Annotated in this window: 72 protein-coding genes, 1 tRNA gene and 1 pseudogene; 35 read left to right on the top strand and 39 right to left on the bottom strand. The window is 65.3% G+C overall.

All coding sequences use genetic code 11. The annotated features are described in order from the left end of the window. Window positions 1-245 precede the first annotated feature (245 nt). Both ACYOEI_RS35945 and ACYOEI_RS35950 read right to left on the bottom strand, forming a co-directional pair. Window positions 246-1,646 (bottom strand): DUF1501 domain-containing protein, encoded by a 1,401-nt coding sequence (locus tag ACYOEI_RS35945; RefSeq protein WP_462855242.1) that lies wholly within the window; start codon window positions 1,644-1,646, stop codon window positions 246-248. A 249-nt stretch (window positions 1,647-1,895) separates the two neighbouring features. Continuing rightward, complete coding sequence (locus ACYOEI_RS35950; protein ID WP_462855149.1) at window positions 1,896-2,483, bottom strand: NADPH-dependent FMN reductase; 588 nt, start codon at window positions 2,481-2,483, stop codon at window positions 1,896-1,898. A 363-nt stretch (window positions 2,484-2,846) separates the two neighbouring features. Between ACYOEI_RS35950 and ACYOEI_RS35955 the strand changes: the two genes are divergently transcribed. Next, entirely contained in the window at window positions 2,847-3,752 is a 906-nt protein-coding gene (locus ACYOEI_RS35955) for a hypothetical protein (RefSeq protein WP_462855150.1), read from the top strand. On the opposite strand, the gene ACYOEI_RS35960 is transcribed toward ACYOEI_RS35955, so the two are convergent. After that, window positions 3,744-6,257 carry a DUF1559 domain-containing protein gene (locus ACYOEI_RS35960; protein WP_462855152.1) on the bottom strand — a complete coding sequence of 838 codons (2,514 nt, stop codon included), beginning with the start codon at window positions 6,255-6,257 and terminating at the stop codon, window positions 3,744-3,746. The genes ACYOEI_RS35955 and ACYOEI_RS35960 overlap by 9 nt on opposite strands. A gap of 179 nt (window positions 6,258-6,436) precedes the next feature. Beyond that, the gene (locus ACYOEI_RS35965) at window positions 6,437-7,222 is read right to left on the bottom strand and encodes a tetratricopeptide repeat protein (protein ID WP_462855153.1); all 786 of its coding nucleotides are present in this window, start codon (window positions 7,220-7,222) and stop codon (window positions 6,437-6,439) included. Between the two features lie 489 nt (window positions 7,223-7,711). Between ACYOEI_RS35965 and ACYOEI_RS35970 the strand changes: the two genes are divergently transcribed. Genes ACYOEI_RS35970 through ACYOEI_RS35980 form a run of 3 tightly spaced genes read left to right on the top strand, consistent with a single transcriptional unit; the run spans window position 7,712 to window position 9,660 of the window. Beyond that, on the top strand, window positions 7,712-8,305 hold the full coding sequence (locus ACYOEI_RS35970) for a hypothetical protein (RefSeq protein ID WP_462855154.1): 594 nt from the start codon (window positions 7,712-7,714) through the stop codon (window positions 8,303-8,305). Between the two features lie 43 nt (window positions 8,306-8,348). Beyond that, window positions 8,349-9,149 (top strand): fused DSP-PTPase phosphatase/NAD kinase-like protein, encoded by an 801-nt coding sequence (locus ACYOEI_RS35975; RefSeq protein WP_462855155.1) that lies wholly within the window; start codon window positions 8,349-8,351, stop codon window positions 9,147-9,149. After that, the gene (locus ACYOEI_RS35980; protein WP_462855156.1) at window positions 9,076-9,660 is read left to right on the top strand and encodes a protein-tyrosine phosphatase family protein; all 585 of its coding nucleotides are present in this window, start codon (window positions 9,076-9,078) and stop codon (window positions 9,658-9,660) included. The genes ACYOEI_RS35975 and ACYOEI_RS35980 overlap by 74 nt, the downstream gene beginning before the upstream one ends. Before the next feature lie 27 nt (window positions 9,661-9,687). Here the strand turns inward: ACYOEI_RS35980 and ACYOEI_RS35985 are convergent, their stop codons facing one another. After that, window positions 9,688-10,140: a response regulator gene (locus tag ACYOEI_RS35985; protein ID WP_462855158.1), complete on the bottom strand. Its 453-nt coding sequence runs from the start codon at window positions 10,138-10,140 to the stop codon at window positions 9,688-9,690. Between the two features lie 275 nt (window positions 10,141-10,415). Beyond that, window positions 10,416-10,628, bottom strand: a complete 213-nt coding sequence (locus tag ACYOEI_RS35990; RefSeq protein ID WP_462855160.1) for a hypothetical protein — start codon at window positions 10,626-10,628, stop codon at window positions 10,416-10,418. Between the two features lie 1,026 nt (window positions 10,629-11,654). Between ACYOEI_RS35990 and ACYOEI_RS35995 the strand changes: the two genes are divergently transcribed. From ACYOEI_RS35995 to ACYOEI_RS36010, 4 genes are all read left to right on the top strand, one after another. Beyond that, window positions 11,655-12,797 carry an alpha/beta hydrolase family protein gene (locus tag ACYOEI_RS35995; protein WP_462855161.1) on the top strand — a complete coding sequence of 381 codons (1,143 nt, stop codon included), beginning with the start codon at window positions 11,655-11,657 and terminating at the stop codon, window positions 12,795-12,797. Between the two features lie 86 nt (window positions 12,798-12,883). Continuing rightward, the gene (locus ACYOEI_RS36000) at window positions 12,884-13,600 is read left to right on the top strand and encodes a bestrophin-like domain (protein ID WP_462855163.1); all 717 of its coding nucleotides are present in this window, start codon (window positions 12,884-12,886) and stop codon (window positions 13,598-13,600) included. A gap of 209 nt (window positions 13,601-13,809) precedes the next feature. Beyond that, the gene (locus tag ACYOEI_RS36005) at window positions 13,810-14,379 is read left to right on the top strand and encodes a DUF3124 domain-containing protein (RefSeq protein WP_462855165.1); all 570 of its coding nucleotides are present in this window, start codon (window positions 13,810-13,812) and stop codon (window positions 14,377-14,379) included. Window positions 14,380-14,815: 436 nt separating this feature from the next. Continuing rightward, window positions 14,816-15,811, top strand: coding sequence for an OmpA family protein (locus ACYOEI_RS36010; protein WP_462855166.1), 996 nt, complete (start codon window positions 14,816-14,818; stop codon window positions 15,809-15,811). 133 nt (window positions 15,812-15,944) lie between these two features. On the opposite strand, the gene ACYOEI_RS36015 is transcribed toward ACYOEI_RS36010, so the two are convergent. The 6 genes from ACYOEI_RS36015 to ACYOEI_RS36040 form a co-directional block, all read right to left on the bottom strand. Then, the gene (locus ACYOEI_RS36015) at window positions 15,945-17,342 is read right to left on the bottom strand and encodes a neutral/alkaline non-lysosomal ceramidase N-terminal domain-containing protein (protein WP_462855167.1); all 1,398 of its coding nucleotides are present in this window, start codon (window positions 17,340-17,342) and stop codon (window positions 15,945-15,947) included. 181 nt (window positions 17,343-17,523) lie between these two features. Then, on the bottom strand, window positions 17,524-19,368 hold the full coding sequence (locus ACYOEI_RS36020) for an ABC transporter permease subunit (RefSeq protein ID WP_462855168.1): 1,845 nt from the start codon (window positions 19,366-19,368) through the stop codon (window positions 17,524-17,526). Window positions 19,369-19,529: 161 nt separating this feature from the next. Then, window positions 19,530-21,392: an ABC transporter permease subunit gene (locus ACYOEI_RS36025; RefSeq protein WP_462855169.1), complete on the bottom strand. Its 1,863-nt coding sequence runs from the start codon at window positions 21,390-21,392 to the stop codon at window positions 19,530-19,532. A gap of 151 nt (window positions 21,393-21,543) precedes the next feature. Then, window positions 21,544-22,740: a PrnB family protein gene (locus tag ACYOEI_RS36030; protein WP_462855170.1), complete on the bottom strand. Its 1,197-nt coding sequence runs from the start codon at window positions 22,738-22,740 to the stop codon at window positions 21,544-21,546. A 37-nt stretch (window positions 22,741-22,777) separates the two neighbouring features. Continuing rightward, window positions 22,778-23,671 carry an NlpC/P60 family protein gene (locus tag ACYOEI_RS36035; RefSeq protein ID WP_462855171.1) on the bottom strand — a complete coding sequence of 298 codons (894 nt, stop codon included), beginning with the start codon at window positions 23,669-23,671 and terminating at the stop codon, window positions 22,778-22,780. A gap of 283 nt (window positions 23,672-23,954) precedes the next feature. After that, complete coding sequence (locus ACYOEI_RS36040; RefSeq protein WP_462855172.1) at window positions 23,955-26,426, bottom strand: beta-N-acetylhexosaminidase family protein; 2,472 nt, start codon at window positions 26,424-26,426, stop codon at window positions 23,955-23,957. A 468-nt stretch (window positions 26,427-26,894) separates the two neighbouring features. Here ACYOEI_RS36040 and ACYOEI_RS36045 point away from each other — a divergent pair, with 468 nt between their 5' ends. From ACYOEI_RS36045 to ACYOEI_RS36060, 4 genes are all read left to right on the top strand, one after another. Continuing rightward, window positions 26,895-28,538: a tetratricopeptide repeat protein gene (locus ACYOEI_RS36045; RefSeq protein ID WP_462855173.1), complete on the top strand. Its 1,644-nt coding sequence runs from the start codon at window positions 26,895-26,897 to the stop codon at window positions 28,536-28,538. Between the two features lie 81 nt (window positions 28,539-28,619). After that, the gene (locus ACYOEI_RS36050) at window positions 28,620-29,495 is read left to right on the top strand and encodes a tetratricopeptide repeat protein (RefSeq protein WP_462855174.1); all 876 of its coding nucleotides are present in this window, start codon (window positions 28,620-28,622) and stop codon (window positions 29,493-29,495) included. A 273-nt stretch (window positions 29,496-29,768) separates the two neighbouring features. Beyond that, window positions 29,769-31,001: a 3-dehydroquinate synthase gene (locus ACYOEI_RS36055; RefSeq protein WP_462855175.1), complete on the top strand. Its 1,233-nt coding sequence runs from the start codon at window positions 29,769-29,771 to the stop codon at window positions 30,999-31,001. A gap of 156 nt (window positions 31,002-31,157) precedes the next feature. Beyond that, window positions 31,158-32,567 carry a monooxygenase gene (locus ACYOEI_RS36060; RefSeq protein ID WP_462855176.1) on the top strand — a complete coding sequence of 470 codons (1,410 nt, stop codon included), beginning with the start codon at window positions 31,158-31,160 and terminating at the stop codon, window positions 32,565-32,567. A gap of 177 nt (window positions 32,568-32,744) precedes the next feature. Here ACYOEI_RS36060 and ACYOEI_RS36065 read toward each other — a convergent pair whose 3' ends face one another. From ACYOEI_RS36065 to ACYOEI_RS36110, 10 genes are all read right to left on the bottom strand, one after another. Next, window positions 32,745-33,818 carry a hypothetical protein gene (locus ACYOEI_RS36065; protein ID WP_462855177.1) on the bottom strand — a complete coding sequence of 358 codons (1,074 nt, stop codon included), beginning with the start codon at window positions 33,816-33,818 and terminating at the stop codon, window positions 32,745-32,747. Between the two features lie 298 nt (window positions 33,819-34,116). Then, window positions 34,117-34,761 (bottom strand): SdpI family protein, encoded by a 645-nt coding sequence (locus ACYOEI_RS36070; RefSeq protein ID WP_462855178.1) that lies wholly within the window; start codon window positions 34,759-34,761, stop codon window positions 34,117-34,119. Continuing rightward, complete coding sequence (locus ACYOEI_RS36075; protein ID WP_462855179.1) at window positions 34,758-35,042, bottom strand: autorepressor SdpR family transcription factor; 285 nt, start codon at window positions 35,040-35,042, stop codon at window positions 34,758-34,760. The genes ACYOEI_RS36070 and ACYOEI_RS36075 overlap by 4 nt, the downstream gene beginning before the upstream one ends. 577 nt (window positions 35,043-35,619) lie before the next feature. Further along, the gene (locus ACYOEI_RS36080; protein ID WP_462855180.1) at window positions 35,620-36,024 is read right to left on the bottom strand and encodes a hypothetical protein; all 405 of its coding nucleotides are present in this window, start codon (window positions 36,022-36,024) and stop codon (window positions 35,620-35,622) included. Between the two features lie 163 nt (window positions 36,025-36,187). Continuing rightward, a complete protein-coding gene (locus ACYOEI_RS36085; protein WP_462855181.1) occupies window positions 36,188-36,547 on the bottom strand; it encodes a hypothetical protein in 360 nt (119 codons plus the stop codon). A gap of 374 nt (window positions 36,548-36,921) precedes the next feature. Further along, window positions 36,922-37,515 carry a chalcone isomerase family protein gene (locus tag ACYOEI_RS36090; protein WP_462855182.1) on the bottom strand — a complete coding sequence of 198 codons (594 nt, stop codon included), beginning with the start codon at window positions 37,513-37,515 and terminating at the stop codon, window positions 36,922-36,924. 248 nt (window positions 37,516-37,763) lie between these two features. Further along, complete coding sequence (locus ACYOEI_RS36095; protein WP_462855183.1) at window positions 37,764-40,661, bottom strand: sigma-70 family RNA polymerase sigma factor; 2,898 nt, start codon at window positions 40,659-40,661, stop codon at window positions 37,764-37,766. Window positions 40,662-40,753: 92 nt separating this feature from the next. Then, on the bottom strand, window positions 40,754-42,157 hold the full coding sequence (locus ACYOEI_RS36100; RefSeq protein WP_462855184.1) for a neutral/alkaline non-lysosomal ceramidase N-terminal domain-containing protein: 1,404 nt from the start codon (window positions 42,155-42,157) through the stop codon (window positions 40,754-40,756). A gap of 18 nt (window positions 42,158-42,175) precedes the next feature. After that, window positions 42,176-43,582: a protein kinase domain-containing protein gene (locus tag ACYOEI_RS36105; RefSeq protein ID WP_462855186.1), complete on the bottom strand. Its 1,407-nt coding sequence runs from the start codon at window positions 43,580-43,582 to the stop codon at window positions 42,176-42,178. A gap of 159 nt (window positions 43,583-43,741) precedes the next feature. Next, entirely contained in the window at window positions 43,742-45,106 is a 1,365-nt protein-coding gene (locus tag ACYOEI_RS36110; RefSeq protein WP_462855188.1) for a Gfo/Idh/MocA family protein, read from the bottom strand. Window positions 45,107-45,395: 289 nt separating this feature from the next. On the opposite strand from ACYOEI_RS36110, the gene ACYOEI_RS36115 reads away from it, so the two are divergent. After that, on the top strand, window positions 45,396-46,097 hold the full coding sequence (locus ACYOEI_RS36115) for a Uma2 family endonuclease (RefSeq protein WP_462855189.1): 702 nt from the start codon (window positions 45,396-45,398) through the stop codon (window positions 46,095-46,097). Window positions 46,098-46,116: 19 nt separating this feature from the next. Here ACYOEI_RS36115 and rsmH read toward each other — a convergent pair whose 3' ends face one another. Beyond that, window positions 46,117-47,184 (bottom strand): 16S rRNA (cytosine(1402)-N(4))-methyltransferase RsmH, encoded by a 1,068-nt coding sequence (gene rsmH / locus ACYOEI_RS36120; RefSeq protein WP_462855191.1) that lies wholly within the window; start codon window positions 47,182-47,184, stop codon window positions 46,117-46,119. Window positions 47,185-47,478: 294 nt separating this feature from the next. Between rsmH and ACYOEI_RS36125 the strand changes: the two genes are divergently transcribed. The 4 genes from ACYOEI_RS36125 to ACYOEI_RS36140 all read left to right on the top strand — a co-directional run bounded on the left by ACYOEI_RS36125 (window position 47,479) and on the right by ACYOEI_RS36140 (window position 53,960). Continuing rightward, window positions 47,479-49,104 (top strand): site-2 protease family protein, encoded by a 1,626-nt coding sequence (locus ACYOEI_RS36125; protein WP_462855193.1) that lies wholly within the window; start codon window positions 47,479-47,481, stop codon window positions 49,102-49,104. A gap of 406 nt (window positions 49,105-49,510) precedes the next feature. Then, the gene (locus tag ACYOEI_RS36130) at window positions 49,511-49,765 is read left to right on the top strand and encodes a hypothetical protein (protein WP_462855195.1); all 255 of its coding nucleotides are present in this window, start codon (window positions 49,511-49,513) and stop codon (window positions 49,763-49,765) included. A gap of 303 nt (window positions 49,766-50,068) precedes the next feature. After that, a complete protein-coding gene (gene sppA / locus ACYOEI_RS36135; RefSeq protein WP_462855196.1) occupies window positions 50,069-51,949 on the top strand; it encodes a signal peptide peptidase SppA in 1,881 nt (626 codons plus the stop codon). A 949-nt stretch (window positions 51,950-52,898) separates the two neighbouring features. After that, complete coding sequence (locus tag ACYOEI_RS36140) at window positions 52,899-53,960, top strand: hypothetical protein (RefSeq protein ID WP_462855197.1); 1,062 nt, start codon at window positions 52,899-52,901, stop codon at window positions 53,958-53,960. A gap of 308 nt (window positions 53,961-54,268) precedes the next feature. On the opposite strand, the gene ACYOEI_RS36145 is transcribed toward ACYOEI_RS36140, so the two are convergent. From ACYOEI_RS36145 to ACYOEI_RS36165, 5 genes are read right to left on the bottom strand one after another with little or no spacing between them, the layout of a single operon-like run. After that, a complete protein-coding gene (locus ACYOEI_RS36145; RefSeq protein WP_462855198.1) occupies window positions 54,269-54,877 on the bottom strand; it encodes a B12-binding domain-containing radical SAM protein in 609 nt (202 codons plus the stop codon). 32 nt (window positions 54,878-54,909) lie between these two features. Further along, the gene (locus ACYOEI_RS36150; protein ID WP_462855199.1) at window positions 54,910-57,009 is read right to left on the bottom strand and encodes a substrate-binding domain-containing protein; all 2,100 of its coding nucleotides are present in this window, start codon (window positions 57,007-57,009) and stop codon (window positions 54,910-54,912) included. A 2-nt stretch (window positions 57,010-57,011) separates the two neighbouring features. Further along, window positions 57,012-57,953: an ABC transporter permease gene (locus ACYOEI_RS36155; RefSeq protein WP_462855200.1), complete on the bottom strand. Its 942-nt coding sequence runs from the start codon at window positions 57,951-57,953 to the stop codon at window positions 57,012-57,014. Further along, window positions 57,950-59,464: a sugar ABC transporter ATP-binding protein gene (locus ACYOEI_RS36160; protein ID WP_462855201.1), complete on the bottom strand. Its 1,515-nt coding sequence runs from the start codon at window positions 59,462-59,464 to the stop codon at window positions 57,950-57,952. Before ACYOEI_RS36160 ends, ACYOEI_RS36155 begins: the two co-directional genes overlap by 4 nt. A 23-nt stretch (window positions 59,465-59,487) precedes the next feature. Then, the gene (locus ACYOEI_RS36165) at window positions 59,488-60,753 is read right to left on the bottom strand and encodes an L-rhamnose isomerase (RefSeq protein WP_462855202.1); all 1,266 of its coding nucleotides are present in this window, start codon (window positions 60,751-60,753) and stop codon (window positions 59,488-59,490) included. A gap of 711 nt (window positions 60,754-61,464) precedes the next feature. On the opposite strand from ACYOEI_RS36165, the gene ACYOEI_RS36170 reads away from it, so the two are divergent. Then, the gene (locus ACYOEI_RS36170) at window positions 61,465-62,544 is read left to right on the top strand and encodes a TIGR03032 family protein (RefSeq protein WP_462855203.1); all 1,080 of its coding nucleotides are present in this window, start codon (window positions 61,465-61,467) and stop codon (window positions 62,542-62,544) included. On the opposite strand, the gene ACYOEI_RS36175 is transcribed toward ACYOEI_RS36170, so the two are convergent. Beyond that, on the bottom strand, window positions 62,541-64,877 hold the full coding sequence (locus ACYOEI_RS36175; protein ID WP_462855204.1) for a tetratricopeptide repeat protein: 2,337 nt from the start codon (window positions 64,875-64,877) through the stop codon (window positions 62,541-62,543). The two genes, ACYOEI_RS36170 and ACYOEI_RS36175, sit on opposite strands and share 4 nt — an antisense overlap. A 511-nt stretch (window positions 64,878-65,388) precedes the next feature. Here ACYOEI_RS36175 and ACYOEI_RS36180 point away from each other — a divergent pair. Beyond that, window positions 65,389-66,429 carry a hypothetical protein gene (locus tag ACYOEI_RS36180; protein WP_462855205.1) on the top strand — a complete coding sequence of 347 codons (1,041 nt, stop codon included), beginning with the start codon at window positions 65,389-65,391 and terminating at the stop codon, window positions 66,427-66,429. A 28-nt stretch (window positions 66,430-66,457) separates the two neighbouring features. On the opposite strand, the gene ACYOEI_RS36185 is transcribed toward ACYOEI_RS36180, so the two are convergent. Next, window positions 66,458-67,015: a hypothetical protein gene (locus ACYOEI_RS36185; protein WP_462855207.1), complete on the bottom strand. Its 558-nt coding sequence runs from the start codon at window positions 67,013-67,015 to the stop codon at window positions 66,458-66,460. A 528-nt stretch (window positions 67,016-67,543) separates the two neighbouring features. Between ACYOEI_RS36185 and ACYOEI_RS36190 the strand changes: the two genes are divergently transcribed. The 3 genes from ACYOEI_RS36190 (at window position 67,544) to ACYOEI_RS36200 (ending at window position 69,719) form a co-directional block, all read left to right on the top strand. Next, complete coding sequence (locus ACYOEI_RS36190) at window positions 67,544-67,789, top strand: hypothetical protein (protein ID WP_462855208.1); 246 nt, start codon at window positions 67,544-67,546, stop codon at window positions 67,787-67,789. Between the two features lie 612 nt (window positions 67,790-68,401). Beyond that, window positions 68,402-69,550, top strand: coding sequence for a glycosyltransferase family 4 protein (locus tag ACYOEI_RS36195; protein ID WP_462855210.1), 1,149 nt, complete (start codon window positions 68,402-68,404; stop codon window positions 69,548-69,550). Between the two features lie 96 nt (window positions 69,551-69,646). After that, a tRNA-Thr gene (locus ACYOEI_RS36200) sits at window positions 69,647-69,719 on the top strand. A gap of 145 nt (window positions 69,720-69,864) precedes the next feature. On the opposite strand, the gene ACYOEI_RS36205 is transcribed toward ACYOEI_RS36200, so the two are convergent. Beyond that, window positions 69,865-70,452, bottom strand: coding sequence for a hypothetical protein (locus ACYOEI_RS36205; protein ID WP_462855212.1), 588 nt, complete (start codon window positions 70,450-70,452; stop codon window positions 69,865-69,867). A 254-nt stretch (window positions 70,453-70,706) separates the two neighbouring features. Here ACYOEI_RS36205 and ACYOEI_RS36210 point away from each other — a divergent pair, with 254 nt between their 5' ends. Next, window positions 70,707-71,696, top strand: coding sequence for a DUF1559 domain-containing protein (locus ACYOEI_RS36210; RefSeq protein WP_462855214.1), 990 nt, complete (start codon window positions 70,707-70,709; stop codon window positions 71,694-71,696). A 71-nt stretch (window positions 71,697-71,767) separates the two neighbouring features. Here the strand turns inward: ACYOEI_RS36210 and ACYOEI_RS36215 are convergent, their stop codons facing one another. After that, window positions 71,768-73,375 carry an RNA polymerase sigma factor gene (locus ACYOEI_RS36215; RefSeq protein WP_462855215.1) on the bottom strand — a complete coding sequence of 536 codons (1,608 nt, stop codon included), beginning with the start codon at window positions 73,373-73,375 and terminating at the stop codon, window positions 71,768-71,770. Between the two features lie 434 nt (window positions 73,376-73,809). Here ACYOEI_RS36215 and ACYOEI_RS36220 point away from each other — a divergent pair, with 434 nt between their 5' ends. The 6 genes and pseudogenes from ACYOEI_RS36220 to ACYOEI_RS36245 all read left to right on the top strand — a co-directional run bounded on the left by ACYOEI_RS36220 (window position 73,810) and on the right by ACYOEI_RS36245 (window position 82,945). Further along, window positions 73,810-74,667 carry an FkbM family methyltransferase gene (locus ACYOEI_RS36220; protein ID WP_462855217.1) on the top strand — a complete coding sequence of 286 codons (858 nt, stop codon included), beginning with the start codon at window positions 73,810-73,812 and terminating at the stop codon, window positions 74,665-74,667. A gap of 126 nt (window positions 74,668-74,793) precedes the next feature. Then, window positions 74,794-76,173 carry a fatty acid desaturase family protein gene (locus ACYOEI_RS36225; RefSeq protein WP_462855219.1) on the top strand — a complete coding sequence of 460 codons (1,380 nt, stop codon included), beginning with the start codon at window positions 74,794-74,796 and terminating at the stop codon, window positions 76,171-76,173. Between the two features lie 648 nt (window positions 76,174-76,821). Next, a complete protein-coding gene (locus ACYOEI_RS36230; protein ID WP_462855221.1) occupies window positions 76,822-80,424 on the top strand; it encodes a WD40 repeat domain-containing protein in 3,603 nt (1,200 codons plus the stop codon). Between the two features lie 515 nt (window positions 80,425-80,939). After that, window positions 80,940-81,044: pseudogene (locus ACYOEI_RS36235) on the top strand (helix-turn-helix domain-containing protein); the annotation flags it as partial. A 188-nt stretch (window positions 81,045-81,232) separates the two neighbouring features. Beyond that, window positions 81,233-81,898 carry a transposase gene (locus tag ACYOEI_RS36240; protein WP_462855223.1) on the top strand — a complete coding sequence of 222 codons (666 nt, stop codon included), beginning with the start codon at window positions 81,233-81,235 and terminating at the stop codon, window positions 81,896-81,898. A 387-nt stretch (window positions 81,899-82,285) separates the two neighbouring features. After that, window positions 82,286-82,945, top strand: a complete 660-nt coding sequence (locus ACYOEI_RS36245) for a zinc ribbon domain-containing protein (protein ID WP_462855225.1) — start codon at window positions 82,286-82,288, stop codon at window positions 82,943-82,945. A gap of 559 nt (window positions 82,946-83,504) precedes the next feature. Here the strand turns inward: ACYOEI_RS36245 and ACYOEI_RS36250 are convergent. The 6 genes from ACYOEI_RS36250 to ACYOEI_RS36275 all read right to left on the bottom strand — a co-directional run bounded on the left by ACYOEI_RS36250 (window position 83,505) and on the right by ACYOEI_RS36275 (window position 92,739). Next, entirely contained in the window at window positions 83,505-83,963 is a 459-nt protein-coding gene (locus ACYOEI_RS36250) for a hypothetical protein (RefSeq protein WP_462855226.1), read from the bottom strand. Between the two features lie 207 nt (window positions 83,964-84,170). Beyond that, the gene (locus ACYOEI_RS36255) at window positions 84,171-85,844 is read right to left on the bottom strand and encodes a hypothetical protein (RefSeq protein WP_462855227.1); all 1,674 of its coding nucleotides are present in this window, start codon (window positions 85,842-85,844) and stop codon (window positions 84,171-84,173) included. A 169-nt stretch (window positions 85,845-86,013) separates the two neighbouring features. Then, complete coding sequence (locus tag ACYOEI_RS36260; protein ID WP_462855229.1) at window positions 86,014-87,228, bottom strand: tetratricopeptide repeat protein; 1,215 nt, start codon at window positions 87,226-87,228, stop codon at window positions 86,014-86,016. Between the two features lie 169 nt (window positions 87,229-87,397). Beyond that, window positions 87,398-88,537 carry a DUF1559 family PulG-like putative transporter gene (locus tag ACYOEI_RS36265; protein ID WP_462855230.1) on the bottom strand — a complete coding sequence of 380 codons (1,140 nt, stop codon included), beginning with the start codon at window positions 88,535-88,537 and terminating at the stop codon, window positions 87,398-87,400. A 2,171-nt stretch (window positions 88,538-90,708) separates the two neighbouring features. Then, entirely contained in the window at window positions 90,709-91,539 is an 831-nt protein-coding gene (locus ACYOEI_RS36270) for a hypothetical protein (protein WP_462855231.1), read from the bottom strand. A 498-nt stretch (window positions 91,540-92,037) separates the two neighbouring features. Next, the gene (locus ACYOEI_RS36275) at window positions 92,038-92,739 is read right to left on the bottom strand and encodes an RNA polymerase sigma factor (protein WP_462855232.1); all 702 of its coding nucleotides are present in this window, start codon (window positions 92,737-92,739) and stop codon (window positions 92,038-92,040) included. Here ACYOEI_RS36275 and ACYOEI_RS36280 point away from each other — a divergent pair. The 4 genes from ACYOEI_RS36280 (at window position 92,739) to tet (ending at window position 97,154) form a co-directional block, all read left to right on the top strand. Then, window positions 92,739-92,897 carry a hypothetical protein gene (locus ACYOEI_RS36280; protein ID WP_462855234.1) on the top strand — a complete coding sequence of 53 codons (159 nt, stop codon included), beginning with the start codon at window positions 92,739-92,741 and terminating at the stop codon, window positions 92,895-92,897. The genes ACYOEI_RS36275 and ACYOEI_RS36280 overlap by 1 nt on opposite strands. A gap of 506 nt (window positions 92,898-93,403) precedes the next feature. Next, window positions 93,404-94,882 (top strand): serine/threonine-protein kinase, encoded by a 1,479-nt coding sequence (locus tag ACYOEI_RS36285; protein WP_462855243.1) that lies wholly within the window; start codon window positions 93,404-93,406, stop codon window positions 94,880-94,882. Window positions 94,883-95,223: 341 nt separating this feature from the next. Then, complete coding sequence (locus ACYOEI_RS36290; RefSeq protein WP_462855236.1) at window positions 95,224-95,652, top strand: methionine-R-sulfoxide reductase; 429 nt, start codon at window positions 95,224-95,226, stop codon at window positions 95,650-95,652. Window positions 95,653-95,960: 308 nt separating this feature from the next. Then, the gene (gene tet, locus ACYOEI_RS36295; RefSeq protein ID WP_462855244.1) at window positions 95,961-97,154 is read left to right on the top strand and encodes a Tet(A)/Tet(B)/Tet(C) family tetracycline efflux MFS transporter; all 1,194 of its coding nucleotides are present in this window, start codon (window positions 95,961-95,963) and stop codon (window positions 97,152-97,154) included. Between the two features lie 243 nt (window positions 97,155-97,397). Here tet and pdxR read toward each other — a convergent pair whose 3' ends face one another. Continuing rightward, entirely contained in the window at window positions 97,398-98,897 is a 1,500-nt protein-coding gene (gene pdxR, locus ACYOEI_RS36300) for a MocR-like pyridoxine biosynthesis transcription factor PdxR (protein ID WP_462855238.1), read from the bottom strand. A gap of 351 nt (window positions 98,898-99,248) precedes the next feature. Between pdxR and ACYOEI_RS36305 the strand changes: the two genes are divergently transcribed. Then, the gene (locus ACYOEI_RS36305; protein WP_462855239.1) at window positions 99,249-99,692 is read left to right on the top strand and encodes a DoxX family protein; all 444 of its coding nucleotides are present in this window, start codon (window positions 99,249-99,251) and stop codon (window positions 99,690-99,692) included. 95 nt (window positions 99,693-99,787) lie between these two features. Beyond that, window positions 99,788-100,705, top strand: a complete 918-nt coding sequence (locus ACYOEI_RS36310; protein ID WP_462855240.1) for an NADP-dependent oxidoreductase — start codon at window positions 99,788-99,790, stop codon at window positions 100,703-100,705. Window positions 100,706-101,054 lie beyond the last annotated feature (349 nt).

Genomic DNA, 101,054 nt, shown 5'->3' on the forward strand with positions numbered 1-101,054 from the left:
CCTGGGAGGCGATAAGGAAGTCGATGTAGGACTCATCGGTGCAGCGCGGTGTGTTCATACCTCTCATCGTAGGGGCGATGAACAAACCAACAAAGTGATCAGAATAGCACTAACTGCGTAACTCCTATGAAAATTTTCAATTCTTATCTGCGTTCATCTGCGCCATCTGTTGATAAAAATCTCCCTCTTTGTCTCATCCGTGTTCACTCCGTGGCTCAATCGTCCCCGTCCAAAATCTCTGGCTATCAGGCCGAGGCCCCTGAGAAGAGGGCGGAAATCGGCTGTCCGGTGCAGAGTTGGATGGGCCGAGCCAGGCGGTCGTGGAGTTCGGTTTCGGGGTCGATGCCCAGGGAGTGATAGATCGTGGCGGCGAGGTCGCCGGGGGTGAAGGGGCGGCTGGCGGGATAGGCGCCCATCTTGTCGGACTGGCCGATGACCTGGCCGCCTCGGACCCCCGCGCCGGCGAAGGCGGCGGAGAAGCATGAGGACCAGTGGTCACGGCCGTCGGGAGAGTTGATGTTGCCCGTGCTCCGGCCGATCCGGGGGGTCCGCCCGAACTCGCCCATGACGACCACGAGCGTCTCGTCGAGCAGGCCCGTAGCCTGGAGGTCGTCGAGCAAGGCCGAGACGCCGCGGTCGGTCGGCGGCAGGAGTCGATCTTTGAGGGAGCGGAAGTTGCCCGAGTGCGTGTCCCAGGTCTGGACTTTTCCCATGTTCACCTGGACGATCGGCACGCCCGCCTGGACCAGCCGACGCGCCAACAGGAGCGACTGGCCGAACGCGTGACGGCCGTAGCGGTCGCGAGTGCGGGGGTCTTCGCGGCCCATGTCGAAGGCGTGAGAGACCTTGCCCGAGGAGAGGAGCGAGTAGGCCAGCTCCTTCTGATCCTCGAACGGGTCTTTCTGCGGCCGATCCCCCGAGGTCGCTAGCTGGGCGCCGAGATCGTCGAAGAGGGCCCGGCGACGCCGGACGCGTTCGGCGTCGAGCCCGGCGGGGAGGGACAGGTCGTCGACGTGGAAGTCGGGGCGGTTCGGGTCCTGGCGGATCAGCCAGGGGTCGTGCTTCGGGCCGAGGAATCCCGAGTGCTGGCCCGGCCAGACGAGCGGGCCTTCCATCAGGAACGTCGGGAGCGTGACGCCGCTCGGGACGCCGTCAGCCGTCGGGCGGACCTTGTCCAGGACCGAGGCGTAGCAGGGGTAGTCGTCCCTCGAGGCGATCTTGTCGAAGAACGCGCCCGGCTGAGGGTGGCCGGTGAGGACCTGGTGCGTCCCATTCAGGTGGTTCGTGTGCTGGTGGGACAACGACCGGACGACCGCCAATTTGTCCGCCCTGGCCGCGAGGCCGGGCAGGTGCTCGCAGTATTGGATGCCGGGGACGTTCGTGGCGATCGGCCGGAACTCGCCCCGGATCCCCTCGGGCGCGTCGGGCTTCATGTCGAACGAGTCGAGGTGACTGAGGCCCCCGGTCAGGAAGACCACGATCATCGACTTCGCCCGGCCCGTCCTGCGCACGGCACCCACAGCCGGACTCGCGAGGCTTCGGCCCGCCAGCAACCCCTGGAGCCCCATGCCGAAGAACCCCGAGAACCCCACCTGGAGGAACTCGCGGCGGATGATTCCGGTCGGGTGGGTTGGTGTCCTCATCATGACCTCGACGGGAAAGACGGCGGGCGGCAGGATGTCACGATTCTTCGGCGGGAGAGTCGTCAAGCATAGCTCAAACACCACCCTACCGCAAGCCGGTTGGGGGAGGAGGACAGGGGGAGAATCGATCAACAGATGACGCAGAGGATCGCAGATAGGAAAGGGGAAAAGATTTTCAAATTATTTTGAATTTTCTAATTTTATCTGCGTTTATCTGCGTCATCTGTTGATCGATTCTCCCCCTTTTCCCCCTCACCGCCGATAGTGGGCCGCGAAGGTGTCGGCGGTCTTCTCGGCGAGGTCGTGGTCGAACTGGCCGCGGATCAGGGTGCCGTAGGCGAGGAGGTCGCGGACGAGCATGTCCAGGCGGTGGCGGAGCTTCGGGGAGAACTCGCCGGCATGGTCGATGTCCTGGTCGGGGTGGAGGGCGAGGCCGTAGGGGAGGCTCCAGCCGTAGCATTGGCGGACGGCCGTCCGCATCTGGTCCATGGCGGTCAGGCCCTTCTCGTGCGATGCGCAGACGTGGCCGAAGAGCTTGCCGGCGAATTCTTTCCAGTGGTAGTCGAGGAAGTTCTTGATTGCCCCGGACATCGAGCCGTGGTAGTCGGGGGAGCCGATCAAGTAGGCGTCGGCCCAGGCGACCTCCCGAGCGACGGAGCGGACGACCTCGGGAATCGGGTCGAGCTTGGGCCGGAACATCGGCAGGTCGAGCTCGCGAAGGTCGATGAACCGCGTCTCCGCCCCGAGTTCGCGGGCTCGCTCCAGGCCGAGGGCGATCATCCGGGTGCTGTGCGACCCGGCCCTCATGCTCCCCCCAACCCCGAGCAGCTTGATCCCCATCTCTGCCCTCCCCAACCACCCTGCCCTGCCACGACCTCACCTTGGTCGAACTCGGGTTCGACCATGCGAACCTTGTTCCAGTCTCGCACTTCGGCCGCGGTTAGCCTAGACGGGGCCTGCGACGATTTCCGACGTTGCCCGCGAGATTTGCACGGATGTCCACAGTTCCCCAACTCTCGATGAGCGAGTAAGATAGGGAACGGTCAAGGACGACGACCAGACCTTCGGGGGCCTCGTTTCTCAACTCCGTCGGGCGTGCGAGCCTCGCGATCGCGTGCCGAACGGGGAGAAGGAGAATGGGTCCCGACCCGGCGCGGGAATGCCGGGCGGTCGTCGATCGGGTTGGATTCGGGGCGGAGCCGAATGATCACGGAACGCATCAAGAGCATGCTCGAGGCGTGCGAGGCGGGGCAGCCGAGCTTCCCTCCCACGGTCCTCTTCAGCGAGAACTGGCTGCTCCGTGTCGTGATCGACTGGTTCGCCCACCACGGCGGCGACCGGTATCCGCTGTCTCCCCTGGAGAAGGCCCGCTGGTTCTCGGAGGCCTGGCTCCCCTCGGCGTTCCTCCCGAGGCACCGGGGCGACAAGCTCGCGGAGTCGAGGACGCACGCGGACGGCGTCATCGGCCATTTCACGATCGGCGACCCCGGCACGGCCGGCCTGGCGCTCGCGAGGGATGCCCGGCAGTTCGTCGTCCTCGAGGCGAAGCTCTTCAACCGGTTCTCGCCGGGGGTCAAGAACGCGACCTTTTACGACCAGGCCGCGCGGACCGTCGCCTGCATCGCCGAGGTCCTCCGCCGCGCCGAGCGAGTCCCGGAGTTGATGGACGACCTCGCCTTCCTCGTCCTGGCCCCGCAAGCGAGGATCGACGACGGGGTCTTCGCCTGGGACACCGCCATCGACTCGATTCGGCGCAAGGTCCGCCGACGCGTCGAAGAATACGACGGCGAGCGCGACGAGTGGCTCGACGAATGGTTCGAGCCGACTCTCAAGCGGGTCGAGGTCCGTTGCCTGAGTTGGGAGGACACGATCGAGGCGATCGCCTTCCACGACCCCGAGTGGGGCCAATTCATCGACACGTTTTATGGCAAGTGCCTGCGATTCAACCGCCCGCAGGCCCTCGCCGCCTACCCGGGCCGACGCTGTATCGCCGGCCAGCCTTATGAGCCGCCGAAGCCGAAGACTCGGAAACCGAAGCGGCCCGAGAGGATGCTCCCGGGTGGGGACGAGCCGAGGCCCGTCCCCGCCCGAGCTCGGCCGTCAGAATGAGTCGGGAGCGATCACCTCGCCCCCGGCTCGGGTGATCAGGTTCCGGAAGATCTCCGGTGCGGTCGAGAGTTTGAGGAATCTCACCGAGCCGTCTCCGAACAGTGCGTTGAATCCGCCTGGATGGAACGACCCGGCGCCGAGCAGACCCTCCGCCCGCTTCGGTTCGAATGTCAGGTCCTCCGGCTTGGTCCAGGGGACGGCCTCACTCGCCTCGACCACGGCGATCGTGGTCGACGTCCCGTCGGTAATTGCTCGGAGTGGATTCTCGCTCGTCGCATTCCAGAACGCACCGTTGCCGACGAACGCGCGATAAGTCGTCTCGGTCCTGGCGCGGGACGAGTTCCCCAAACACGCGAAGACTTTCGGCCTCGATAAGAGGAGCGTTCGGTTGTGGGGACTGTCCCAGGGCTCGTCACGCTTGAATTGATCGTAGAGCTCCTTTTCCCCCAGGAAGGGGAGCAGCTCAACCCTCCAACTCAGGAGCGGCTTGCCCTGCTTATCGGCGATGGCGGCGGGGGGTAAGGCACCATGGGCCGACTCGTACTTGTGGAGTGCCCGGCCGATCTCTCTGAGATTGTTGAGACAACTGGTCCGTTTCGCGGCTTCGCGTGCCGCCTGCACGGCGGGGAGGAACAATCCGACCAGAAGACTGGCCGACTGGGGGGCGAGGGTACTCGGGAAAGACTCGCGCGCGACGAAACGGACTCCCTGGGGATCGGTCGTGATGGAGAACGAACCGGGGAAGAGGAACTTCTGGAGCTCCTGGGGGGTCGGCATCAGATCGGGTGACACCTGGATCGAGAATCCCGGACCGGCCGGCACGCCACCGGCGGGATTGCCCTTCGCAGCCTCTCGCTGAATCAACGGGTTGATCACCTTGAGCATGGCGGGGATGCTCGCAACCTGGGTCGGGAGGGTCTCTCGCAGATCGTTCACCTTCAGGAAGATCAGCCCCTTGGGAATCTGCTTGGCCATGGCCACGAAAGGACCATTGGGGGCCCAACGCCCCGACTCGCGCCCCGCCAATGCCAGGGCCTGCTCGGCCAGAGCTGTGCGAGCCGCGATGACCAGTTCGTCCTTGCCGACGAGCACGCTTGGCGACAGATCCGCGAACGGGCCGACGAGGACTCGCGGGTGCATGACCAGGGTGTAGGCCGGACGCAGGCCTTCGATCTTGCGAAATCGGGGGAGGGATTCCGCGGGGAAGCGTGACGCGTTCGGATCTGGGGGAGGCGCGCTGATCCGGCGATTCAAGGTGTCCGTCAGGAGGCCGACGACCTTGCCGACGGCCGCTTGATCCCTCACCTGGGCCGTGATCTCGGCCTCCAGGAGCGGGTACGGCTGGACGGCCCTCCCCGACGACGGGCGAGAGTAGGAGGCCAGCTTCGGCCCGAGGGAGGCGAGGAGGTCTTTACGGAGGTCGAAACCGAGGGCGCTTCGCGAGGATTTCTCCCAGGCGTCGACCTTCGACGCCTGTTCGGGCCCTGCCGATTTCACAAGCGTGATGATCCGATCATAGGTCCTGGGCATGTCGACGGACAGGACCGAGAAGCCGGTGATGCCCGACGGCAGAGGGGGGAGCGTCGCCAGGTCGAACGTCGGCTGATCGACGAGTGCCAGGAGACCCTTCCTCGGCGCCGGGGCGACGACCCGGACGACGCTCATGAGGGCATCTGCCTGGAATCCGACGCGAAGGTCAATCCTCTTGAGGCCCGCCAGGCCAAGGTCGGCCGCCGACTTCGGCACGGGCGGCATCGCGGTCAAGTCGAAAAAACCGATCACCAAAGGCTCGAAGGCCGTCGAAGACTTCGCCAAGTCAGTACGAAGCGGATGATCCTTAGCGCTGGGAACCTTGGCGTCGATCGCTTTCAGATAATAGTCAAGGCTCTTGATCCTACAGAAAACATAGTCACCCTTTTCATCCCAGCATACCTGGCCATCCCTGGGTTTGCCGCCGACCTTGATCGTCCGGCCCGACTTCTGGATTGTCTTCACGCCCCCGTCGTCGCGATACGAGGCTTCGAAGAGCCCATCAAGATCCTCGCGAATTCCCGTCCGAGCCTCTCCTCGGATTGCAAAAAGCGTGTGAAATTCTTCCTCCGAAACGATATTCATCGCGAGCACGAAACCCTGGCGAAGCACCTTGTTCAGGAGCGAGAAACTGATCTTAATGGCGGGCCTGGCCTCATCTCCGACCCTTGAGATTGCCTGGAAGGCCTGGGTCGCGAGATCCTCGAAGAGTTCACCGAGCGTCGTCTGGTTGAGGATCTTGTAAAGGGCGGACCGTCGCCAGGCCTGGTCGCGGGCGGCGAAGCCCTGAAACTCCAGGTAAACGGCGAGCTTCTCGGCGGGGATGAGTTGGGTCAGGGACGAACTCGGCTGGGTGACGGGCTTCGCCTTGGGGGTCTGTGCCGTTGAGAGGGACGTCCATCCGAGCGATAGCAAAAGCACGACGAAGCTTACAAGCCTACGTAGCTTGGCAGAACCGACAACGTTTCGACTCAACAGAATTCCTTTCAACAGACGGAGGGGGAAGCCGGCATTCCGTCTCGGGGATCAACCCCGTGCCGGCTGTACGATACGTGGATCGGATTCGCGCGAGACGCATGTTAAGCGCGCGCACCTCACCCTTGCAATCGAGGCTTCGCGATCGCATGCCCCTGCTGGCAGGTGGGCGGACCGACTCAGCGAAATCCTTTGAAGCCCGAGTTCGAGGTGTTGGCTTTGGCGCGGGCGGCCCGTTGCGCTTCGGCGATCGTGGTGCGGATTTCCTTGGCGCGGGCCTCGAGCGTTTCGGCCTCGGGGATGCGGTTGGCGCGTCGGAGCATGGCGGCGTAGTGCTCGGAGGCCTCGGCGATGTCGGCGTGGCCGGCCGGGAGCGACCGCTCGAGGAGGACGATCTCGCGTTTGTAGAGCGTGTCCGCCTCAGCGAACTTCCCGCGCTCGGTGTAGATCCCCGCGAGGACGTCGAGGGGCAAGGCCGAGTCGGCGTGATCGCGTCCCTGGATCCTCTCCTGGAGGGCGAGGGCCCGCACCAGGAGCGCCTCCGCCTTCTCGTACTTCCGCTGGGCGCGGTCGATCTGGGCGAGGAGGTAGAGGCTCTGGAAGACCCCCTCCGGCTTGACCCTGGGATGGGCCTCACGGACGCTCAGGGCCCAGGCGGCCAGGGGCTCGGCTTCGGCGAAGCGATTCTCCTCGTAGAGGACCCGCGCGAGGTCCACGTAGCTCCGGGCCAGGAGCCGCTTGTCGTCCGCCTCGTAGGGCTTCATCACGCGGATGGCCGAGTGGAATCGGTTCTCGGCGAGGGCGAGATCGCCGCGATCGAAGGCGCGCCAGCCCGCGTCGTTGTAGAAGATCCAGTCTCGCAAGACGCCCACGGGGAGGTCTTTGGCCGTCGAAGGACGCCCCGGGACCAACACGCCCGCGAACACCGCCAGGGCCAGCCGAGCGATCAGGTGAGGCCGACTCATGGTTCTCCCGCCCCCCGACGAGAATGGACGCCCCTGAGGAAACGCGCCACGGTCGGGCCGGGTTCGACGAGCCACTCGAGGCGTCCGTCGTACCGGCCGGACTTTCAATTCTTGATTTTAGCGACACCTCTCCCGCCCTTCAACGAATGGCTTCGATGGGATCGCGTCGGTTGTCCTTGACGATCGGGGGCTTTCCTCGTAAAAGGTGGGCCGTTCCTCGATCGACCCTGGTCCCGGGTCTCGATCCTGCGACCACCGTGAGACCCCACCCTGCCCTCGCGTCGAGAATGGTCCGGGACGTACGGCCAAGACGCCGGCTGATGGTTGGCCGAAAGTCTTTGGCGGGCGGCGTTCGGTGCTTCGGGTCCTTGAGGCCCGACATTCGGCTCTCAACCGAGCAGTGCCGGGCCTGAAGGCGAATCGGCCCTCGAGCCCCGGGGGTGTGATCGGATTATCGCGCGAGGCGCGCCGAGGTGGATGGTGGGGAGTATGCGTACCACGACTCTCCGGACGGCGATCTTCTCGACACTCTGGCTGGCGGCGGCCGGTTGCGCGAGCCAGCCCGAAGCACGTTACGTCTACCAGGACGGGGAGTTCGGGGTCATCGGCATCCCCCGCAACAGCCCGTACGGCAAGAAGGATTTCCGGAAGCAAGCCCAGGACCTGATGGCCCAGCATTTCCCCGACGGCTACGAAATCGTCCGCGCGGAGGAGGTCGTCGAAGGTCAGCGCGTGCTCGACACCGGTCGCAAGACGGAGTTCGAGACCGAGCCGGCCCTGAACGCGCTCACCCAGATGATCAAGCTCGGGAAGCTCGACCACCAGGTCTCGCTCCAGCAGAAGGACCAGGTCCCGATCCTGGAGAGCCGGATCATTTATAAGCGAAGGATGGCCGAAGGGCCTCGAGGCGTGGCAGGGTTCTCGGCGTTATCGTCGACGACGCCTCGGTTCTACCTCGACCCCAACGAGATGGCGCGTTGCGACCACAACAAGCTTCTCGCCGACGTGAAGAAGGCTGTGCCTCCGGCGAAGGCGAACGACCCCGGCATCCAGAAGGCCGCCGCCAATGAACCCGCCAAGTGACCGGAGCGTCGACGCGCCGATCGCCCCGGGCCCGAGACGTTGGATGTCACGGCGTCGGCGGTGGTCCGCCTTCTTGGGTCTGACGCTGTCGATTGGCACGGGGTTCGGCGTCGCGGCGATCCGAGATGACTTCGTCGAGAAGCGGGTCGCCGTGATCGATCCCGGACACCTGGTCCGAGGAGCCTGGCAACGGCCCGGTCCGTTGCGCCGGATCATCGACCGCGAGAAGATCCGGACCATCGTCACGCTGACGGCGATCAACCGCGACGACCCGAAGTTCGTCGGCCAGGAGAGGGTCGCGAGAGACACCGGCGTCGATTGGGTGATCGTCCCGATGCGAGGCTCGCGCGCGACGCTCGAGCAGATGGCCGACGCCGCGGACCTGCTGGCCGACGCCCGACGCCAGCCGGTCTTCTTCCACTGCGTCGCCGGACACCACCGCACGAGCCTCGTCCACGCGGCCTATCGGATCCGGCACCAAGGGTGGTCGGCCGAACGGGCCTGGGACGAAGTGATGAGCCTGCCCTGGGCCCGACCCCAGGCCGACCTCGACGACCGTCGGCTGATCGAGGCGTTCGCCGACGCCCAGGCCGGGCGTGCCGAACACCTTTCCCGAAGGGATTTCGACGATGCAAGCACGCCGGTTGCGGAAGTGGATCCTCCGGCCGATCCTGGCGATGGCCCTCGCCGCGACCCTGTTCACGGGGATCCGCTACGGGACGTCGAACTTCGGGACGGTCGCGACCGGCCGTATCTACCGCTCGGCCCAGATGTCGGCCGGCACCCTCGCCAGGACCATACGCGAGCGTCGGATCAAGACCGTCCTCAACCTCCGAGGCTCTAACCCCGACCCCTGGTACGTCGCCGAGAAGGCCGCGACCCTCGACGCGGGCGCCACGCAGGTCGACGTCCACCTCGCCTCGGACCTCTGGGTTTCGAGGGAGCAGGCGAAGACCCTGCTCCAGATCCTCGACACGTGCGAATACCCCCTGCTCGTCCACTGCCAGTGGGGCGCCGAGCGGACCGGCCTGGTCTCGGCGATGACCGAGCTGCTCCGGCCGGGCGCGACGCTCGAGGACGCTCGTCGGCAGTTCTCGGTCTATTACCTGTACGTCCCGGCCGGCGACGGCGTCGTGATGGCCGCCCATCTCGACAACTACGCCGAATGGCTCCGCTCCACGAAACAGGAGCACGCCCCGGCGCAGTTCCGGCGATGGCTGGAGGGAGGCTATCGACCCGGCCGCCCGAGCGCCGAGGACTGGCCCTACTTCCCCTACCCGCTCGTGTCGATCTCGAAGCCGGGGGTCGAGACGACCCACCGCTACCTCGAAGACGGCCGAGGGCTCCGGAGATAGCCCGGCCGAAAGGTCCGGGCCCAGGGCTCACGCCGAGGTCGGCTCCGCGACCAAGGGACGACGGCTCGTCGGACGTCGGTCGAGGCGGCCCCCGGCGCAGGCCCTGAGGAGCGCATTGACGTCGATGGGCTTGGGGATCACCAGATCCGGCTCCCAGGGGCGGAGCCCCGAGACGCGCTCGTGGTCCATCGGCCCGCAAATGATCGCCACCCGAGAGTCGAGCCCGAGGTCTCTCACCTTCCGCAAGATCTCCCCACCGTCTCCGTCGCTCAGGCGAAGGTTGATGATGATCCAGTCCGGGCTCGGGTCCAGCATCGCGACGGCCTCGGCGACGCTCCTTGCCCCCGAAACGTCCCACCCGTGGCGTTCGAACAGCGACCGGAGCGCATAGAGGGTTGTCGCGTCATCGCCGACGAGGAGCAACCGTTCTCGAGGCGTCGCCGGCATCATCGCGGGCGACTGGGCCTTTTTCGTCAGCATAAGCGTCCTATCACGGAATAACGATCGGTCATCGATCCCCATCCGAAGGATAGGTCACCTTCCGCGAAAAGGTTTCGCGGGACCGTCCGATCGATCCAAAACGACGAGCCCGGTATCACCGAAGCCCGCGCCACCCGAGCAGGGAGAGGTGGTAGTCCGGAGGACCCGCGACGCTTCGCGAGGCGAGCGCGGGGTCGTTCGCTCTCCCCAAATCTGCGGGGAGGGGGAGGGATGAAACCGCTCAGGGGCCGCCTGGCGACCCCAAGGGCTCGGGCTCAGGCCGAGGCCAGCGAGGAGAAAGTCTCCCCGACCCGATCGTCGTCAACCTCGGTCGAGCGTACCGGAATAATCTGGATCCCACCGTCGGGGAGCGGACGCACGCGGATCGTACCGCGGCGGATCTCCTCCCGGATGCGCTCCTGCACCTCGGGGCGGTGGGCGTTAGCTTCGAGGACTTCCCAGCGGAAGATCGTTGAGCGGGGCGGCATCGCCTTGGCCTCGTTCCCGTAACCTATTTGAGAAAGGGTCATTCGCAGGGAAGGACGGCCGAACCCGCCCTCTCCAACACGAGAGGGGGCGAGCAGCACGAAGCCTAGCGGTCGAATGACGAGCTTGACGTTCAAAAATATTCTTACAACTTCACAGGGCGCCATCGCCCCGAAACCCTCGTCGCCAGCGGGATCCTCCACCTCGGCGCCGTACTCACAATCATAGTCGGCGCCCATCCCGTCGGCAACTTGGGACCCGCAAAAGCTCGGACTGCCCGCCTGTCGGCGCGAGCCATCGTCCTCCCACTTCGCGTGGCCCCTCCTCCTTGCCAAGACTAGCTCAAATTCCACGCCTCGTTTCGGAATTCAATAACACCGGGGATCGACCAAATTAAGCGAGATCTCGACCCCTTCCGGGGCCCTACACACCGACTAACCCCGAATCCTGATGCCATTCGCGCGACAGAACCCATCGACAATCCAGGAGCCTTTGTAGGCAAACTCCCGCAAGATCGCTTCCGACCTCGCGAACGCCGCCGCGCGACGTTGATGCACTCAGGGCCTTGCGGAAACAGACGGGAGAGCGTCCCGAGCGGGCATGAGGGGGGGGGTAACCGAAACGGGCTTCTCTGGACAACTCAACAACCATTTTCGACGTCGATCGACATCCTCTCGAAGATACGAGCGAGGGAGAATCATCGACCTCTCTTAAGTATAACAAATCTAGCCACCGTTGGTTTCTGCCTCTCATGAATTTTTTTGATAAACCGAGGTTGGCCTCCTGATCCTCGACGGCTCGTCTTCCGGACGATTTTGCCGAGACAACGATCCTGGTGGGTTGAAGGCGCCTTCGTCTCGGGAGGAGAGGTCCGGGCCCTGAGTCGCGAACGAGGGGCTGTCAACGCCGACCGAATTTCGCGAAGCCTCTCGCTATCCCCTCGCCAGGGTGGCGGATATGCTGGCGGGAGCCGTCGGCGACGAGGGCGGGATCGGGACGGGCAAGACGATCGGGGAGCGATTTCGGCGATGGAACCGAACATGATCGGGGCCTACGGCCCCTGGGCGGCCTCGCTGGCGGGAGACGGCCCGGCGAGGCTTTCGTTTCGAAACCCTCGGTTCAACGACCTCGACTCGTGGAGACGATCGGCGCGAGGACGACTGGCCGAGTGCCTGGTCAGCCCGGATGCCGGCGGGGTCCCCCGCGCCGAGGTCCAGCACGCGCTCGACTACGACGGCCTCCACGTCGAGCACCTGACCTGGCAACTCCCTTACGGTCCCCCGACCGAGGCCCTCTTCCTGAAGCCCAAAGGGGCGAATGGCCCCCTCCCGGCCGTCCTCGCATTGCACGACCACGGCGGCAACAAATACTTCGGGACGCGCAAGATCGCCCAGATGAGCGACGACCTGCACCCGATCATGCGCCGGCACCGCGACGAGTACTACGGCGGCGTGAGCTGGGCCAACGCCCTGGCGAAGCGGGGTTACGCGGTCCTCGTCCACGACGCCTTCCCCTTCGCGAGCCGACGCGTCCGGCCGGCCGACCTCCCGGCGTCGATCAAGGGGGGCCTCAAGGAGGTCAACCCCGAGTCGGAGTCGGAGATCGTGGCTTACAACAAGTTCGCCTCGCAGCACGAGACGATCATGGCCAAGAGCCTGATCTGCGCGGGGACGACCTGGGCCGGCGTCTTCCTCGCCGAGGATCGTCGGGCGCTCGACTACCTCTGTTCCCGCCCCGACGTCGAGCCGAAACGCGTCGGCTGCGGCGGCCTCTCCGGAGGAGGTATGCGGACGGTCTACCTCGGCGGGGCCGACGACCGGATCGCCTGCGCCTGCTGCGTCGGGATGATGACCACCTGGCGAGACTATCTCCTCAACAAGTCGTTCACTCATACCTGGATGGTCTACACCCCGGGCCTCCCCCTCGACCTCGACTACCCCGAAATCCTCGGCCTGCGAGCCCCGAGTCCGACGCTGGTCATGAACGACGAGGAAGACGACCTGTTCACGATGTCCGAGATGCAACGGGCCGACCGGATTCTGGCGGAGGTCTACGCCAAGGCCGGCGCCACGGACCGATATCGATGCACGTTCTACCCCGGCCCGCACAAGTTCGACCTGAAGATGCAGGACGAGGCCTTCGGCTGGTTCGACCGCTGGCTCAAGGCCTGAGCGGAGCCTCGGGCCCTCGACGCGTCGGGTCCGGCCCACCACGACCCCTCGAATCCTCGGCGAGCGACAAAGAGAACTCATGTCTCATGGTCATCGATTCTTATCTCTCGGGGTTCTTCCTGGTCCTGGGGAGCGACGTGCTGGCGATCCTCGGGCTCCTGGCGGTCCGTAAGATCCTCAAGGTCGACAACCTCATCTCGACCCACGACGTCGGGGGTTACCTCCTCTCGGTGGTCGGGACCATGTACGCGGTGATCCTCGGCCTGGTCGTCGTCGACTCGATGTCGAAGTTCGACACAGCGAGGCAGACAGCCGAGCGGGAGTCGAACTCACTGGCGAACATCATCCTCCTGACCAAGCGGTTCCCCGCCGAGAAACACCAGCGGATCCGGGCCATCGCTTCGGAGTACGTCGACCGCGTGATCCACGACGAGTGGCCGCTCCTGGATCGCGGCAGCTTCTCCTCCGAGGCCCGGCTGGCGGCCCTCCGGCTGATCGACGAGGTCTACGACTTCGAACCCGCGACCGAGAGCGAGAAGACGATCTACGCGGCCGCCGTCACCACCACCTGCGACTTCTGGCAGTGCCGGAGGACCCGCACGGTCACCGCCGAGCACGGCGTCCCCGTCCTGGAATGGGTCGTGCTGATCGTCGGCGGAGTCATCACCGTCACGTTTACTTACGTCTTCAGGCTCGAACACCTCGCGATCCAGGCCGTCATGACGGCGTTGGTCTCGACGGTCATCGCCCTCTGCCTCTACCTCGTCCTGATCTTCGGCTACCCTTACTCCGGCGATTTGTAGATCCGACCCGATGGGTTCCGGGGCACCCGGGCGATCCTCGAGCAACATGGCGGCCCCCTTACATCGCCCGGCCGCCAGGCTTCGCCCCGATGACCGCCCCGCGCCCGCCCGAAATCGAGATCAACCCGACCTCGCGGCCCAACGGGAGAGTTGGCACTCCGAGCGGGCGGCGAGGGAGCGTCCTCTCCCCCAACCAGGATCGCACGACCATGAGCCAACGACGGCGACTCAGCTTGCTCCTCATCACGGCCCTCGGCCTCTCGGCCTCGTCGGGCGGTTGCGGTGGCTCGGGAGGGAATGCCTCGATCCCCGGCCGCGCGGGCGCGGCCGACGCCCCGGGCCGCGGCGGTGTCGAGGTCGAGGCGATCGCGAACGACAAGGTGGTCGCCGGGCAGACGATCTACGTCCCGGCCTATTCCCACATCTTCACCGCGAACGACGCCCATCCTTTCAACCTGGCGGTCACGCTCAGCATCCGCAACACCGACCGGCAGCACCCGATCGTCATCTCCTCGGTGCGCTACTCCAACCAGGAGGGGCGATCCGTCCGAGACTACCTGAAGAAACCGTTGCGGATCGCCCCGCTCGCCTCCGTCGAGTACTTCGTCAAGGAGGGGGACACCAGCGGGGGCTCGTCGGCCAGCTTCCTGGTCGATTGGGCGGCGGAGAACGCCGTGAGCGACCCCGTCGTCGAGGCGGTCATGATCGGCATCGCGAGCACGCAAGGGATCTCGTTCACCTGCCCCGGACGCATCGTCTCGACTCGCGTTCCGCGCTGACCTTTCGAGCTCGAGTCTCCCGCTCATTTCCCATTGCCGCCACTCCACACCACAAAGGCACGGAGTCACAAAGGGAGGATCCCGGGAGGAAACTCCCTCTCGGGATTCCTCCGTGTTTTCTTTGTGCCTTGGTGCCTTCGTGGTGAATCTCCAGCAGGTCGATCGGGCAGGACCCGGTTGTCTTCAGCGATGAGTCTCGGTTTTTTCGCGAGTCACCCCAGGGAATCAACAAAAGACCCGCCCGACGGACATCCGAGTCCGAATATTCACACGTGCATTGTTTTTCTCGCAAACGGCGACACAAATCCCTGCCGGCGGCCGTATTGGGGCCGATGACCTTGACGACATCCCTTGAGCGTTCGCAGATGTTTTTCTGTCTGCGGATTGGTGCTCGGTCCGGGGTGGCGGGCGAGGGCGAGAAGGAGGGGGTGGGGCGATGTCGCGAATCGAAGGGGGGATTCAGCCGCTCGAAACGAGCGACCAGGGCTGTGCGACGGCGTTCTTGCTGTACGACTTCGAGGTCGGCAGCAGCCAACTGAAATCCCTGCACAAAGGCCTGCTCGCACGGCTCGCCGAAATCCTCGCGAACAACTCGGAACACAAGGTCCGCCTCGTCGGGCGGGCCAGCCGCACCGGCACGGACGCGGTCGACATGCAAGTCTCCAAGCAGCGGGCCGAGGCGGTCGCCAAGTTCTTGCGCGAGCACAAAGTCACCAAAGACCAGATCGTGGTCGATTTCATCGGCAAATCCTCCCCGTTCGGAACCGGGATGGAGTGCCCGGAAGACCGCTCGGTCGAGGTCCACATGCAGATCGCCAAGGTCCTGACCTTGGTCCTGGAGGGCACCCACTTCGTCCGCCCCACGCATGAACTGGTGAAGGCGATCCGCGAGGTCCTCGAGCCGATCGTGCGGCAGGCGGGCCGTGAGTTGAAGATCGTCCAGCAGCGGATCTTGCCGAGAGACGGGGAGTTGACCATCACCTTCGACCCCGGCGGCGGCGGGACCCGCCTCTGCGGCGTCCGGATCCTGGGCCAGGACGCGGGGGGCGTCGTCCTCGTCGGGGCCCACAAGGCCATGCGGGTCTGCGGCGGGATCACCGGCGACCCGGACGACCCCGGCGGGCTCAACCACGACAACCAATTCGAGCCGATCTTCGAAAACGGCCAGCCCGAGTTCGCCCGGTTCGTCGCCAACACCGCCATCCACGAGTTGGGCCACATCATGGCCAAGCTCGAACACTCCTCCGACCCCTACAACTACATGTCAAACGAGAACCTGCCCGCCGACCAACGCACCCGAGAGAACCTGGTGAAGTTCTACTCCGGCCGTCTGCGGTTCGAACCGACGCAGATCAGCCGCCTCGTGTGCGCCACCCAGACGGGCAACTTCCCCGGCGGGCTGCCCGAGCTGACGCCCACCAACACCAAGTGAGCTGGGCTCCCGAACGAACCCTCACGAGCCCGAAGCGCGAGCGAGTGAATCTCCCCGCGGAAAATTTGAGAGAGATTCACTCGCTCGCGCTTCGGGCTCATATCGAGGAAGAATCATCCCATCATTGATGCCGTCAACGCTTGGTCGTCGTATTGAAGGACGCCGGCAAGAGCTCGTGGACGGCGTCGATGATGACGTCCTCGGCCTCGGGGGCGAGCCTCGACGGGCGGTCGTAGAAGAGCATGGAGCCGTCGACTTCGTATCCCCCCTCTTCGATCACTCGCTTCGAGGCGATGTAACACGGCACGTCGTTGCTGTAGGCGACCACCCAGAGCCGGTCGGCGTCCCCTTCTCGCTTGATCCGCAACGCGTAGTCGACGACGACCTCTCCCGCGAGGAAGACCATGCCGAGGGTGTCGCCGAAGCACCAGGTCTGGACCGGGTAGGTCATGGTCTTGGGAGGCGTTTCGCCCCGATCGGCACGCTCGAGCATCACCCGGCCAAAGTAGCCTTCGGCGCCGGGGTGTCGGGCCATCTCGGCGAGTTGCTCTCGGGTGCGAGGGGTGCCGAACGGAAGCTCGACCTGGCGGTAGGCGGCCCGGATCGTGTTCGGTAGGGGAATCATCGTCCCCTTCAACAGCCGCTCGGTCTCGCGGGCGACCGTGGCGCCGTGCTGCTTGGCGTCGTCGAGGCGACCACTCCTCGGCTCGGGGTTGGCGTCGGCCCCGCAGCCGATCACCACGAGCGCCAGGGCGCCGGGGTAGGAACGTTCCAGCTCTTCGCAGGCGTAGCCCGACCAGTCGCCGCAGATCTTGTTGAACGTGCCGTGCAAGGTCGTGCAGTGGCACGCATAGCCGACCAGGACCGCGCGGACCTTCCCGTTCGGGTCGGCCACACGAATCACCGGCATGCTGTGGTCGACCGGCCCGCCCGGGTTCACGCCGAAGTCGACCCAGCGCCCGTCCCGCAGCACGCGGCGATTGGCGGCGAACCCGACCTTCCCCTGGGCCCACGACAGGGTCGACGGCTTGCGGTCGGCGAGCGCGGCGAGCGCGACCTTCTCGAGGGCATCGACGAGCTCGCGCGTATATCGGTCGATCCTCGACTGCTGGTCGGGCGGCAACGGGTTCCCGAAGATGAACGGGAGGCCGTTGGCCAGACAAGGGGCGCTATGCGTGTGCGACGAGCAGACGACGAACCGCTCGCGGGCGAGGCCGACCTTCCGCTTCAGCCGGCCGGCCACGTCCTCGGTCAGCCGGGCGGGGACGCCGCAGTTGTCGACGGCCAGGAGGAGGGAAACTCCGGTTGTGTCGTCGCCGATGGCCAAAGCCTTCGCCTTGATCCGGTTCTCGACCCCTTGCGACTCAGTCTTGCGATCACCGTACCCATTGAGGCGGATCGGGTAGTCGGGAGTGATGTCGACCTGGGCCACACCGACGGCGACGGCAGCCGTCGGCGAGTCGGCCCGGAGTGTTGAGGGGAGCACGGCCAGGCAAGAGACACCGAGCCAAACGAGCGTGGAATATCTCATGGGGCCTCTCGCGGCGAGGGGTTTCAGGGTTGTTCCGTCGTCGACCGCGAAAGTAACATCCGCGCGAGCGGTGGGCAACGACGCAGTCGATCACGCCCGAGAACCTCAAAGTGCCGTCGAGGTGGCCCCAGTCAAGCTCGATGGCCGAAGGGGAGGCTCGGGACCATCGGGACCTCCCGGTTCATGAACGGGCCGAGGCCAGGGCCACGTCGTCGACCTTTCCTTCGAAGAGGGCGGTCGACGACGACGGTCGCGACTCGGGGACCCGGTCCATGCAGCGGTCGAACGTCCGGATGGTCAACCAGAGGATGAACCACGCGACCGTCGCCTTGATCAGCAGGACGACGCACATCCCGATCCAGAGCCATTCGCGTCGTTCCCAAGCGAACGCGAGCGGCACTTGGAGAGCGGCGTTGGGGCCGAACATCGGGCTGAGGGCGACCAGGATATGTCCCGCCATGCGATAATAGCGCGTCCAGGTCGAGTAGTTGTTGCCCGTGGTCCACCGGGACACCGCCGACTCGACCAGGATCGGCCAGACGAGCCCGAGGACGAGGTAGATGACCGCGCTGAGGGTGATCGCCCGGCCGTACCGCCGGACCCAGGTCGCCAGGGCGACTCCGACGCTGACGAGGAATGCGCCCGAGACGAGGAAGTCGGCCACGCAAAGGGTGGCCGCCAACGCCCGTTCCCAACCCGCCTGATAGTTCGGCGGCCCGATCCCTCGCAAGGGGGCGTGGTCGGGCAGCGTGGCGGCGATCATGACCCCCGCATACAAAGGGAGCCAGGCCAGGATGAGGACCCAACGATACGCCCCCCACCACTTGGCCACGACGATCGAGCGCGTCGAGAGCGGGGTGGCAATCAAAACGTCGAGGCTGCCACGCACCCGCTCCTCGCTCAGGACGGTCGGGGCGGTGATGCTCAGGATGAGCAAACCGAAGACGCAGACGATGGCGTGCCCGCCATGAAGAAATCCCTGCGACTCTTGCGTGCCCTCACGGACGACGTCGACGGTCCCCCAGGCTGCAAGGCCCCAGGTGAGGAGGAGCAGGCCGGCCCAAAGCCTCCGGCCGAACTTCGTCGGCCGATTGCGGTGCCACTCGCGCCAGAGGACCGGGTTGCCGTCGAGGGTCGGCGAAGGCCATGAGGGGAAAAGCTGCTTCAGATCGATCCGCTTTCGTCGGGCCGCCTTCTCGGGGTGCCCCGACTGCTCGACGACGACGTGCCGTAGTGTCGCGATCGTGAACCAGAGCAGCGCCGAGGAGAGGCCAAGGCCGAGCCCGACGAAAAGCATGTAGTCCATCAGGCCCGCGAACCCCGGCCGAGTGTAAGGCGCGAAGACGAGGACGTAGGGATGGAGCTTGACGAACCAATCCGGGGGCCCGAGCAGCGTCTTGTATCGAAACGCCAGGGATAGCCAGATAGGCAAGGAGAGCAACCCGAAGCTTTCGAGCAGATAGACGCCCATCAAGACTTCGTGGGTCTTCGAGACCCGGACGGCCAGAGTCATCGCCACCGCACTACCGAGCACGGCCAACGTCAGCGAGATGACAAAGGCACCGAGCAAGGCCCAGAAATCGATGCCGCCGAGCAACGTGGCGACCGCCATGACGGGCACGCCGCAGGCGAGCATGCCGAAGACCGGCACGAGCCTCGCGGCGAGGGTCCCGAGCACGATCTCCGTGTCCGAGAGGTCGGTCGCCATCATCTGCAAGAGCGTCCCCCGCGCCCGGTCCATCCCGATCGCACCGGCCGTGGCGGCGGGCGCCGCGAGCATGACGAGCGTGACCTGGATGCCGGCCAGGGCGTAGAAGAACCACTCCCCAATTCTGGCCATCTGCTGGAAGGTCGTGGGCACGACCACGCCACTCCGCGACCAGGAGTCCATGCAGATCCAGACGATCGTCATGCCAATGAGCATGACGAGCGCGAAGAGGGAGCGAAGGGCGTAGGGCTGCCACCGCCTGGCGTTGATCAGCGACTCGAGGACGAAGACCGGTCCGAATCCCAAACGCATCGCCATCGATGGGCTCCTGCAGATGAGAGGGACCATACGAAGGATTCGGACATCGCCTCTCGTCGGACAATGGTAAGGGATCGGTCGGCGAGATGCACGCCCCTTCGTCTTCGCCCCGGATGAATCGCTCGAAGAGGAGGAGCATGGCCTCCAACGCACAGGACTCGTCACGCAGTCGAAGTCATCTCATTTTCGACGATGCGTTTCTTGGTTCGCCCGGGCCGTCTCGAGGACGGTTTTTCGGGGATCCGTCCGAGGCACCGGTCGAACGTCCTGACGGTCAGCCCGAAGAGGGCCCAGGCGCCCAGGAGCTTGACGAGGACGACGATGAGCAAGCCCACCCAGAACCAACCGCGGCGCCACCATCGGAGGCCGTAGACGAGCAAGGGGGCGTGGGAGCCATGGATGGGGCTGAGGCTGATCAGGCTGTGCTGCACGACTCGATAGGGATCCACGGCCGCCACGGCCGACTGTCCACTGATACCGAAATCGACAAATCTGGCACCGACCACCTCGACGACCATCGGCCAGACGAGGCCCGCGAGGAGGTATCCGACCACGCTCACGGTGATGGCCCGACCGACCGGGCGGATCCAGGTCGCCAGGGCGACCCCGATGCTCACGATCAAAGCGCCCGTCGCGAGGAAGTCGCCGATGCAAAGGCCGGCCGCAAAGACGCCATCCCAGGCCGTGAGCGGGACCGACCGAGGGGCTCCCGGCAGCCGGGACGGGGCCATCGTCCGGTCGAGCCACGAGGCGGCCAGGATGATGCTCGCGAACACGGGAAGCCAGGCCAGCACGAGGACTCGGCGGTACACGCCCCACCACTTCGCCGCGAGGATCGAACGCGTCGAGAGCGGGGTGGCGATGAGGACGTCGAGGCTTCCGCGCAGGCGCTCCTCGGACAACACCGTGGGGGCCGTGACGCTGAGGATCAAGAATCCGAAAACGGTCATGAGGACGAAGCCAAGGTCCAGGAGCCTCAGCGCCCCGGTGCTCCCCTCGAAGAAAAGACTGGCGACATCCCAGGCCGCGAGGCCCCAGCACAGCCCCAAGAGGCCCGCCCAGAGCCTCCGCCCCAGCCGCGACGGTCGGTTCCGGTGCCACTCGCGCCAGAGCACCGGGTGGCCGTCAAGAGTCGGCGAGGGCCAGGAGGGGAGGAGGTGTTTCACGTCGGGCAACCACCGCCGTGAAGCCCGCTCCGGACGCCCCGACTGCTCGACGACGACTCGACGAAGCGTCGCGATCGTAAACCCGACCAGCGCCGCGGAGAAGACGAAGGAAAATCCGACGAAGACAGCGTAATCCCGCGCAGAGACGAAGCCAGGCTGAGTGTAAGGCGAGAAGACGAGGACGAAAGGATTGAGCTTATTGAACCAGTCGGGCGGGGGGATGACGAAGCGGGTGTTCGCGGAAAACACCCACCAAAGTGTGGGCGAGAACAGCGCAAAACATTCGAGCAGATAAACCGCCATCAAGACTTCATGGGTCTTCGGCACCCGGACGGCCAAGGTCATAGCGATGGTGCTGCCGAGCACGGCCAGCGCCAGGGTGACGGCAAAGGCACCGAGGAGGGCCCCCGGATCGATGCCTCCGAGTAAGAAGGCGACCGCCATGACCGGCACCCCGCACGCGACGATCCCGAAGACCGGCGCGAGCCTCGCGGCGAGGGTCCCGAGCACGATCTCCGTGTCCGAGAGGTCGGTCGCCATCATCTGCAAGAGCGTCCCCCGCGCCCGGTCCATCCCGATCGCACCGGCCGTGGCCGCCGGTGCCACCAGCATGATGAGCGAAACCTGAAGGCCCGCGATTGCGTAGAAGAACCACTCCCCGACCATCGCCATCTGCTGAAAGGTTATGGGCCGCGTCAGAGTGGTCGGTGCACGGTAATCCTTGACGACCCAGACGATGCTCATGCCGATGAGCAGGACGAGCGCGAAAAGCGAGCGCAGCGCATAGACCTGCCGGCGCCTCGCGTTGATCTGCGACTCGAGGACGAAGACCGGCCCGAACCCCCATCGCATCGTCATGGATGTTCCCCCACGGGCGAGAGGGACGGCTCAGAGAATCCGATGGCCGTCTCACATCCGACGATCCTAAGGGATCGGACGATGAGATGCGCCCCTCTCTTTCTAATTCGTTCAGAGCAAGAGCCCTGGGGGGGGCCGAGGGCTATCGCGGTCAGTCGATCTTGTGGGCTCGAGTCTCCCTGGCGAGTTGGCCGAGCCACTCGAGGTAGAGGGTCCCGCCGGTCCCCCTGGGGTCCTCGACGTATCGTGAAATGTAATCGACGGCGAAGTCGCGGTGGACCTCTCGGAAGGTGGCCAGGGCGTCGATCGCGTCGTTGAACAGGGCCTTGTCGACCTTCTCGCGGACGGAGGGCATGGCCTCGACGCGCCCGATCAGGGCGCGATGCTCGGCCGGCATGAACCTCCGCATGTCGGCCAGGTGATCGGTCAGCCTCGAGCGCTCGTGCGGGATCTTGAGGAAGGCGACGAGCGTCGGGATGACGCTGCTCTGGGCCCCCGTCTCGCCCCGGTGGTTCATCGGGACGGGGTCGACCCCCTCGTACTCGACGTTTTCGAAGAACCGGATGTAAGGCCGGAAGGTCTTGTAGTAGAGCGAAGGGTCCATCTTCTCCGCGATCCGACGGATCACGCGGACCTGTTCCCAGAGCGTCTGGACGATCTGCGTCATCGCCTCGTTCAAGGTCCCCATGTCGTCGATGACCAGGGCCTTCTCCGCCGCGAGGATCGCACCGAGCAACCCCGCCGCCAGCGCCTCGATCTCGACGTGGATGACGATGAACCATCGCTCATCATAGAGATGAACGAAGTTCTGGATCGAGTCGATGTTGCCCAGTGCGATCGGCCCGGCCGGGTCGAAGCGTTTCCAGTTGTAGAGGGCGTAGCCGTCATAGCTCAGGATCGGCGGCCGGCCGAGCCGTTCGCAGACTTCGCAGAGCGGGATGGCGAGGTTCTTCGGCAGGACGTTCGCGGTTTCCTCGCCGACCTGGTGGATGTACGCCGAGGCGAGGAAGGCGACGCGGACGTAGTAAAGCTGAAGCTCGCGAGGGGAAACGTCGCCTTCGGGCAGCACGGGGATCCGGAAGGATCGCGCCCGGCGCCGGAAGCCGCGGTCCTGGAGCAGGCTCGGGAGGTCTTGGCCGAGGGTGTCGAGGGGGGACAGTTCCGAGTCGTCGCCGAACCGGACCAGCGGGTCTTCGGCCGGCAGGAACCCGCGCCGGGCGAAAAGGCTGTCTTTGTCCATGGGAAGCCTTCCAAGAGGAGAGGGGCTACGGACGACGAGCGGCCGCATCATGGAGAGATCCTGGAAGAGTTCGGGCCCGGCCGGGGCTCGGCCGAGCGTCGGTTGCACGAGGATGAGATCCCGAGGCCGGCGGGGGGGAGGCGGCTTATCGGCCGTGGATTTCGAAGACCCGATGCGCGTGGCTGGCGCTCCGGTTGTACCAGGAGTTTTCGCGGAAGGGGCGGAGGTGGACCCCGCACGGGATCAGGTGGCTCTCGGAGTCGCGCGTGTCCTCGCCGTGGCTGTCGATCACCAGGGGGACCCCGTCAGGCGAGCGACCGATGGGGCCGACCCAGAGGACGACGTGGCTGACCGCCCCCGCCCCGCCTCGACTCCGGACGAACAGCAGGTCGCCGGTGCGGAGGGTCTGGATCCGCTCGGCGTAGCCGCCGGGGAGCTCGACCTTGCGGATCGGGGTGGTCCGACCATGCCCGGGCCCCTCGGCCACACGCTCCTGGGCCTGTCGGTGGATATCGCCGCTCATCCGGAGGCCGAAGCCGAGGTTATAAACGAACCCGGTGAGGTTGCTGCAATCGACCCCCTTGCCATTCCGACCGGCGCAGCTCTGGAGCCAAGGCCAGTGGGACGGGGGATTCCAGTCGGGGATGTGGTGGTGCTGGTAGCCATAACCGAGATATCGCGAGGCGACGGCGATCACTCGTTCCCGCTTCTTCTCGACCGGCCAACGCTCGACGCCGGGGGCCGGCGGATACGCCCGCGCGGGGGGGCCCCACGCATGCCAACCCTCGAGCGTCTTGTGCGAATACCAGTGCTCGTGGGCGACCTCGCCCTCGATCCTCGGGTCGCCCCGCTCGCCCTGAATCAGGTCGCCGACCAACTCTTCGAGCGGGAGGGTGAACTCGATCCGATAGGGCGACCGATAAGGCGAGTCCGCCTCGGCGAAGGCCCGGGAGGTCGCCAAGGCCGAGAACGCCGGCGCCCCCGCCGCCATCCTGCCCAAAGCGACGGCGAACATCCGCAAGACGGCCCTTCGGCTCACGGATCCCCTCCCTTTCCCGACCCGCACGGGTCGGACACATATGCCCCGTGGAACGAATTCTGCAAAAGAGACATCCGAGTCTAGCTCAGGCTTGGGCCAAGGTAAACCTTTTGGCCAATATCTCCAAATAGTGAAAATCCGAATGGCAAGACGGGAAAGATACGCTACAAAGGAACAAAGGACATCCGCAAAGAATCCAAAAATAAATTCTCATTCTTTAATTCTTTGTGCCCTTTGTGCCTCTGTGGTGAATCCACCCCGTCTGCTATCCCCCCGCTGAGCCTCATTTCGTCGCCTTGACGAGCCAAACTTCGGCGACTTGACACCCTCGGCCGCTCCCCCCTTGTCCGGGGGCCTGGGTCCATCGGAGCGTCAGATCGCCGTCGGCGGTCGCCTCGGCCGGTACGTCGAACTCGACCGGCCGGGCCGGCTCGGGCTTCTCCATCGGGGGGTGGACTTCGAGGCCGTCGGCTTCGAACCGGATCCGGATCCCGGTCGGGAAGCTATCGCTCGGGTAGACGAGGCGCACGCGGTAGCGAGCCCCGGGGTCGAGGTTCTTGTAGCGGAGCTGGATCGGGGCGTCGTAGAACCCCTGGGCGTAGGCACACCAGGCCAAGGGCCAGCCGGGACGGGCCCCGAACGCGACGCGCGACGATCGGAGGGAATCCGGGTCGAGCGCGAAGCCGGGACCTCGGACGAGGTGTGGCTGACGCGTCGGGTCGCCGAGGTCGTCGTAGAATCCCCCCGGCCCCGAATCGGTCCGATTCACGAGCGCCTCGAGACGGTCACGCCGTTGGTCTTCTTGGCCGAGGTTCCCGATCTCGGCGAAGCGTGCCTGGAACCACTCGCGATCATTCAACGGGGTGTCGATTGCATCAAGATTCGCCCCTCGTCGGACCGCGGCGGCCTTGTATCGTCCCACGCTGAGCTGCATGCGGATGCTCTGGAAGAGGGCCTCGGCGAGCTCGTGGACGCGGGCCCGGCGATCGGGCGACACCGGCCGAGCATCGGCCAGGCCTAAGAGGGCCTCAGCCTCGACCATCGCCGCGCGGGAGCCGAGCCGGTCCGCCCTGCGCAGAGCGTCCTTCGCCCTCGACTCGAGCGCGGTCTCGCGGATCAGCCGATCCCGGACATATGCGTCGTAATAGGCCCGATACAGGCCTTGTTGAAACCGCCAGTTGAGCCGATCCTTGGGGCTCGCGGTGCGCTCGAAGTCGCGGAATTGCTGGAGGGTGGTCTCCACGCCGGCGTTCGTCAGAAGGGGACCTTCCCAGTTCCGCTCGAGCGCGAGAAGCGCCTGGGCGAAGCGGTCCGTATAGGCCTCGCCGAGGAAGTACCTCGAGTATTGCCGCAAGATCTCGATGACCGGGGTGTCGGGGTCCCAACCGAGGCCGCTCCATACGGCCTTGTTGACGTCATCATTGCACCCCTCGGAATAGGTGATGAACCCCACGGCCAGGCCTCGGTTCGCCCGGAAGATGGCGGCCTGCGCCAACGGCCTGGGGTTGATCGGCTCGCGTCCCAGGGTCAGGGCCAGGGCCCGGTCCCAGTCGGGGACGGGGAACTGGCAGTCGAAGGTGTGGGTGATGTCGGGATAAAGCCGGATCGGGTATCGGGCCGGGATGGCGGCGCGGAGCTCGGCGAGGGGGACCCGGACCTGGGGCCCGTGCACGATCCCCTCGAGCCAGGCCGGCTCGTCCCGGAGGAGCGAGCAGAACTCGTCGAGCTTGGGCTGGCTGAACCCCTGGGGCGAGACCCAGATCTTGGCCTCGGGATGGTGGCGGCGGAGCGACTCCGCCTGCGCCTCGAGGAGCTTCATGAGGACCTTAGGCGGCGAATTGCCGGGGTCACCGCCGGGGACGAACAGGGCGTCGAGCCGAGGGAGCCTTTGAAAGAGCTCTGCCCACTCGCGGACCGCGGCGTCCAGGACCTTGGGGTCCGCGTAGTCGACATCCTCGGCCGTGGGATACCAGATGCCAACGTCGAGCCCGTAGTCATCCGCCAGTTTCGACATCCCGACGAGCATCTCCATCGGAGGCCTGGGGAAGTGAGGGCTATCGGAGTCGTCGTCGGAGATCGGCGGCAGGAGCTCGATCGTGTTCGCGCCGAAGACGACGAGGTCGCGGATATAGCGTTCCCACTGGTCGAGGTCCCAGCCGTCATACGAGTTGGTCTTGGGCCGATATCCCAACTGGTGCCCCCGCATCGGCGACTTTGGCGCCGTCGCGACGTGAAAACCCTCGGGCAACTCCACCCGTCCGGCCCCCATCCGGAGTTCGCGGAGCAACCGCCCCACGCCGAAAAGGACCCCTCGCGGATCATTACCGGCCACGACCACGGCCTTGGCGCCGGCCTCCGCCCGGATCGCGAACCCTTCCGCCCCTTCCGGCGGCTTCGCAGCGTCGACCCACGCAAAGAGGTTTGGCCCTTTCACCTTTAACACGGCCCCCTGCCCGACCGCCACCACGGCAAGGCCCTCGCCCTCGGGCCACGTCCTCGTGACGTCCCAGCGGACCCTGCTGCGCGTCTCGACCTCCTCGATCAGGAGCGAGACCGCCTTCTCCTCGGGCCCCGAGAGCCCCTCCGGGACCAGCACGACCGCCCGCGACAGGTCTAGCCCTCGCCCCGTCGACGGGTGAGCCAAATCACCGCCGACCGCACCCACGGTCAACCCAAGCAGGCCGAAAACCACCGCGAGCGGCCACTTGACCCGACCGAAGACTCGGCCAAGATCATCCCCTCGCCCGACTGGCATGCCGCATCTCACGTTCAATCGCCCCCAGACAAGGCACAAACAGAACCCGGCTCATGGGCCGAAGCCTCGAGTGGCCCCTATGGACGCGATTTACCTCGCAAGACTCGAGGAAAGGCCGCCCAAACCCGGGCGCAAGACTATCCCGCAGCCTATCATCCCGCAAGGATCCGTGATTCCGCACAGGGGTGAGTCACCGACCCCTGGAATCTTCCGGATTCGAGCCCGTCCCCGCGCCCTTTGATCCGATCCTCGACGATCCAGGCGCAGAATTGGGATCCCGGACGCTGGCCCTACGCGGTCTTCGGCGTGCCGCCAAAATTCGTCGGGCCCATCCGAATCCGGATTTGCTCGGAGAGTCGACGGTGTTGATCCATAACCACTTCGGAACCGTCGCTGGAATCTGGCATCCATACGTTCTACGATGATTTGGGACGGTCCGAGGCGGATCGAAAACACGGAGCGATCGCGATGAAGTATGCGGCGATGCGGGTATTCGGTCTAGCCTTGGCGTTATCCTTGCTAACGTCAGTCGTCCTGGTTGGTCAGGCGAAGGACCCCTGGATAGGCCGTCGGGTCTTCACTCAATTCGGTACGGCGTTGGGGGCGGGGAAGCCGAACGTCGTTAACGAGGGGGAAGCGAAGGACCTTGCAATCTGGGGAAATGACCGGGGTGCAGCCCGAGTCTACCGTGTCGAGCGTAAAGACGGGGAGCGGTTGTGGCTCCAGGACGAGAACAGCGGTCTCAGCGGATGGGTTCAGGCGCAATACGTCGTGCCCTATGAACAGGCTGTCGATTTTTACACCGGGCTGCTACACTCAAATCCAGACTCATCGACTTACTATTGCAGCAGAGGAATGGTCTGGAAAGCGAAGCAAGAATATAATCTCGCGATTTCGGATTACAACAACGCGATCCGCATCGACCCCAAGAATGAGACGGCGTACGTTTGTCGCGGTAAAGTATGGCACGTGAAAAATGAGAACGACAAGGCGATCACCGACTACAACGAGGCGATCCGCATCAATCCCAAAAATGAGGCAGCGTACCTTTGTCGCGGCATTGCGTGGCATTACAAGGACGACGATGACAAGGCAATCGCCGACTTCGGCGAAGCGATCCGCCTCAACCCTAAGTATGCCTTGGCGTACACCAATCGCGGCACGACATGGCTAGCCAAGAAGGACAACGACAAATCGATCACCGATTACAACGAGGCGATCCGACTCGACCCAAAGTTCGCGATGGCATATAATAATCGGGGCCACGCGTGGTATACCAAGGAGGCGTACGACAAGGCGATCGACGACCTCGACGAGGCGATCCGACTCGACCCAAAGTTCGCGCTGACGTACCTCTATCGCGGCCTGGCGTGGCATGCCAAGGGGGAGTACGACAAGGCGATCGCCGACGACAACGAGGCGATCCGACTCGACCCAAAGGATTCCATGGCACACGTCAATCGCGGCCGGGCGTGGCATGCCAAGGGAGACTATGACAGAGCAATCGCGGAGTACGGCGAGGCAATCCGCCTCGACCCTAAGTATGCCGTAACGTACAGAAATCGTGGTCTGGTGTGGCATATCAAACAGGACGACAACAAGGCAATCGCCGACTACTGCGAGGCGATCCGACTCGACCCCAAGAATGCTGTGGTGTATAACGATCTCGGCCTGGCATGGCAGGCCAAGAGAGAGTACGACAAGGCGATCCCCAACTACAATGAGGCGGTCCGCCTCAACCCCAAGTATGCTCGGGCTTACGCCAATCGAGGCTTGTTGTGGGATGCCAAGAAAGACTACGACAAGGCGATTGCCGACTACAACGAGGCGGTCCGTGTCGATCCCAAATCGGGCTATGCTTACAAAGTGGTTGCGCGATTTTTGGTGAGCTGTCCCGACGCGAAGTACAGGGACGGACGCAAGGCGATCGAGTCCGCGACGCGCGCCTGCGAACTTGGCAACTGGGAGGATTGGGCTTCCGTCAACACTCTCGCGGCGGCATATGCAAGGTCGGGGGATTCCGCGAAGGCGGCCGAGATGAGGGAGAAGGCAGCCAGGTTACACCACGTGAACGCCGATCGTGATTATTTGTTTTTAGATACACTTAAATGAAATATTTTTTACAAAACAGGCCTTAAATACTTCTCGCGAGAGACAAGATCCGATTGCAGACTTCGAACGAGCGAGGCATCGATGAAGGTCCGGACTATTGGCTTCTTTGCGATTCTACTGGCGATGACCAGCCTCGTCGGGGCCGATGAGTTCGATCAATGGGTCGGAAGGCGCGTCTTTACTCCGTACGCCAAAGACCGAGCGATCGCCCATGTCTATCGGGTCGACAAGACCCAAGGCGAGCGACTCTGGCTCGTTTCGGAGACCACCGGGAACGGTCGCTGGGCACGAGCCAAGTACGTCGTCCCGTACGAAGAAGCGATCGAGTTTTACTCGAGAGCGATCCAGTCCAGACCCCAACCCAACTATTATATATCGAGAGGAATGGCCTGGATCGATCAGGGACGGACGGATCTGGCGATCACCGACTATGACGGGGCGATCGATCTCGATCCCGAGGATCCCAGGATTTATCTCCTCCGAGCCTACGCCAGGATCTCCAGGAAGGAACTCGAGACGGCCATCGCCGATCTCGATGAGGCGATCCGACTCGAACCCGAATCCTCCACCGCCTACAACACTCGAGGCCAGGTTCGGTATTCGCTGGAGCAATACGGCAAGGCGATCCCGGACTACCTCGAAGCCATCCGCCTCGATCCGACGGATCCCGCCAAGCACAACGGCCCGGCCTGGCTGTGGGCGACCTGTCCCGATCCCGAGTTCCGAAATGGGAAGAAAGCGGTCGAGTCGGCCTTACGTGCATGCGAGTTGAGCGGTTGGAAAGAGGCAGCCTTCCTCGACACCCTGGCCGCTGCCTATGCCGAAGCGTCCGATTTCACGAAGGCCGCCGAATGGCAGGGAAAGGCGCTCGAGCTTTGTGCATTTCAGCTTCAACCCTCTTTCAAGGAACGCCTGAACCTGTATCTCGAGAAGAAGCCATACCGAGAGTCGGAGTGACGATCGGATGTCGCCCCGAACTCTCCTTGTGGATCGTCATCAACTCGCCAGCCTCGCAAGTCCTTGCTCGAGGGATTCTCGGCCGGTTCGACACAGTCGGTGTCACGTCACCGCAGGTCAAACGCCCCGATCGATGACCGGACTGGGTCCTCGACCGGGGGCGGAATGGGGGATATACTTAACCGGTTCGCCACTTGCCCCCCGGAGCCGGAATCCCATGGTCCGGCCTGAGGAAATCGCCCGCCTCGTAGGTACCAGGGAAGTTTTGGGACGATGACCAACGAACTCGATCCGACCCGTGCCGAGGTGCATTTCGCACCCGCGTTCGTCCATCGGCTGCATTTCACCGGGGACGTCCTCGGCGAGGACCAGGGCGTCCTGGCGGGCCTGCTCGAGCCCTCGGAAGGCCGGGTGGCGCGGGTGCAGTTCTGGGTCGATGACCGGGTGATGAACGCCCAGCCGGAGCTCCGCCAGAAGCTCCGGGCGTTCGGCTCGGCCTATCCCGGGCGGATCGAGCTCGTCGGGAACGTGCAGGTCGTCGAGGGGGGCGAGGCGGTCAAGAACGACATTCACATTCTTGAGCGCATGCTCAAGGTCTTCAACGCCGCCGATCTCGACCGGCGGAGCTACGTCGCGGTGATCGGCGGCGGGGCGGTCCTCGACGCGGTCGGGTTCGCGGCGGCGATCGCCCATCGAGGGCTTCGGCTCGTGCGGCTCCCGACCACCACTCTCGGCCAGGCCGACTCGGGGGTCGGGGTCAAGAACGGGGTCAACCTGTTCGGCAAGAAGAACTGGCTGGGGGCGTTCGCCGTCCCCTGGGCGGTCGTCAACGACTCGGCGCTCCTGGCCTCGCTCCCGGACCGCGACTTCATCTGCGGGTTCTCCGAGGCCGTGAAGGTCTCGCTCCTCAAGGATCCGGCGATGTTCGCCGAGTTGTGCCGGACGGCCGACGCGATTCGCCGCCGCGACCTGTCGGCGGCCTTGCCGACGATCCGGGCCTCGGCCGAGTGGCACCGGACGCACATCACCCGAGGGGGAGATCCGTTCGAGTCGCGCGAGGCCCGGCCCCTCGACTTCGGCCACTGGTCGGCCCACAAGCTCGAAGCGATGACTGACTTCCAGGTCCGCCATGGCGAGGCCGTGGCGATCGGCGTCGCGGTCGACTCCATCTACTCCTCGCTCGCCCTCGGGTTCCCTCGCGAGGACGCCGACCGCGTGGTGAACGGCCTGCTCGACCTGGGCTTCTCCCTCGACCACCCCGCGCTCGAGGATACCGAGAGCCTCTTCCGAGGCCTCGAGGAATTCCGCCAGCACCTCGGCGGCCGGCTCACGCTGACGATGCTCCGAGGCGTCGGCGACCCGGTGGACGTGCATGAGGTGGACCGGCCTCGGATGCTCGAGGCGATCCGGTCGCTCAAGGGAGTCGGGAGCCCCTGGCCCTACCCCGAGACGCCGCTTGTCCGCAAAGACCCTGCGCACGACGCCTTCTTCGCCCCGATGGATTGAGGCGAAATAATCTGAGAATCGGAGAATTGGAAGTGGATTTTGGGGCGGCGCGCCGGCTATGATGGTGATGTTGGCGATTCCGCACGCCGACGGTGCGGGCCAATTCACGGCCACGTCTTCGGCCGACACTTCGCGGTTCCGAGATCGAACTCCAATATGGGTTTCATGCGCTGGGACGCCCAGCGGGGGCGGCCGATCTCGGCCGGTCTCGCGGTCGTGGCTGGGATGCTCTCGTCACTCGCCTCGTCTTCGCCGGGAGGGACGCCCGGGGGCCTGATCGACCCGCCGACATTCACGAAGGATGTCGCCCCGATCTTGAACAAGTACTGCCGGTCCTGCCATCGTCGAGGCCAAGTCGGCCCATTCCCGCTCGAGACGTATGAGCAGGCGCGGAAGCGGGCCGACGACATCGCGGCGACCGTCGAGGGGCGGCACATGCCCCCGTGGAAGGCCAAGCCTGGCATCGGCCCTAAACTCAAATTCGACGGGGCGTTACCCACGGCTGCGATTGCCACCCTCTCCGACTGGGCGAAGGCCGGGGCGCCTCGCGGCGAGGGCTCGGCGATGCCGCCGGCGCCGCTCCACCCGCCGGCCGGGTCCGAACACGGGTGGGCGCTCGGGACGCCCGATATTGTCGTCGAGATGACGGAGCCGTTCACGATACCGGCCGACGGGCCGGACCTCTCCCGCTGCTTCGTGATCCCGACCAACCTACCGGACGACGTCTACGTCGGGGCGATCGAGTTCCGGCCGGGAAATGCCCGCGTCGTGCATCACACGATGGCGTTCGTCGAGACCGCGGGCGAAGGGCGGAAGAAGGATCGGGGAGAGTCCGGGCCGGGCTACTCGAGCTTCTCGGGGGCGGGCGTGCCCGTCCAGGGCGACCTCGGGGGTTGGGCGGCCGGGAACCATCCGAAGCAGTTGCCCGACGGCATCGGGCGACTGCTCCCCCGCAAGGCCGACGTCATCCTGCTGATCCACTACCACCCCAGCGGCAAGATCGAGCGTGACCGGTCTAAGATCGGGCTCCACCTCTGCCGGACCCCGGTCAAGCAGACGCTCCACTGGAACGGCGCGAGCAACCTGGAATTCCGACTCCCCGCCGGCCACTCCAAGGTCGAAGTCCGCGCGACCTGGCACGTGCCGGTCGACGTCGAGGCGCTCGCCGTCACCCCGCACATGCACCACCTCGGGCGGGACATGACCATGTCGGTCACCTTCCCCGGCGGCCTGACCGAAGACCTCATCTCGATCCGAGACTGGGATCCCGCCTGGCAACATACGTATGATTTTGAAAAACCGATGTACATTCCCAAGGGCTCGGTCGTCAAGGTCGTCGCCCACTTCGACAACTCGTCCGAGAACCCTCGCAACCCCCACCAGCCTCCCAAGCTCGTGACGTGGGGCGAAGGGGCCAATGATGAGATGTGCATCGGCTACATCGCCGTGGTCAAGAACGGGCAGGACCTGACTCGGCCCGGGGAGAAGGACGACCTGTTCGACATCTTCGTGAAGCAACGTCAGAACGGGCGGGATCGTCGGTTGAGGGCAAGCCGGGGGAGGTGAGATCCATCGGTGAGGTATCGGGCTGGAAGGCGAAGGGAAGTTTTAGCCAAGGATGGAACACGGATAACGCAAAGGCGAAAACGAATCCGTAAATGACACCAATCGAATAAAAGGTTAATCCTTGGCAGAGATAAAACCCGGCGTTTCTTCAACGCCGGGTTTCGAGTTGGAGCGGGGTTATTGGGAGTCGCGGGAATGGGCTTGGAGCTGCTCCCAGTTCATGTTCTTGAAGATATTCTTGGCGGCGGAGCGGAGGCCTTCGCCGGACTTGTCGGTGACGCCGGGGGCGGGAGGGGCCGGGGGGCCGCCGGCGGCGTCGGCGATGCGGGCGAGGGTCGGGGCGAGGTTGGCGTAGAGCTGCATCTGGCGATCCGACGTCGCGGGCCCGAAGCGCAGGTTATAGGACTGCATGAAGGCGATGAGCTGGCCGACGGTCCGCTCCTTCCCCTCCTCGAGATCGGTCAGGATCTTCTTCATGCTCGGGTCGTTGAGCAGCCGTGACAGGCTGGCGAGCGTGATGAAGTAGGTCTGCGAGTCCGAGTAGCCGGGGTCGAAGTTCGCCGTGTTCTTGACGAATTTGGCGCGGAAGGTTTCGATCGCCGACTTGAGCTGCTTCATCGTCTTCGGCGAGACACTCCCCTTGGCGTCTTCCTTGATGGCGGCCTCGACGGCCTGGTGCAGGGTGTTACGCTCTTCGGCGTACATCGGGTCCATCAGGTTCGCCGGGAGCGAGTCCTTGGCCAGCATCTCGTCGAGGCAGACGGTCAGGGCCTCGGTGTCCCACTCGAAGGGGATCTCGCGGATCGCGGACGGAGAGATCGGGGCGTCGGCCCGGGCGGACTTGGAGACGCCGGGATCCTGGTCGTAGATCCGCGCCATGATCGCGTTGAGCGTGGTGCCGTCGAAGAGCTCGGCGCGGGCGACCCGTTCGTCGCGCTCGGCACCTCGGCGGGCGTCGTCCTTGCTCTGATCTTCGCGCAAGGCCTGCTGGCGGGCGCGGAGGGCCTTGTTCCACTTGAGCATCGTGTCAAGGTTGATCGCCTGAGCCTTGGCGTCCTCGACCTCGTAGACACCCTGGCCTCGGGCATAGGAACCGAGCCCGGCCATGTACCCGGACGCGGGGTCGGCCCCCCAACCTCCGAACCCGTAGCCGCCGTATCCCGAGGGATAGTACATCTGGGCCTGGGCACTCGGGGCCATCGCGGCCAGGCCGATGAGCAAGCCGAACGCGATCCGGTAATTCTGACGCATCTCGTGAAATCCTCCAGGAGTCAAGTCTGAGGCGCGAACGTGACGCCGACACCACAACCTTAGGACGGGGGCGTCCCGGGTGGCCGGGGTCGATGGCACAATCGTAAGTGGTCGCGAAAGTTACCTCCCCTATTAGGATCCGAGGCCCGGAACTTCCGAACAAGAGTACAGTGAACGATTTTCCGAATTTCAGCGATCTTTCCACGCGCCTCGCGAAAAATCCGCTAGGTCCAACCCGATCGTGAATCCACCAGCAAGGCACGAAGAGCGCCAGAAAGCCCGAGAGAGATTCGGGCTCTCAGACCTCGCCTCGCCGCTCGAGCTGCTTGTAGCGGACGGCCGAGTAGACGATCGGGATCAACACGATCGGCACCAATGAGACGAGGCCCACCAGCGGGTAACCCGCCAGGGACGCCGCCGCTCCGAACAGGCCGCCGCCGAAGAACAACCAGGCGGCGAGCCTGTGGGTGTCGTTCCAGACCCGTTCGCTGGCGAGTGTCCAGGGGACGCGGACCCCGACGAAGAAGTTCCGCCGCACCTTGCCCATGACGTTCCCCATCAACCCCAGGCCCAGAAGGACCCCCGCCACGACGACCCTGGTGACGTCGACTCGATAGCCCAGCGCGGCCGTCAAGGCGACGGCGTGGATGAAGCTCATCATGGCGAGGACCACGACCACGATGTAGCCGTAGGTCGCCCGGAACCCGTCCAGCCCGAACTGGCCGGGCGAGAGCCAGGGGAGCGCGGAGAACATGAGGAGCATCCCCACGAGCATCGCCGGCAGGAGAAACGCCGCGAGCCCCTTCGAGCCGAAGCCGTCCGCCTGCCCCTGGAGGTTCCAGTGGATCGGCACCCGCTCGGGGAGCATCCCATAGACGACCGCCGACCCGACGAACACCGCCACGACCAACCCCGACGCAACGAGCCAGGCACCCCGACTCATGGAACGCTCCTCCCGCCCCCGCCTTCCTCCCCGAACAGGCCGTGGATCCAGACGAGGGCGTCCTGGACCACCGTCGTGTCGAGCGTGTAATAGATCTGCTTCCCCTCGCGCCGACTCCGGACCAGCCCCGCGTCCTTCAAGACCGCGAAGTGATGCGAGACCGAGGGCTTGCTCATATCGAACGAGTCCGCCAATTCGCCCGCGGTCTTCTCCCCGGCGCGGAGCAGCCGAAGGATCTCCCGGCGGGTCGGGTCGGAGAGGGCCTTGAAGACCTCGTTCATCGACCTCCCCTTTCTATCCTTCGTCCGTCGGTCGCCTTCATTTAGAATGTCTTCTAATTGTCGTCGCCGATCAAGACCCTAGGGCGGTTCACGCACGCGTTACGCACTGCGGAGGAAAACGGGGACTGGCTCCCGGCCGGGTCAGGCTGGGCCCCTTACGGATCAACTTCGAGGTCGGGTGCCTGTTCCCATTTTCCGGGCCGTCGCCGTCCGCTGCGGCGGAAACGGGGACAGGCCCCCGTTTCCGCCTCCGCTCTCGGATCAATCGACACGTCGTGCCCTGTGCCAGTCGCACGTTAGCCGCTCTAAGCGCGGTCACTCGGCGAGCTTCTCGGATCTGCACACCGCGAAGGGGGTTGAGGAATTGTCAGGTATTGTGGTGGGGAAGTGAAGGCTGGGCGGGGAAGGGTTGAAGGAGCCGAATCCGACGACCTCGGGCGCATCCGAGTCCAGCAGGGAAGGCAAGATTTACAGACGATCGCTCCGCCTCTGCTCAACACGTCCACTGTCGTCCGCGTCTCGGTCTATTCCGTGATCTGAAGGTCGAGCCCGACCAGATCGTTCACTTCACTTCGATTTATATCGCATCGGCCACGGTCAGGCGGTCGTAGACGTGGATATCGCGGCGGATGATCCAGATCGGTTCGCTCCCTGGCAGGGACTTGGCGAGGCGAGAACGACAAGCGTCGGCTTCTTCCCGCGTGGCGAACCGAAGGAGAAGTCCATCCTCTTGGTCCAGGTCGGAAGCCCCCTGTTCCAACATCGCCGCGTTCACGACTTCGGGTTCGAACGGATCGGATGATCGCAAGCCGGCGATGATCTGGTAAGGCAGCATCCCCGCTGCCGTGGCCTCCGGCACAGTCAGCCCGCTGGCGAGTGCAATCTTCTCACGAACTTCCTTGCCCTCGGCCCGCTCATACGCCTGCAGGATGATCGAGGATCGTTCCTCCAGTGCGACGTCGGCCCACTCGTCCCAGATCACCGTTACGCGTGCTTTCTTGGTCACATATTCCTGTTCGTAGACGAGAGGCTGCCCAAAATCGCGTCAATTCTTCAGCTCCGCGGCCAACTTGGCGACAAGACCCGCCTTTGCCGAATTGATCGCAGACTGGACTTCGATTCCTTTCCGAGGCATGTAAGTGGTCTCAGAGAGAGTCCAGGTTGACCAAGAGCCATTCCGCGGCGAGGCGGACCTTCGTGACTTCGTACTGGTAGGCCAGATTAATATGATATCGTAACGACTCGTTCCACAACTCACCGATACGCTGGCCACACACCTGGATCTCTTGGGAGGTCGTCTGGGGCAGAACCTTCCCCGGGGTGGCGGCACGCTCCGCGACGAGAAGTTCCGCCCACGCGCGGACGTTGTGCCCGGCACCATGGCCAGGCCACGCGATCATCCGAACCGTGCGAGCGTGATGAATCGCGGGTTGGAGATGGGTGCCCCATGCGATCGGAGTCGTTTCCGAGAGCGTCAGGGAGAAATAGGCCGCTTTGAGACACATTTCGGCACAATATCCCCACAGATAAATCGCTCCAGTCTTTCTCCCTTGCACGGCGAGCGAGAGTCCATCGTCGTATCGCATGCGTGCCGTCGCTCGGAATTCCCGGATGCATTCGGGGCGCCATCGCTGCAAGAGACGCTTCGGCACGCTCGGGTTCCTGCGAGGAGTCCACCGTAAACGGATCGCCCGAAGAACCTGAACAGATGGTCCTCAAACTATCATCGTAGCCAACAGCGACGGCCCCTACAAGGCGTCCGGGATAAAAGCTCAATCGCGGTCCTACGTTGCCAATAGGCGACCGCGGTCGATCCGAGGTCCACGACGGAACCCGGCCACTTCGATACTTGAGCAATTTCCAATAACAAGGTCATACTTTACAGACGAGAGCTCAGGCCGGTGCGGATGGCGACGCCGAGGTTCTTGGGGCCGAGGTAGACCGACCAGATCGCCTGGGCGAAGGGGACGCTCTCGATCACCATGCCGGGGTGGTTGTCGATCTGGCAGCCGAGGCCGCGGCCGGGGACGTAGGTGAGCCAGAGATGTCCGCCTTGCTTGGCGGGGTTGGCCACGAAGTAGTTTTCGAGCTTCGCGAGCTCGGCGGCGAACGCGGGCTCGGGGTTGTTCATCGCGATCGACTCGCGGAACGACTTGGCCATCGTCCGGCCGTCGACCTCGCGTTCGAAGACGAGGTGGAGGATCTTGGCCGCGGAGACGTTGGCCAGGGTGCCGGCGTCCGGGATCTTGATCCCTTCCTGGACGTAGCTGGCGATCGAGTAGACGCTGAAACCGTACTTGGTCCGCAAGACGGCGCCGGTGAGCGCGAAACGGACGTGCTTCCCGTTGACCTGGGTCTCGACCGAGGTGGGGTAGCGGGTCTTGCTGCCGCTGACCTTCACGTACTCGGCGGCCTCGACGCCGCACGCGAGCAGCCCGATCAGGGCCACGGCCAGAACTCGACGAGTGTTCATGGGATCCTTCCCTTCCTGTCAGGTTGACCGCGATGGAGAATCCGTCGCTTCGAGGCCAATCCAGAGCCTCGGCCGGTCGCCGGCCCCGCGAAGGGCCGGCCCTCGACGTGCTGGGCGAGAGATCGATCGTCGGTTGGGGGGGACTGGCCCTCGCGAGAGGGCATCGATCACCGTCAACGGGACGTCCACCCGACGATTCTTCCCGCCCGGACGCCCGCTCGATTCCCCTCGATCCGTGTCAACCTCTTTCAAGGATTGGCTTTCTGAGCGGGAGGGATGGACCGAACGTCGCCCAGATCACGCGTCTCGCCGGGCTCGAGTACGACGCGGTCGATCACCACGCCGAAGCCCCCTTTCGCGGCGTTCTCGCCCACGGCGCTCGCCGAGTAGGCCTGGCCGGGGACGAGCGCGTCGAGGCGGAATCGGCCATCGGCGTCGGTCTTGATCTCGGGCACGGAGCCGCGTTCCGGATCGTCGCGCGTCTTCCGCCAGTCGACATCCGACAGGTCGACTCTCGGGCGTGGCCGACCTTCGGCGTCGACCAGTCGCCCCGCAATCGTGCCCCAGGGTTGGAGCCGGACCGAATAAGGCTCGGGCTCGTCGCCCTTTGCCAGGAGGAATCCGACGAGCTTCCGGTCGTCCTGGCGGAAGACGAACCGGCGGGGACGCATCGGATTCAGTCGGGACACCGTCAGCAGGCCCGGCTCGGCGGTCGCCTCGGCCCCGTCGGCCTTCACGCCGTCGAGGGCCTTGCCGTCGGGGCCAGCGACGCGAACCTGGCGCGGTCGGTCACGTTCCAGGATGACTTCGCGACTCAACGGGGCCGATCCTTCGGCCGGATTGACCAGGACAATGGCGCTGAACTGGTCCTGGGGCGTCCCGGCCATGTCACCTCCCATCGTGACGTAGAGGATCTGCCGGTCCCCGAACCTCTGGTCGGAGAACGCTCCCGGAGTCTTCACGTCCTTGAAGAACTCCTGGGGGTCGACGCAGGCCGGGCGGAAGATCCCCTCTCCAGTCCAAACCTGGACGGCGCCGGGGCCGGGGAAGACGCCCAGGGTGTAAGTCCCGTCGGGGCCCTCGACTCCCCAGCTGTACGATCCCCAACCGTTGATCGGTGCAAGCCCCCGGACCACATCGGCGTGCGGATTGGGGCTGATCGCCTGATAGCCGACGGCCGCCCCCGTCACGGGCTTCCCCGTGGCCCCGTCGATGACCGTGAGCCGGAACAGGACCCCCGCCACACAATCCACGTCCGCACGGATCGGCTCCAGGCCGACGGCGTCCGAGATTCGCGAGCACGTCACGAAGTAAGGGGGCTTCTTCCAGGCCGACACGCACAGCGGATAGCTCTCCCCTTTGGGAAAGCCCGCCAGGTGGTAGCGGCCTTCGTGATCGGTGACCGTGCTGAGGTTCATACCGGCGCCCACGACATCCACCCCGGCGAGGGGCTCGCGCGTGTGTTTGTCGCGAACCACCCCGGTGAGAGCACGGCCGGGGGGCGTGAGGTGGTCGAACGTCGCCCCATAGACCTTGATGGGCCCTGAGGCCTCCCCACGAGGGCTGACGACCGGGTCGGAGCGACGTGTCATCACCGAGATCAGCCCGCTGGCGATCGATGGCCCTTCGACCCCGAGCATGACGAGCCGCTCTCGGCCGATTCCCGCCATGCGGAATCGCCCCTCGGCATCGGTCGTCACGCTCGCAGGCTGGCCGGGGAGCCCGGGCCCCGCCCCGAACCTTTTCCTGGGGCTGCGGTTCGAAGCCGTGAACGGATCCTCTCGGACGAGCTTGAGGTAGGGGTCGAGGTTGCCCTCCACTTCGGCCATGACCTCTTTCAGGGAGATCTTCGCCCCGACCACGGGCCGCCCCTGGAGGTCGAGGACCCGGCCCACGATCGGCACGTCGTCCGGGATGAGCCGGAGCGTCAGCTCGGCGTCGGAGGGCGTGCGAATGTCGACCCAGTCGGGCCCGAAACCTTCGGCGGTCGCGACCAGAGGCATGGTCACGAAGGGGGGACGGCCGATTAGGCCGTCGAGCAAGGACTTCGGGACTGCCACTCGGAAACGACCTTCCGCGTCCGACCGCCCTTGCGGTTGAATGAGAGACTTCTCAGTCTTGGTGTCGGGGACGAGGAGATGGAGTGACACCCCGGACTTCGGCCGGCCTTCCGGGTCGAAGACTCGGCCGCGATAGCTCACGACAGCTTCGGGTCCCGTCTCGGATGACATGTCCTTCCTCCCCGTCGCGGACTTCGACTCAGGGGGGGAGCCCTGCTCGACCACAGGGGTCTTCGCCTCCGGCGGATCGTTGAAGGCGTCTTTCCCGAAGGCAACCAGGCCCATCGCCGTCATCGCGACGAGGACCGAGTACACCAGCGCCGACCTTATCGCCCCCCAAAGCATTCCCCCGAGAGCCTTCTCGGCGAGCGCCTTCGCTTTCAGGCTCGACGACGCCTGTAACGCCGAATCCGCCAGCGTCTTGCGGACGTCCGCCGACGCCTGGGACGCCAGCAGTGACCCCAGCGCCCCTCCTGCGAGCGTGACCCCTCGTCGGGTCAACCGGGCCCGCATGAGCGAGCGGGCCCGCGCGAGCCGACTCCCGACCGTGCCGACCGACCAGCGGAGATGATCGGCGACCTCCTCATAGGTCAGGCCTTCGAGGTAGCAGAGCACGATCGGGGCCCGAAACCGCTCCGGCAATCGGTCGATCTCCTCGTGGACGATCGGCCGAAGGTCCGCATCGGGCATGGAGGACAAATCGGCGGCCGACTCGTCCTTGCTCCCCTGGACCTCCATCGTCCGGCGTCGCAGGCCGTCGCTGTTGGCCTGCACCGCGATCCGGCAGGCGACCCGGTGCAGCCAGCTCCCCAGCGAACCGTCGACCCGGATCGTCCCCGCCTTCCGCGCCAGCACCAGGAACGTCGCCTGGAAGGCATCCTCGGCGTCGTCCGAATTCCTCAAGACTCCTCGGCAGGTCGACAGGACCATCGCCCCGTGTCGCGCCACCATCGCCTCGAAAGCGGTCTCGTCCCGGTGGACGACGAACCGATCAAGGAGCTGCGCGTCCGACTGCCCCGAGGCCGTCCCCTCGTTGAATAGCCTGTCGAGTTGCCGCAAGGCGATGCCGAGTTGTCCGCTGATCATGGGAACCGACCCCCTCAAGGAAGAAAGACGCTGCCCTTCAACCCTTGAGAGGGGCCGGGACGTGATTCCCATCCCGATTTTTCCGGGGCACGTCAATCGGCCAGGCCCCTCAGGAGGCCGATGGCCGCTTCGACCATGGCTTCGCCGCCGCCCGGGGCGACGCGGGAGTTGACGATCTCATAGCTCCCCTCGCCGAAGGCCTTCTTGGTCGGGACGTAGGCGGGGATGTCGTTGGCGAGTTCGACGACCATGGTCGTCCGGAACGGCGAGGCTTTCTTGATGGCGAGCCCGAGCTCGACGAAGACCTCGCCCGGCAGGGTCACGATGGCAACGTCGGGGCTGAGGCGGAACACCTGCACCTCGAGGCCGACGGTCTTCCCCGGGAAGTTCTCCCGGAGGTCGACGACCGTCACCGCCCGGACGGCCTCCAGGAACGGCAGCGTCGCGCTGCCGACCCGGTCGAGCTTCGCCCGAGACTTCTCAAGCTCGTCGGCCTCGGCCACCTGGAGTGGGACGTCGACGACCTTCCGTGCCACTTCCAGCGACGGGGACGCGACCGGCGACAACTTGGGACGTCCCGCCTCGACGAACCCAGCCAGCGCCGTGCCGATCTCGGCCGCGGTGTGCCGGGTCTGGGACTCGACGTCGACGTGGTTGATGTCGCCGCACGTCCCGGTCCCGAAGAGCGAGATGAACGTCGGGCCGAAGGCCTTGCGGAGCGCGACCTCGAGGTGGTACGGGTAGTCGGCCGAGTACTCGGTCCCGCTGACTGTGTCCAGGTGCAGGGCGAAGACCGTCAGCGCCGCCTTGGGCGTGGTCTCCTTCGGGCCGTAGACGGCGAGCATCCCGATCTCGGGATCGATCGGGCCGGCCACGCGGACGATCGCGGGGTTCTTGTACCCGGGGTTGAAGACGACTTTCCCGTCCTTCATGTGGAACCGTCGGTTGAACGCCAGGCCCGACTGCTGCGCGACCCCGGCCTCGAGCCTCGACGGGGCCAATGAGGCCTGGGCCTTCGCGACGACGTCGCCGATGGCCTCGACGAGCTTCGCCCCGTAGTCGATCTCCTCGCGCGAGTCTCGCCCTTCGGCGGCGACCGCCTTCTCGTGGAAATGGCGGCGGAGCACGCCGTAGTAGAGCGGCCCGGTGTGGCTGTGCGTGGCACACACGGCGACCCGGCTCGCCGGGATGCCCGACGTCGCCTGGATCCGGGCCCGCGCCCGGTCGGAGAGGTCGCGGGGGATGGCGATCAGGTCGCAGAAAACCAGGGCGGCCTGTCGATCCCCCTGGCGGAAGACGATCGCCTTGGCCTGGAGCGGGTCCTTGGTGCCGGTGTTCGACCGCTCGTTGAAGTATCCCGCCATCCGGTAGCCGGTGGGGGGGGTGATGTCGACGGTCGCGACGCCGACGGCCATCTCATCGGCCCGGCCGACCGCGGCGGCCAGGAGTGCGAGGAGCACGAAAGATCGTCGGCAAAAGGCGAGATTCCCCATCATATTCCGGCCTCCTCATGTTTAAGACAGATATGCGACGATTTCCCGCATCGTGATCGAACGTCGGACGGGGTCGACCACCATGGCATGGCGGAGGACCGTCGCGAACGGGTCGGGGACCTCGGAGGCGAGCCGGTCGGGCTCGACCCTCCGGATCCGGTCGAGCACCTGGAGGACGTTCGCTCCCGGGAAGGCCCTCGCCCCGGTCAACATCTCGTAGAGCATGACGCCGAGCGCGAAGACGTCGCTCTCCGGTGACGCCGGGCCGCCTCTCGCCTGCTCGGGGGCCATGTAGCTCGGCGTGCCGAACGGACCTTCGCCCGACTCGGCGACCCCGTACACGGCCGTTTCGTCGGCCTCCTGAGGGGGGGATTCGCGCCGAGCAAGCCCGAAGTCCAGGACCTTCGCCACGCCGTCCTCGGAAACCAGGACGTTCTCGGGCTTGAGGTCGCCGTGGACGATGCCCCTCGCGTGCGCCGCGGCGATCCCCGAGGCGATCTGCCGGCCGATGTCGGCCGCTCGGTCGGGGGAAAGCCTCCCGGCGTCCTCGACGAGCCGACTCAAGGGACGGCCGCGGAGGTACTCCATGGCGATCATCGGCACCCCCTCGCTGTCGTCGACGGCGAAGACCGTGCAAATATTCGGATGGTTCAGGGCCGCCGCCGAGCGTGCCTCCGCCAGCGCCGCGCCCGGCGCCCGATTGGGGCCGGCCTTCAAGACCTTGAGGGCGACCGTCCGCTGAAGGCCGAGGTCGCGGGCCTTGTACACGGTCGAGAACGAGCCCGCCCCGACCTTCGCCTCGATCCGGTAGTGCGAGATCATGCTGCCCGGGCCGAGCACCTTCGTCGGGTCGATCGTCGGATCCTCCGCCTTCCAGTCCGCCGCGCACAGCCCCCCGGACTGCAAGGCCGAGAGGACCCGCAAGATCTCCTCGGCGCGTCGCCCGACGCTCAGGTTGTGGACCACCTGGTACTGCAACACACCCTCAGGGTCGACCAGGAAAAGCCCTCGCAAGGCGACCCTCTGGGGCTCGAGCCAGACCCCATACGCCCGGGCGACCGCCCCCTCCTCGTCGCTCGCGAGCGGAAATCCAAGCCCCTCCACCCCCCCTCGCAGCCTCGACGTCTCGAGCCACTGCCGATGGATCGCGACCGGGTCGCTACTGATGCCGAGCAACTCGCAATCCTGGCGGCGGAACTCGTCGACCCGTGCCCCGAGGCCGGTCAACTCGGTCGGGCAGACGAGCGAGAAATCGCGGGGATAAAAGACCAGCGCCACCCAACGCCCTCGATAATCCGCCAACCTGGCTCGACCGGCCCGCACCCCCGACGACGTCGCGCAGGGCATATCGAACTCCGGAGCCAGTATCCCCACGCGCGCGACACGATCCACTCGAACTATCCCCCCAAAACCCCGACTCAACAACACCTATTTGACACCCACCCCTATTGATCAAAACTTCCACCTACGTCAATCCATGCCATCTGTTGATTAATTCGCCTTCTCTGATCCGTGTTCCATCCGTGGCTATCCAATCCGTCGGCCCGGCATCGGGCCAACCATTTCCAGCCCGATGCCGGGTCCCCGTCAAATGTGCTTCCAGGGTTCGCGGTAGGCGTAGTCGAGCAATTCGTTGGCCGAGTCGTTGTTCGTGATGCGCTCGGTCTTGGGATCCCACTCGAGTCGCGACCTGGTCGCGAGGGCGATGTTCGCCAGCAACGCGAAAGTGGTCGAGCGATGCCCTTCCTCGACGTCGGCATTGGGCGTCTTTCGAGACTTGACGCAGTCGAGGAAGTTGCGGGCGTGCTGCTGGTCGAGGTCGCCGTCGTCGGAGCGGACGGTCATCGGCTTGATCTTGACCGTCTTCCCCTTGAAGCCGCCGGGGCGCTCGGGGACGATCTCGAAGCCTTTCGCGTCGGCGTAGACCGTGCCCAGGGTCCCCCGCAGTTCGATCTCACCGGCCTTGAGCACGGGGGTGCCATTGGCCTCATAAAGGCCGAAGGTCATGAGCATCCCCGAAGGGAGCTCGAAGATGATTTCGGTCGTATCCGGGATCGTGCGCGAGTCGCGCACGGAGAAGTTCCCGCCGTGCGCTGAGACCGAAGTCGGTGCCGACTCGCCGACCATCCAGCGCATCAGGTCGAAGTAGTGGACGCCCCAGTTCGCGACCTGCGACGAGTAGAGGTGCCACCACCGGAATTTATAAGGCGCGGTATTCTCGTTGAACGGCCGGCTCGGGCGAGGCCCGAGCCACATGTCCCAATCGAACCCCTCCGGCGGCGCGGAGTCGGGGACGAGACCGATGCCATCCGGGGTCATGTTGTTCGCGTAGCCCGACCTCGCCACAGTGACCTTGCCGATCTGGCCGGACTGCACGACCTCGGCCAGCTTCGCATAGATCCGAGACGACCGCCGATGCGTGCCGACCTGGACGATCCGGTCGTTCCGACGCGCCGCCTGCACGATCCGGCGCCCCTCGTTGATGGCGATCGAGAGGGGTTTCTCGACATAAACATCCTTCCCGGCGTCGCACGCCATGACCGTCTGGATCGCGTGCCAGTGGTCGGGCGTGGCCACGATCACCGCGTCGATGTCCTTGCGATCCAGGATCTCGCGGAAGTCCTTCACGCGGGCGGGAGGGCGTTCCCACTTGGGCTGGGACGGCGGGATCCTGTGTCCGAGGTTCTTGAGCCGGGGGTCGATCTTGTCGTATTCCCCGTTCAGGTAGGTCTCGTAGACGTCACAGAGGGCCACGACCTCGGCATCCGGCTGGGCCGCGAAGGCCTTGAGGACCTGGCAACCGCGATTGCCGACGCCGATGCAACCGACCCGCACGCGATCATTCGCGCCGATCGGCCCCCCTGCCCTGGCCCCTTGCGCCACCGCACCGCTCGCCACGGCGGCGGAGAGGGCCGTCTTCGTGAAGTCGCGTCGGTTGAATGGACTCACCATCCTCGGGGCCTCCAAATCGACAGAGGGTCCGGCGATCGCACATGCCGAATTCGAGCTTGAGATCGAGACGGCCTAACCTTTCGCCCTCGCAGTCTACCAGAGCCCAACGACGAGTATGAATGGGTTGACTCCCGCCCGAGCCCCCGAATTCCTCCCGAACGCCCCACAGTCGATTTGGGCCGTCCCACCACCCTCTCGACTTGCCGCTGTGGTTCCGGCCTCAAAATGGTATCCTCGAATTTGGTGAAGAGGTACGGATCCAGGCCCGTCAAGCCCGGGAGGTGCAGGGATGAGTACCGTCCAATCCGCGACGAATACCGGCCGCGCACTCCCGTCCCTCGTCGCCGGCCAAAGGCTCGATCAGGCGACCTTCCACGAACGATACGCCGCGATGCCGAGCGGCGTCCTCGCCGAGTTGATCGATGGAGTCGTGTTCATACCCAGCCCCGTCGGCCCCGAGCACGGCCGCGCCCACATCCCCTTGCTGGTCTGGCTGAGCTATTACGAAGAGAACACGCCGGGAATCGAGGTCCTCGACAACACCTCGACCGCCTTGGGTCCCACGAGCGAGCCGCAGCCCGACGCACAGCTCCGCATCTTGCCCGAGTATGGTGGGCGATCACGGGCCGAGCGACGGTTCATCCGAGGAGTCCCCGAGTTGGTCGTCGAGGTGGCCCATTCCACCCGCTATACCGACCTCGGGCCGAAGTTCGACGACTACGAACGGGCAGGCGTGCGTGAATATCTCGTTCGGGCGCTCGAGCCCCACGAAGTTCTCTGGCACGTCCTCGTCGATGGGCGTTATACGAGAATCCTTCCCGACGCGGACGGTCTCTATCGCTCGCAGGTCTTCCCGGGACTCTGGCTCGAAACCCAGGCCCTCCTGTCCCACGACACCCGGCGTCTTCGTCGCGTGCTCGACCAAGGGCTTGCGACGCCCGAGCACCAGGCCTTCGTCCGGGATCTGGCCGAGGCGAAGCAAGCTCCCTGACCACGTCACGAGCCCGACGTCAGATCGACGAGGAGGGTGCCCGGACCGCGAAACGCAGCTTCGCCGAGGTCGAGCGAGGGTTGGCGCGTCGTTCTTCGGCGGAGGCACGAATCACCTCAGGCGACGTCGAGGCATACGTCCGGTCATGGAGGCCGGCCTGGAAGGCCGCCTTCACGCGGCGATCTTCGCCGGAGTGGAACGACAGGATCGCGACCCGCCCTCCCGGCTTCAGGCAAGAGGGCAGCACGCGAAGGAGGGCCTCCAAGGCTCCGAACTCGTCGTTCACGGCGATGCGGATCGCCTGGAAAACGCGACGGACCGCGTCGTCGGCCGTCCCTGAGGACCGGCGGGAATACTGCTGGAATGTGGAGCGAACGACGTCGGCCAGTGACCGGGTGCTGACGAGCGGCCGGCTGGCGTGGGCTTGCAAGATCGCTGTGGACATCTCCCGGGCCAGGGGTTCGTCGGCGTTCTCGGCGAGGATCCGGGCGAGTTCCGCCTCGTTCCAGGTCGACAGCAACGCCGAGGCTGGGCGTGTCCGGCCGGGATTCATCCGCATATCGAGCGGGCCATCCTCCTTGAAGGTGAAGCCCCGGGCCGGGTCGTCGATCTGCATCGACGAGAGCCCGAGGTCGGCCAGGAGGACGTCCGCACCCCCGGGAGCCTGCTCGGCGACGAACGCCGAGAGTCCCGCGAAGTTCATGCGCCGGACGACGAGTGTTTCGGTCGGGAACCCGAGGGCGAGGAGCCGGGCCTCGGTCTTGGGCAACTCGATCGGGTCGGCGTCGATGCCGAGCAGACGCCCGCCGGGTTGGACGGCCGCGAGGAGTTCGCCGGCATGGCCCCCGTAGCCCAGTGTGCAATCGACCGCGACGTCTCCGGGACGAGGCGCGAGACCCTCGAGGATCTCTCGGACCATGATCGGTCGATGCATCCCCGCGGGGGTCTTGCCGCCGGCGATCACCTTCGCCACGTCGTCCGCGTACGCCTCGGGACGATGCTCCTTGTACTTCTCGCGGAACGCCCTCGGATGCGTCCCTCGATAGCGCGGACGGCGCCCCGGTTTCTCGGGAAGAGGATCGGTCATGCAAGGTCCACGGTGGGCGGGGTGCGATGTCGAGACGAGAGGCCTCGCGGATCAACGAGCCATCAGGAATATCAAAATCACTCGCGACTCGTCGACATCATGGGCCCTCGAGTTGGCGACCGCCGTTCGCGTTCTCTCGGTTTTTCTCGTCATCGAAATGAAGCAGAGGGATCCTCGAGAGACTCCAAAGCGAAGGGTGGCGACGGTGCCCCCGACAACACGTATCCTGGGAAGGTCGAGCGTGGAGCCGCTCCGGCATTGCGGGACGCCGACGAATCTTGACGAGGGCCGCCAATGAACGCTCTCAACCTTCTGGCCTTCTTCCTGACGGGAGCGTTGATCCTCTACCTGTCCATTCTATTTCATGAACTTGGGCATGTTGTCCTGGGTCGAGTGGGAGGGTATGAGGCCACCTCGTTCGGCCTCGGACTCGGTCGGGTCATTTGCGTCATCCCTCTCGGTCGGATTCGGCTCTTCTTCGGGCTCTACCGCCCTCTTCAGGGAGTGACGTTCGCGTTCTACCCGCGGTTCTACCCAACTCGGCTACAGATCTGCCTCTTTTCGGCGGGGGGAATCCTCGCCAATGGGCTGCTTGCGCTGCTGGGACTTGCCCTCATGAGATGGCTATCGTGGGGAAAGGAGGCGTGGGGGCTGCTCGCTTCACTCAACGGGCTACTGGCCTTGGGAAGCCTGGTTCCCGTGCATTTCCAGGTCGGACGCACTCCCCTGCGAAGTGACGGATTGCTGATCCTCCAGACCTTGCTCGCCCGTACGCTGTCTCAGCCGCCCCCGAAAACCATCGAGATGGCCGAATCCCTGAGGGGGCTATTCCAGGCGACCGGGGACCTTACGATCCACCGCGTTTACTTGCTCTCGGCCGCTGGGGCCAGGGCCGAGCTCGCAGATGTCTCGAGAGCGAAGGAGTTATGCCAGGAGGCCGACGAGGTGCCCGAGCACTCCCGAGCGGGGACTCACGCCCTCGGCGAAACGATTCGCGCGACCATCGAGTTGACAGCCGGCCAGTTGGACGAGGCCGCCGCGGCCATGGATGTCGCCGCGGCCGTTTGCCTCGAGGAAGGTAACGCCAAGGGCCTCCTCCTCATCGCCGCACTTCGCGCCTGCGAGAAAGGGCTCCGGGGGGACCGCCAGGCCGAGGCGAACGACCTGGATGCACTCCTGGAAGATCCCCAAGCGGCTCGACACCCGGAGTTGCGGCTTCTGTTGCTCATTTCGCGGCTGAACTCCAGTCTCGCGATGTCCGATGGCGACTCGGTAGGGACTCTCCTGGAGCAGATCCATGCCCCGGGGCTCCCCAAACGCTCCGCCCTCCAAACCATCCAGATCTACTGGCCTCTCGCCCGGTTCTCCAAAGAGCGAAGTGATGTGGAAGGAGCCGCGACGGCCTACCGCGAAGCCTCTTCCGGCATGCGAGAGCTCGTCGACGCCTGGAGCAGCCCGGACGAGAAGGTCCGATTCCTCGAGAACAACGCGAAATTCCTGACCGACGTTCGCGAATCCCTCCAGGCCTTGGGCAAAGACGAGCTGGCCGACGAACTCCTCGCCCCCTTCGAAACTCCCGGAGCGATGGCACCTCCGAGCGAAGCCGAGAGGGCACGGGACACTCGGTTTCGCCGGGCCGGCCTCTGGCTCTTGCTCCTCAACGTCACTGTCTCCCTCTCCATGCTGCTAGTCGTGGTGGCCATGCATGTCAAACCCCCGGCCGTACCCTTCTTCCTGTTCACCACCATTTTCATTATTTCGACAGTCTTTCAATTCGTCACAGTCGTGTCGGCCTTCGCGATCCATGCCCTGATTCTCAGGTCATGGAGGCCAGGGATTGCGATCCTGGCCGCGGGCTTGATCCCCTGGATCATCACGGCATTCTTGCTCACAATCGAATGGATCGATCCCACCACCTGACACGTCCAGCACTGTGCGAGGCGAAAAAGCAATCAAACAATCACTTGTCAACATTAACACATTGCGGCCGAATACGCACAACTCGTCCGACCCCTTCTCGTGGCACACAATTCCAAGCAAGCATTCAACCACCCATAATTTCGCTGTGCGCCAACGATCTGGGCGCTGGTGCCAACGGGGGGATGGGATGTATCATGAAGGATGGGTACGTCACGGATGAGGGTCGCTCGTCGCGAGACGAAGGGTCGAGAGGTGGGGCCGTCGCGCTATCGAGTTTCGAGGTCCGGCAGTATCAACGAAGGTATTGCCGTGACGTCGCGCGAGGGTCCGTGAGTTGCGTGCCCCGAGGGTCGTGTCGGGGCAAAATTCGAAATCAGCCCACAGCCCCCGAGGGAGAGGCCAGGCCATGGGGATGTCTCGACGGCGATACACGACGCTCGTTTCTTTGCTGATGTTCGCCGCGGCCGGGGTCGCGGGCTCGCTCTGGTGGCGGACCCATCCCCTCGAGATCAGCACGCTCGCCGGCGGCTCGATGGTGGTCCGGGCCTCGGCCGCCCTCACGATCGACCCCGAGAAGCTCGCGACGACCTGGGGGATCATCCTCGGGATCATCGCCATCTCCACCAGCACGGCCCTGGTCACGCCCAGGAAGGCCCAGTAACCTCCTCGTATCCTCGGTCGCTCGGGCGACAGGAAAACGCGCCGAACTCTCGATCGACGAAGGGCGGGCCGAAGGTCCCGATCCGGGATTCCCGACGTCTTGCGCGCGTGGGCGGCCCCACGTCACGGACCACGACCGGCAGCCGGTTCCGATGGCCATGCACCGTGCGACTCGGGTAGTCTGAGCGCGAGGGCCGGCGCCACGCCCATGGCGGGGCGGCGATGAATATCGGACCGGCCCCGACGAAGGATCCTGGAGCGGGGATTCGCACCCGGGCATTCCACACAACGGAGGAAGCATCTGATGCGTCGTGCGACGATGATCGAGGGCTTGGGCCTGGTGCTGGCCGCCTACCTGGCGGCCGCGCCGGCCCGGGGAAACGATGAACCCAAGAAAGACGCCCCCGACAACAAGCCCGCCAAGGCCGAGGTCAAGACGATCGCCGTCTTCCGACTGGCGGGCGACGTGACCGAGGCCCCCAAGGAAGAATCCTTCTCACTCAATGGGATCACGAGCGTCACCCTCCACGACCTCGTCGCCCGGATCAAGAAGGCCGGCACCGACCCGGACGTGAAGGCCCTGGTGATCCTGCACGAGGCCGGCGCGATCGGCGCGGCCCAGGTGGAAGAAGTGCGCCGGGCCCTCGACAACGTCAGGGCCTCGGGCAAGGACGTGTACGCGAACGCCGACTCCCTGGCGATGCGCGAGTACGCGCTCCTCTCCGGCGCCACGAGGCTGAGCGTCGTCCCGACGGCCGACCTCTGGATCACGGGTTTCTACGGCGAGTCGCCCTACCTCCGCGGCCTGCTCGACAAGATCGGGGTGAAGCCGGACTTCCTGACCTGTGGCGCGTACAAGAGCGCGGCGGAGGTCTTCATGCGGGAGGGGCCCAGCCCCGAAGCCGACGCGATGCAGAACTGGCTCCTCGACGGGATCGCCGAGGCGACGGTCGACCTGATCGCCAAGGGGCGTAAGGTCGAGCCCGCCAAGGTTCGCCAGTGGATCGACGCCGGCCCCTACACGGCCGAGAAGGGGAAAGAGGCCGGCCTGATCGACGCGGTCGAGCATCGCCAGGCGTTCGAGGCGATGCTCAAGGACAAGTTCGGCCAGGACGTCGTCTTCGACAAGAAGTACGGCCAGAAGCAGTCGCCCAAGGTCGACATGTCCTCGCCGTTCGCCTTCCTCAAACTCTGGGGCGACCTGCTCGGCGAGGCCCAGAAGAAGAAGTCGACGAAGGACGCCGTCGCCATCGTCCACGTCGAAGGGGCGATCACCCTCGGGGGCGGCCAGCCGTCGCCGTTCGAGAACGCCGGCGCCAGGAGCTCGAAAATCCGCAAGGCGCTCGACGAGGCGGCCCGCGACGACTCGATCAAGGCCGTCGTCCTCCGCGTCAATTCTCCGGGAGGCTCGGCCGTCGCCAGCGAGATCATCCTCGACGCCACCAAGCGAGTGAAGGCCAAGAAGCCGTTCGTCGTCTCGATGGGCGACGTCGCGGGGAGCGGCGGGTATTACGTCGCGTGCGCGTCCGACCTGATCTTCGCCGACGAGTCGACCATCACCGCCTCGATCGGCGTCGTCGCCGGCAAGCTCGCGACCAAGGAGTTGTGGAAGAACGTCGGCATCACCTTCAAGGCCTACAAGCGAGGCGAGAACGCCGCGATCCTCGCGGCCAGCGCCCCGTTCAGCCCCCACGAGCGCGAGCGGATGACCGCCTGGATGAACGACATCTACGGCGTCTTCAAGGGCCACGTGACCTCGAGCCGGGGCGACCGCCTCAAGAAGCCGATCGACGAGCTCGCCGGCGGCCGGGTCTTCACCGGCAAGCAGGCCTTGGAGCTCGGCCTGGTCGACAAGATCGGCACCCTCCAGGACGCCATCGCCCACGTCGCCGACAAGGCCAAGCTGACCGACTACGACGTCCGGGTCGTCCCCGCCGCCAAGAACTTCCTCGAACAACTCGTCGAAGAGTCCTCGGGCACCTCCGACGACGCCCCCGGCCTCGACCTCGCCGCCCGACTGCCCGGCGTGGGGGGCCAGGTGTCCCTCGTCGACCTCGCCATGCCCTTCCTCCGCCACCTCGACGCCGGCCGCGTCGCCACCGTCAAGGCCGCCCTCCAGCGACTCCAACTCCTCCAGCAAGAAGGCGTCATCGTCATGATGCCCGAGATCGCCTTCCCGCGCTGAGCCGGAAACGCGCCGAGGGCCCTGTCCACCACAGGGCCCTCGTCTTGGTTCGGTGATGACCTCGGGCGGTGCAACCACCCGACCGAACATCTTCGACAGTACATCGGCGGAATCGACGAGGACGAGATATCGTAGTGGTGACGCGTCGGAAACGACGAGCATCCCCACCTTTGTTTCCAAGAGAAATTTTACACCTTAATTACGTTTATAAATAAACCATCCTTTCAATTAAGGCTCGCTTTCCTGCGTAACCCGATGGGTGCAAAGGACTTTAGCACGAGCCGAGTGCTATTCAAGTCTAACCCAAATCGTCTGCAAATCGTCGACACCAAATCGTCCATTCAACGCGCACGCCTGGATCTGTGGGGGCTTGGGTGGGCGACTACCCAGTTCTGCACGGCCCGAGGCGTTCTCCGAGTCGTTGTCATGGGTTTGGTGACAGCAATTTGAGAACATTCGCAATTGGAGCCCCTGACTCCGACTCCGTAAGCTAGACCTAAACCAAGCGTATCGAAAACCCTCTCACGCCCCTCCAACTTGGATTTAAGGGGTTTTGGCAACGGCACTTGCGCGAGCGTGTGCGTTTTCGAGTGAGCGCCTCTTCGATTTCCATAGTTTCGTGGCATGCCTTGTTTTATAGGGCGCAGACCGCTGTCATCCTTATGTCATCGTGCCGGGTACGCTTGTTTTAGGGCTAGACTGAGGAAGGAGAAACACGGTGTCGCACGCATTGCCTCTACCGCATTGGTTTTCTGGGAACCCGATGGGATGAGTCTTTGCTTCGATTTCGTATACGCACTTTCGCGGTGAGGCCGGGCGACTGCTTAAACGTCTCCCAGTCGCCGATTTCACGATCGGGGTGGATGGGCCGCCCTCCTTGCTCAGTCAATCGGAGTCGGAGTGCCGGCAAGGCGCTGCGAACTCACGAGTTCGAGGTTTGTGTAGCATCATGTCGTTATTTTCAGTGAGCTCATCCCGTTGGGGTCGTTTCAACAAGCCCCAAATCAAGTCGCGATGCCGCGCCTCGCTTTTTGGCGCTTCCGAGGGGCGGCCGACCCGGCGTGTTCCCGCGATCGTCGAGAATTTGGAACGGCGAGATTTGATGACGGTGACGCCCAATCAACTCCATTCGGCAGGCTCGGACAAGCTGCACAAGGTGGAGTTACCGAGAAACGACAGCGTGGTCATTCCGGTTGGTGCGAGCACGGGCGGATCGATCGCGGCGAGGCGGCGAGATGAGGCGATGCACCACGGCTTCATCGGCGGGGCCGCGGGAGCGAAACGCTTCCAGCAATATGCAACCACTCCGATCGCCACAGCAAATCAGCTCAATCAGCCACTGGGGCAGGCAAAGGCCGACTTGATTGCCAAGGCCTTAAAACTTGATAAAAGCTTGTGCTTCACGGAGCAGCAGTACCTCGCGTTTATCAGTGGCAATGGGATGGATGGTAGCGGCAACCAGGCCGATGCAAAACTGGTCGACGAAAGCATCGCAATCCTGACGAACTCGAGGGCCCACCCGCTCATCCGTACAATCGATGGCAAACCAACCAGGATCGTTTTGGGGAGCTACGGACTCACGGTCAACACAGACGGGATGCTGGAAAGCCCGGCAAATGCCAACGCCCCGACGAGACAGGTCAATTCCGTCCTCGCTCCGGGGGGTTATCTCTCAACCTGGGCGGCCGCCAACGGTGCGCAAGCATCGATTCAAATGCTCTACAAATCAGCATTCAGAGTGCAACTTCCCTATGGGACTGCCGCGCAGTATGAAGGGACCAATGCCGAGCTGGCGCTCTATCGGAATGGCGCCAAGAGCGCGGTCACGGGCCTGCCGATGGCCACATCGCTCTGGCAGATCAACTTCGCACTGATCTATATGTTGAACCCGAAACTGGCTGCAAAGATGCCTGCTCATTGGGCTCCGATTCCTGGCAAAGTGGTGGCCGCCCTGTTGAAAAGCCCCACCGGCCAAGTCCCCTACAGCAGCTATGCGTCCAGCTTTCACTAACGACTCGCGGCATCACTTCGCTCGATCCTTCCCCGTTTTCTGTACCTTTTCCGACCACTTCAGGGGGAGTGGAAATGAGCGCGCTCGTTTCCAACAACCGCGGAATCGACGAGGATGAGATGGCGCAAAGGTGAAGCGTCGGAAACGATGAGCATTCTTAATCGAGTCCTTTGCAAGAAGGCCCGTTGCTCCTCGAACTCTTCAAGCGAGAGATCGAAGCCGACCCCGGACTGCTTGAGAAGCCCAACGGTTTCGTTGTCGTCGAGCCCCAGGGCTTCTCCGAGTTGGTGTTGGGTGATTTTCTCTTCTCAATGGAGCCGGCTCGCGGCGCAGAAGTCGCACGCCAACGGGCAGCCTCGCTGCGTCTGGAGGGTGAAGCGGTGCCGGACGCCCGTTCCGAGCAGGTCGAACCGAGGGGTCGGGGCTTCGCGGAGGTCGAACGGCTTCGTCGCGTGGTAGAGGGGCCGAAGTCCTCCGGATCGAGCGTCGGCCAGCACGGCAGGCCAGGAGGCCTCGCCGTCGCCGACGACGACGGCATCGACCGACCGATGAGCCTCCTCAGGGCATGCCGTCGCGTGGAGGCCGCCGAGGACCACCGGCAAGCCCGCCCGCCGCACCCGCCGGGCGAACTCGTAGGCATCCTCGACCGAGGCCGTCAGCGCCGAGACCGCCACGAGGTCGGGACGGAGCTCGATCACCTGCTCGGCCAGGGCCTCGGCGTCCGAGCCTCCCGACTCATGGTAACTGGCGGTCCAGTCCGGCGGGTTCATCCCGGCGACCGTCAACAGCCCGAGCGCCGGCAGTTGGGCGATGGCCCCCGCCCTCGCCTGCAGGCCGGGCATGGCCATCCCCAGCTCGCGCATCTCTCGCTCCCGGACGCGGAAGCCGGTGAACGGGACCAGGGCGACGTGGGGCACGGCCAGGGCTCCTCAAAGCCTGTTCCGTTGATTCAAAAATCATAATTGTCGATATTTTCTTTCGCAAATCGGAAGGGCTTCCCGAGCATGACGTTGTCGCCCACGACCTCGATCGTGCCGAGTCGACCGGCCTTGATTTGGGTGTCGCCGGGCTTGAGGGTCCCGTCGTGGAGGGCCCGGGCGGCGAGGACGGTCAAGTAGCCCAGGTCCATGGTGTTCCAGAGGATCACGCAGTCGGTGATCCCCTCGTGGACGAAGCGTTTGTTGTTGTTCGGGAGCCCGAGGCCGAGGACCTTGACGTCGCTGCGGCCGGCCTGCTTGACGGCCTCGGCGGCGCCCGGGACGGCCGGGGTGCAGATCCCCATGATGAGCTTCACATCAGGGTCGGCGTTCATGATCGAGGTCGCCTCGTCGAACGCTTTCTTCTGGAGGTCGTCGCACGGCCGGAGTGCGGCCATCGTGATATTCGGATACTTCTCGGCCCGACGGGCCTCGATCGTCTTCTGCCACTCGATCATGTTGGCGGCGGTCAACGAGGCGGTGATGATCGCGAACTTCCCCTTGCCCCCGAGCACCCGCGCAGCGTTGTCCATCAGGGCTTCGCCGATCCCCTGGGGGGTCGCCTGGTTGATAAGGAAGTCGCGCGCGTCGGGGAGGGCATCGGCGTCCCACGTAATCACCTTGATCCCACGCTCGCGGGCCTTGCGGAGCACCGATGAGATCCCCTCGCGATTCTCGACGGCGACGGCGATGACGTCCACGCCTCGGGTGATCCAGGTGTCGATGACCTCGTTCTGCTTGGCCGGGTCGGGGTCGGTGGGGCCGTCCCAGATCAGGGTCACGCCGAACTCCTTGGCCGCCTCCTCGGCCCCCTTGCGGCAGGCGACGAAGTAGGCATTCCCTTTGCTCTTGGGCATCATCGCCACGGTGATCCGCTTGACCGCGGGCAGAGCGTCGGGGCGAGAGACATCGGCCGAGGGGACCGCGGAACCCCGGCCGGCGAGGTCGTCGCGGAGGGTGCGGGCGAGATACACGTTGCTCCCCGCGACGATCAAGGCCGCCGCGAGGATCACGCCGCAGATCAGGGCCACTTGCGAATTCTTCACGTCGAACACCTCAGCAGCAGGATGTTGGGGATGCGCCGTCGCCGATGCCGTCGCCCTCGAGGGTCGGCGGTCGAGCCCGATCGCCAGGATGAGGAGGGCCCCGGTCAAAACCCCGGCCAGCTCGGCGGGGAGGTCCGCCAGCCTGAGCCCGTTCTGCAGGACGCAGATGGCGAAGAGGCCCAAAAGGGTGCCGTGGACGCTGCCCCGACCGCCGAAGATCGAGGTCCCCCCCAGCACCACCGCCGTGATCGCCATCAGCTCGTAGCCCGTGCCCGCGTCGGCCTTCGCCTGGCCGAGGTGGGCGACGTAGATGACCGCCGCCAGGCTCGAGACCAGGCCCGCGAGTAGATAGACGAGACCGACCAGCCGCCCGACCGGGAGCCCCGCGTACCGGGCCCCCTCGGGCGCGAACCCGATGGCGACCAGACCCCGGCCGATCGTCGACCGGTGGAGGAGGATCCAGAAGCCCACAGCCACCGCAGCGAACACGGGCAACTGCGCGGGGAGCAGGCCGAAGAAGTACCCTTGCCCCAGGAAGAGGAAGCTCGCGGGGAAGTTGGTGTAGTTCTCGACGCCCCCCGTCAGGCCTTCGGCCAGCCCTCGGAAGAGCGAGAACGAGCCGAGGGTCACGATCAGGGGGGGGATTCGCAGTCGAGTAATGAGCAGGCCGTTGAGGCCGCCGGCGAGCGCACCGACGCCGAGGGTTAGCGCCGCGGCCACGCCGATCGGCAGCCCCGCGTCGCGCCAGAGCGATCCGAAGATCACGGCCGACAGTCCCATCAGCGAGCCGACCGAGAGGTCGATGCCGCCGGTGACGATCACCGGCGTGAGGGCCACGGCGAGCAGCCCGACCTCGACGCTGAGGCGGAGGACTTCGAAGGCGTTCGCGAGCGAGAGGAAGTTCGTCCCGATGGCGCTGAAGACCGCGGCCTCCAGGACCAGGAGCGCGAGCAGGATCCGCTGGGAGGGGTCCAAGAGGCGAGGTCGGGCGGAGGCAGCACGAGGGGAGAGGGCCGTCGACGACATCGTTAGCTTCGTCTCCCTTCGCGGTAGAGCGCGTCCGAGGCGACGGCGAGGAGGATGATCGTCCCCTGGATCGCCTTCTCCCACTGCGGCTGGGTGCCGAGGAAGACGAGCGCCGGGGCGATCGTGCCGAGCAGGGCGACGCCGACAAGGGTCCCGAACAGGGTCCCTCGGCCTCCCGAGATCGCCGTGCCGCCGACGACCACGGCGGCGATGACCTGGAGCTCCAGCCCCGTTCCCGAGTTCGGGTCGACGTCGCCGAACCGGACCGCGTTCAGGAGCGCAGCCAAGCCGGCGAGGGCCCCCATCGCGACGAAGACGCCGAAGACGACCCGACGTGGGCGGATCCCGGCGAGTCGCGCCGCCTCGGGGTCGGAGCCGGTCGCGTATACGGCGCGTCCCACGGCCAGGTTCCGGAGTCCCCACGCGACAACGCCGAAGACGACGATCGCCAATCCGACGACGATCCACTGCCCAGTCCCCTGCCCCGCGCCGAACCACTGGAACCCGGGCGGGAGGTTGTGGACGAACTCGCCTTCGCGGAGATACCGGAGCGACTCGCGGAGGATCACCAGCGTCGCGAGCGTGACGACGATCGACGGAAGGCCGAGGCCCGCCACGAGCACGCCATTGAAGGCCCCGAGCACCCCGCCGACGAGGAGCGTCCCCAGGCCGACGACCGGGATCGGCAGCCCGGCCTTGGCCATGAGCCCCGCAACAACCCCGCATATACTGAATTGCGAACCCACCGAGATATCAATCTGCCGGCAGAGGATGATCAGCGTCATGCCCACCGCGGCCACCAGCACCGAGGCGTTGCCTACGACGAACGACCGAACCTGCTCGACCTTGTAGAACCGAGGGGCCGCGACCGCCAGGACGAGCAGGACGAGGACGTACACGAGGGCGACGGACAACTCCCGGCGATACTTCGCGACGAAGCTCATGCGGGCACCCCGCTCATCGTCGACGTGTGGCCGAGCGCCAGCTCGAGGATCGCCTCCTGGGTCGCGTCTTCACGGTCGACGTTGCCGACGACCGTGCCGCCGTGCATCACGACCACCCGGTCGCTCATCCCGAGGATCTCGGGCAGTTCGGACGAGATCATCACGATCGCGAGCCCCTTGCGGGCGAGATCCCCCATCAGGCGATGGATCTCCGCCTTGGCGCCGACGTCGACCCCCTGGGTCGGCTCGTCGAGGATGAGCACGCTCGGGTCGGCGGCGAGCCAACGCGCGAGCGCGACCTTCTGCTGATTGCCGCCGGAGAGGTTGCCGACGGGGGTGTCGATCGACTCGGTCTTGACCCCGAGCCGTCGGACGAGGTCCGAGGCAACCTCCCGCTCGCGGCGGAAGTCGAGCTGTCCGAACCGCGAGATCGCGCCGAGCGTGGCGAGTGTCGCGTTGTTTGCGACCGACATCTCGAGGATGACGCCGTGGTGTCGGCGATCCTCGGGGACGTACGCGATGCCCAGCTCCACGGCCCTGGCGGGGGTGTCGATCGCGACGGGCTCCCCCCGGAGCCGGATCGTGCCGGCGTCGGCGGGGGTCAGTCCGAAGAGCACCCGCGCCAGCTCGGTCCTCCCCGCGCCGACGAGCCCGGCCAGGCCGAGGATCTCGCCCGAGCGGACGCTCAGGGAGACCCCCTGCACCCCCGAGTCCCGACAGCCGAGCCCCTCGACCTCCAGGACGACGTCTCCCCTGGGGACCTCGACCTTGGGGAAGACCGCGGAGAGCTCGCGGCCGACCATCATCCGGATCAGGTCCGAGCGGTTCACCGACCCCATCGTCCGGGTCCCGACGAGGGTCCCGTCGCGGAGGGCCGTCACGCGGTCGGCGACCTGGGGGAGCTCCTCGAGCCGGTGGGAGATGTAGACGATCCCCACCCCCTGCCCCTTCAGCTCGCGGATGACCCGGAAAAGGTTGTCGACCTCGTGGTCACTCAGAGAAGCCGTGGGCTCGTCCATGATCAGGATCCGGGCGTCGGAGCCCAGGGCCCTGGCGATCTCGACGAGCTGCTGCTCGGGCATCGTGAGCTGTCGGACCTCGACCTCGGGGTCGATGGTCGACCCGATCCGGCCGAGGAGTCGCGAGGCCCGGGCCCGACGTTCGCCCCAGCGGATCCTGCGGAACGCCCCCCCCGACTCGAGCCCGAGGGCGATGTTCTCCGCGACGGTGAGATCCGGAAAGAGGGCGGGCTGCTGATAGATCGCCGCGATCCCGAGCCCTCGGGCGCGGACCGGGTCGTTGCCTTCGACCAGGGCCCCCTGCACCTCGAGCGTCCCTTCGTCCTGGACGTGGGCCCCGGTGATGACCTTGATCAAGGTCGACTTCCCCGCCCCGTTCTCGCCGACGAGGGCGTGGACCTCGCCCGCCTCGAGCTCGAAGGAGACCCCCTTCAGGGCCTGCACCCCCGCGAACGCCTTGCTGATCCCCGACAGCCTGAGTAACGTCGACACCGATCCCCTCCCGTCCCCTCGACTCAAGCTCGTCCCGAGAGGACGTCCCGCTCATACGCCTGGACCTCGGCGAGCCAATCGCGGCCGATCGGCACGCCTTGCGTCAGGCAGTAATAATCCCAGACCGCCCCGATCGGCATCGCCTTGAGCTCCTCGAGCAAGGCCAGCCGCGCCGTGAGGTCCCCCGCTTCTTCCCGCTCGCGGAGCAGCTTGGTCGGCTCGACGAGTGCGACGAGGAGGGCCCTCAGTGTGTTCCTCGTCCCGACGACCCAGGCCGCCACGCGGTTGATGCTCGCGTCGAAGAAGTCGAGCCCGATGTGGACCCGTCCGAGATACCCGCCCCGGACCACCTCCTGCGCGATCGCCACGAGCTCCTCGCCGAAGGTCACCACGTGGTCGCTATCCCAGCGCACCCCCCGGCTCACGTGCAGCAGGATCTCGTCCAGCCAGGTCAAAACCGCCGAGATCTTGTCGGAGATGACCTCCGTGGGGTGGAAATGGCCGGAGTCGAGGCAGAGCAAGGTCTCGCGGGTCAGGGCATAGCCGAAGTAGAACTCGTGCGAGCCGACCACGTACGACTCCGACCCGAGCCCGAAGAGCTTGCACTCGACGGCGTCCCGGTTCAACCTCGGGTCGATCGCCTCGGCGAAGATGGTGTCGAGCGCCTTCGCCAATCGTTCGCGAGGCCCTTTGCGGTCGACCGGCGAGTCTTTCGAGCCGTCGGGTATCCAGTAGTTCGTGATGCAAGGAGTCCCGAGCGCCTCGCCGATCGCCGCGCCGATGCGTCGGCAGGCGATCCCATGTTCGATCCAGAAGCCTCGGATACCGTCGTCGGGGTGGCTGAGGGTCAAGCCGTCCGCGACCTTGGGGTGGGCGAAGTAGGTGGGGTTGAAGTCCATCCCCATCCCCTTGCCCTTCGCCCAGTCGATCCAGGCCGAGAAATGCTCGGGCCTCAAGTCGTTCCGCTCGACGCGACAGCCTTCGGTCTCGGCGTAGCTGGCGTGCAGATTCAGCCGATGCCGCCCCGGGATCAACGCGAGGGCCTTATCCAAATCCGACCGCAGCTCGTACGCCGTGCGGGCCTTCCCGGGGTAGTTCCCGGTGACGGCCAGGCCGCCGCCGATCTCCTGCCCGGCGTTCTCGAACCCCCCGACATCGTCCCCCTGCCAGCAGTGCAGCGAGATGGCGACATCCTTGAGGCGCGACAACGCCCGGTCGAGGTCGACCCCGAGCTCCTCGTAGCGTTCCTTCGCCAAGGCGAACGCCTGTTCCACCAGTCGATTCTGCATGACGATAGCGCCCTGAGGCCCGCCCCCGCCGCGGGATGTTGCCACGCCGGCCGGTCCACTGGTCAACGAGCGGCCGACGAACGAAAGAGCGATCCCCGATCGCCTCGGACGACCAAGACTGATGCACGCCAGGGAATCGTTTCCGTTCAATCTACGCCATGTGCGGCCCCGGCACGAGCCCACGCTTCGCCTCGACACCCGAAACCCGACTTTTTCTTTAAAGCCAGGTTGCTGACACAGTCAACGACGCCTCTTCGATCCCGGAATCATCGCCGTCCTCGAGACGCGACGAGAACGGATCTGCCCGACGAGTCCCGTCGCACAAAGGGGGCAACCACAGGCCCATGAGCCTTGCATTCCGACCGCTTGTTCCTGAAGGAACCCGCACAGTAGAGTCGGGGTGACATACATTAGAGTGGCAAACGGTTAAGTTGCACACGGCATGGGGTCTCTGAAACCGAGAGCGGAGGCGGAAACGGGGACTGGCTCCGCAGCGAAGCGCAGGTGCCCGTCCCCGTTTCCGCCGCAGCGGACGGCGACGGCCCGGAAACCGGAGACAGGCACCCGGCCCCGATGTTCCTCCGCGAAATCCCCAGCATGATCCGGCCGGGAGCCAGTCCCCGTTTTCCTCCGACGTGCGCAATGCGTGTGAGCTCCGCTCTAAGTGAAGGTTGGAGCCGATCGCTCCCCGAGGCAGGGATTCACGAAGACATGGACAACGCCGCCCCCCCGCCCCCAGCGCCCGACGACAATTGGTTCCAGGTCACCGGCTCGGCCGACTTCGTCGGCTGGATGGCCGAGCAGCATCTGAGCCTGGCCTTCACCACCTATCAGACGGGGAAGCTGTTCCTCCTCGGCCGCAAGCCCGACGGGGGGATCTCGGCCTTCGAGCGCACGTTCAACCGCTGCATGGGGCTCTGGTCCGACGGCCAGACCCTTTGGATGAGCATGCTCTACCAGCTCTGGCGGTTCGAGAACATCCTGCGTCCCGGCATGTGGCACGACGGACGCGACCGCCTTTACGTCCCAAAGATCGCGTATACGACGGGCGACCTCGACGTCCACGACGTCGCAATCGAGTCGAGCGGGCGTGTCGTCTTCGTGAACACCCAATTCGGTTGCCTGGCGACCGTAAGCCTCCGCGACAGCTTCACCCCCCTCTGGAAGCCCCCATTCCTGAGCGCATTGGCGGCCGAAGATCGGTGCCACATGAACGGCCTGGCGGTCGTCGAGGGGCGTGCGAGGTACGTGACCGTCGTGGGGGCCAGCGACACGGCCGAGGGTTGGCGGCCGCTCCGGCGCGACGGAGGGCTCGTGATCGACATGATCGAAAACCGGACGGTCGCCTCGGGCCTCTCGATGCCCCACTCCCCGCGCTGGCACCAGGGCCGACTCTGGCTGCTGAACTCGGGGACGGGCTGGTTCGGGAGCGTCGACCTCGACGCGGGGACCTTCGTGCCGTTGACGTTCTGCCCCGGCTACCTCCGCGGCCTGGCCTTCGCGGGCGATTACGCCATCGTGGGGACCTCCCGGCCGAGGCACCACCGGACCTTCAACGGCCTGGCGCTCGACGACGAGTTGGCAGCCCGAGGGGTCGAGGCCCGCTGCGGGCTCCACGTCATCGACCTGCGGAGCGGCCGGATCGTCCACTGGCTCGCGATCGAGGGCATGGTCAGCGAGCTCTACGACGTCGTCACGCTCCCCGATGTCGTCCGGCCGATGGCCCTGGGCTTCAAGACGGATGAGATTCAGCGACTGATCTCGGTCGGCGAGGAGGAGCCGCTGATTTAGTCCTGGACGGGCTCCGGATCCTCCACGACGATCATCTCAGGGGGACGGCCGGACGCAAAAAACTCCCACATCGCCCGGTAGGCACACTCGAGGTTCCGGACGTGGCGAGGCGTGTCGAAGAGCGGCCAGGTCTTGCGCCTCGCCTGGAGCTTGCGACGAAGCCCCGCCCGCTCCTCGGGGTTCCGGGCCAGCCGGATCGCGGCCCGCTCGTATTCCTCGGGGTTGTTGACGATGAGCTCCGGGAGGCCGACGGCCGTCAAGAGACTGGCGGCAACCCTCGAGGCGAAGGTCTCGCCCGGGCAGGTCAGCACGGGGAGGCCCGCCCAGAGGGCATCGCAGGTCGTCGTGTGGGCGTTGTAGAGGGACGTGTCGAGGAAGAGGTCGGCCAGCCCGACCCGCGCCAGGTGCTCAGCCTTGCTCGGCTTGTGACCGGCGAAGACGAGCCGGGCGGGGTCGATCCCCCTCGCCTCGGCCTCGCGCGAGAGGTTCCGCATCACGGTCGGCACGAACCGGCTCAACCAGAGGACGCTCCCGGGCACTTCGGCCAGGATCCGCATCCAGAGCGAGAAGAGACTCGGCTCGATCTTGTAGCTGTTGTTGAAGCTGGCGAAGACGACGCCCTCCTCGGGCAAACCCTCGTCGGCCCGCCTGGCCGCGACGTCGGCGATCGGCTGCTCGTGGTCCGTGACCATGAACGCGTGGGGCATCAGCACCAGGGTCTCGCGGAAGGTCTCTCCACGATCAGGGGGGGTGACGATCCGGTCGCCGATGATGTAGTCGATGTACGGGGCCCCCATCGTCCCGGAATACCCCAGGTAGTTCACCTGGATCGGCGCCGGCCGCAAGGCCGGGATCGCCGTGCGGGCGGTCCCCGTGTAGCCGGTCAGGTCGACGAGGATCTGGACCCCGTCTTCGTGGATCCGCCGCGCGGCCTCTTCGGCCGAACATTTGTCGATGTCTCGAAAATAATCGCAATCCCGCATGGCGCGTCGGCGATAGGCGCTGCCGTCGTCGGGCCCGTAGGCATAGGCGAAGACCTCGAACTCGCGGCGATCGTGCCGGCCGAACACGCCTTGCATCAAATGCATGACGGCATGATCACGATAGTCGCTCGAGAGATAGCCGATCCGAATTCGCCCTTCGCGTGTTGTGGCGTGGCGAAACGCCAACGAGGCCCGAGAGTCCTCGAGCTCACGCGACTGGGCGTCGGAGTGGCTCCGCGCGACGGCGAGCTGCCGCTCGGCGGACCAGGGCGTCATCAGGGTGTGGAACGGGGCCACGGTCGCGAGCTTGCCCGCCTCGAGATTGGCCGCGGTCAGCGCCCAGAGCCGGGCCAGTTCCGCGTCGCGATCGGCCCAGTCGCAGAGGACGGCCCTCGTCCCGACGCGACAGGCGTAGGCCTCGAGCAAATCAGGCTTGTGGGCCAGGGCCCGCTCGAAGGCCTCGAGGGCCGCGTCGAGCTCGTGGCGGGAGAGGAGGACGTTGCCGAGGTCGTAGTTCGCCTCGGCCAGGTCGGGCTGGAGCCGGAGGGCGGCCTGGAAGGCTCCAAGTGCTTCGTCCTGCCGGCCCTGCCACACGAACGCCCGGCCCAGCTCGTGCAGGGCCCTCGCATACTCGGGACGGAGCCGAATCGCCTCGCGGTAGCTCGCCTCGGCGGCCGAGGGGTCGCCGAGCACCATCGTGGAATGGCCGAGGTTGAAGTGCGCCTCGGGGTAGTTCGGCTGGAGCCTCAAGGCCTCGCGAAACCGCTCGGCGGCCTCGAGGTGTCGACCCTCCCCCTGGAGGAGTGCTCCCAGGTTGTTGTGCGCCAGGGCGTAGGTCGGACGGATTCGGATCGCCTCGGCGTAGCAGTCCCTGGCCTCGTCCACGTGACCCTGGGCCTGTAACGCCCGGCCCAGGTTCAGGAGGACCCGCTCCGCCTCGGGCCGAGTCTCCAGCGACCGGCGGAAGCTCGCCACGGCCTCGGTGTTCTCGCCGCGATCGAACTGGATCCGCCCCAAGGCATGGTTCGCCGGGGCGTGGTTAGGGTCGAGCCACAAGGCCGCCCGAAGGCTCGCCTCCGCGGGCTCGAGCCTCCCCGAAGCCCGATACGCCTCCCCCAGCGCCTGGTGCGTCGTCGGGTTGTCCGGGTCGAGGATCGTCGCGTGGTGCAGATAGAGGATCGCCACGTCGACCCGGCCGACGTCCAGCGCGATCAGGCCGAGCAGGTAGATCGCCCCCGCGTGTAGCGGCTCCGCCTGCAGCGTCTCCCAGCAGAGCCGCTCGGCCCCGGCGCGATCCCCCACTTGATACAGCCCCAAAGCCTCATGAGGAAGATCCGCCGTCGTCGTCACTGCTCGTCTCCCCAAACACCGCGCCAAGCTCCACCGAGCCCCCATAGGGGGGATTTACTCACCACAAAGGCACCAAGACACAAAGGGAGAAGACCGAGAGGATCAATCCATTCCGGTGTTCTGCCGAAGTGCATGGAGCCTTGGTGCCTATTTGAGGAGACTCCATGAAGGTCGATCAAACCGGGCCTGCTGGATTCCATCGAGGAGTCTCCGTGAATCGGCAGCGTGGGTCAACCTGATGGCGATTCCTCGGCAAGTCCCAATCGTCGCTTGGGAAGCAAATCGAAGCAGAGAAGTCGCCCACCTCAGAGGGTCGCGACTCTGATCACCGAAATACACACCCGGCCACGAATGCCCTTTGCCCAAGCCCAAGCCTCCGGAACAGGGATTCCTCTGGGCCGTTTTTGCGATCTTTGGTACGTAGGGTACGACCTGGATCTCACCGCCCGAAAGACATAGCGAGCATCTATCGAGACACCTCTGGGCGGGGCACATTCAAGGAGGAGCATCGATGTCGAGAGCAACGCAACAGCCCGGCTGGGCGACCCTCCTCGCTGTCCTGCTGGTGATCTTCATCCCTAGCCTAAGCCGAGCGGCGGCGGAGCTCCGGTTCGACAAGCCCTTCCTCGCGGGCGTGATCGAGAAGCTCCCCCCGACGAGCTTCCAGAAGGACGGGCAATACCGCGGGACGGTCGACGGCTTTCGGCTCCTCGCGATCGAGCCGAAGTCGAGGCGATTTCTCGTCGCCTGCCAGGTGTCGGGCGAATTCAAAGCCCCGGTCGCGAACCCGCTCAAGAAGGTGGTGTCGCGCGACAAGGCGCGCGAGGACGACTGGAAGGGTTACCGGTTCGACGTCCAACTCGGGATCAACATCGAGGCGGGCCTCGACGGGACGCCGCGGTTCCGGTTCGAGGTCGAGGAGATCAAGCGCCGGGAGCTCGAAGGTTTCGCCGGGATCCTGGCGAAGTTCCTCGGGTCGTCGTTCGATGCCCTGGTGACGCAGGTCGCCGACGGCAAGACGTCCCGCCTCAATGAAAAGCTCAACGCCGAGGTCATGAAGCATGCCAAGGCGTTCAAGGAATATGGGGTCTTCCAGGGGATCGAATACACCCCGATGGACGTCGTGCTCCGCTTCGACGTCAGCCGCTACAAGTACGAAGGGATCACGGGCTACGTCTACGCCGAGGCCCAGCCCGGCACTCAGCCGCTCTACCGCTGGGTCCATCGCCGGGGGACGATCCATCTCTTCACGACGGGTACGGTCGTGCCCGACCGTCGGATCTTCCTCCCCGAAGGCATCGCGTGCTATGTCCTCGGCGGGCCGCAGGCCGAGACGCTCCCGGTCTACGGCTGGCGACGGGGCGGGGACCAGTTCTTCACCCTCGCGCCCGACGGCGAAGGGATCTACCAGAAGGGCTATCACCCGGAAGGGATCGCCTTCCACGTCGACACGGTCCAAAAGCCCGGGACCGTCCCGCTCTACCGGTTCGTCGACCCCCGCGCCGGACGGCATTTCTTCACGACCCATCCGCACGCGGAGTTCGCCAAGTAGGGACCATCCCGCCGGCTCGAGGAGAGGGTCAGGCCGCCTTCGTCTCCTTGGCGGCTGTGGGGATGACGCTGGCCAGGAGGATGGCGATCGCCAGGAGGACGGTCAGGTAGAAAACGAGCACCCCGTTGGGATCCTCGATCGACTCCGGAGCCGCTCCCGAGGGAGCCGGGCCGGGAAACGGGAGGGCCGAGGCCCGCTCGACGGGGAAGGCCGACTCGTCGGACTTGCGGGTGTCGAAGAGGTCGTCGAGCAAGCGAGGCAAGGCTCGGGCTCGCCCCGTGTAGGGTCCGCGCAGGGCCTCGGTCCGCATCAGGAGCCGTTCGACCCGGACCTCGGGATACATCGCGCGAATCCGGCCGACCGCGTCCACCACCTTCGGGTGGCACAGGGCCTGGCCCATGGTGGGGAACGACGCGAACCAGTGGTCGTGGCGCCACGTGATCAACTGTCTCCGACAACGTTCGGCCAGGACCGCGTCTTCGGGCCCGCTCTCGGCCACCGCCAAAGTCAGGAGTGCATCGCGCATCCCCGACCGGCCGTCAAGCTCGGCCTGCCAGGCAAGCCGCAAGAGATACTCGGCCGACATCGGACTCTCCTCCCTCCCTCCCTCACCCCGTCCCCATCACCGGGATACCAACGGCATCCGGACGGGGAGAGGACCTCTCGGGGCCCGGCGCGACGGCTCCCTCCGAGTCTTCACCCAAGGTTTGAAAAATTCCGTCGGCCCGCTCCGCGAACGAAACGGGCCAAGACCCCACACAGTCGCGGCGGATGGCAGCATCGCGCGGCTGCAGACTGCTGAGGGACGACGGACCCTCGCACGAACCCGGCCAGCCTTGGCCCTCGCCTACCGCATTCATCACCGTCGGCGGGACTTTCCTCATCGGTGAGATCCGGGATGACTCCCGGAAGGGCGCGGCCGATGGCGAGGTCAGGCTGAGCTCTCGTATTTATCCCATCGGCGTTCATTCGGCCGATCTTTCTCCATTTCCTCTGTCTTCCCAAAACCGGAGGTTGGATCCTCACGAGAGAGATGCCTAGAGTGGTTAACGTTCGAGTGGCATCCCCTCGGCCTTCCTTCCAACTCCCGGGCCAGGTTCCGGTTTCGAGAGGAATGAATTCTCCCGAGGAACTCGGCGGCGTCGTCAACGGCCCCCAGGGCCCCGGCTTCTACAAGGGCGGCCACAACGAGCAAACCGCCAATACCATGGTTTTCATCGAGTCAGGAAAGCGCGGCGTTGTCATCCTTTCGAATAACGTCCGCGTCGAGCGCAGCTTTGCCGAGTTGGTCAAATTCATCCTCGGGGACACTGGGGTGCCCTACCATTGGGAATACGGCGACCATGCCGGCAAGTCGTGAGCTCCTCACCGTAATGCGGGTCTTCCACACCTTCAGAACTCCGTCCGATGGTGCGTTGGGGAGGCCGGCAGAATCGTGGTCCTACCCCCGCATTCGAGAGAACGAAAGGTTCCCTCATTCGTCGGCATGCCATCCATCCGGGAGTGATCAAATGGGTATGGGCCCAGTCTTTTCCTATCGCAACGATGCCCACCTTGAGGACATGCTCGCGTCCTTTCGCGTGGCGAGAATCGAAATCCGTCCCATCGGTGATGGTTCCTGCATCACGGCACTGGATTTCCGACGCGGCCTGGGTCGGATCAAGGGATGGAAGTGGGTCGAACCATCGGGTGAGTCGGCCATCCATTTGGTTTGCCATCATGGACGGAATCCATTCTTGTGGCCCTCGGACATGCGGCTGATTAGGGACCTCGGGCGTCTTTTCCTCGCAAACAGCGCGAGTCAACTTTGATGGGCTAGTCTTTCGCCATCGCTCGATCGAACCTGACCGTCGAACACAGTCACTTCGCGTCATCCCTGAACCGAGGTGGAATGCCCGGACGAATTGGGGTTCTCGGGGGCGGACCCGGGTTACTATGCTGGTCCGACCGCAAACCCGGCCGGAGCCCCGCGATGCGAATCCTGATCGTCACCTCGTTCCCGATCCCAGGCGACTACGACGGCACGGCGATGCTGCCGATCAAGATCCTCCGTGCCCTCAAGTCACGCGGGATCGACGTGGTGCTCGCCTACTTGCGGGCCAGGCCGCCGTTCGGGATGGTGACGCGGACCGATTTCGAGGGGACGCCGCTGTTCACGCTCCCCCCCGGCACCTGGACGCTCGGACTCCGCCGGATCGCACGCGAGTTCCCCTTCGACCTCGTCCACGCCCAGCATTACGGCGGCGCCACGCGGGCCTTCTTCGCCTGCCAGCGGAACCACTGGCCGATGGTTTATGAGGTCCACTCGCTGCTCGGTGACGAGGTCGAGCGTCAACGCCTGGGCCGAGGCTTGGTGTTCCGGGCCTATGTTGCCCTCGAACGTAAGGTCATCCGCCACGCGGCCGCGGTGATCGTCCTGGGCGAGCCGGTCAAGCGCGTGATGATCTGGGAGAAGGAGGTCCCCGCCGACCGGGTCTCCGTGATCTACCCGGGGATCGACCTCCGCGAATATGACCATCCGGGCGAGCCCGTCGCCATCGAAGGGATCGGCCCCGAGCACAAGGTCATCATGTACGTCGGGAGCATCGTCCACCCGAACCAGGGGGTCCCGATCCTGATCGACGCCCTCCCCCAAATCTTCGACGCGAAGTCCGAGGCGCGTTGCGTGCTCGTGGGAGGCCCCGCCGAGGCCGGCGAGGCCTACCGGGCCAAGCTCGGCCGATACGGCGACCGCCTCGTCGTCCTGCCCAACCGGACGCCGGAGGAGGTCGTGGCGTTGACGCGACGTGCCGACGTCCTGGTCCACCCTCGCCTGGCCTGCCGCGAGAACTTCTCCGTGCAGAGCAAGATCGCCGTCTACCTCGCCTCCGGCCGCCCGATCGTGGCGACTGACTTCGGCGACTACACCGACCTCCTGGGCAAGACCGGGGCCGGCCTCCTGACCGAAGTGACCCCCGGGTCCCTGGCCGAAGGGATCCTCCAGGTCCTCTCCGACCCGGCCCTCGCCTCCCGACTCGCCGCCGCCACCGGCCCCGTCGCCCGGGAGCACTTCGCCATGGACCGCAACTTCGACCGATACCTCGACGTCTACCAACGCGCCCTCGCCGCCGGCCCTCGTTGAACGTGCCGGGAGTCCCGACACACCCACAAGCCTTCGAATGTCCTCGTGGATCGGCTTGACACTCGCGGTCGTGCCGCCTATGATGACTCTCTCGACGCCACCGTAGCTCAACTGGCAGAGCACCGCTTTCGTAAAGCGGGGGTTGATGGTTCGACTCCATTCGGTGGCTCTTTCGACACAACTCGTGATCCCATTAGGGCCTTAAGGCCCATTTTTCATGCGCCGATCGGGCCACTCTCAGTCCCTTTTCTCACCGTTCACCTGGGACTCAAGAAGTGATCGTCTGTATGGGCTATAAGCCGTGTAACAATCACCTATGCCGATGCCGGGTCGAACCCGGACCCCGGTGGGGACCCCTTCAGGTATCGTGAGAGCGTGTTGCCGTAAGGGGTATCGAACTGGACCTTGGTGATCCGGTCGTATTCGACGACCGACGACTCGTCGTCCCAGACACCCAACGGGTCGAAATTGAGGATGGAAACCGTTGCGTCGTCCAAGGCGACGACCCGTCCGATGAGAAAGTCGTCGTTCTCATCCGACTTGCGATCCTCGATTTCGATGATGACGTTCCGATCCATATCCCGGAGGGCGGCCAAAAGCGATCGGAACTCGTCGAGGGGCACGTGATAGGAGATGCCCACGAGCCCCATGAGCCCTTCGCCCCGGAACATGGTCTCCCAGAACCTCTCGCGTTCTCCGGATCGTACTCGCTTGATGTCGGCGACCCGCAGGGCGACGAATCCCTCGGGGTAGAAGTCGTGGAACTGCTGGAGGAGGACGCCATCTCGACCGAGTCCCAGGATGAAGCCATTGTGGATCGGTTCGCCGGGGTAGACCCTGGTGATCTGGGCTATTCTCGGCCGGTCCACGAGCTTCAACAGTCGGTCCCTGATCTGCCCCATGGAACGTCTCCGAATCCCGACCGGTCCACACCCTGCCCAACAAAGCGCCGATAACCCAGCAGCCTCGAGTGTGAGATCCCGCCCCCCCGGCAATGGCTGAGGATGTCCGCGTCATTCGACGCCCGGGCCTTCGAGGGAGAAGGAATCACCAGCGTCTCTTCGCTACGATACCGCTCCGGGTTGACACAGGCGGAGAATGCCCTACCCTGCACCGCGAGATTGTGGATCAAGCACCATCGGCGGAGGATCTCGCCATGAGGCAACGGGCGAAGCAGGATTGGAGACGTGGGTTCACCCTGATCGAGCTCCTGGTGGTGATCGCGATCATCGCCCTCCTGATCGCTTTGCTCCTGCCCGCGGTCCAGGCGGCGCGTGAGGCGGCCCGCCGGATGCAGTGCGCCAACAACCTCAAGCAGATCGGCCTGGCGATCCACGGATATCATGACGCGTGGCAGGTCTTCCCGCCGGCGTATCTGGCCCGAAAGACCACCGGCCCCAACCTCGGGGCGGGTTGGGCCTGGGGGACGCTCATCCTCCCCTACCTCGAGCAAAGGCCGGTGTACGACGCCGCGAACTTCGCCTTCAGTTACGGCAGCGCCGATGGGAACGACCCCCGAGGTTTGCTCGGCCTGTCCACCAACAAGACCGTGATGCGGACAAGCCTCTCGGTTTTCCTCTGCCCCGACGGCGGAGGGGGTGACGGGCCGATCGACCTCGGTCAAGGCGCAGTGATCGCGGGCGCGCCTGCCCAGTACGTCGGCTCGGCGGGTTGGATAAACCTCTCCAAATCGCCGGTTCTCGGAGATGGTGTCCTCTATCCCAACGGTCGGGTCTCGGTCGCCGACATCAACGACGGGACGAGCGCGACCTTGATGGTCGGGGAACGGTCGCGCAACGTCACCGACGTCGTCTGGTCCGGCATCCTCGGGATCTCTCCTCAAGAGCCCCTGCCGCTCTGCACCAAGCGGGGTTGGAGCGTCGGATCGTGCGTCGCGCTCATGTTCCTGGTCATGGGCAGGACCGGACCGTCCGCCGACCTCGTGAGCGGGAGCGTCCCCCTCGGGAACACCCCGAACAGCCCGGGGGCCGGCGCCGATGGATTCTGGAGCCAGCATCCCGGCGGTTGCGAATTCCTGTTCTGCGACGGGTCGGTCCGGTTCCTCAAACAAACCTTGGCCCCACAAGTCTTCCAGGCGCTGGGCTCGAGAGCCGGCAGCGAGGTCATTGGAGCCGACCAGTATTGATCGTCGGCTCTGAGACGTGAACCACATCGGAACCTCGGCTTTGAGGAAAGAGCGTGGTCCGGAAAGGAAACCTACTGCCGAGGTGGGGTCGTCGTCGCCGGAGCGTTAGGCTTTCGCGTGCGGACCAGGATGAGTCGCTCGGCGATCTTCGAGGCACCGGCAGCGTCGACGGTCCGCGTAAGGCCAAGACTCAGGAGAAGTCCTCCGCCCGACGCGGGGAGGGTGACCTGCTGGTCGAAATCGGTCTGGGTTAGCTCGGGAACCTCGATCTTATCGGCCGCTCCCGCCGGGCCGACGATGGTGTGGAGGGCCACGAGGTGGAGGCTGCGGACCGAGAACTGGAAGGTGTGGTACTTCCCGTCAGCAGAGAGGCGGCTGCTCAAACGGACTTCGCAGCCCTCGCGCTTCCTTCCATCCCTCGACTCCGGCGGATCGACGTTCTTGGGGCGATCCGACGTCTCCTGGCGATCGATCCATGCGGGTTTGTGGAAGTTATCCGGGATCCGGAGGACAGCCTTCGAGCCTAGGCGAGTGATCAGACTCTCCGCCTTCTCGAGGCTCGCGCCAGGGACCCCGCCGAGGAGATGTGCGAGGAGGCCCACTTCGACGTCGGAGAGAAACATAAAGGCGCGGGTGTAATTGATGTCGTAGTCGGGCTTGAATACGGTGAAGAGGGACAGTCCGGGGGATTCGATGAATGCAACGTCGTACCGGACCGTCGCCTCCTCGGACGGTGCCGAGGCCGGGGACGCGTCGGTCACCACTGCCTCGGTCGACTTCGAAGACACGGAGTCGGCCCGTAACCCGGCCGTCGCGAGGACAGTTCCGACCAATCCGGCGGCCAGCAAGGTGTTCGCCGACCATTGCTTCAAAACATTCAGGCGCATCATCCATAAAGCTTCGTTTGCGAGCGAGAGGACTGCGGCCGGGACCGTCCCGGCCGAACGAGGGTCCGCCGCGGCCCGTAGCGCGACGGACGTCGTCGATCCGACAAAAGATCGGTGGGTGAGCACTCCCGTTCGTCCCGAGAGCGAGAGCCCCGGGAGGCCTGACTGCGGGGAGAAGCCCCGGCGACGGAGACGATCGCCCAGGCGGGCTCGTCCCCTGGCCAAACGGCTCTTGATCGTGCCGGCCGGGCACCCCAGGTGGTGCGCCGCCTGGTCGTGGGTGAGGCCCTCGAAGTCGCAGAGGAGGACGGCGTCTCGGTAGGGCTCGGGGAGGCGTGCGACCTCCTCGTGCAGCACGGCCTCGTCCTCATCCCGGTCGCCGCCGAAACCTTCGGCGAGCAAGGCCCCGGCCCTGGCCGCGTATCTCAACTCGTGCCGGCGACGACGGGCGGCGGCGGCCTTACTGCAGGCAGCGACGCGGTTGGCGACCCCATAGAGCCAACTGGCAATCGACTCGCGATTGCGGATCGAGCACGCCCGCTTGACCAGGACCGGGAACGTCGCCTGGGCGGCATCTCGGGCGTCGTCGGGGTCGTTGAGGGTCCGCCGACAGAGGCGGAGGATCATCGGCCCGTGCCGCTCGACGAGCGCCGCGAAGGCGAGTTCGGCGTCTTCCTCGCCTCGGGCCAGGAACCGCTCGAGCAGTTGCCCGTCGGTCAATCCCGCGGACATCCCGTCGTTGAAGAGCGTCCGAAGGTCCCTCGAGACGTGATTTGTTCGGTTCGGCTTCACCCGTGCGCCCTCCGTGCTGTGGTGTCGATTGTAGTGTCACGTCGGGCCTCGACCGTTCCCGATTTCTCCAGGTCTCGGCCAAGATTTCGCGAGGGATGGACGTCGTTGTCCCGGAAACCGAGGAGGGCGAGGAGGCGATCGAGGAAGGCGTGGAACCCAGCAAACTCTCGGCCCGGAATGCGGTTTGCTGGTCGTATTGGTATCGACGGGGAATCCCGGCTACCGCCGCCCTCCGACTTTAGGGTACCGGGCCCAATATTTGCACGATCAAGTGTTTTCTGGGCTTTTTCATTAGGGGAGCCGGGTTTTCACTCGGTGGATGCTGCGTCGGGACCATCATTCCGCCGACAGGGCTTCAAATCGCGAGGCCGCCGCACTTCTGCCGACCACCCTTCTTCCCACGGATAGCCCTATACCTACAGGATGGACGGTCAATGCTCGGCGATTCGCACAAGCCCCTCCACCATTCCTATCGGCTGCCCAACGGCCTGGACGTCGCCAGCCTGAGCGACACCGACACCCTCATGGTGTACCGAGACATCTTCGATGACGAATGCTACCGACGCGGCGGCGTCACGATTCGCGACGGAGATTGCATCCTCGACGTTGGCGCCAACACGGGCCTCTTCATGCTGTATCTGAACAAAATCCTCGACACCGCCCGTGTCTACGCCTTCGAGCCTATCCCTGCGACCTTCCAAACATTACGTCGAAACGTCGAGATTCACGATCGTTTGAAAACCCGACTGTTCAACGTCGGCCTGTCCCAAAAGCCGGGAAAGGCAGTCTTCGAGTATTACCCCCGCCTATCGAACGCCTCGACGATGTATCCGGACGACTCCGCGACGGCTTCTCGACGCGGCAGGGATTATATCCTGGCGCAAATCCACACCCTCCCTCGGCCCTTGGCCGCACTGCTCGCGATCTGCCCTGCGGCGATACGGAACACGATCGCCGAGCGGGTACGTCGTTATTATATGAAAAAGCAGGAAGTGACCTGCGACTTGACGACCATGTCGACGATCTTGCGCGAGAACGGCATCGACAGGGTCGACCTACTGAAGGTGGACGCGGAGCAAAGCGAGCAATCCATCCTGGCCGGCCTATCCGAGGCGGATTGGCCCAAGATCCGTCAGGTCATCGTCGAAGTCCACGGCGGGGACGAGTCGACTCGGGGGATGGTGGAATCCCTGGGCCTGCGTGGATTCCAGACCTCCGTCGAGTCGAACCCGACCTTCCCGTCCCTGTCTTTGGTCTATGGTGTTCGGCAGGCGCCGTGCGGCCAGGGTTGAGCGCCGGATCGTTTTCGCGTCGCGTCGACGGCGTGGAGTCTTCCCCACTCCGTTCTTCGTTTCGTCCTCTTGGTAGCTCGAGCCAGGAATGGCCGTCGGAAAGACCAGTTATCGATGGAAAGCCGAATGGCACTTGACGGTAATACGGAACGGACTTCCCGCGACGCGACTTCGCTACGAGAGCAGATTGCTCGACTGCGGTCCGTCGACAACGTAACAAACCTGGCGTGCGTCGCGAAGGAATACCTTTGCATCGCGGCGGTAATGGGCGGAGCGATCGTATTCTGCGAATGCCGAGGACGCTGGGGCCTGTCCTGGGGTTGGGGAGTCCTCGTCGTGTTCCTGGCGGTGGTGATGGTCGGTGCTTTGCAGCATCGCCTCGCCGCGTTGGGCCACGAGGCCTCCCATTATATCCTCTTGAAGAACAAATCCCTGAACGATCTGGTCGGTGACGTCTTCTGCATGTTCCCGATTCTTGCGACGGTCCATTTCTATCGCCTATTCCACCTCGCGCATCACCAGTATACGAACGACCCGAAACGCGATCCGGACCTCGTCGTCCTGGGTCAGAGCAAAATGGTCGAGAAGTTCCCGATGTCGCGGTGGCAATTCATCAAGTCCTTCTACCTGCGCCCGCTCGTCGACTTGCCGTCATTCTTGGCCTACCAGATGGACTATTTCAACACCACCGTCCTGGGCCGCTCGGACAACATCTATCTGCGAGCGACGCCCGATCTCGGCATTTTCGGTGGTGCATGGCCCCGGCTCGGTGCGGCGCTCGGATGGGCCTACATCCTCGCTTCCCTGGCCGTACAGTGGGTCATCCTGGAAATGGGCCGACCCGCCTGGCTTCTCGGCCAGGGATTGGCCGGCATCTTGCTGATCCTCGGGGTGGTGGCCGTGCTCCCCGATCGGGCTTTCCACCCCTCGCCGTTGCGCCGACCGCTTTCCGCACGGTCCTCGGCACGCGTCAGGCTCGGATACTATACCGGTTGCTTCATCTCCCTCGGGCTGCTCGGCTCGGCGACTTCGGGGAAATCTACGGCCTACTTCTTCTTGCTCTGGGTACTGCCGATGCTCAGCACGTTCTTTTACTTCATGCTGTTGCGCGACGTCTACCAACACACCAATGCCGATGACGGGCGTTTGACCAATACGCGAGTGTTCATCGTCGATCCGTTCACGCGCTGGGCCGTATTCGTCTATGGACAGGACATGCATGTCCCCCACCATCTCTATCCTGGTGTCCCTCACCATCGCCTCCCCTTGCTTCACAAACTGCTCCGGGAACTGGACGCGGAGTACGGGGCAAACGTGGTCGAATGCCACGGCACGTTCGCCAATCGCGGTGGATTCCCCACGATCCTCGACACATTGACGGGGCCAAGGGCCGATCGGCCGACTCGGTTCAGCTCAGCATCGTCGTCATGGTGGGACCAAACTCTTACCATGATTGGAAGGCGAACCAGGAAATCCCGGATCGACTCGACCAACTCGCGTACCTGAACTCGAGCCTGAGGTCGGCCGACTCAGGTTCCTCGACCGACCCGCCCGCGCGACGCCGGCCCGGCAGGTCGAGGGACCGACCGGGCCGCATCCGTGCGACGGCCATCGACGGATCTCGGCAATGCTGGCCCGCGAGGGCCGGTCGGCACCAAGAAGACGATGCGCCGGATCTACCGGGCGGCGGGCTCAAGGCTGGTCGGTCGCGGGACCGCACCCACACCATGGCGGCCTCAAGGGCAAGACGTGACCGGGCGTGGGGCGAGTATGCCTCGCCTATCGGGGAGGGAGGGGGAGACGGAGAGGAGGCGGAAAGAGTATCCTCAAGTGTTGCAATGACCTCCGGAGTCCGAGAGGCTTCCCGCGAGAATACCGTCGAGGGTAGGGACTGGCGAGGACGAGGGAGGACCGACGTCACCGTTGCCGATCCGGCCGTATGAGAGTAAGGAGCGTGTCGAGGAGCCGAGCCCTTTTCGGAATCGGAAAGGGCCGAGTTGCTCGGGGGCGAGTCCAGCCCATGACCTTCGGCCTGGCGACGCCGCTTGTCGCGTCCCTGCGAGTCGGCTCTCTTTCGGGAGAGTCCGGGCTCCTCGGCACGCTCGGCCGTCAGCGGGACGCGGGAATCCTTCGCCTTGTGTGCGGGAGCCACGAGTGAACCACCGCCTTTGCGACCGGGTCAATTTTCGCCTTCCTTCTCGTCCGCGGGTCGACCGAGGGTCGCTCGGGCGTCCGCTCTGGTCGTTGGCCCTTGCCCTGGGGCTCGGGGGGATCCTCACGACCTCCGCCCGGGCGCAGGACGGGCTCCGCGACTTCTTGAAGCCGATCCTGGTGCTTAACACGCAGGGGCACCACGCCCCGATCCGGGCCTTGGCGTTCGGGCCCGACGGGCGGCAACTGCTCTCGGCCGGGTTCGACAAGGTCGTCAACGTGTGGGACCTCACAGGCTCCCGGCCGTCCCTCGGCGCCACGCTCCGCCCGCCGATCTGGCGGGGGCCTGCGGGGACGATCAACGCCATGGCCCTGTCGAAGACCGAGGTCGACCAGGGCCAACGCGTTATGGCGGTCGCCGGCTATGGTGTCTCGAGCCAAAGGGGGGAGATCGCCCTCTTCCACTTCCCAGGCGCAGGAGCCGCCAAAGCCCGGACGGGCGATCATTTCGCCCTGCTCCTGAACGACGACCCCAAGCGCAACGAGGACCCTGACCGGCGCAACCCGACGGGCCACTCCGACGCCGTGACCAGCCTGGCGTTCAACCCCGACGGATCACTCCTCGCCTCCGCCAGCAACGACGCGACCGTGCGGCTCTGGGATTGGAAGGCCGGACGGAGTACGGCCGTGCTCCGCGACCACGTCGGTGCGGTCAAAGGGGTCGTCTTCTCGCCGGACGGAAAGACCCTCGTCACCGCGGGCGACGACGGCGTCGTTCGGCTCTGGCGGGTCGACCAGCCCGCCGCCCCCGTCGCAAGGTCGGCCCCCCCGGCCCGGGTCGCAAACGACGCCCTCGGCATCCAGATCAACGCCCTGGCGATCAGCGACGACGGCCGTTGGCTCGTGATCGGCCGCGAAGATGGCCAGGTCATCCGCTACGACGCCGCGACCCTGGCCAACCCGGTCTTGATCGCAAACCAGGCGGAGACCATCGAGGCCCTGACGCTCAGCCACGACGGCAAGGCGCTCGTCACGACGTCCATCGGCCGTTTGCGGAACAAGGCCGACCTCCCCGACTTCACCTGCTCGGTCCGCGTCCGGGACATGCCCGACGGCGCGAACCCTCGAGAGATCCTCAACCTCGACAACATCGCCTATTCGTGCGTGTTCAGCCCCGACGACCGCACCCTGGCCGTCGCCGGGGGGGACCGCCAGGGGGTAACCCTGGTGACCCGAGGGGCCGGGGCCTGGAACGAGCGGAAGGAGCTCAAGGGGACGGGGAGGACCGTCCGTGACGTCGGCCTCCGGATCGACTCGAGCGGGCGCCTGGCCGTCGGGTTCTCGCACGACGCCGACCAAAACCCGCTCGCCCCGTTGCCTCGCGTCGCCAGGCGATACCGAGGCTTCATCCTGCCCGACCGGGAGATCACCTCGTTCGACCCCGCCGAGTTGAACCGTTCCCTCCGCTCGTACGAGGGCTGGACGATCCGGGCGATCGACCAGTTCACGCTCGAAGTTGTGCAGACCGGCCCGCCGGCCCGGTCGTTCCGGATCGCGCTCCACGAGCGGAAGGATCGGCGTTGGATGTCTTACAGCCTCATCCCCCCCGGCCCGGGACATACCCGGCCGACGGCGGCTGTCGGCTGCGATTCGGGCGTCTGGTTCTATCGGCTCGACGACGGCGTCCCGACTCGGCTCTACGCAGGGCACAGCGGCCCGGTCTACTGCCTCGCGCCGTCCAGCGATGGCCGTTGGCTCGCCACCGGCTCCTCGGACCAAACCGTCCGGCTCTGGCCGCTCGCCGGTTGCGACACCCCTCCGACCCTCGGCGCCAAGTTCGAACGCCGACCTGATGGGACGAGCGTCGTCAAGTCGGTCGCCCCGCTCGGCTTCGCCGACGCGATGGGTCTGGAGAAAGGGGACGTCCCCACGGCCTATGCCCTCGACGGCAAGATCGTCACCGAGGCCGACTTCCTCGCCCGATTCGACACCCAGATGCCGAACGCCCGGATCGAGCTCATCGTGCGCCGGAGTTCGGCCCCCGCGGGAGGACCCGCGGTCGACGAGTTGATCGCCCTGGGGACCAGCCGCCGCGACGCCCCGGCGCTCTCGCTGTTCCTCGGCGACGACCAGGAGTGGGTCCTCTGGATGCCCCGAGGCTACTACGACACCTCGATCGCCGGGGACGCGAAGCTCCTCGGCTGGCACCTGAACCAGTCGAAGCTCATCCCGGCCAGGCCGACCGACTACCTCGAAATCCTCAAGTACGAGAAGCCCTTCCGCCAACCCAAGCGGTCCCAGCCGAACAAGCTGGATACGCTCTTGCAGTCGGGCCGGCTCGACCTGGCCCTGGCCGTCCCCTTCCCTCCCCCCGAACCGGTCGTGGCCCCGCCCCCCGTCGCCGCGCCTCCGGTCGTCCAGGCCCCGGCCAATAACAACGCCACGCCCGCCGACGTGGTGCAGCAGTCGCAGCCTCCCGAGGTCACCCTGCGGATCACGCCACGACCGGGGCAGCGGATCACGAAGACTGACGGTGTACCGATCGATGCCGAGGGTGTGCTCCCCGACAAGATCCTCGTCGACGGTCAGGCTGGGGCCCCGAATCCACTCGACCTCCGCGCCACGATCGACGCCCAGGGGCGCAGCCCCGCGCGGTCGTTCAAGGTCCAGGTCGACGGGAGGACGATCCGAGCGGTCCTCGACCTGGGCAACCCGGTCGCGGTTCGCCAGGAGTTGGCGACCCTTCCCATCAGCCCGGGTCCGCACCGAATCGCGGTCGAGGTGACTAATGACCGGGGGATCACCCGGACCGTCACCTGCGACCTCGTCGTCCGGGCCCCCCAGCCGGTCGTCCGCGAGCGTCGGCTCAAGGTCCTGTCGTTCGCCCCGACGTTCCTCGAGACGAAGCTCCCCCCCGTCAAGTTCGCCGACCGCGACGTCCGAGACCTGCGCAAGTTCTTCAAGACCCACCTGCTCGCTCCCGAGGAAGGCCCCTCCCCTCCTTCGTTCGAGGAGACCCAGCTCGTCGGCGACTCGGCGACGAGCGACTCGGTCCGGCAGGCGTTCCAGGGGCTCGCCCAGGAGTCGTTCACCGAGGACGACCTCGTGCTGGTCGTGATCGAGTCCCACGTCCTCAACGGCGGCCGAGAGCGGAAGATCGCCGCCGCCGACGGCCGAGGCGTCCCCCCCGACCCCGGCGTCCCGGCCGACGAGCTCGCCGGCTACCTCGGCGAGATCGTCAAGTACAAGTGCCGCGTCATCGTCCTGATCGACGGCGTCCACACCCGTTCGAGCAAGACCTGGGATACGGATATCAACGAGTGGGTGCGCGAGCTGCGCGACAAGCAGAACGTCATCACCGTCGTCGCCTCCAACAGCGGCCCGAGCCGGTTCCTCAACGACCGAGGCCATCGCGCCTTCGCCCAGGCCGTGCTCGACTCCGTCCGCCCACCGTTCCTGACCGAAGGGCCGCTCTCCCTGAACGACTTCCGCGACCGGGTCATCGAGGGCGTCCTGAACCTCACCGGCCGGCAACAACAAGCCGCCTGCTATCTGCCCGACTCGATCAACGGTGAGTTCCCCCTGCTCGACCCGAAAGGGAAATGATCGGAGCTCCGCAAGGGAAATGATCGGAGCTCCGCCGAGCAACCGCCGGGAAACCTCTTCACCACAAAGGCACCAAGGGAGGATTCCGAGAGCACGAATCCCGGCATCGTCCCAAACCGCCCCTACAGCGGTTCTCAGCCGCATCGCACACAACAGAATTGGCCGAAGGCCTTGATCTTCGGGCGAAACCGTTCACTTTGTGCGAAATGCCTGCGTTAACTGCTGTAATAGGCAGCGATCAGAATCGAGAGCCTCCCCGGCGAGTCGTCGACTCCTAGGTGGATTATACTCCGCGCGGAGCCCAGCGAGACATTTCCGGCCGAGACGATTATGATGGCCGCGCGGTCCCGGCGACAAGGATGTTGGTTTGTTGGTTCGGCTCGCGTCGCAACGCAAAGAGATCGGCCATGGCTTGGCTTCGCGTTCAGTTGACCGAGGAGCAACAGTCGATCGTGAATGGGGAACGGACGTCTCATCCCCACCCACGGGTTCGGGAATAGATGCTGATCCTTCGGATGTTGCACTGTGGTGTCACTCGCCAGAAAGCGGCCCAAGTCGCCGGGGTCGGCCGGGCCACCGTTCAACGGTACGTGGCCGCATTCCGAGACGGGGGCTTGGACGGGCTGCGGCGTTGGGACGTCGAAGGCCAGGTGAGTGAATTGGCCGCCTATCGCGACCTGATCCGCGAGTCGTTCGAGGAGAGTCCCGTCCGCACGATCGCCGAAGCGGGCGACCGGATCTTTCAACGGACCGGATTGCGTCGCGGTCCCAGTCAAGTCCGCAAGTTCCTCAAGGACCTGGGGCCGAAATGGCGGTTCGTCCGCGCCATCCCCGTGCCCCCCAAAACAACTCGGCCGAGCACGTCGTCGCCCAAGCCGAGTTTCTCGACACCAAACCGAGGCCGTGTCTGGACGCCGCCCGAGCGAGTGAGGGTCATGTCTTCTTCGTCGATGCGGCCCATTTCGTGTTCGGGACGTTCTTGTGTTGCCTCTGGGCGATCACGCGGATCTTCGTCCGCGCGGCTTCAGGTCGTCAACGGTTCAACGTCCCGGGTGCGTGGAACGCGGTCACTCGCGAGTGGATTGCCGAGACGAACACGACCGTCGTCAACACGGAGACGATCAGCGAACTCTGGCGGAAGATCGCCGGACTGGGACTGATCGGACCGATCACGCCGGTGCTCGACAACGCCCGTTTCCAGCACAACGCCGCGGTGAAGGCACTGGCGGAAGGGTTGGGAATCACGCTCCTGTTCTTGCCCTCGTACTCGCCGAACCTGGACCTGATCGAACGGCTGTGGAAGTTCACCAAGCGTCGAGCCGTCTACGGTCGCTACCACCCGACGTTTCGCGAGTTTCAGGCGGCCATCCAGGAGACGCTTGATGGCATTGCGACCATCCACGCAGAGCCACTGACGAAGTTGATGACGCTCAAATTTCAGCACTTCGAAGACGTCTCACTCTTAGCCGCGTGAAGTATAAATAGGGGTACACAAATTGGTCACGTTATTTTGGAACAGCTCCTCGGTCGTCGTGCCCCCGAGCGAATCAAGGCATCGACTTGGTCCGAAGTGCCTTCCATCGGTTGCACTGCGGTGGTCGCATCAAATCGCCACACACAAGCAGGCCATACCAGTCATTACCCTGATTTAATGTACAGAAAAACAGCGGGTTGCAGCTTCGAAATCACTGGATATCCGTTCAAAGAAACGGGTATCACCATGATTGATTTCTATTCCAAAGTGATCGTGGCGAGGTACGATGGGGTTAGGGCGGAAGACCATCGGATGTCGGTGTCACCGATCGGTGTTCGAATGCTTCTGTTGGTCGCGACCGCGTCAGCAGCTTCGGCAAGGACCCCTATGAAGATTTCGTTCGAATGCCCGTCCTGTGCGGCCTCGGGTTCCGTCGACGCGGTCCACGCCGGCAAGCGGGTGCGTTGCCGGCATTGCAAGTACCAATTCGCCGTCCCAGGGCCTGAAGGCGCGGAGCCCTTGGGGTATTCGCTGGAGGAGGCTCCCCAATCACCCGCTGTGGCCCTTGCCCCAGGCCTGACGGAAGCGCCCGTGTTCGTCCCCGCCCGAGGTGATGAGGTGACCGCCGCCTCCACGCCGCGTCGTCCTCGGACAAAGAATCGAACCAACTCGAAGTCCCGCCCGGATCGAGGCGAAAGGCGGGGCTTTGCGTGGGCAAAACAACGAGGCATTCCCGTCCTGATCACTATCGGCGTCGTCTTGCTGGGCACGGCGCTGTTCGTCCCCGGTGGGGTGCTCATCGCCGGGTACGCCTTGCTCGGACTCGGTACCCTGATGGCAATCGTCGGCTTCGGCGTCGGAGCCTTCGGCGCCTTCAGCGAAGACTTCATCCACGGGTTCTTCTACGTGGTGTTTCCGCCTTACGCGGCGTTTTACTTCGTGACCCGCTGGGACGACCTCTGGATCTGGTTCGCCTTCGTGGTGGGGGGCGTCGGGCTCATCACGCTCGGCGGCCAACTGCTCGAGTGGGCTGGGGTGGCCGTCTGAGCTTCGGCTCTGACGCGAGGCGGTCGGCGCGGACGCTCGACTCTCGAGGGCACGCTCAACGTCCTGGAGGAAGTTGAGGGAAAACGAAAAATCGTGATCTCGATGAGACCCTTTGGCCTCTCAATCTGAGAAACTCGCAGATCCGGGAGCACTTCTTACGAACCCGTTAGCCGCAATTTACAAGCGTCAGCCTTGTGGCCCATCGAGCCTTGACTTGGGAGCGCCTTCACCGTTTTCGCTCTTCCCTCAGACGCATGGATCCGTGCGGACGTGCCCGTTTTCCTACGTTAACTCGGCGCGAGCCCTCCCCCTGTAAACGGGGCACTCTTGCCCCGCTCTTACTTCGGCGCGAGCCGAGGCGAAAGCCGCGGGGCAAGAGTGCTCTGCCTACCGGGGGGGGATCGTGGATTTGTGCATACGACCCCAACGTGCCGCTTTGATCCGGCACTGGGCATTCACGCCATGGCGGGATAGGGAGGTGGGTCCTGAAAACGACAATCCCCCGGGTCAAGCCAATGACCCGGGGAACGTTGGTGTCGATAAAGTCGAGGCCGATCGGTTACTTGGGCGGAGGGATGACTTCGCTCTCGATGACCGGGCCGGGCTGCACCAGCCGGTCCATCTCGATGGCGGGCGGTTGCACAACTCGCTCTTCCACGACCGGCGGCGGCTGGACGACTCGCCGTTCGATCACCGGGGCCGGCTGGATGATTTCTCGTTCGATCACTGGAGCCGGCTGGATGATTCGGGTTTCCTGGACCAGCGGGAGCGGCCGCGCGAAGAGCGGTCGACGTTCCTTGATCACGATCCGGCGGGGTCGCACGATCACTCGGGCTGGCTTCACGACGACCGGCGCGGGGTCGACGATGACGGGCGAGGTGGCGACCGTCTCGTACACATAGGTCGTGCGGGGCCGCCTCGCGAACAACTGGGCCTGGGCGGGCGTGGCGCCGACCGCGAGGAGGCTGCTACCCAACACACCCCCGACCACGAACTTCAGGACGGCCTTGCCTGGCATGAATCCAAATCCCCAAGGGCTTTCTATCCTCGAGCCGCCGCCCGAGCCCCCGGACGGGAGCCCGACATCTGGCCGGCGGCGAGGAAGGTCGAGGGAGGTGTCGGATCGACGCTACCCTCGTTCCTTTGGTCATCCTCCAGATGCAAGAGTCGTACCGATCGCCCCGAGTGCTTGAGCGTTTCCCCGGGACCGTCGGCGCCAACCGTCTCACTTCGGGTCGATCAAGCCGGTGAGCCAATGCATGATGTTGAGGGCCATTTTGCGGTTGTCGAGGCCCGGGACGTTCATCCCGAACCGCTCGGTGCCGATGAGCTGGGCGGAGAGTTCGGCCGCTTCGCCCAGGACGACGACCCTCCCCTCGCCGAAGCGGAAGGCCAGGCCCTGGGCCCTCCCCGCGGCCGAAACCGGCCCTCCGTCGTTTCCCGCGTCGACGGCGGAGTCTCCGAGCTTGAGGATCGCGACGGTCCCGGCCGGCCCCTTGAGCGACTGGCCGGTGAAGGTCTGGACGCGGTTGACCCGCTCGGAGTCGTCTCGCCCGGTCGTGATCGGGTGGTCGCCCAGGAGGTTGTTCTTGCGGCTGAAAACCAGGCTCGTCTCGTCCCCCTCCGAGTTCTTCGGGTCGGACGTGAAGCCTTTGCTCATCTGGACATCGAACCGCCTCGCCAGCGGCTCGGCGGCCGAGCCGAACGGGGCATGGTCGGTGATGAATAGCAGCGATCCTCCCGCCTTGACCCAGTCGCGGACGGCGTCACATTCGGCCTCGGTGAACGCGGAGTCCCCCGCGCCCGCCGCGCCCATCCCCTCGGCGCCCAGGGCGTTCGCGATGATCAGGACTTTGCCCCGGGCCAATGATTCCTTGGTGAACTTCTCCGTGTTGGGTATGACCTTGTAGCCATCATTCGCGATGAGCTCGGCGAAAGGCTTGTACCGGCCTCCGGTCGTGTGGAAGTTGTGGTGCGCCTCGTCGAAGAGGACCCTTGGGTGCTCGGACGTGTAAGCGGGGTTGGCGACCTTGGTGTCGAAGCCCGGGTCCGACCGTTGCCCACCTCCACCGCCTCCTCCGACGTTCAAGGCTGAGGCGACCATCTCGGCGTCTTCCGCCGCCTCGTCCTGGAATCGGATCGTCCACAGGTCGAACGGCGCACCGAGCATCGCATGATAGCGCTCGCGCTGGGGCATGGTCAGCACGTCCTCGATCTGCCGGATGATGCCGTCCCAGCCCTCGCGGGCGGACTTGCGGGCCTTCGCCTTGGCCGCCTTGAATTCCGGGGTCTCGACGTAGGTGCGGATCGCTTCGACGGTCGGCGCGCCGGCCTTGGTGTTGAGAGTGACCGGGACGGTTGCGGCCTTGCCGATTTGTTCCTCCCCCCGTCCGGCGACCTCCCTGATCCGTTGAATTTGGTCGTCGGTCAACTTCAGCCGCTCGGCCAGTGACGGGCCTTCCAGGGCCAGTTGGGATCGCTGCGGCCGGTCGAACGCCATGGGGCCTTGCGACTGGAGTTGGATCTGGTCCAACCGGTCGCGCTGGGCGGGCGCGAGGGCCGCCAGGCCCGCCGCGATCGCGTCTTTGTAGAGCGACTCGCGCATCTCGATCATCGCTTTGCGATCCTTGGCCTCGCGTTGCGCCTTCTGGAACTTCTCGGTCACTTGGGCAGCCGACTTCTCCATCGCCTGCTGCTGCTCGGCCGTAATCTTCAACTCCTGCTGAACGGCCGTCGTCCCAAGCAGCACCTGTTTGAACGCGGGCCGCGGCATCGTCCCGAATTCCCAGAGCGAGTAGGACGGCGGCGCCGGCCCCGCTTCAGGCGCCTGCGCCAACACTTCCCCGCCAAGGACCAGGCCCAAAACCAGCACGAGCCCGCCCCACGACCGACTTCGCATCGGAGATCTCCCTTCGATCGAGCCGTCACCCTTGCACCTCGCGAGAGCCGGGATCCACGACTGTGGATTCGACCCTCGGACCTCGTGCGACAAGTGTCCGATATTTTCCGGGCCTTGCAAGAGGGGACCGGCCGTGTCTTGTTCAGGCTGCCGGGCTTGGAGTCGAGACTCAGCCGGGAGGGGGCCCGGATGGGGGAAGGGCGGTGCCGGCGAGCCGGCGCCAGGCTGCGGCCTGGTCGTGGTATCCCATCTTTTCCCGGAGGGCGGCGAGGGAATCGTAGAGCTCGGGGTGTGGAGACAGGCCGAGGGAGGGGGCCTTAGCCGCCGTTTCGTAGAGGGTCCGGGCCTCCAGGTTCAGGGCGACTCGGGCGCGATGCCGCTCGGAGAGTTGATCGGCCTCGTCGGCCTGGCCGACCTGTCGGAGGGCCCGCGCGAGGCGGAACATGACCAGGGCATCGGCGGGCGATTGTTCCAGCGCCTGCCGGTAGGCAAGGACCGCTTTGGGCCAGTCTCCGGCGACTTCGGCCATCCGGCCTCGGTAGGGGGCGATCCAGGGGGCGCTCGAGAGGTCGGTCGGGAGGCGGTCGAGGGTCGCCGACAACTCGCGGACGTCGCCCACCTCCTCGAGTCCGGCCAGCAGGGCATGCCAGGCCTCCGGGTTTCGAGGGTGGGCCTCGGCCGTCTTGCGGAGCAACGCGAGGCCTCGCTCGGCCCCGCCGGAACGGACCAGGGCCAGCCCAAGGGCGAGGTTTGCGTGGAGCCCCTCGGGGTCTCGCCGGGTGATCGGCTCGAACCAGGCGACGAGCGACGAGGCGTCCGGCGACATGACGTCCTGGCGGAGCGGTTCCAGGAGGAATCGCACGCGGTCGCGGGGGTCCGGCTCGTCGCGATGGAGCCGAAGGGCGAGGGCCCGGGCCTCCTGGGAACGGCCCTGGAGGTAGTATTCCTGGAGGAGGAGCCAACCCGCTTCGGGGATCGCCGGATCCAACCGGAGTGCCTCGAGCCAGGAGACCTCGGCGGCGTCGAGCCGGCCGAGGTAACGCTCGGCCTTGCCTCGCCAGAGCCTGGCCAGGGCCATCAACGACTTGTCGGGGGAATCGATTTTCCGGAGCGATTCCAGGGCGGCCGAGGCCGACTTGGGATCGGTCCCGATGCCGGAGTTCGTCAATTTCTCACAACGAGCCATCTGGATCTGGGCCGCCAGGAGGTTCGCCCCGGGGTCGTTGGGCGAGTCGTCCAGCAGGAGCTTGACCTTCGCCTCCGCGGCGTCGACTTGCCCCGCTTCGGCGAGCGCCGCGACCTCGGCATGGCTCGGGAGGGGCGTTGACGGCCAGATCAAGAAGACGAAGGCCCCCACGGGGATGGCGATTGCCCCAATCGTCATGAAGGCTCGGCTCGGGTTATTCAACGCGCGACCTCCGCGAGTGCAAGACCCGGGACGCATCCGGCCTTGGATGACGCCGGGATTTGTTGAACCGTGACGCACGAGGGGTCGCCGGGCCTTTCGACCCGGCGACCCCTGGAGAGTTTACCCTCGGGAACGACGACGCGGCTCAGAGCGAGTCGGCGCTGATGACTTCGCCGCCGGCGTGCGTGGCGACGGCCGACCAGGTGGCGCGATTGACCGTCTCTTTGATGAACTTGACCGAGCCGTCCATGAACATGCAGTTCACACCGCCCGGGTGCCGCGACGCGGCGGTGACGACCGTGAGGGCCATGAGCCAGGGCTGGCCGGTCCCCGCGTAATAGCACGACTTGCGGTTGGGGGTCTGGGTGTGGGAGTAGGTGTTCGACTGCGAGGAGATCCACCAGTCGCCCTTCCAGGTCCAGTTCGGGGTGTTGGAGGACTGGCAGTCCTGGGCATAGAGCAATTCGGAGTTAAGCTGGCCGGCGAAGGCGGTCGGGCCGTTGACCATCGAGTAGACCATGCTCAGGCCGGCCTTGGCGACCGCCGGGTTCGAGCCGCCATCGCCTCGGACGATCTCGCTGAAGCCGACCGTGTTGCTCGTCCCGTCCGTGAATGAGGCGATCGTGACGGTCCGCTCGGCCGAGATCGAGGCGTAGGGGGTGGCTCCGGCGACGGCTGTGGCATAAGAAGGGAAGTAGGCCGGTCCGTTCACGGCGCCCGACGTGGCCGACGACTGGAACGGGTTCGTGCCGATGTTGGGGAGATAGCTGGTGCGTCCGATGAGCCGGGGCGTCCCGCCGAGTGTGATCGTGGAGGTGCTGCCCAACTCGGTGTCGGAGGGGCACAGGATCGCATTAATCTGGGTGACGGACGCCGTCATGTTGATCAACGCGAAGTCGTCGCCGTCCTCGCAACCGGGGCCGGGGGTCGTGCAATAGGGGGCTTGCTGAAGGTAGTCAGTGCCGTGGACGAGCCTCCAGCGTTCTCCCACCGAAAAGTTGATGGAATTGTAGGTGGCTGTCTGCTCCAGGTACGGCAGCAAGCGTGCTGTGGACGACTGTTGTTGCAAGATCGGCACGCTGAGCGGTGGCACCGCGTCGTTCGTGCTGATGTAGTTGTGCATCGCCAGGCCAAGCTGCTTCAGATTGTTGACGCACTGGGCCCGACGGGCCGCCTCGCGGGCTGCTTGGACCGCGGGCAAGAGTAGAGAGATGAGTACGGCGATGATCGCGATCACCACCAGGAGCTCGATCAGGGTGAAACCTCGCCTCGACGAAATCCGCATGGACTGACCCTCTTGAGAATACGAATTGATAGATCAACCGGACCGGGTCTTTTCCCTCCGTGCACAGTTGAGGCCGACAGGGAGACTATCGGGTGCCCGCGTCAAGGAGGTGCGTTGACGCGAACGGCCCGATCGAGGCCCGGTGGTCGGCCCCGCGCACGGGGGTTCGGGGGGATTTTTTGCGTGACTTTGGTGCAGTCTTCAATTGGGCTTGGCTCTGCTGGATGTATTCCGCCTGACTCCTCGGTGCATTGGGCACATTTTTGAGGGCCTCCGTGCCGGACTCGTTCGTCTCACCGCTACAGCCGAGTCCGAACGGCAACGATAGCGCAGCAAGGACCAACGCGGTGGTCCCGCGAACCCGAAACTTCATGGAATTCACCTCGCACGGTGGGGGCTAGCGACGATGTTGCTGCCCGCACGATTCGCTGGAAACCATGCCCCACGCGAACTTTCGCGATAGCTCGGTTAGATACGTTCGGATCTGGAAGAATGGAAGTGGCGACGCCTTCCCGAATATTGGCTCGTTAGGAGTAACTCGTCAAGTCAAAATTAGGCGTTCCCCGAAATTTTTCGGCCAAATGCTCAAAACGGATCTAAGGGGTACGAATGCGTGCGTGGAGCCAAGCAACAAAGATGTCTTGTGGTCGAATACCCTAACCGGGGCTGGCTCCGATCCATATCGGCATCGCCTTTGCACGAGTTGGAGTGCGCCGCGTGAGCGAAATCGACAGAGGTGTACCCGCGAAGCCGCGTTGATCTCTGCGGTCGGCGTGGATGTCCTCATCTCGAAAATGTGAGGAGTCGGACATGGTCTGTGGTGATCCATTCGGATTTTTTATCTTTACTGGGTTTAAAGGTTTAAGACTGGCACGGCGACCCTTTCAGATTCCCAGGGTCCCCCCCGGGAAAATAGGCGGAACGCGGATTTCCCTGTGATTTTCGGGGCCTGTCAGGCTATGCCTAGGGATGGTCTGGAGAATGGCTTCGCCTGCGTCCGCTTCGACTTTGGAGTGACATTTGAAAGATGACGAGGTCTTTTGAAGGGACCGCCGAAATCACGGAATCGTGCGACCGATCCTGGTTGTCTGTGGGACGATCGGGCCCAAAATCTTGAATCGATGCGGTCGCGTGACCTGTCCGGGCAGGAGGCGAACGACCGAGTCGATCCAAGGGACTTCGTCGGTGATTTCCCGAGGGCGAGGAGGAGCAAGATCGCGAGTTGAAACGCTCGCGAGCGATCGCTTGCGAGGTGCGACAGCCTGGCGGGGCGTTCGCAGGCTCCAACCCCGCTCGGAAAACCCCTCCTTCAGGGAGCGGCGGGTGGGCCTTATCTGGCGTGTCTCAAAGTTCTCGTCGAAGAGGTTCTTATGTATCGATTTTGGCGAAGACGGTCGAGCGGTCGTCTCGAGTTGCGGCAGTAGTGGTCGTCGGATTGGTCCTGGAGCGTCGGCCTTGCAAGAGATGATCTTAAATGATGTCGCCGGACGTGAAGCCTTTGAGGTTAGTAATTGTTGAATTTATGCGATGGATTGCGAGGCCTGCCGTGCGGTCGCGCGATTCCCCGGTCGATTTTAAATAAAATATCGACGACTGGGCACCGGGCTAAGGCGAGCCGCGGAGGAAAGGCGGAAAAGGGAAATGTGAGTTTGTATGAAAATGTATCAAATTTACACAGATAACAATGATGACGATTCGGAACTTGGCGGCCTCGATCCGCGACATCTGCGGATCGTCCCCGGTTGCCTTTACTAAGCCCGATACCGGGCCGTCGCGAGGCATGGGGTGCATGGCAGGCGAACGAGGGGGGCGGTTGTGTCGATTTGGGGCGCGGGTCGTCCGAGAAGGATTTGGAGCGGTGACTTGATTTTGAGATCGTCATCGAGGCGAGCCGCCCCTCGGCCTTTGGCGCGATGGGGCGGGTGATTCGGCTCGAGGGTTTCGGAGTCGGGAGGAGACGCTCGCCTTGTCCCGGAAGGGATGGTCATGCGGCGCGTCCTCGGTGCCTCGGGAAGGCTGAACGACCGAGGCCGAGTGGCATCGGCGTCCTGGATCCAGGATCGGAAGCGTCCCGAGCGTTGTTCCCCCGAGAGCCGTGGCGTGGGGGGAGTGCGGCCACGGTGGGGGCGGTGATGAGATGGTGATGAACTCGGCGCCTTTGTCGGGCGGGTTCAGCGGCGATTCGAGACCCCGACCTGGGCGGTGGTGAACTCGGGGGCGAAGCTGGCGATCGAGGACGAGGTCGGGGGGCCGCCGTCTTCCGGCCAGTAATTGAAACGGTAGTGGGCCGGGTCGAGGCCCGTCGAGGGGAGGAGGCTCGCGGGGACGGTCACGGCGACCGTCCGGCCGTGGATGAATGCCGAACCGTCGGGAAGGGCGGTCGTCTTGCCGGTGGTGAGGTCCGTGACCTTGGCCGTCGCGTGGAGCGACGAGTCGAGGGTGACGACCACGACGGCGTCGAACTTGATGTTCGGCCGGCCGGTGAAGGGGCCGTCGGGGAGGTTTCCGTTGCGGTCGATCCCCCAGACATAGACCGCAGGCGCCGAGGTGATCTTGCCGAGATTCGTCCCCGTGAACGTGAAATTGCCGTCGGACGAGAGCATCGCGCTCGCCTTCACGGCGTTCAACTCGGCGAGTTTCGGACCGGTGTAGGCCTCATAGAAGTGGGGGAATTTCGTCACGACCCCCTGATGCCCGTTCCCCTGATGCTCGTTCCCCCGGTGGCGGCCTCCGAACGGACCGCCAAGACGGAGCGACCCGTCGTGCGACGTGGTCGGAATGGCCTGGGGCATCCTCGACGCGCCGGGGACCGGCGTGAGAGGGGCCGTCGGCGCGTGGGTTGGCGCGGCGACCACCGGGTTCATCGCCGGGCCGCCGTAGAGCGGGTTGGAGAGCAGTGGCGCCAGGAGGGCGCGGCCCTCGAGATCCTCGACGACCGGCGAGCTTGTCCTCACCCGTCGCGTTTCGCCCTGTCGGTTGCTTCGTTCTCGATTCGAGTGCATGGTGTTCACCCCTCGGGGCGAGGTGATTTGGTGCGCGATCGTCGCCGCGATGTGGGCGGACGGCGAACGGCGTGGAGAGGTATGCTCGCCTCTCCATGTCGAATGATGCTCATCCACCCCAAACGCGGTTCCGTGGACCCTCGGCCGCCTCGCCCCAACCAAATGGCCTTGGGTTTCAGAACCCCCACAAGTGAGGAAGAGGGGGCTTTGGCGGCGTCGGTTACGAAAAAATCGATCATGGTCTCCATTTGTAAGAAGTCCTTGATGGAGTCTCGGCGCGTCCGGGCCGCCCGCCGGATCGTCCAGGAGACGGGTATCGGGGGCGAATTCATAACCCGGCATTTTCTTAAATGCCGGGTTTCTGACGCGGTCGCCGCCGACCCCTCGCAGTCGGACGCGGTCGCCGCCACCCCGAATGCCGTTGTCTATTCCCACAGAAACCCGATTTTGGAGAAAAAATCGGGTTTCGAAACGGACTCTCGTTCGACAGCCTCCGACCTACCCGATCGTCTCGAGATCACGATCCGGGCGTTCTTGGATCGGGCCGCGGTCGGGGAGGCCTCGTGGGTTCGGCCCGGGGGTGGGTGGGAGTTCCCCGAGCACGTCCTTCAGCCGGCGGAGGACTCGGGACCTGGATTGGCGGATGGCGGCGGGCGAGACGCCGAAGTGTTCGGCGATGAGAGTGGGGGGCTTCCCCTCGACGACGGATAGCCAGAACGCCTGCCAGGTCCGCTCCTCGAATTCGGCCCGGACGAGCTTCAAGGCGTTCTGGTAGAGGGCGCCGACGAGCAAGCCTTCCTGGTCGTCGGCATCACGACCCTGATCGGGCATGAGCAGCGAGCGCCGGTAGAAGTCGGTCCCGCCCTGGCCCTGGTCGCCCCGGCGCCGGAAGAAGTAGAGGGTCTTGTTCCGGGCGACCCCGCGCAGCCAACCGCGGAACGAGTCGCCTTCGCGATCGCGCCGGAAGTCTTTGAGGTTGCTCAGGATGGCCTGGAAGACATCCTGGAGGATGTCGTCGGCGTCTTCGCGGCTGGCCCCCCAGCTCCGGCACCAGTGGCGGAGGAGCGGCGTGTAGAGGGTCACCAGGCGTTGCCACGCATCCCGATCCCGGACCTTGACCCGTTCGATCAGAGTCAAGGAGGTCAGCCCTGCCTTGTCGTCGACGAGGACCGGGCTGGTCTGCGGGGGGGAGTGGCGCATTGCTGACCTCCGTCGCCGGGCCGTCGGGACACTTCGAGGAGGAGACGCGAGAGCTCGAGATCGAGATCGATCCTTCAAACGCCCGGCTGGTCCGAGGGGGGGATTTCGGCGCCGAGCACGGGGATTGTGGCGTTGAGGATGACGTCCTGGGCCCGTGATTCTATTAGAATACCTCGTGACTCGGAGGCTCGGCCTTCCGGATGCCGGGACGCCGGTTTTTGGAGAGGGGGCCCGCTCAAGACGGGCCCCGGCCGATGCGACGCTCGGAAGGATGCCGATCGTCTCGCCTCGAATCAGTGGCCGGCTCAAACGTCCTTTGAGTTGCAGTTTATCGGGCCCGGGGGTCTTGGGGAAGCGAAAAGTGCCGCGCGAAGACTGCCTCAGCGACGAGATCCTGGCGGCCTTCAACCTCGGCGAATTGCCGGAGGACCTCCTCGATTCGGTCCGAGAGCACCAGGAGTCTTGCCCGAGCTGCGAACTCCGGGCCCGGAGCCTGGACGACCAGATTGACCTCGTCATCAACGACCTGCGGACGGTGCTCCGTCGGCTCGATGCGGACGGGGGCGAACCCCTCCGCGACGCCCTAACGTTGGGCCGCGAGCCCCACGAGGGACTCGACTGGCCGGAGGACGATGAGGGGCGGCTCGTCTTGCCCGACTACGAGGTGGAAGAGGCCCCTCTGGGCCAGGGGAGCATGGGGGTCGTCTACAAGGCGAGGCACCTCAAGCTCGACCGAGTCGTCGCTCTCAAGATGGTCGCGAGCCGTTCGCAAGAGGCCGTGGCGCTGTTCCAGGTCGAGGCCAGGGCGGTCGCGAGGTTGCAACATCCCAACATCGTGCAGATCTTCGAGATCGGGCAGCACGAGGGCCGGCCGTTCCTGTCGTTCGAATTCGTCGAGGGGGGCTCGCTCGCGCAGAAGATCGCGGGGCGGCCGCAGCCGCCTCGGGCGTCGGCCGAGGTCGTCCGGACGCTCGCCCTGGCGGTCGACTATGCCCATCGGCAGGGGATCGTGCACCGCGACCTGAAGCCGTTCAACATCCTGATCAGCCCGGAAGGTGTGCCCAAGGTCGCCGACTTCGGGGTGGCCAGGTGGCTCAAGTCGGAGGACCACCTGGGCCATGACGGCGACATCCTGGGGACTCCCCGCTACATGGCGCCCGAGCAGGCGAACGGGAGTCTCCACGAGGTCGGCCCTGCGGCGGACATCTACAGCCTCGGGGTGATCCTTTACGAGATGCTGACCGGCCGCCCGCCCCACCAGTCGACGAGTGCGCTCGAGACCCTGACCCTTGTGCGTGAGAAGGAACCGGTCCCGCCTCGAGAGATTCAGCCCAGGCTCTCGCGCGACCTCGAGACCATCGTCCTCAAGTGCCTCCGGAAAGAGCCGACGCGTCGCTATGGGGACGCCAAGGGCCTGGCCGACGACATCGATCGATACCTGGCCGGGCTCCCGATCCTGGCCAGGCGCGTCGGCGTCGCCGAGCGGGCGTACTTCTGGGGCAAGCGGCACCTCGCGATCGTGGGGGTTGCGATCCTCACCGCCGTCTGGCTGACGGCCTTCGCCTTGATCGCTCGGGATCCCCACGAGAAGGTCCGCCAGATCGAGGCCGACCGGAAGCCGTTGAGCAAGCCGTCCGCGTTAGTTCCGAGGCTGCCCGGACCCTCCGAGACGATCGTCCAACTCGACGGTTCGATCCGCCTGGGGGCGGCGTCGGCCACCGTACACGGCGCGTCGCTCCGATTCGAGACCCCGTACGGCAACCTCGGATACTGGCACGACGACGGAGACTATGCCGTCTGGATCTTCCGAGTCGACGAGCCCGGGACCTTCGCCCTTTCGCTCGACTACGCCTGCCAGGATCGGGACTCCGGCAACCGATTTCGGGTCCGGGTCGACAAGGAGGTCTTCCGGGGTCGGGTCTCGGGCACCCGCTCCTGGTCGAACTACCAGTCGTTCCTCATCGGAGAGATCACGCTCGGGCCCGGCATGCACGAGCTCGAAGTGCGCCCCGAGAAGCCGATCATCGGCGCCCTGTTCGATCTCCGCGCCGTCACGCTCGCCCCTCGTGAGGGCAGCGATCCATCCAAAGAACTCCGGCCGCCGTCTCCGGCCACCCGACCAGACGAAGCCTCTCGCCGCTGACGCGGTGGTCGGAGTTTGGCCGAGGTCGCTCGTACAACGCTCGAAAACGGGATGGTCGCTCAAGCCCTCCCCGGTTCGGATGAGCCAGGGCGCGTTGACGAGTCTCCGTTCGCGAGGCCCGTCCTTCCGTCCCGCTTCGTTGCCCACTTGATAAGATTGGGGGGGATCGCCCTCTTTGCTCGGAAGGAATCATCCTCATGCCCCGAACACCTCGATGCCAAGCGGCGACAGCGATCATCTGCCTCGCGCTTGCCGGATGTGGCGACAGCCTCGCGACCGGACCGGTCGCTGTCTCAAAACCCTCGCCCTCGCCCCCACATGACTCCAAGGGAGGAACCGATATGACGCCGACCGGGACCGGCAATCAGGCTGCCTCGGATTCCGCCAAGTTCAATCCCCTCTCGCCCGCCGAGGAGCGGGTGATCCTCCGGAAGGGGACGGAACGGGCGTTTACCGGCGAGTACACCGACCTCAAAGAGGCCGGGACGTATGTCTGCCGACGTTGCAACGCCCCGCTGTATCGCTCCGACGACAAGTTCGCCAGCGATTGCGGATGGCCCAGCTTCGACGACGAGATCGCGGGAGCGGTCGAGAAGGTCACCGACGCCGACGGTTACCGCACCGAGATCCTCTGCAAGAACTGCGGCGGCCACCTCGGTCACGTCTTCGTGGGAGAGGGCCTCACGGCGAAGAACACGCGACACTGCGTGAACTCCGTCTCGATGAAGTTCTACTCCAAGGGTAAAGAAATCCCCGCCGTGATCAAATAAAGGGACCCCCCGCACTTGCTCGATCGCTTGCGTTTCACGGGTGAATGGCCTTCAAATGCGGGGCAAGGAGTGCCTGGCCTACCGGCTGATTGCCGAGTTCGCAAGGTAGGCGGGGCACTCCTGCCCTGCGAGCCCAGAGCAGACAGGGAACTCCTGCCTCGCGAGCCCAGGGTAGGCGGGGCCTCGGGAGGCGCGGGACGGTGCCCGAACCCGCCGGATGCTTGATGTGTCTGAATGAGGGGCCGCTGTCCGATGTTGCGCCCGTTGATCGGTACTTAGGATCAAATGTCGTGTTCAATCGCGCCTTGATGGTCATCCTGGCGGTGGTCGTCCTCGACGCCGTGGGGATCGGTCTGGCCCTGCCCGTCATCCCCTCGTTGCTCAGGGAATTGTCGCACGAGACGCAGATCGCCGGCCGATTCGGCTACTTCATGGCGATCTACCCGTTCATGCAGTTCCTGTTCTCGCCCGTGCTCGGGCGCCTGAGCGATCGGTTCGGCCGCCGTCCCGTCCTCCTGGTCTCGCTCGGCGTGGCGACGATCGACTACCTGATCATGGGCCTGTCGCCGCTCCTGGCGGTCCTCTATCTCGGGCGTGCGCTCGCGGGGATGACCGGGGCGAACCTTGCCGTGGCCACCGCGTACATCGCCGATATCTCCGGCCCCGACGAGCGGGCCAGGCGATTCGGCTACATGAACGCCTGCTTCGGCCTGGGCTTCGTCGCCGGCCCGCTCCTGGGCGGGCTGGTCGGCAGCCTGTCGCCGCGCTATCCGTTCCTGCTCGCGGCCCTCTTCAGCGGCCTGAACCTCGCGGTAGGGTTCTTCGTGCTCCGCGAGTCGCACAAGGCGGGGGCCGACCCTGAGCAGGAAGAGCGGCGCTCCTTCGTCGCCTCGCTGCTGTCGATCCGGGAGAACCGCACGCTCGTGCCGCTCCTCATGATCTACTTCCTGGTCAACCTGATCGGCCAGATCCCGGGGTCGCTCTGGATCATCAACGGGGAGGACCGCTTCGGGTGGGACGTCTGGATGGTCGGCCTGACCTTCGCCGCGTTCGGCATCCTCCACGCGGTCGCCCAGGCGTTCTTCACGGAGCCGACGACGCGACGCTTCGGCGAGCGAGGCGCGATCCTCCTCGGAGTCGCCTGCGATTGCTCCGCGTTCGTCGCGATGGCACTGATCACGAAGGGGTGGATGGTCTTCCTGATCATGTTCCTCTTCACCGCCGGGGGGATCGCCCTGCCGGCGTTCCAGGCCCTCCTGTCGCGGCAGGTGAGCGAGGAGCACCAGGGCGAATTGCAGGGGACGTTGGTCAGCGTCACGAGCCTGACCGAGGTCGTCGGTCCGATCGCCGCCACGAGCCTCTATGCCGCGTCACCCCCCTCGGTCCCGGGCCTGGTCTGGCTCGTGGGCGCCGGGCTCTATGTACTCTGCGTCCCGGTCATCCTCCGCCAGATGTCGGCGTCCCGAAGCCTGCTGACGGAAACCACCGGCCCGGTTCGATAGCCTCATCATTTCTCACCTTGGATGAGGTGATGGGATATCGATGGGCCCCTTCTCTCTTTGATTTTCAGGCGGATCTTCGTTCTCGGACGACTCGGAGCGGACGTTGCAACCGTGCTCTATCGGGCACCCATACCGGATGAACCTTTCCCGGAATGTGGAGGGGAAGGTTCCCGGGGGGCCGGTGATGATGCCTCCGGGTTGCGACACCTGCGGAACGGGGGTCGCAGGCGTCGCGTGACCAAGTCAGGTCCCGCCGAGCGCCCGCGCCCAGGCCTGCATCGCGCGCCGGGAGGTCTCGGGGGGGTAGGCGGCGTAGCCGAGGATCAGGCCGGGGGCGGGGGGGCGCGCCGCGCTGTACCTGGAGATGGGGTGGTATTCGACCCCGCCCTCGGACGCTGCGGCCATGATCGCCCCTTCGGAGGCCCCGACGGCGCGGGCGACGAGGTGCATCCCGGCCTCGGCGGCGGGGAGATCGACGGCCCCCGACAGCTCCGAATGCGCGGAGTCGACCATGGCTCCCTGGCGCTCGGCGTAGAGGGTCCGCATCTGGCGGATATGCCGGGCGAAGTGGCCGCCGTCGATGAAGTCGGCCAGGACGGCCTGCTCCAGCGGGGGCGAGTGTCGGTCGGCCAGCCAGCGGGCGGCCCCGAAGGCTTCCACGAGTCCCGGGGGGGCGACGAGGTAACCCAGCCGCAGGGAGGGGAACAGGACCTTGCTGAAGGTCCCCGTGTAGATGACCCGGCCGGACCGATCGAGGCCCTGCAAGGCCGGCAGCGGGCGGCCTCCGTAGCGGAACTCGCCGGCGTAGTCGTCTTCGAGGACCCACGCCCCGGAGCGATCGGCCCAGGAGAGCAGCTCCAGTCGGCGCGCCAGGGTCATGGTGATCCCGGTCGGCCACTGGCAGCTCGGGCTGACGTAGGCCAGGCGCGGGCGAGGCTGGGAGCGCTCGGCGGCGGACACGTCGAGGCCGTCGGCGTCCAGCGGGACGGAGATCACCTCGGCCCCGGCCATCTCGAAGGCCGGGCGCACGTCGAGGTATCCCGGCTCCTCCAGCCAGACCTTGTCGCCGGGGTCGATCAGGAGCCGCGCGATCAGGTCGATCCCCTGCTGCACCCCGGCGGTGATGACGATGTCGTCGGCCGTGCAGCGGACCCCGCGCGACGCCCCCAGGTATCCGGCCACGGCCTCGCGCAGGGGCCGATAGCCGAGCGAGTCGATCCGGGCGAACAGGTCGCGCGGCAGCCGTTTCTGCCGACGGGCGGTCAGCCGCTCCCAGACCTCGCGCGGGAAGGCGTCGAGCGCGGGGACGTGCGGCCGGAACGGCGCGGGCCGGCCGCCATCGTGGCCCCGCAGGCGCCCGAATGCGACGATCTCCCGGCCTCGGGCCGACAGACGCGAGGGGCCGCCGGCGCCGACGGCCGGCGTGGGGGCTGGGCCTGGTCTCGGGGCGTTCAGCAGGCGCTCGGGGAGGGTCCGCGAGACCCGCGTGCCGGATCCCACCGACGGCACCAAGTAGCCCTCCGACGTGAGCTGGTCGTAGGCCGACGCAACGGTGTTCCGCGCGACCCCCAGCGAGCTCGCGAGCCCGCGCGTGGAGGGGACCCGCTGCCCCGGGCGTAGTCGCCCCTCCAGGATCGCCCGACGAATCTGGTCCCGGAGCTGCCGATGGAGCGGCTCGCGGGCCCCGGCGTCGAGGACGAGGGAGTCCAGGTCGAACCGCAGGGCGCGGCTGTTCTTCGGCATTGAAGTGGCCCCATAACTTTTCGCGCGAGTGGCCCTTTCAATGGTACCACCGCGGCGTACCATTCGGGTAACAAGAGGAGGTCCGCGAGCCATCCAACCACAAGGAACTCGGGGACCTGCCCATGGCGGTCGCCGCGATCAACGCCTTACCTCACCCGGGGAATGACGACACCCCGGCCCCCGTTCGGGATGGCAGGCAGTTGCCGTGGCGCGAGTGGCGACCGGGTCCTGATTCTCGCTCCGGATGCTTCCGTCGGATTCTCGGGTCGACTATGCCTTGTCTGGCTTGTGTACCAGGGCCTTGGCAGGGCGGACTCTGGGGCTCCTCGCCGAGGCGAGTGGAGGTAGATCATGCTATTGAAGACGAGACTCTCGAACGCAGCCCCCGTTGCCCTGCGCGCGGCGCTGGGCGCCGGATTTTTGTCGGCGGTGGCCGATCGTTTCGGCCTCTGGGGGCCGAGCGGCACGCCGGGGGTGGCGTGGGGCGAGTTCGCCAGGTTCCTGCAGTATACCGCAACGCTTCTCCCGTTCTTGCCGACCCCGCTGGTGGCCGTTGCCGGCTGGGCGGCGACCGTGACCGAGCTCGTTCTGGGCGTTGCACTCCTCGCCGGCGTGCGCGTTCGCCTGGTCGCGCTCGCCAGCGGGGTCCTTCTCCTCACGTTCGCCCTCGCCATGACGACCGCGCTCGGCCCCGAGGCGCCGTTGTCATACTCCGTCTGGACGGCGGCGGCCGGAGCCTTCCTGCTGGCCCGGGACCAGTCGGCCGCGTGCCAGGAGCCGCCGGTTTCAGGGTGAGCTCGACTACGTAGCCAGACCGGGCCCAAACTCCACTAGAAACGGAGTTTGAAAAATAAATATGCATAATAGCCGATATTTGACAGGGGTGGACGATGAAGGCAATCGTTGTGACGGACCAGGCTGCGGGAACGGCCGGGATGACGCTGGTGGAGCGGCCCGGGCCGCAGGCCGCGATAAACGACGTCGTCGTTCAGGTCCATGCGTCGGGATTCACCTGGGATGAGCTGGCGTGGCCCTCGACCTGGACCGATCGCCTCGGCCGTGACCGGACGCCGTCGATCCCCGGCCATGAGTTGGCCGGAGTGGTCAGCGCCCTCGGCTATGGGACGACGGGGCTGTCGGTGGGACAGAGGGTGTTCGGCCTTGCCGACTGGTATCGCGACGGCACGCTGGCGGAGTATGTCGTCGTCGAGGCACGCAACCTCGCGCCGCTGCCGGGTGATGTCGACTTCATTGTCGCCGCGAGCCTCGTGATGCCGGGCCTGACTGCGTGGCAGGGACTGTTCGAGCACGGCCGCCTGCAAGCGGGGCAGAGCGTCCTGGTGCACGGTGCGGCCGGCGTCGTCGGTTCGATGGCAACCCAACTCGCACGTGAGGCCGGCGCCTACGTCATCGGCACCGGACGCGCTGCCGGCCGTCAGGTGGCGCTCGACTTCGGCGCGAACGCGTTCGTCGACCTCGAGAACGATGCTCTGGAAGATGTCGGCGGGGTCGATCTGGTTTTCGATGTCCTCGGCGGAGACATCGGGAAGCGGTCCGCTCGCCTGATTCGAGCGGGCGGGACACTTGTGTCCGTCGCCGGGCCGGCCGAGGCGCGGCCCGCCGAGGGGATGGCAATCGATTTCGTCGTCGAGTCCGACCGCGCCCAACTGAGTGAGATCGTCCGGCGGGTACGGGACGGACGACTGCGGACGAACATCGGCAATGTCTCGACACTTGACGATGCCGTCGCCATCGTCAACTCGACCGAGCGACGCGCGGGGAAAACCGTCATCCGCGTTCGACCGTGAGGACTCGGGGAGGGCGAGCGGTTTGGGACGATGCCCATCGCCGGGGATCGTCCCAAACTGAGCCCGCGGCGACTTGACAGTGTTCAGTAGTGATCGATTGACTCACGTCGGCGCAAACGTCGAGTTACTCTGGGGATAGCTATCCTGGGCCGCTTCATGCTTTGTCCCGCAAAGTGTCAAGTTCGTACACTATGCCCTTCGCCCTACTTTGGGACGGTCCCCATCGCCGAAACCTTCGTTGCGACGCATCCCAAAATCATCCAAAGGGATAGGGCCGATTCTTGCAACCATATCAGGCGGGGCACTCTTGCCCCGCTCTTTCTCCGGTCGCCGAGGCGAGTCCCGCGGG

The organism is Singulisphaera rosea (assembly GCF_054877945.1).

Excerpts from the sequence above, each read along its gene's own strand:
- ACYOEI_RS35945 (WP_462855242.1), bottom strand. The coding sequence starts at position 1,646 with ATGATGAGGACACCAACCCACCCGACCGGAATCATCCGCCGCGAGTTC.
- ACYOEI_RS35950 (WP_462855149.1), bottom strand. The coding sequence starts at position 2,483 with ATGGGGATCAAGCTGCTCGGGGTTGGGGGGAGCATGAGGGCCGGGTCG.
- ACYOEI_RS35955 (WP_462855150.1), top strand. The coding sequence starts at position 2,847 with ATGATCACGGAACGCATCAAGAGCATGCTCGAGGCGTGCGAGGCGGGG.
- ACYOEI_RS35965 (WP_462855153.1), bottom strand. The coding sequence starts at position 7,222 with ATGAGTCGGCCTCACCTGATCGCTCGGCTGGCCCTGGCGGTGTTCGCG.
- ACYOEI_RS35970 (WP_462855154.1), top strand. The coding sequence starts at position 7,712 with ATGCGTACCACGACTCTCCGGACGGCGATCTTCTCGACACTCTGGCTG.
- ACYOEI_RS35975 (WP_462855155.1), top strand. The coding sequence starts at position 8,349 with ATGTCACGGCGTCGGCGGTGGTCCGCCTTCTTGGGTCTGACGCTGTCG.
- ACYOEI_RS35980 (WP_462855156.1), top strand. The coding sequence starts at position 9,076 with ATGTCGGCCGGCACCCTCGCCAGGACCATACGCGAGCGTCGGATCAAG.
- ACYOEI_RS35985 (WP_462855158.1), bottom strand. The coding sequence starts at position 10,140 with ATGCTGACGAAAAAGGCCCAGTCGCCCGCGATGATGCCGGCGACGCCT.
- ACYOEI_RS35990 (WP_462855160.1), bottom strand. The coding sequence starts at position 10,628 with ATGCCGCCCCGCTCAACGATCTTCCGCTGGGAAGTCCTCGAAGCTAAC.
- ACYOEI_RS35995 (WP_462855161.1), top strand. The coding sequence starts at position 11,655 with ATGGAACCGAACATGATCGGGGCCTACGGCCCCTGGGCGGCCTCGCTG.
- ACYOEI_RS36000 (WP_462855163.1), top strand. The coding sequence starts at position 12,884 with ATGGTCATCGATTCTTATCTCTCGGGGTTCTTCCTGGTCCTGGGGAGC.
- ACYOEI_RS36005 (WP_462855165.1), top strand. The coding sequence starts at position 13,810 with ATGAGCCAACGACGGCGACTCAGCTTGCTCCTCATCACGGCCCTCGGC.
- ACYOEI_RS36010 (WP_462855166.1), top strand. The coding sequence starts at position 14,816 with ATGTCGCGAATCGAAGGGGGGATTCAGCCGCTCGAAACGAGCGACCAG.
- ACYOEI_RS36015 (WP_462855167.1), bottom strand. The coding sequence starts at position 17,342 with ATGAGATATTCCACGCTCGTTTGGCTCGGTGTCTCTTGCCTGGCCGTG.
- ACYOEI_RS36020 (WP_462855168.1), bottom strand. The coding sequence starts at position 19,368 with ATGGCGATGCGTTTGGGATTCGGACCGGTCTTCGTCCTCGAGTCGCTG.
- ACYOEI_RS36025 (WP_462855169.1), bottom strand. The coding sequence starts at position 21,392 with ATGACGATGCGATGGGGGTTCGGGCCGGTCTTCGTCCTCGAGTCGCAG.
- ACYOEI_RS36040 (WP_462855172.1), bottom strand. The coding sequence starts at position 26,426 with ATGCCAGTCGGGCGAGGGGATGATCTTGGCCGAGTCTTCGGTCGGGTC.
- ACYOEI_RS36045 (WP_462855173.1), top strand. The coding sequence starts at position 26,895 with ATGAAGTATGCGGCGATGCGGGTATTCGGTCTAGCCTTGGCGTTATCC.
- ACYOEI_RS36050 (WP_462855174.1), top strand. The coding sequence starts at position 28,620 with ATGAAGGTCCGGACTATTGGCTTCTTTGCGATTCTACTGGCGATGACC.
- ACYOEI_RS36055 (WP_462855175.1), top strand. The coding sequence starts at position 29,769 with ATGACCAACGAACTCGATCCGACCCGTGCCGAGGTGCATTTCGCACCC.
- ACYOEI_RS36060 (WP_462855176.1), top strand. The coding sequence starts at position 31,158 with ATGGGTTTCATGCGCTGGGACGCCCAGCGGGGGCGGCCGATCTCGGCC.
- ACYOEI_RS36065 (WP_462855177.1), bottom strand. The coding sequence starts at position 33,818 with ATGCGTCAGAATTACCGGATCGCGTTCGGCTTGCTCATCGGCCTGGCC.
- ACYOEI_RS36070 (WP_462855178.1), bottom strand. The coding sequence starts at position 34,761 with ATGAGTCGGGGTGCCTGGCTCGTTGCGTCGGGGTTGGTCGTGGCGGTG.
- ACYOEI_RS36075 (WP_462855179.1), bottom strand. The coding sequence starts at position 35,042 with ATGAACGAGGTCTTCAAGGCCCTCTCCGACCCGACCCGCCGGGAGATC.
- ACYOEI_RS36085 (WP_462855181.1), bottom strand. The coding sequence starts at position 36,547 with ATGTGTCTCAAAGCGGCCTATTTCTCCCTGACGCTCTCGGAAACGACT.
- ACYOEI_RS36090 (WP_462855182.1), bottom strand. The coding sequence starts at position 37,515 with ATGAACACTCGTCGAGTTCTGGCCGTGGCCCTGATCGGGCTGCTCGCG.
- ACYOEI_RS36095 (WP_462855183.1), bottom strand. The coding sequence starts at position 40,661 with ATGATCAGCGGACAACTCGGCATCGCCTTGCGGCAACTCGACAGGCTA.
- ACYOEI_RS36100 (WP_462855184.1), bottom strand. The coding sequence starts at position 42,157 with ATGATGGGGAATCTCGCCTTTTGCCGACGATCTTTCGTGCTCCTCGCA.
- ACYOEI_RS36110 (WP_462855188.1), bottom strand. The coding sequence starts at position 45,106 with ATGGTGAGTCCATTCAACCGACGCGACTTCACGAAGACGGCCCTCTCC.
- ACYOEI_RS36115 (WP_462855189.1), top strand. The coding sequence starts at position 45,396 with ATGAGTACCGTCCAATCCGCGACGAATACCGGCCGCGCACTCCCGTCC.
- rsmH (WP_462855191.1), bottom strand. The coding sequence starts at position 47,184 with ATGACCGATCCTCTTCCCGAGAAACCGGGGCGCCGTCCGCGCTATCGA.
- ACYOEI_RS36125 (WP_462855193.1), top strand. The coding sequence starts at position 47,479 with ATGAACGCTCTCAACCTTCTGGCCTTCTTCCTGACGGGAGCGTTGATC.
- ACYOEI_RS36130 (WP_462855195.1), top strand. The coding sequence starts at position 49,511 with ATGGGGATGTCTCGACGGCGATACACGACGCTCGTTTCTTTGCTGATG.
- sppA (WP_462855196.1), top strand. The coding sequence starts at position 50,069 with ATGCGTCGTGCGACGATGATCGAGGGCTTGGGCCTGGTGCTGGCCGCC.
- ACYOEI_RS36140 (WP_462855197.1), top strand. The coding sequence starts at position 52,899 with ATGTCGTTATTTTCAGTGAGCTCATCCCGTTGGGGTCGTTTCAACAAG.
- ACYOEI_RS36150 (WP_462855199.1), bottom strand. The coding sequence starts at position 57,009 with ATGTCGTCGACGGCCCTCTCCCCTCGTGCTGCCTCCGCCCGACCTCGC.
- ACYOEI_RS36155 (WP_462855200.1), bottom strand. The coding sequence starts at position 57,953 with ATGAGCTTCGTCGCGAAGTATCGCCGGGAGTTGTCCGTCGCCCTCGTG.
- ACYOEI_RS36165 (WP_462855202.1), bottom strand. The coding sequence starts at position 60,753 with ATGCAGAATCGACTGGTGGAACAGGCGTTCGCCTTGGCGAAGGAACGC.
- ACYOEI_RS36170 (WP_462855203.1), top strand. The coding sequence starts at position 61,465 with ATGGACAACGCCGCCCCCCCGCCCCCAGCGCCCGACGACAATTGGTTC.
- ACYOEI_RS36180 (WP_462855205.1), top strand. The coding sequence starts at position 65,389 with ATGTCGAGAGCAACGCAACAGCCCGGCTGGGCGACCCTCCTCGCTGTC.
- ACYOEI_RS36185 (WP_462855207.1), bottom strand. The coding sequence starts at position 67,015 with ATGTCGGCCGAGTATCTCTTGCGGCTTGCCTGGCAGGCCGAGCTTGAC.
- ACYOEI_RS36190 (WP_462855208.1), top strand. The coding sequence starts at position 67,544 with ATGAATTCTCCCGAGGAACTCGGCGGCGTCGTCAACGGCCCCCAGGGC.
- ACYOEI_RS36195 (WP_462855210.1), top strand. The coding sequence starts at position 68,402 with ATGCGAATCCTGATCGTCACCTCGTTCCCGATCCCAGGCGACTACGAC.
- ACYOEI_RS36205 (WP_462855212.1), bottom strand. The coding sequence starts at position 70,452 with ATGGGGCAGATCAGGGACCGACTGTTGAAGCTCGTGGACCGGCCGAGA.
- ACYOEI_RS36210 (WP_462855214.1), top strand. The coding sequence starts at position 70,707 with ATGAGGCAACGGGCGAAGCAGGATTGGAGACGTGGGTTCACCCTGATC.
- ACYOEI_RS36220 (WP_462855217.1), top strand. The coding sequence starts at position 73,810 with ATGCTCGGCGATTCGCACAAGCCCCTCCACCATTCCTATCGGCTGCCC.
- ACYOEI_RS36225 (WP_462855219.1), top strand. The coding sequence starts at position 74,794 with ATGGCACTTGACGGTAATACGGAACGGACTTCCCGCGACGCGACTTCG.
- ACYOEI_RS36240 (WP_462855223.1), top strand. The coding sequence starts at position 81,233 with ATGGCGGTTCGTCCGCGCCATCCCCGTGCCCCCCAAAACAACTCGGCC.
- ACYOEI_RS36245 (WP_462855225.1), top strand. The coding sequence starts at position 82,286 with ATGAAGATTTCGTTCGAATGCCCGTCCTGTGCGGCCTCGGGTTCCGTC.
- ACYOEI_RS36250 (WP_462855226.1), bottom strand. The coding sequence starts at position 83,963 with ATGCCAGGCAAGGCCGTCCTGAAGTTCGTGGTCGGGGGTGTGTTGGGT.
- ACYOEI_RS36255 (WP_462855227.1), bottom strand. The coding sequence starts at position 85,844 with ATGCGAAGTCGGTCGTGGGGCGGGCTCGTGCTGGTTTTGGGCCTGGTC.
- ACYOEI_RS36260 (WP_462855229.1), bottom strand. The coding sequence starts at position 87,228 with ATGACGATTGGGGCAATCGCCATCCCCGTGGGGGCCTTCGTCTTCTTG.
- ACYOEI_RS36265 (WP_462855230.1), bottom strand. The coding sequence starts at position 88,537 with ATGCGGATTTCGTCGAGGCGAGGTTTCACCCTGATCGAGCTCCTGGTG.
- ACYOEI_RS36270 (WP_462855231.1), bottom strand. The coding sequence starts at position 91,539 with ATGCACTCGAATCGAGAACGAAGCAACCGACAGGGCGAAACGCGACGG.
- ACYOEI_RS36275 (WP_462855232.1), bottom strand. The coding sequence starts at position 92,739 with ATGCGCCACTCCCCCCCGCAGACCAGCCCGGTCCTCGTCGACGACAAG.
- ACYOEI_RS36290 (WP_462855236.1), top strand. The coding sequence starts at position 95,224 with ATGACGCCGACCGGGACCGGCAATCAGGCTGCCTCGGATTCCGCCAAG.
- tet (WP_462855244.1), top strand. The coding sequence starts at position 95,961 with ATGGTCATCCTGGCGGTGGTCGTCCTCGACGCCGTGGGGATCGGTCTG.
- pdxR (WP_462855238.1), bottom strand. The coding sequence starts at position 98,897 with ATGCCGAAGAACAGCCGCGCCCTGCGGTTCGACCTGGACTCCCTCGTC.
- ACYOEI_RS36305 (WP_462855239.1), top strand. The coding sequence starts at position 99,249 with ATGCTATTGAAGACGAGACTCTCGAACGCAGCCCCCGTTGCCCTGCGC.
- ACYOEI_RS36310 (WP_462855240.1), top strand. The coding sequence starts at position 99,788 with ATGAAGGCAATCGTTGTGACGGACCAGGCTGCGGGAACGGCCGGGATG.